Origin of the sequence: Cupriavidus sp. U2 (assembly GCF_009663685.2) — a bacterium.
Taxonomy (GTDB): Bacteria; Pseudomonadota; Gammaproteobacteria; order Burkholderiales; family Burkholderiaceae; genus Cupriavidus; species Cupriavidus necator_C.
Genome location: NZ_RCOG02000002.1, coordinates 226,346 through 341,688, shown reverse-complemented (window position 1 = coordinate 341,688; position 115,343 = coordinate 226,346). Strand labels below are relative to the sequence as shown.

The window sequence follows — 115,343 nt, the reverse complement described above, 5'->3', positions numbered from 1 at the left end:
GCCGGACGTGGCCGGCGTGCGGCGCTTGGCGGCCAGCGAGCCGGCCATGGCCAGCACCGGGACGATGATCCAGAAGCGGCCGAACCACATCGCCGCGGCCAGCAGCACGTTGTAGAACGGCGTGTTGGCGGACAGCCCGGCAAAGGCACTGCCGTTGTTGTTGGCCGCCGACGACAGCGCGTACAGGATCTCCGAGAAGCCGTGCGTGCCGGGGTTGAATACCCCTGCGCGGCCCGGCTCCGCCATCACCGCGATGGCCGTGCCGACCAGCACCAGCAGCGGCGTCACCAGGATGGCCACGGCGGTCATCTTCATCTCGTAGGCCTCGATTTTCTTGCCCAGGTATTCGGGCGTGCGGCCGATCATCAGGCCCGCGATAAAGACCGCCAGCACCGCGTACACCAGCATGCCGTACAGGCCCGAGCCCACGCCGCCGAAGACCACCTCGCCCAGCTGCATCAGCAGCATCGGCACCAGCCCGCCGATGGCCGTGAACGAGTCGTGCATGGCGTTCACCGCGCCGCACGACGCGGCCGTGGTGATCGTCGCGAACAGCGCGCTGGCCGAAATGCCGAAGCGCACTTCCTTGCCTTCCATGTTGCCGCCGGCCTGCAGCGCCGATGCCACATGGTCAACCGGCAACGCCGACAGCGCGGCGTTGACCTGCTGCTCGGACGCCATCGCGGCCAGCGCCATCACCACGAAGATCGCCGTCATCGACGCGATCACGGCCACGCCCTGGCGGCGGTCCCTGACCATCTCGCCAAACGTGAAGCACAGCGCGGCCGGAATCAGGAAGATCGCCAGCATCTCGATCAGGTTGGACAGCGGCGTCGGGTTCTCGAACGGATGGGCCGAGTTGGCGTTGAAGAAGCCGCCACCGTTGGTGCCCAGCATCTTGATCGCTTCCTGCGACGCCACCGGACCCATCGCCAGCGTCTGCGTGGCGGTCTTCCTGTCCTCGGTCACGGGCTTGCCATCGCGGTCCAGCACCGGCTGCCCGGCCGCATCGACCACCGGTTGCGTGTATTCCACGGCCGACACCAGCGACACATCCTTGTAGCGGTCGAAGTTCTGGATCACGCCCTGTCCCACCAGTGCCACGGCCATGACGATCGACAGCGGCAGCAGCACATACAGCGTGCTGCGCACCAGATCGACCCAGAAGTTGCCGATGGTCTGGGCGCTATGGCGTGCAAAGCCGCGAATCAGCGCGAACACCACCGCGATGCCGGTGGCCGCCGAAACGAAGTTCTGCACCGTCAGCGCCAGCATCTGCGTCAGGTAGCTCATGGTGGACTCGCCGGCATAGCCCTGCCAGTTGGTGTTGGCCACGAAGCTGATGGCGGTGTTGAACGACGAATCGGGCGACACCGCGCCAAACCCCTGCGGGTTCAGCGGCAGCATGCCTTGCAGGCGCTGGATGGCGTACACGGCCATCACGCCGATCACGTTGAACACGATCACGGCGACGGCGTACTGCTTCCAGCCCATTTCGGCATCGGCGCGCACGCCGGCCAGGCGGTACAGCACGCGTTCGAGCGGACGGCCCCATGCCGTCAGCCCATAGTTGCCCTCTTCGACGGCGCGGCGCATGTAGCGGCCCAGGAACGGGCCCACCACGAACAGCACGGCAAGGAACAGGGCGAGCAGCCCCAGAAACTGGGAGAAGGTTGACGTGGGCATCAGAATTTCTCCGGCCGGAACAGTGCAACGAGCAGGTAAATGAAGATCGCGACGGCCAGGCCGCCGCTGAGCAGGTCGGTCCAGTCCATCAGAGCCTCCGGTCGGTTGCCGAATGCCTGGTCTGGGCGGGATGCGCGCCGGTGTCGTCGGAGCCAGCACGGCCAGCGGGCAGGTTGGCGCCCAGCGCGGCGCACAGGGCCAGCAGCGCGCCCGTCAACGCGCCGAAGGCCAGCAATACGAGGAAATAGATCCCGTCCATGATGTGTGTGCAGGCGGGTCGCCTGCAGAGTGATTCACGGATAGGAGGTTAGGGATCGGGGGGTAAAAACGGGGTAGAGAGCGGGAGAGGGGGTGTAAACGAAATATAAAAACGCGAAATATAAAAATGGGCGGCGCCGTGCCGCCCGGACGCGATGTTGCCCCTGCTGCCGGGCGGGAGCCGGGAGAAAACAGCCGCGTCAGATCCAGCCGGCCCGGTGCAGCTTGCGCCAGAGCAGTCCGCAGGCCGTGACGGTGAAGCCGAGCACCACCGGATAAGCGTAGTGCCACTTCAGCTCGGGCATGTCGCTGAAGTTCATGCCGTACAGCGAGAACACCACCGTCGGCACGGCCAGGATGGCGCCCCAGCCGGCCAGCCGCTTGACCACCTCGTTCTGCGTCACCGTCACGAGCGCCAGGTTGACCTGAACGGCCGTGGTCAGCATCTCGCGCACCACGTCCAGCGAGCGGACGATGCGGCTGCAGTGGTCCTCGATATCGCGGAAATACGCGCGCAGTTCCTTGGGCACCAGGTCTTCATGCAGCCGGATCAACTGGCCGCAGATGTCCTCCACCGGGTACACGGCATTGCGCAGCCGCAGCACCTGGTGCTTGACGTGGTACAGCCGCTCGATGGCCGCGCGGTCGAATTCGTCGCGGAAGATGCCCTGCTCCAGCTGTTCGAAGGTGTCTTCCAGCCGCGTGACGATGGGCAGGTAGTGGTCGACCACGAAGTCCATCAGCGCGTACAGCACGTAGCCCGGGCCATTGGCCAGCCCCTGCGGGTCTTCCTCGCAGCGTTGCCGCACGGGCGCGTAGGTGGAACTGGCCCCGTGGCGCACCGACACCACGTAATTGGGGCCGACAAACAGGTGGGTCTCGCCCACCACCACGTCCTCGCCGGCCAGCTGCGCGGTGTTGAGCACCACGAACACCGAATCGCCGTAGGTTTCGAGCTTGGGCCGCTGATGGGCGTCCAGCGCGTCTTCCACGGCCAGGTCATGCAGCCCGAAGGCCTGCTGCACCCGGCGCAGCAGCGTCAGGTCGGGCTCGTGCAGGCCCAGCCAGACGAACGTGCCCGGTTCCGCCAGCACCTGGCCGATATCGGCGAAGTCCACCTTGCCAAGCTTCTTGCCATTGCGATACGCCGCACAGTTGACGATGGCGCCCATGGCTCCTCCGCGATCAAGATGCGCAATCGTAACAAGGGCGGCAGAACCGTGCGATAGGCGTTGCGCTGACATCAGGGTGTACCCGAAGCCGGGCCATCCCGGTACCCATACCGCCCCGCCCGCCACATGCGGGCGCCCTTGCGGGGGGCATATGGTCCGCATGGTTCACCCCCTGCGGGCCGACCAAGATTTGTTACAGTTCCCGAGAAATCCGACGTTAGAATGTCCCATTTCCACGGTCACCCGGCTATGTCCCAGAAGAAATCGCCACGCTTCGAGCTGCGCAGTGGCAATGTCGACGCCCTCCTTCTCGCCCTGCAGACCGCGGACATCGACGCGCTGCGGGATGACCTTCTCTCCCGCTTCGAATCGACCCCCGATTTCTTCTCCGACGACGTGGTGGCGCTGGACCTGCGCCGCCTGGACGGCGACAGCGCACTGGCGCTGGACCGCGTGATCGACACCCTTTCCACCCTGAAGGCGCGCGCCATCGGCGTGGTGGCGCGCCCCGACCAGCGCGGCTGGGCGGGCGGCTTCGGGCTGCCGCTGCTGGACAGCCAGAGCCGGCGCGGCGGCCGGGACGACGCGGCCCGGGACAGGCCGGACGCCGAAAAGGGGACCGAAAAGGGGGCCGAAACGGCTTCCGGACAGGGTGCCGCCGATGACGCGTCCGCCAGCGCCAACCCGGCCGGTAACGGTGTGCAGGGCGCCGAAGCGGGCGCGGCCAACGGCAGCGCATCGGAAATCGCCGAAATCATGGCCGCCGCCAACGCCGCGGCCGCCACGCCGCGCGCCATCCCCACGCTGCTGATCGACAAGCCGCTGCGCTCGGGCCAGCAGGTGTACGCGCAGGGCGACGTGGTGATCCTGGACCTGGTCAGCTACGGCGCCGAGGTCATCGCCGAAGGCAACATCCATATCTACGCCCCGCTGCGCGGCCGTGCGCTGGCGGGCGTCAAGGGCAACCCGGACGCGCGCATCTTCTGCACGTGCCTGGAGCCCGAACTGATTTCCATCGCCGGCATCTACCGGACCGCCGAGCAGACGCTCCCGGCCGACGTGCTCGGCAAGTCGGCCCAGGTGCGCCTGGCCGACGAGAAGCTGATTCTTGAACCGCTGCGGATGAAATGACGCCGCCGCGCCCATCACGACGAACCACTTTCATACCGGACCAAGAGCCATGGCAAAAATCATCGTAGTGACCTCCGGCAAGGGAGGCGTCGGCAAGACCACCACCAGCGCGAGCTTCGCCGCCGGCCTGGCCCTGCGTGGCCACAAGACTGCCGTGATCGATTTCGACGTCGGCCTGCGCAACCTCGACCTGATCATGGGGTGCGAGCGCCGCGTGGTGTATGACCTGATCAACGTGGTGCAGGGCGAAGCCAACCTGCACCAGGCGCTGATCAAGGACAAGAAGTGCGAGAACCTGTTCATCCTGCCGGCGTCGCAGACGCGCGACAAGGAGGCGCTGACGCGCGAGGGCGTGGAAAAGGTCATCAACGACCTGAAGGCCATGGATTTCGAATTCATCGTCTGCGATTCGCCGGCCGGCATCGAGACCGGCGCGCTGATGGCCATGTACTTTGCCGACGAGGCGCTGATCGTGACCAACCCCGAAGTCTCGTCGGTACGTGACTCGGACCGCATTCTCGGCATCCTGGCCTCGAAGACCAAGCGCGCCAGCGAAGGCGAGACCATCAAGGAACACCTGCTGATCACGCGCTACAACCCCAAGCGCGTGCATGGCGGCGAGATGCTGTCGCTGACCGATATCCAGGAAATCCTGCGCATCAAGTTGATCGGCGTGGTACCGGAATCGGAAGCCGTGCTGCATGCTTCGAACCAGGGTACGCCGGCCATCCATCTGGAAGGCACCGATGTGGCCGACGCCTATGGCGACGTGGTGGACCGCTTCCTGGGCAAGGACAAGCCGCTGCGTTTCACTGACTACCAGAAGCCGGGGCTGCTCTCGCGCATCTTCGGCAACAAGTAAAAGGAGGGCTCATCCATATGTCGATCCTGTCCTTCCTGCTCGGGGAGAAGAAGAAGTCCGCGTCGGTCGCCAAAGAGCGGCTGCAGATCATTCTCGCCCACGAACGGACCGGCCATTCGGCGCCGGCCGACTACCTGCCGGCCCTGCAGCGCGAGCTGGTGGCCGTCATCTCGAAGTACGTGAAGATCAGCGACCAGGATCTGCGCGTCAGCCTTGAGCGCCAGGACAACCTGGAAGTGCTCGAGGTCAAGATCGAGATTCCGCAGGCCTGACCCGCCGCGGCGCCAGCAACGTCGGCGCCGCGGCCATGGCCATCCGCACCGAGGGATAACCCTTCCCCACATTCGTTGGGGATATTGCAGCGCAACAACCGCCCGGCGCGGCGGTTGTACGGCGCGCTGCCGCCCGCCTCCTTTCCCGCTCCCCCCCTGACCTGCACCGCCATGGCGCATGGTGCCATGCACCAATTCGCGGGCCTTCCGACATTGTGTAGCGGCAAACCAACGGATTTGCACCAAATGTCTTCCCGGAACACGCCTGCGCTTCGGATTTATGTCCGAAACAGCCGCCTTTTGTTAAATTTTCGCGGCGTTTAGTGCAAACGTTATCCACAAAGACGGACGCGCCGTGATCCGGGGCGATCCGACCACAAGACAGAAAAGGAGCACCATGAAGAAATCGCTACTGGCCCTCGCCGTTGGTTCGCTGTGCGCAGGCAGCGCCTTCGCGCAATCGTCGGTCACGCTGTACGGCATCATCGACAACAGCGTTCACTACACCACCAATGCCGATGCCCAGAACCACGGCCAACTGGCCCTGGACAATGGCGCGATCACGCAAAGCCGTTGGGGCATCAAGGGCTCGGAAGCCCTGGGCAACAACCTGAAGGCGATCTTCCAGCTGGAAAACGGCTTCAACGGCGACAACGGCACGATGAGCTCGTCGGGCCAGATCTTCAACCGTCAAGCCTATGTTGGCCTGGCCGGCGACTTCGGCTCGGTCAAGCTGGGCCGCCAGTACACCGAAGGGTTTAACTTCTTCGGCGACTACGATCCGCTGACCATCGGTAACTACGGTGGCAACTCGTGGATGTACTACAGCCTGACGCAGCTGCGCCGTAACAACGTGATCAGCTACAGCGGCTCGTTCAGCGGCCTGGACGTCGGCCTGAGCTACGGCTTCGGCGAAACCCCGGGCAGCTTCACGAAGGCCAGCGGTTCGGGCGCAGGCACGAACTCGCCGTACTTCGGCGCACGTGTGGCCTACAACTGGGGTCCCCTGGGCGTGGGCGGTGTGTACCAGGAAATCCGTGACGCCAACGGCAACAAGCAGCAAATGTGGGGCGCTGCCGGTAAGTACACGTACGGTCCGGCCAAGTTCTTCCTGGGCTACATCGGCGGCAAGGACAAGACCGGCGTGATCGACAACACGCTGAACAACGCCCTGGTCGTGTCGACCACCCGCTGGAACAACCCGACCGGCGCCCAGCTGGCTGGCCTGGCTCCGGCCAACCCGCGCAAGGACACGTTGGGCTACGTCGGTGTGACGTACAACGTCACGCCGGCCCTGGCCCTGACCGGCGCCTTCTACGGCGACTACGTCGAGAACAAGAACGGCGTCAACGACAACAACGGTCGTCGCTACACCGCCGCGTTCATCGCCGAGTACTCGCTGTCGAAGCGCACCCAGGTCTACGGCGCCGCCGACTGGAACAAGGTCTCGGGCGCAACCGAAACCGAACTGCCGGGTCGTGGCAACCAGACCAGCTTCGGCGCTGGCATCCGCCACATTTTCTGATCGTTCACTCGATCGGCTGTTCTGGGAAAGGCACCTTCGGGTGCCTTTTTTTTCGTCCGGCCCCGGCCAGTGCCGCCTGAGCGGCCGTGTCGCGGGCGGCCCCGTCGTCCAGCAGTTCCAGCCGGTAGCCGTAGGTGTAGACCGGCACCACGCGCACCCCGTTTTCGTCCCACAGCCCGAGCTTGTTGCGCACGCGCGAGATATGCGTGTCGATGGTGCGCGACATCGGCGAGAACTCGCGTCCCCACACCGCCGTCACCATGTGGTCGCGCGGCACCACGCGATTGGCATGGCGGAACATCAGCAGCGCCAGTTCGAATTCCTTCGGCGTGAGCGGCACCACCGCGCCGTCACGCGTGGCCCGGTGCGTCACGATGTCGAAGGCGTAGCGGCCCCAGCTCAGGCCGTCGTCGTCGCGCTGGCGCGTATCGGGATAGACCCGTCGCAGCAGCGCCTGGATGCGCGCGGACAGTTCCACCGGCCGGATCGGCTTGACCATGTAGTCGTCGGCGCCGGCGTCCAGCGCCACCGCGATATCGGCCTCGGCCTGGCGCCGGGCCACGAACATCACCGGCAGGCGCGGGTCCAGGTGCGTGCGCACCCAGTGCAGCACCTCCAGGCCGGATACCTGCGGCACGTCCCAGTCCAGCAGCAGCAGGTCGAATGTGACCTTGCGCAGGGTCAGCAACATGCGGCGGCCGTCGGTAAAGGTCACGCATTCATGGCCGGCGCCGTTCACGATGGCGCGGATCATCGCCGCCTGGGCGCTGTCGTTCTCCAGGGAAGCCACCCTCAGTCCTGTCTTCGTCATGCGTCGTCGCGCGCCCCGCTTCGGGGCCCCGTGAATAAGTCCGACGACCATTAGATGCGGAGTTGCGCACAAACCCTATAAGACGATGCTCATTTTTGTGTCCGCCACAAATGTTTACTTCGTCCTCGGCGGGCCGCGACCTACCATGGGCCGCATTGAATGACTGGCAAGGACCTGCAAGGAACCCAACGTGAAGATCGCCGCGCTTGAAGATAATCCGGCTCGCATCATGGTGCTGGAGCGCGCCCTGCAACGGGGCGGGCACCATCTGGCACGCTTTCGCTGCGGGCCGCCCCTGGTGGACGCCATCCACGCCGAGCCCTTCGACATGCTGCTGCTGGACCGCGACGTGGCCGACGCCGATGCCGAGGAATTGCTCGACTGGGTCCGGCGCACGCTCGGACATGCCCTGCCCGTGATGATGTTCGGTGCCAGCGACGCCGAATCGGATGTGGCGCGTTGCCTGATGGCCGGCGCCGATGCCTATGTGCCGCAGCCGGTGCGCGACGGCGAACTGCTCGCGCGCATCGAGGCCCTGGGCCGGCGCGCCGCCACGCAGCCCGTGCGGCCGGCCACCGCGCCGGCCGGGGTGCTGGACGACGGCCCCGACCAGCTGGTCTGCGGGGAATTCCGCTTCGCGGTGGCCGAGCGCCAGGTCTGGGTGAAAGGCATGCCGGTGACGCTGTCGCCCACGGAATATGCGCTGGCGCTGCTGCTGTTCCGCAATCTCGGCACGCTGGTGACGCGCCGGACGATGATCGACAAGGTCTGGCGCGGTGCCGACATGGAAGAACAGTCGCGCACCATCGACAGCCATCTGTCGCGCATCCGGAACAAGCTGGCGCTATGGCCGTTCAACGGCGTGATGCTGCGCACGGTCTACCGGCTGGGCAGCCGGCTCGACGTGGCTTGAAGAAAGTACGATGAGGGCGCCATGGGGGCGATCCGGGCGAAAGCCCTGCCCCCGGTCCCTCGTTTCGCTCAGTCCGCCTTGATGCCCGCTTCCTTGACGATGCGGGCGTTTTCCTGCGATTCGGCGTGAATGGCCTTGGCAAACTGCGCCGCCGAGCCGCCGGTAGGCACTTCGCCGCCGCGCAGCAGGCGGTCTCGCACCTCGGGCTCGGCCAGCGCCTTGTTCAGTTCGGCGTTGAGCTTGTCGATGATGGCCGCCGGCGTCTTGCCCGGCGCGAAGATGCCGAACGTCGAGGTCAGGTTGGCCTTCGGATAGCCGAGTTCGTCGAAGGTCGGCACGTTGGGCAGGCTGTCGAGCCGCCTGGGCGCGCCCACGGCGATGGCCCGCAGGCGGCCAGCCTGCATATGCTGCGTCAGCATCGGGCTGGCGTTGGTGCTCATCACCTCGAACTGGCCGCCCAGCGCATCGTTCATCTGCTGGCCCGCGCCCTTGTAGGGGATCAGCGTGATGTCGGCCCGGGACTTCGCGCGCACCTGTTCCAGCATCACGTGGCCCACAGTGCCCAGGCCCGACGTGGCCCAGCGCACCGAGCCCGGCCTGGCCTTGGACTGGGCGATCAGGTCCGGGAACGCCTTGCCGGTGAAGCTGGGCGTGGCGATCACCAGCACGGGCGAGTACATCACGCTCATGACCGGCGCCACATCGCGCTGGGGGTCATAGTTGACGTGTCCCACGTGCGGATTGAGCGTCAGCGGGCTGGTCGAGGCGAAACCGAGCGTGTAACCATCGGGCGCGGCCTTGGCCACGGCGTCGATGCCGATGCTGCCGCCGGCGCCGGCCTTGTTTTCCACCACCACCGACGTGCCCATCTGGACCGACAGCTTTTCGCCCAGCGCGCGCGCCACGGCGTCGCTGATGCCGCCGGTGGGATAGGCCACGATCATGCGTATCGGCCGGCTCGGGTAGTTGTCGGCGGCAAGGGCGGGGGCAGCGGCGGCGGCCATCAGCGTGACGGCGAGGCAGGCGGCGCGCAGCGGCAGGAGACGGAAAACGGCCATGGTCGGGCTTGGAAGCGGGAAATACGTGGGGATGGGCGCGTATGCGGCGCGCGGAGACATCGTCTGGGTACCGGGTGGCGCGCGTCGGCGGCGTCCGGCCAGCCGCTATCTTAGCTGATCGGCTTTGCCACTCCGGCCGTGCGGGCGGCTATCGCACCAGCGGGTGTCGGGACGGCTATCGCACCAGCGGGTGCTCGGGCACCCACGAGACGAAAAGTTCGTTGGCGCGGTCGTAGAGCCGCCAGCCCGTCCCGCACTCGCGGCAGGTGAACGACATCATGCTAAAGGGCACGCCAGCCGCACTCTGGCTGACCAGCGGCGCCGTGTTGCGCAGCGCCAGGCACGGATGCGGCTCGCGGCGGCGCGGATCGTCGGCAAGGGCAAGGCAGTGGGCGCAGGCGGGACGGGCAGACATGGCGGGTAATGCGGAGGGCTGGGGCACGGCGGACTTCATGACCCAGATGATGCCGCAAAACCGATGCCAGGGTACTGGACCCGTGCGCGTTGCGCGCGCAACATGTGGGCTTCACACCACCAGGAAGAAAGAGGAGTCGCTTCGTGTCAGTCCCCCGCCCCGTGTTTCGTCATCGTCCTGTCACCCTGCCGTCGGTCGCCCTGGCCGCGGCGCTGTTTGCCGGCACCGCCGCAGCCGCGCCGGTCGAACCTGTCTACCGGCTTGCCCAGCAGGAAAAGCCCGCGCTCATTGGCACCATGAAGGACCTGGTGTCGATCGAATCCGGCAGCAAGGACATCGAAGGCCTGGACCGCATTGCCAACCTGATCCGCGACCGGCTGGCCGCCATGGGGGGCGACGCCCGGCTGGTGGCGCCGACCGAGGTCTACCGCATGGAGGACACGCCAGAGACAGTGGGCAAGATGGTGCATGCCACATTCCAGGGCACGGGCAAGCGCAAGATCATGCTGATCGCGCACATGGACACCGTGTACCTGCGCGGCATGCTGGCACAGCAGCCGTTCCGCGTGGAAGGCGACAAGGCCTACGGGCTAGGCATCGCCGATGACAAGAATGGCGTGGCCGTGATCCTGCACACCGTGGCGATCCTGCAGAAGATGAACTTCAAGGACTACGGCACCCTGACCGTGCTGATCAACGGCGACGAGGAAATCAGCTCGCCGGGCGCCCGCGCGATGCTGACGAAGCTCGGTTCGGAGCAGGACGCCGTGTTCTCGTGCGAGGCGACGCGCGTGACCGGCGACCGCCTGTCGCTGGCCACGAGCGGCATCGGCGCTATTGCGCTCAAGGTGGACGGCAAGTCGTCGCACGCGGGCAGTTCGCCGGAACTGGGCCGCAATGCGCTGTACGAGATGTCGCACCAGATCCTGCAGATGCGCGACTTGTCGAATCCCGATACCGGGCTCAAGGTCAACTGGACACTGTCGCAGGCCGGCACCAATCGCAACGTGATTCCCGCCGTGGCCACGGCCCAGGCCGATGTGCGCGTGCTGCGCACCGCCGACTATGACGGCCTGGAGAAGACGTTGCAGGAGCGGACCAGGAAGACGCTGATTCCCGACACCAAGGTCGAGGTCAAGTTCGAGCGCCGCCGTCCGCCGCTGGAAGTCACGCCGGCCGCGCGCGCCCTGGCCGCCCATGCCCAGGGCATCTATGCGGAAATCGGTGAAAAGCTGGCCGTCTACGACACGGCCGAAGGCGGCGGCACCGATGCCGCATTCGCCGCGGCAGCCACCAAGGCCCCGGTCATCGAGCGTTTCGGCCTGCGCGGGTTCGGCGCCCATTCGAACGATGCCGAGTATGTGGACCTGAACTCGGTCACGCCGCGCCTGTACCTGCTGACGCGCATGATCATGGATGTGTCGCAGGACAAGGCTGGGAAGTAAATAACTCCCCTTGGTTTTGCTCCGCTCTCCCGCTCGCGGGAGAGCGGAGAAAACCGGCGGGTGATTCAAATCAGGCCGTCTTCGCGCGTCCCCGCAGGTCTGGCAGGAACACCGCCAGCAGCCCCAGCAGCGGCAGGTAGGCGCAGAACTGGTAGACCGATTCGATGCCATGGGCGTCGGCCAGCTTGCCCAGCACAGCGGCGCCGATGCCGCCCATGCCGAATGCGAAGCCGAAGAACAGGCCCGACACCATGCCGACCTTGCCCGGAATCAGTTCCTGGGCAAACACCAGGATGGCCGAGAACGCCGACGCCAGGATGAAGCCGATGATCACCGTCAGCACGGCCGTCCAGAACAGGTTGGCGTGCGGCAGCATCAGCGTGAACGGCGCCACGCCCAGGATCGACGCCCAGATCACGCGCTTGCGACCGATGCGGTCGCCGATCGGGCCGCCCAGGATCGTGCCCGCCGCCACCGCGAACAGGAACAGGAACAGGTAGACCTGCGACGTCTGGCGCGTCAGCCCGAACTTCTCCATCAGATAGAACGTGTAATACGTGTTCAGGCTGGCCATATAGAAATACTTCGAGAAGATCAGCAGCAGCAGCACCGTCATGGCGCGCACCACGGTCGACGTCGGCAGCTTGGCCACCGCGCCGGCGGCGGCCTTCTTCTTTGCGGCGCGCTCGGCCAGATGGCGGCCGTACCAGCCGCCGATCTGCCACAGCACCGCAATGGCCAGCAGGGCCGCCAGCGAGAACCACGCCACGCTCCCCTGCGTATGCACGATCCACGCCGCCAGCAGCGGACCCATGGCGCTGCCGCCATTGCCGCCCACCTGGAAGATCGATTGCGCCAGGCCATGCTGGCCGCCCGACGCCAGCCGCGCCACGCGCGACGACTCAGGATGGAAGATCGACGATCCGGTACCGACCAGCGCCGCCGCCACCAGCAGCACGCCGTAGCTGGGCGCCACCGACAGCAGCAGCAGGCCCCCCAGCGTGAAGCCCATGCCGATGGCCAGCGAATGGGGCTTCGGGTGCTTGTCCGTGTACAGGCCGACGATCGGCTGCAGTAGCGATGCGGTGATCTGGTACGTCAGCGTCAGCAGGCCAATCTGCGCGAAGCTCAGGTTGAAGCCGCCCTTTAGCATCGGATAGATGGCCAGGATCAGCGACTGGATCATGTCGTTGAGGAAGTGCGCGAAACTGATCGCGTACAGCACGCGGAAGCGCGTGCCCTCCTCGCGAGGCGCCGCGGCGGCGGCGGAATGGACGGTTGTGCTCATGGTCGGGGGCGCATTGGCCAGTTTTCTTCTCAGGAATCTTCCCGGGGCCCGTTCGGCGGAATTAAAGGAAGTGTGACGATGCTAATTGGCAAACCTGCGCCTGTCCTGCGAGAATGAGGCCGTAACCTTGGAGAAAAGGACATGCCGGGTACCCCGCGACCGCCACAGCGCCGCAAGCCGACCGCATTACCAAAATCCACCGCCCACCCTGCCCCACGCATCGCCTGGGTCGATCACGACACCCCAGGCAGCAGACCCCTGCCCCCCGATGCGCCGCGCGATCCCGCCATGGACGCCCGCGCCGACACCTATGCCGAGCGCCCCGCCTATGTCCAGTACGACCGTAGCCCGATGCCCGTCACGGCCATGGCGGCCGACTATGTGCCGGGCCACGTCACCAAGCCCCACCAGCATCCGCATGCCCAGCTGATCCATGCCATGCATGGTGTGATGGTGGTCTCGACGCCCGAAGGCCAATGGACCGTGCCGCCCACGCGCGGCATGTGGATGCCGGGCGGCACCACGCACTGGATCCGCATGGTGGGCCGGGTGCAGATGCGCACCGCCTATATCCGCCCCGACGCCGCGCCCGATCTGCCCACGGCATGTACCGTTCTGGGCATATCGCCGCTGCTGCGCGAACTGATCCTGGCCGCCATCGACGTGCCTGCTCTATATGACATGGATTCCCGCGATGGCCGCCTGATGCGGCTGCTGCTCGACGAAGTGAAGCTGGTACCGACGCTGCCGCTGCACCTGCCCCGCCCCACCGACCCGGACCTGCGCACGATCTGCGACCAGATCGTCGGCGAGCCCGATACCGGCCTGACCCTGGCCGACTGGGGCACGCGCCTGGGCGTGGACCCGAAGACGATCCAGCGGCGCTTTGCGCGCGAAACCGGGATGACCTTTGGCCAGTGGCGCCAGCAGGCGCGGCTGCTGGCCGCGCTGGAGCGCCTGGCAGCCGGCGACAAGGTGGTGGATGTGGCGCTCGACATGGGCTACGACAGCCCGAGCGCCTTTGCGACGATGTTCCGGCGGCAGTTTGGCGTGCCGCCGAGCGCCTTCTTCAAGTGACCTGCCCTGCCCTCGGGGCCTGTCGATCTGCAAACCTGCGGCGGCTCGATCGTTATTCCGCCAGATATCGTTCCACCAGACGCGTCCAGTACGCCGCGCCCACGGTCAGGTTGTCGTCGTTGAAGTCGTAGCCGGCGTTGTGCAGCAGCGGCTGGTTGGCGCCATTGCCCATCCGCACGAAGCAGCCCGGGCGCTGCTGCAGGAAGTACGCGAAGTCCTCGCTGCCCGCGATGCGATGGAAATTGCCGATCGCCCGCTCCGGACCCACCAGTTCCTCGGCCACCTGCCGCGCGAATTCGGTCTCCGCCTCGCTGTTGACCAGTACCGGATAGCCGCGCACGTAGTCGATATCGGCGGCGGCGCCATAGCCTTCGGCATGCGCCGTGACCAGCTGGCGGATACGCGCTTCCATCGACGCCCGCACCTCGGCGCTGAACGACCGCACGCTGATTTCCATGCGCGCGCTGTCCGGGATCACGTTTGGCGCGTGGCCGGCGTGCAGCGTGCCGATGGTGACCACGGCGGTCTCGTTCGGATCGACATTGCGCGCCACGATCGATTGCAGCGCCATCACCAGGCTGCCGGCCACCAGGATCGGGTCGATCGACTGGTGCGGGCGGGCCGCGTGGCCGCCCTTGCCGCGAATGGTGATCGTCACCGTGTCGCACGCGGCCATGAACGGCCCCGCGCGGAACATGAACGTACCGGCTTCCACGCCAGGGTGGTTATGCAGGCCGAAGATGGCGTCGCACGGAAACCGTTCGAACAGGCCATCGGCCAGCATGCGCTCGGCCCCGCCGCCGGCGCCGATTTCCTCGGCAGGCTGGAAGATCAGGTGGACCGTGCCGTTGAAATGGCGCGTGCGCGCCAGTTGGCGGGCAGCGCCCAGCAGCACGGCGGTGTGCCCGTCGTGGCCGCAGGCGTGCATCCTGCCTTCGTTGACGCTGGCGTATCGCAGATTGGTGCGCTCGTGGATCGGCAGCGCGTCCATGTCGGCACGAATCCCGACGCTGCGCTGGCTGCTGCCCGCCCGCAGCGTGGCCACCACCCCGGTGCCGCCCACACCGCGCGTCACGGTGTAGCCCCACCCTTCGAGCTTGCTGGCGACAAGCTCGGCGGTACGGACTTCATTGAAGGCGAGTTCGGGATGCTGGTGGATGCTGCGGCGGATGTCCTGCAGTTCGTCACGCGAGTCGAGCGTGTCATGCAGGGTGCAGAAGGTGCGGGTGGGACCGTTCCGGGCGAGGCTGACCGGGACGGTCTTCAATATCGACTCGATTTCGGGGGCGTGTTCAGACATGGCATTGCTCTTGTTTGGCAGACATCATGTAAGAACAGTATTTCACGCACCCCCGGGAGGTAAAACCCCGAATGGGAATTTCGTGCGAAAGCGCCCCATATGGTCCCAAAACTGTTGCCCTTAACGGACGCTTTGTTTGAAAACGCGACGCTTTGCAAGACGATGTTTCAGCGGGGAACCTCGCGAGGCCACGCGTTCGCCCCGCATTTTTCACATCGCAGAATCTAGCGTTCGCCGTACGCCACAACCTTCTGGCTCTGTTCGCCCAGACCCTCGATGCCCAGGCGCATCACATCGCCGGCCTTCAGGTAGCGCGGCGGCTTGAAGCCCATGCCCACGCCGGGCGGCGTACCGGTGGCGATCAGGTCGCCGGGTTCCAGCGTCATGAAGCGGCTGACGTAGCTGACCACCGTAGCCACGTCGAAGACCATCGTCGCGGTGCTGCCCTTTTGCATGCGCTCGCCGTTGACGTCGAGCCACATGCCCAGCTTCTGGGCGTCGGGCACCTCGTCGCGGGTCACCAGCCACGGGCCGACCGGACAGAACGTGTCGCAGCCCTTGCCCTTGTCCCACGTGCCGCCGCGTTCGAGCTGGAATTCGCGCTCGGACACATCGTTCACCACGCAGTAGCCCGCCACGTGCTCCAGCGCCTGGGCCTTGGACACATTGCGCGCCGTGGTGCCGATGACCACGCCCAGTTCCACCTCCCAGTCCGACTTCTGCGACTCGAACGGCAGCATCACGGTGTCGTTCGGGCCGTTCAGCGAGGTATTCGCCTTCAGGAACACGATCGGCTCGGCCGGCAGCGGCATGCCTGCCTCGGCGGCGTGGTCGGCGTAGTTCAGGCCGATGGCGATGATCTTGCCGATGCCGGTCCAGGGCACGCCATGGCGCTGGCCCTCCACCACGGGCAACGTGGCCGGGTCGATCGCGGCCAGCCGGGCCAGCGCCGCCGGCGCCAGCTCGCCCGGGCCGATATTGCCGATGACACCGGACAGATCGCGCACGCGCCCATCACGGTCAACCAGGCCCGGACGCTCGGCGCCGGGGTTTCCTACACGGACTAGCTTCATCTTGTCTCCTATGGGGGTCAGGTCAGCCTCGCGAGCATATCGCAAGCCAGCGGCCCGCGCGCGGCCACGGCACGCCCATCCCCGAGCGCCCTGCGTCGGCATTCTTCTGACACATCATGCAGGCCATGCATCTTTGCATACCCGCTGTGCATCGCCACGCATTGTGGGGGCCCGGGCCGCTGCCTAGACTGCCATCACCGCACGTCTCACCCCGCGCCGTGCCATCTCCCAAGGAATCCCATGAAGCTCTACTACTCGCCCGCCGCCTGCTCGATGGCCGTTCATATCGCCCTGCGCGAGGCCGGCCTGCCCGTCACGCTGGCCCGCGTCGACCTGATCCATCACACGCTGGCCGAGCCCGAAAACGGCACCAACGACTACTACGCCATCCACCCGCGCGGCTATGTGCCACTGCTGCAGCTCGATGACGGGTCGCGCCACAGCGAGGCATCCGCCCTGCTCCAGTTCATCGCCGACCAGGTGCCGGCACGCAACCTGCTGCCGGCGCCCGGCAGCCAGGCGAGGCTGGAGGCCGTGGGCTGGCTGACGCTGATCTCGACCGAACTGCACAAGGTGTTCAGCCCGTGGCTGTGGCACAAGGAAACCGACGCCAGCACCGTCGAGGCCTGCAAGGCCAAGCTGCACAAGCGTTTTGGCGAACTGGACCAACACCTGGCGTCGCGCGATTACCTGCTGGGCAGCCAGTTCAGCGTGGCCGATGCGTACTGCTTCACGATCGTCAGTTGGGCCCGGCTGCTGCACCTGAAGCTCGATGCGTACCCGAGGCTGCAGGAATACCTGTCGCGCGTGGCCGCGCGCCCGGCCGTGCAGGCGGCAATGCGGGCCGAAGGCCTGGTGCGCGACTGACGGCGCGCCCGCAGGTTCAGCGCAGGACCTGCGTGGGCACCTGATAGTGACTGGCGTCGATCAGATCCAGCCCGCACTGGAGCTGCTCGACCCAGTCGATGAACCGCGCCACCATCTGGCGCCCCCGGATCGACGGCCCGTGCTGCGGCACGATGCACTGGATATCGAGCGTGCGCGCCATGGCCGCCCACAGCCGGCAGGCCTTGTTGCCGCTCATGTAGCGGCGGTGGAACCCCAGCATGCGGGCCGCGTGGGCATCGAAATCGGTCACGTCGCCGCGCGCGTCTTCCGTCGAGGTCATCGACGCCCCGAGATCACCCGAGAACAGGATCCTGCTGATGGGATCGAAAAACTGGAAATTGCCCTCGGAGTGCAGGAAATGGGCCGGCACGGCCATGATCGACGACTTGCCCAGCGGCACCACCATGCCCGCATCGGGAATCGGGACAATGCGCCCGGCGGTCTTGCCGGTCTGGCAGAAATGCGGCAGGAAGCGCGCCCAGACCTCGGAGATCAGCACGCGGCTGTCGGACGCCGTCAGCCAGCGCCCCACCGACGCCACGATGTCGGGATCGGCGTGCGACGCCAGTACGTAATCGAGCTGCTTGGGCGGGAAAAAGCGGCTGATCGTCATGTACAGCTCGCTATAGGTCATCTGCCCGCCCGGGTCGATCAGGGCCGCGTGCCCGTGATTGACCACCAGGAACTGGTTGCTCTGCACCGCATCGCCATGCGTATCGTCGACCAGGTCCGTAAACGCCAGGCAGACATGCCCGTTGCATTCGTAAAGCACCTTGCTCATGACTCCCTCAACCGCTTGTGGTTATTTTTAAGCGGCGAAAGTACTCAGTTGCGCGGTGTTTTCAATTGATGTGAATCAAAAATCCTGGAAAGCGGGACGAAAAAGCCGGACGGGCGCCGGCGGCGGGGCCATTCAGCGCGTGGACAGCAACTCTTCGATCTTGGCCACGAACTGCTTGTCGTCGGGCTTGACCATGCTGTTGTAGCTGCCCACGACCTGGCCCTTGCGGTCGATCAGGTATTTGTAGAAATTCCACTTCGGCGCGGTGCCGGTTTCCTTCGTCAGCAACACGTACATCGGGTTGGCTTCGCCGCCGCGCACGTGGGACTTGCCGAGCATCGGGAACTTGACGCCGTAGGTGTTGTAGCAAAAGTCCGAAATTTCCTTCGCCGAACCGGGCTCCTGCGAGAAGTCGTTCGACGGGAAGCCCAGTACCACCAGGCCGCGCTCGCGGTACTTGGCGTAAAGCGCCTCGAGGCCTTCGTATTGCGGCGTGAAGCCGCAATAGCTGGCCGTATTGACCACCAGCACGACCTTGCCGGCGTACTGGCACAGGTTCTGGGGCGATTCATCCTGCAGACGCGGAAAACGGAAATTCAGGGAAGCTGGGCAGTTGCCGGCCGGCTGTGCCGACACCGTGGCAGACTTGTCTGCCGCGCGGGCAGGGTGCGGCAGCATGGCGGCTGCGGCGGCCAGGCCCAACGCGCCGAGCAGGGCGGTGCGCTGGAGGCGTTGCCGCATCCGGTCCATGTGGACTGCAGTTGCCAGGGTGCGTTCGCGAGACATGGGTACGGGCTCCGGTTTCCTTTAGTGCAGCAAAGTCTACGCTCTCGGGCGATTCGCGTCATGACGCGGGGCGGCAGCGACAGGCGCCGCCGGCCCCGGACGACCTTCAATCCATATGCATCTTGGCGGCATGTTCGGTCACGCTGCTGCGCAATTCCAGGTCCGGCATGCGTCGCACGATGACCAGCGCGATGATGGCCGCGACCGCGCCCGCCGCGAAGATCATGTGAAAGCCCGATTCCACGCCGCCCGCCAGCACGCGGTGCACGGCCGGCGACAGATGGGCCATCGCCTCGCTGCCATGGCGCAGCGAGCCCAGGTCCAGCGCCTGGTTCACGCCCGAGCGCGCCAGCGCGTCGCGGAATTCCATCGCCAGCAGCGTGCCGGCCAGTGCGCCGCCAAGGGCGCTGCCCAGCGAGCGGATCACCAGCAGCGCGCCGGTGCCGGCGCCCATGTCGCGGCGTTCCAGCGCGTTCTGCACCGAAATCAGCGTGCCCACCATCGACATGCCCAGGCCGATGCCGGCAATCGTCATTGCCACCAGTACCAGCGTCGTGGGCACGGCGGCCGTGACCGTGGCCAGCGACACCAGCCCCACGGCGGCGGCCACGTAGCCGCCGGTCAGGATCTCGCGCATGCGGCCCAGGCGAGGCGCCAGCCACGCCACCACGAAGTTGCCGGCCACCGTGGACAGCAGGAACGGCACCACCAGCAGGCCCGACGTCGAGGCATCGGCATCACGCACCAGCTGGAAGTGCAGCGGCAGCGCGAAGATGCACAGGAAGATGTTGAGCGCAGCCAGCGACGAGGCGCCCACGCCCATCACATAGGCGCGGTTGGCGAACAGGCGCGGCGGCAGCATCGGATCGGCGGCGCGCCGTTCCTGCCAGGCCAGCAGCGCCACGGCCACCAGCGTCAGCAAAAGCATGCCGCCCATTTCCAGCGAGATCCAGTCGAAGGCTTCGCCCGCCCAGCTCATCGCCAGCAGAAAGGCGACGATGGCGACCGCCAGCAGGCTGGCGCCAAGCCAGTCCACCTGCGGCCGGCCGCCGCGGGCACGCAGGTGCGCCAGCCCGCGATAGCACATGGCCATCGCCAGCAGGCCCAGCGGCACGTTGATCCAGAACAGCCAGCGCCACGACATGTGGTCGGACACCCAGCCGCCCACCAGCGGTCCCGCAATCGACGAGACCGCCCAGACCGTCGCAAGGTAGCCCTGGTAGCGGCCGCGCTGGCGCGGCGCCACCACATCGGCGATGGCCGCCTGGGCCAGCGACATCAGCCCGCCGCCGCCCACGCCCTGCAGCGCGCGGAACAGGATCAGCTGCGTCAGCGACTGCGCCAGCGCGCAGGCCACCGATGCGGCGATAAATAGCGAGATCGCCAGCATCAGCAGGCGCCGGCGGCCGAAACTGTCAGACAGCTTGCCGTAGAGCGGCGTGGTGACCGTCGACACGATCAGGTAGGCCGTGACGATCCACGACAGATGGCCGAAACCGTTCAGGTCGTTGGCGATGGCCGGCACGGCCGGAATGACCACGGTCTGGTCGAGCGCAGCCAGCAGGATACAGAGCACGATCCCGCCGATCACGCGCATGATCGCGGCGTGGTCGTGGGCATCGGGAGCAGCGTCCAGCGTGACGGACTGGGAAGGCGAGGGCGATGACATGCAATGGATGCGGATGGTGTGGGGACGCCGATGGTGCAGCGCAGGTCACAAAGACCACCGGCCGCACAACATCGACGCGGCCTTATTCAGTGACCGCATAATTATATGCATGCTTAGTATTTTTTCGCTCGAGCCGTTTGGCCGCAAAAAGCGGCGAGGGGATAAAAACCACAGGCCGAACGACGCCCCGGGGCACGTTCGCCACATGCCCGGGGTTGAGACGGTTGGATTGGACCGCGCTGAGGGCGGCTAGCGTGAGCCGCCTGTGATGTAGTGTTCCAGCTGTTCGATCGTGAAGCGCTGCTCGCTGATGATGTCGTTGACGAGGTCGCCAATCGACAACATCCCCAACAGCGTGTCGCCTTCCATCACCGGCAGGTGACGCAGGCGATGCCTGGTCATCAGCGCCATGCAGTCGTCTGTGCTCTGATCGGCACGTACATAAATCACGGCCGTGGTCATGATTTCCTTGACCAGCGTCTCGCGCGACGTGCGTTGCATCAGGATCACCTTGCGCGCGTAATCCCGTTCGCTCAGGATGCCGACGATCTTGTCGTGTTCCATTACCAGCAGCGCGCCGATGCCCTTGTCGGCCATCAGCTGCAGCGCCGCGTACACCGTCGCCGTGGGTGGAATACTGTAGATGGCGTGATTTGCCTTGTTTTCCAGAACCTGCCGTGCGGTCTTCATGTCACCGACTCCTTGTTGCCGTTTTGGAAACAGTCGCTGCCCAGACGCGATCGATCTGCGGTGCTGCGCAATAGCCCGCACCCCCCGGGGATCTGGCCGCGTCTATCCAGATTAGCAAACGAAAGCGCCGCCTTACAGGGTGACTTTCACGAATCTTCGTCGGGCAGTACTGGCATGGCGCGCGGCGTCAGACAGACGGCTGCTCGCCCATCCCCAGCCGGACGGCGCGCGGCTTGCGCTGCCATTGCCGTGCCAGACGGACGATTTCCGGCGGCGGATCGGCGTCGGGAGACGCATGGAACAGCAGCGTCTGCCGCGACTTCGGGCAACGGCTGGCCACGAAGGCGATGTCATCGGCAAACCCCATGTCGAGCATGGTGTCGGCGGCTTCGAAGATGACCGTGTTCACCGCACGAAGATCCAGGCTCGCCGCATCGATATGGTCGAGCATGCGGCCCGGGGTGCCCACAACGATATGCGCGCCGTGAATCAGGCTATCGATTTGCGCCCGGATCGGCATGCCGGTGCAGAGCAGCGCCACCTTGACCTGGCCGGCCACGCGCGCCAGCTGCCGGATGCGCCGCGCCACCATGTCGGCACGATCGCGCGTGGGACACAGCACCAGCGCCTGCACGTCGAAGCGTTGTGGATCGAGCCGGTGGAGCAGGGCGATCGCCAGCGTGGTGGCCCTGCCGCCCTGGCGCGCCTGCACGATCAGGTCGTGCCCGGCAAGCGCCAGGGGCAGGGCGGCGGCCTGCAGCGGCGTCATCGAAACGTGGCCCGATTGCGCCAGCGCGTCGAGCCACATCGGTTCCAGCGGCAGCACCGAAAAGGGTTCGCGCCGAAGCGCAATCACCGGGGATGGGGGCCGGCTGGCACGCATGGCCTTACGCGGCGGCGCGGGTGGCTTTCTTTGCAGCGGTTTTCTTCGCGGGCGTCTTCCTTGCCGGAGGTTTCTCCACCGAAGCCTTGTTTGCGGGGGCCTTTGTTGCACGGGCCTTTGTTGCCGGGGCCTCCGCGGACCCCTCGACGGCAGCCGGCTTCGACACCGCAACCTTCACCGGGACCTCTTCGGTCGGTGTCCAGCCCAGCCGTTCGAGCAGGGCGCCGGCCGCAGACGGCGCCCGCTCCTTCGCACCGTTGATGAAGAACAGGTAGACCGTCTTCGGCTTGAGCTTCGCGCCCGGCTTGTCTTCCACCACCGGCAGGTCGTCGGGCGCCTTCCCTTCGGCCCAGCTTGCGACACGTCCGGCCCACTGGTCCAGGTCTTTCGGCGCGTAGCCGGTCGCCAGCTTTTCCTGTGCATTCATCAGGCGCGCGTAGACAAAGTCGGCGGTCAGATCGGCAAATGACGGAAATTTTGGAGAATCGGTGAATACCGTGGCCGCCTTGAACTTGCGTGCCAGCTTCAGGTATTCGTCGCACATGAAACTGGCATGGCGCACCTCCAGCACGTGGCGCAGCGACACGCCTTCCACGGCATCGGGCAACAGGTTCAGGAAGGCCTCGAAGTCATCGGGCACGAACTGCTTGGTCGGTGCGAACTGCCAGACGACGGGGCCAAGCTTGTGGCGCAGCTCGGCGATGCCGCTGTCGATAAAGCGATGAATCGAATCGGCGCCCTCGGCCAGAATGCGCCGGTTGGTGGCGAAGCGCGACGCCTTGACGGCGAACACGAAGTCGTCGGGCGTGGCATCGCGCCAGTTGGCAAACGACGTGCGCTTCTGCGTGCCGTGATAGGTGCTGTTGATCTCGATCGCGGTCAGGTGGCGGCTCGCATATTCGAGCTCTCTGGCCTGCGGCAGGCCCGCCGGATAGAAATTGTCGCGCCACGGCGCGAAATTCCAGCCGCCGATACCAATGTGGACATTGCCAAATGACTTGCCTTGCTTGCGCACTGCCATGGCGCCATCTCCGCGAAAGACGATGGACCAAGTCTAGCCGCATTTCCCGCACGCGGCTGTCAGGATGCGGACACGTGATTCGCGCGCGGCATGCTGATTCGCGCCCCGGCCTACTTTCCCTCGTCCGGCGCCGGATACTTGCGCGCGTTCATCTCCATTTTGGCGCGCACCGCCGCATCGAGGTCGACGCCCAACGCCGTCACCAGCTGCGTCAGGTAGATCGTGATATCGGCCAGTTCCTGCTCGACGTGTGCACGCTCGGTCGTCGACATGATGCCGCGCGACTCTTCCTCGGTTTGCCACTGGAAGATTTCCACCAGCTCGGCCACTTCCACACTGAGCGCCATCGCCAGATTCTTCGGGCTGTGATACTTGCCCCAGCCCCGCGCCTCGCCGAAGGCGAGCGCCGCTTGCTGGAGGTTGCTGAGGTCGATAAGAGCCATGGTCTGCCTGGTGCGAATACGGGATCAGGCGGCATTGTCCCATTGATCGTGGACGATTTACGGCGCGACAGCGCGATGCCGGCAGGCATACCCTCATGGTCGGTTCGCTAGGATGAGTACTGGTGTTCCGATCCCTGATCGGTGTGATGCTGACTGCGCTGATGCTATGGCCACTGATCTCGCGAATCCGGGCCGAGGAGGCCCTGCTGCGCGAGACGTTTGGGGACAAATATGCGCGCTATCGCGCGCGGACATGGCGGATGGTGCCGGGGGTGTGGTGAAAGCGCCAAAAAAAACCCCGGCCTTGAGCCGGGATTTCTGTGCGTCTGCAACCTGTAGACAGGTGCATATCCCGAGAAACTGCCCCTTGTGGACGAGGGTCTCCAGCCGCGGCGGACTCATAAACCTGAGAAAAACGGACGCATAACTTGGGAAATTCCAACCGAGGCCTCTCGAATTCGCCTAGTCGAAGCCTCAGGAACGAAGGTCTCCCGTCATCATCCATGGTCCATACCGACCGAGACACGCACGAAAAACTGCCTTTAAAACAAGGGAATTCTAGCGGATTTCACGAAGGGCTGGTGTCGTCGTACGTGGCGGACCGGCGGAGAAAATTGGCCGGCGAACGGCTATCTCTCGCCGTATCGCGGCGGAGCACTTGAGCACTGCCTGGCGCAGGCGGGCCTCGTCCCATCAAGTTTGCGCCAGAGTTAGCGCCGCCAATCGGTCAATTTCCCCCATTTGGTCAGCCCACCGCTCAAGGCGTGCCTGTTTGATGTTACCCGGCATCTTGTGGCATGCAGGCTCCGCACTCTTGGTGGCCTCCCGCCAGCGGCAGAACGTGGGGGTCTCGACGAACCTCGCAGAGCGCCCGGCCGCGGCGCGCACAAGCGCCACTTCGAAGCCCTCGGCGATGACCGGATTTGCGCGCGCGTAGGAAAAGCACGCCGATGGATGGTTGACTACTGCAACTGGCACGCTGCCGGAAAGTGCGCGAACTCGCGCACCATTGCGCGAACTGAAGCAGAGCACCAACTCTGGTTGCAGCACCTGCAACACCTCGACGAAAGCTGGCTTTCCTCGCGCCCATGCTCCTGCAGGCGGCTTGTCGCGAGATTTCGCCATGAACTGCTGGATGAAGTTGTAGTAGGCCACCGTCTCCCAGAAGCATGCTCGTTGTTCACGGTTGAAAACACCGGCCGTCGAGCGGTTGTTCGTCGCGGCGAATATCTTGGCGTAGTGCGGATGCCGGCCGAACCTGCCCTGTGTGTGCTTGTGTCTTAGTCCAAGCGCCAACGCCTTAATGATTTCCGGGGTGACGTCCGGGCGCTCATACCTGCTGTCGCCGTAATGAGACTCAGATACCACAAGCACCCGTAGGCCGCGAAATCCAACAGTCGCGTACTGCGCCCCGACCCAGGGGGCGAACCGAACTGAGCTCATTGCACACGTCGCTTCTTGGACTCGGTCACAGGCTTCAGACCTGTCGTCACATCCCCCAAAGTCCCACCGTCTTCGCCGTGTTCAATGCCGCCCAGCCAGAACTTGGTGTTTTCAAGATTCCCGCCATCGCTGCCGACGAAGGAGCGGAAGTAGCCGCACCGCTTATCTTTCGTGAATGACTTCATCTATTTGTTGTTTGCAGCCCTGTACTCCGCGCATCTAGCGTTCAGCTGCGCTTCGGTTCTTCGCTTTGTATGACAGGTACGATTCGAGAAGCCCCTGAATGTTAGCGGCACCGACCGGATTTGCACTGTGAACCGAGAAATCAAACTGGTCAGGGATGAATCGTCCCGAGCAGTCAAGGTCGGTGTCAACCAACCATCTCACAACGACTATCGCGGTATCGTCTCCTCCCAGGTCGTGGTCGAACGAAACTCTTGATGGACAGCCCCACTCCTTCATGAGCGCAATCGCCTCGGCTGAGGAGCGCGCGACCATCCATTCCACACTCGGCGCGTCTCGTATGTCATCGATGAATAGCCAGAAAACCGCGTCGCCCATCAGTACCTCCGACGAAAAGAACTCAGACGCGATGCCTACAAGTCCGCGATACGGTGATACGGCACACGCGTTAACTCTTGAATTCCTCAAAAAATCGAGCGTCGACGGCAAAGGTTCGCATAGGCTTCAATCCCAATTCCAAGTGTTCCATCATTTCGACAAGCTTTTCGCCATCGATAAGTTCGATTGGCGGGACGCCGTCGCGACCGGCTTCGCGGCGCGCTTCCGCCGTGAATGTTCCCGTCGTGATGATGATGCCTTTATCAGTTCGACCAGACATTGCCCCTCGAAAATCGCGAACTTGAGATGGCGAAACTGACCCCACGTAGCGTTTGCATTGAAACAGAACTTTAAACGACACAAGCGGGTTCATTTGAAGCGTGCCATACCCATCTATGCCTCCATCACCGCTCCTGCCAGTTACCACCACTTGTACAAAGCCGGCCTCGCGAAGAAGACGCTGAGACAAACGCTCGAACCCCGACGCTGGTAGCGTTTGGAGTACCTGAATGAGCTCGTGGCGATAGTCACTGGGAGCCGTGTCTGGGAGCCCTGAGCCCTCAGCTGAAATAGGCTCTGAGTTATCAGTTCTCGCTCGCCGCTCTTCTTCGAAAATTCGGTTCCATTTTGTAGCTATGTTGCGCGACTGTTCAATCGAAAGGCTCGTGTTTCGACCAGATTCGGTGAGCGACCAGACTCCGCGTTGAGACGAGTCGACCAACCCCTCTCGCACAAGGTAGAGTCTTGACCAGCGCACTCGGTTGCGGAAACGTCCTTCACCTGAGGGCAAGGTTTCATTCTGTACCTCATCTGAGATATCAAGGTCTTGCGCAATACGTTCCACGACTTCGTCTGGCGTGCCGGAACCGCCAAGTGCTCTGAGCGCATCTAAAGCAGGTCCCATGTAGTGAAAATTCTTAACAGATTCTTTCTTTTGTTTTGGCATCTTCGCGTGTGTATCTCAAAAGCCGATACCTCAATTCATCGAACGGCCCGAGGTCAGCTTACAGTGACTGTTCCGGAATACTACCGCCCCTAGCAGGCTGCCCCCGAAATAGCGCCGGTGTGGTCTTCTAACCGGGGCGGTAAACATTGAACGAAGTGACCCGACGACACTGAGACCGAAGCGATGCGCGGAGCGGTCACCCCGGAGAAGCTGATTCGCACGTTGCTGTCGCAGGTGCTGTACAACATGCTTTTTCGCAGGTTTGTCGGCCTGGCGATGGACGATACGGCAGTAGCTCAAGCGGCATACCTCCAACCCTCTCTCTTGGAGACGCGCGTGGCCCCCCGGCGTGTCCGAGCTACGTGACTATTCTGACGCTGCAGCCTCCAGAAGCAGCGTGTTGAGCAGATTGAGCTCATTTGATGCCATGAAGTAGCGGTCATCAAATACCAAATCGAGCTTGAGTGGGTTGACCTGCCCAACGGATGCGGCCCACGGGAATGACTCGAAATGAGGAATCGGCGGCATCACCGCTGAAGTCGCTCCGAGCGACTTCGCAAGTGCATCTCGCCACAGCTCCGGCTCATCGGCAACGAAGCGCCGTCCCTCTACCGAGTTGGCGCTGTAAAGGAACTGGGCATACCCAGTCGGCATCGCTACCCACGTATTGGGCGACTTGAGGTCTTTCAGCGTATTAAATTCGTTCGCTGCTTCGTCCTTTTCCCGGCTTATCAGGCGGAACAGATTCAAGGCCGGTTGCCTGAGCGAGGATGGGAAGCGATGGTCTTGGTCAATCCGATAGAGTTGCCCGAGCAGTTCCTTGCTGCACTGAGCAATTTGCGTCTCGTGACCTTCGAAGGTGAAGACCTCCTGCTTTGCAAAACCTTCCCAGTCCTCCAGTACTACGGGCCCGGAAAAATAGACGTGCTCAGGAATGCTTGTGCCGTCATGCTCGACTAGTAGCGGTGCGACGCCGGCTATCGTGATGTCGCGCAGGCCTTGCATCTCCGTCAATTTGACCATGGTTCGTCCATCCCGGTCTCGCTGACTGTTCGCCTGAAGCCGCGTACGCGAGAAGAGATTGTTCACGTTCGCTTGCGCATTCTTGACCAAGCCAATGAGCGTGCGGTCGGACGCGCGCCGCTGAAATACTTCAGCTTCGTGCATGAACTTCGAAACATTTTGGGACATTAGACTGACAAGCTCTTCGACACCAACGGCGCCCACAGGTACAAGTGCGAGTTTCTGTCGCAATCCCGCAGCACCTGTAATCCGAGTGAAGATGGTAGCCCGCAGCATTACCAGCAGCGTCATGAGGTCAAGGGATTGCCGGAGCCACTGGCGCTGGTCAATCTCCTCGTCGCAAATCATGAAGTCCTCGGTCAGCATCACGAGGTGTCGCTTGGCGAAGTCGCCTGACACTGACTCGCCATTGTCATTGACATACATGCCGCGCCCTCTATAGATGAGCTGGGCGATTTCCATGAGCGCAGCTTCAACGTTGAAGCGCGGCATATTCGCAACTATCCAATCAGTCTTTGGAAAAGATACTCCGCGCGCACCAGACGACGTCATCAGGAACACCCGAATAGCGTCTCGCCGCTCAGGTTTCACCAGTTCGGCACGCTTCCAACCAGGTACTGAGGAATCAAGAACTTCAACCGTATCGTTCGAGAGTCCGTGACCTTTTTCCTCCGAGAGTCGCCTTCGAAGGTCGCTCAAGAAGTTCTTGTCCTGCGCAAAATAGATGACCTGCACAGCACCTTTTTCAAGCGCTGTACAGACTTCGTTCACGGCTGTCTGCATCAATGCATCTTCCGCGACTCGGCGAATTGCCTGTCTCGGCGTCTCTGGTACGCCAGTTCGGCTTTCCTCTATGCTGACTGCGGTCAATTTTGCCTGGTAGCGGATGTGAAGCTCACTAGCAGGAAAGCTATTCGTCATCACGTGATACGTCCGACGAGTGCCGCCGCCTATCCGCACTGGTGTGACCGCGACCGCGAATGGCTGTTCACCACGCGAGGGCGAAATGAGTACCTTATCTGGAGTACGCTTGCCCGCGTTTAGATAACGGTCGAGCACGACTTCGTTTCCGAGGGACGCGTCCGATACCACGAGCGTGACAGTGAAAGGGCTTACTTCATTTTCAAAGCAATCCACAAATTCATTGTTCAGCCATCGCGCGACCGCATCCACAAACGGAGCACCCGCTCCGTCGCCGGCAAGCTCGTCAACCATCACGACAACGTTCGGAATACACTGGCTGAAGCGGCGACGTTCGGCGACGCCGGCCGTCGACTCAGCCTTGTTTTCGAAAAGATTGGACAATGCATCCATCGTTGTCTTGCCGCCACTGCGCTCACGGAAGCCCTGTAACGCAGCCGTAATCACCACTCGATTGACATGCCCGTTGAGCTTCAGCAGCTCGCGAGTCATCTGTGATACGCCGGCGAGAACGCCCATCCGTCGCGCATCAAGCACCTGGTCTTCCGACTCTGACAAGGTCGCTTTGCGATAGCTCTCGCCAGCGAAGTGCGTGTCAATCGCTGTTTCTTCCTCCGGGCTCAACACAAGGATGGTGCTTGCTTCCGGAGAAACAAGGTTGCGGACGCCATCAGCGACCACGGCACCTTCGACTAGCCTCAGCTCCGCGAGACCTTCAGCAACCTTCTCGGCGTGGAAGCGTTTTGCCGCTGCATTGAGCTGTGCATTGGACGTAATGGTCAAGATGCCCGTGGGTTCACCGTCTTTTCTCGCAAGGCTCTCGGTTACGTCTCGGTTAATCACCACACGCGGACTGACATATAAGAAGAGGTATCCCTCCGGCTTGGCGGATAGATACCGACGGACTGCTGTAGTCTTGCCGATTCCAGGATTACCTTCGAGTGCGACTACATTCAGTTCACCCGCCTTCGCCTGCTCCATACCGGCGACGATTGCTGACGCGTGCATGTCGCGCAGTGAAATGCGGCCCGTAGCTCCGGCTGCATCTCGCATCTTGGTACCGATTGCCGCCCTGGCTGGCCCAACGAAGTAGTCGTTTATTGCAGGAGTCTCTTCCACCATGGAAAGTGCGTCGTCCAATGCATACGTCTGCATTGGATTGGCGAAGGACGGAACCTCTTCCTCGAACTCAAAGAGGTAGTCTTCCCCAGGAGTGGGAATTCTTCGTAAGCCTTTCATCCCTTCCTGCAGTTCACGAGGAAGCTTTCGCAGAAGGCTGTTGAAGACCGACGCGACCTTCTGAGTCAATCCTTCGTTGTCCCCGTCGGCGAGCTTTGGCGCACGTCGGTAGGCTTCGCCCATCTGCTCCATCAACCTACGCCGAGGTTCTTTTGGTCCTTCATCGTCAAATCGCGCTGCGAGACTCTCCAGCCCATTCGGAGTGATGGCAAGCGCTCGAACAATAGCGGGCTTTTTCAGTAGGCCCGCACGGGTCAGGAAGCCTGCAGTGGATTCGCCATAACCGCAGGCCTGGCAAAGCTTGAAGAAAGGCTTGTTCTCGCTCGTCAAGGCGGTCAGGTGCTGGCGGATGTCGTCCGAAATATCGAACGCTTCGCCATCAATCTCTGCTGCCACCCGGGCGAACACGCTGCGCGAGTCGACCAACCGCCGATACCGTAGTAGTTCGTCAAGGTGGGCCTGCTGGTGCCGAAAGTCCCCTATATCGCCGGGCATGTCAAACGAGTACTCCTGCACTAGCAGATAGTCTTCCCGATGAGTGCCCGATAGCCAAAGCATGAAGTCGGCATTTGCCGGCTGCCCCTTTGCTGATAAAGCTGGGTCGACCGGCCCGAGTAGCCCTAGTTCCGCATGGAGTTGTTCCCGCGCCTCCTGGCGCATTTCAGGCGCCGCCGTCGACTCTCCTGGCAACGTCAACGGACACCATAGCGCGCGCACCTTGAGTTTCCCGTTTGTTACCGGCTTCCCGACGTGCTTGAGATACTCGCGCATGGCCGTATAGCCGACCCCGTAAGCTGTCAATGCGATATGGTCGACGGCCGCTTTGATGAGTTCACGTGCGTTCTCGTCGATAACGTCGAGGTGCTTTGCGAGAGTCGCAGAAACCTTGGTCAGACGTATCTCACGCCAAGGCTGAAGTGCCGGATGCCCATCGCTTAGCAACTTGCGCTCAAGCAGGCATGCGAGCACCCCACGCTTGACCAGAATTTCATACGCCTGCCCCCACAGTTCAGCCTGCTTCTGAAAAGGCAATGTCGAAGTGAACTCACTCATTCCGCATCCTTGTGCAGAACTTTGGTGACGTGCGCCAGTACCGCTGGCACAGACAGCAAAACGGAGCGAGACCCTCGGCGGGTCATGATTTCAACTTCGCCCGCTGCTGAGGTGCGTGTGGGACTCGCCCAGTCAAACGGGTCCAGCACAGGCAGCAGTTGGGTCTTGAAAGCAGGCTTCTCGCTTTCCATGAAATGAATGGCGCGAAGCACGCTAATAAGAGAGGCTCGTGTGTTCTGGGCTTCCCCTTTCCCGATGCCCAAAATATTCTGACGAACTGTCTCTTTCAGCTCGATGTTGCTAAGTCGCTGTTCCGCGTCAAAAAAGTATGTGCAGAAACCAGACTGCGGTCTTGATTCTTCACCGACGACCACAAGCGTCGCGAAGGTGTAAATCGGCATAAGAGTGCGAAGGTCGCTACCCTCGAACTGGTCGTACATGGCTTGATGGTCTGCAAAATTGACGACCTCAAAGCCACTTTCCATTGTTCCACGCTTTCGCAGCCTTGTTGCCTTAAAGACATCTCGTCGCAATGGATAGACATGAACCCCGGGAAAGCGCTTCCCTGCCTCATCTAGGAACTGCAGCGTGCCATGCGGGGCGTGTCGTTCCGCTGCGCGGCCGATATGCCGGTTACCGAAATGATGAGACAGCAGCATTATGTGCTCGAAGCCGTCTTTCTCAAGCCTCGCGATTTCCTCGAGGATAAGCTGCGGTGCCTGAAAATCCTTCCGGCTCTCGACGAGGCGTGACTGCATCGAATGCACTCTAAGAGTAGCTACTCCGTTCTCGCGCACGGCACGATAGGTGCGACTTTGGAAGAGGAATCCATCTGCATCAGGAAACGAGGGGTGCGTATCACATGGGCGCGTTACATAGGTCACCAATGCAACCTTATCGAGTAACCCCTCCATCCGAAAGTTAAGCGGTTGTCCGCCGAGCAGAGCATTGAGCGCACCCCGTCGCTTCCAGCGCAGGCTTTCGTTCTGGTCCTTGGTTTGAGTCGTAAGTCCTTGAAGCTTGACCGGCATTTCCCGCGTCAACGCCTTTTCTATTGCCTGGCTAATCGCAAACACCACCGTGTTGGCATCGTGCGCGTCGGCCTCACGGCTGTTTTGTTTGCCGGTATGCTGGAGCCGCACCATCGTCATCGACAGGGCTGCGCCTGTCGCAGTTCGAACGCGACGCGACAGCTCCCAGAGCGTGATGTACACAAACAGCGCGAATGCAGTTACTGTCGCCGCACGTAGCTGCTCGGAAGCTGCCTTTTCATCGTCTTTCGTTCGAGAAAGTTGCAGATACTTGAGAGAGTATTCGATGTCGACTCCCACACCGGCATCCATCACACGCGTATCGACACTATGTGGCACCCATTCGCCGGCGTTGTTTCGCGTGTACGGCAGATACCTAATTGGAAGGACCGGATGCTGAAGCTCACGCCGCAATTGAACTTCCACAGCACGACCCGCCGCAGTCAGCGAGCGCTCCTGCAGCGCAATCTCAACGCAGTACGATGCAATGCTGCCTGGCACCATGGCACTGTCTGCCACGGTCAAATGGTTGAACCACTCAACGGAGTCGGAGCCGCGCTCTCGGCTAACCAGAATGTCGGTCGACGAAGACGACATCGATTCCACAGCTTCCCAGTTCACGATGCTTCGCGACACAGCAACAGTAAATTTGTCGGCACTACGGCCGGCAAACTGGATGAGGTTGGTCGACTTAGTCTTCAAGACCTCCACCATTTCGGTGGCAACATCATCCATTGCCTTGCATCGTTCCATCAGGTCCGCGTGCAATTTGCGCAAGGTACCCAACGGATTTCGTTTCAATCCAGCAGCAACATCCGCCGCTGCTTGAACCACATCCAAAGAAGAAGGATTCGTGAGCGAGTCGGGAACAACAAGCCAGAGGAACACCAATTCCGCCACTTTCCATTTAACGTTGATGTCGGCATTCGGCTCGTCCAGTACGCGCGCGTAAATGTTATCGAGTCGCGAATCGAACGCAGCCTTCCCGGTTTGTGGATTGGTGCCGTTAACGCGGAAGCAATACGAAACTTCGCGTTTAGTCTTGAAGCCTTGTGAAGCGTCAGCGCGCCCTTCGAAAAGTTGTACCGACCACTCCGGCCATGCGGGAAGGCAACTGTAGAAGCCAACCGTGCGCAGGTGTTCATGAAACTGAGGGCAGTTGTGCTGGCCGTACAGTGCACTAATGTCAAGGGTGAGCGCACTGCCGTCGATGCCGGCAAATGCATTGAAGCATGTGACAGTACGGCTTACATAAGCCTTCAAGCCCTCTTTGGTTGATTGCGCGGCAACCGCCTCCATCAGTCGCATAGTTACCTGAAGTCGCACCCTCGACAGCGCTTCATCGTCGAGGAAATCCAGGAACCGCGCTATTTGACTCCCAGGCTGGCTGCGTTGCGTTCGGATGGCAACCAGGATGTCGTCGATTTCTTCTGGCTCGACGTCGTTGTTGCGCAATCGCGTCGCAATGCCATTCAGAAGCGCATCAAGCCAGTCTTTGCCATCCACAGTTTCAATTGCTGACAGCACGCGCGCTAAATCTTGGCCGCGTTCGTCCGCGTTCCGCCCAGGCTGACCGAAGGCAACCGGCACCATGCTGGCTGATGCCGGAAGGTCCGGCATACGCTCGCTGATTGAGGCAGCCAATGTCCCAAGCAGCTGCTCCATGGATGAGACCGTCAATTCACTCAGGTTCGCGGCGGCCAACGCTGCGTCTAACTCACTAGAAATTGCCTCGTGCAGAGAGGTAATTGCCTTTGAGGTAGCGGCGGCCGAACCATCAAGCAGTCGGCCACCGACGCGCGCCGTCGAGCCGAATGGAGGCATTTCCATGTCCCGCACGAATCCTGTCTCAAGACCGGGCGTAAAAGCATTTTTGAAGTCGCTATTCAAGAACGGCTGGAGCACCGCACGGGTATTAACCCGAATGCGCGGGCCATCGAGATGAACAATAGAAGAGGTAGACGCTGCCTTGCTATCACGAATACTTCGGGCAAGCAGGTCTGCAACTTTTGCCAGTTGAAGGGAGGGGGACCGGTCACGAGCGGAAACGCTCGAGCCGCCTTGCGGGCGCGAGGATGTCATTGGTCGGCTCCTTTATTGGCTAGCTACGCCACTTCACCCGACCAGACGACCTATCTGGGGGGTGGTTTCAGGGTTAAGTGCTCCCAATATAACAACAGGCTTTTGTTTCGAGGCAACAACTCACAAACTATCCACAATTTTGGTGCCAGATTTGGCCTAAAATGGTCAATCATGACGCCAGAACAAGAATTTGCGTTACTTCAGACCCTGGATGAAACAGGCCTCTGTGGATATCTCGCCATGAGAGTAAGACGCGAGAGAAAGAAGGCGGGACTCTCTCAGGCAGAATTTGCGGTCGCCGCGGGTATCGCGCTGAGAACCTACAAGCGATTTGAGACGCACGGGCAGGGAACCTTGGAGACGTTTCTGCGGGCGCTCAAAGCCCTTGGTCACACCCGCAACCTGTTCTTACTGTTTCCGCTGCCACTACCGACTCGGAAACTGTCGCTAGAGGAGCGTATTGAAGCAATTGCGCGGCGTCCAAAACCGCCGTCACTTTAGGCAAGACTGTTGTCGGGCAGCAAGATGGGAATGCACCGCTCAGAGGCGCTGCGGCTACATTTGATTGTCGGCTCGACTCTAGCGCAACGCCGGCCAGCCACGGACAGCAATCCGGACTAGTTCGGCGTCATGTTTTCGCTGCGCATGAACTCCCGGTGAAAGCGAACCTTTCAGAAGCCGAACTCGCACTCCAACTTCGTTTTCAGGTCCTCAAAAACCGTGACGTCGGCAATGCCAAGCACGGGGTCAGCCCGCACAACGTTCTGCGAAGCCCATGTAGGCCACTCGCCAGGCCAGTCATCGACGGCAATCCACTTCTCAGGCTGTCTCCTTTTGACGTCCAAAACGACCTGCTCGGGACGCGACATACCTTCGAACCAAGTCTTGCGATTGACGCGGCGGTTATAAGTCCCACCTATGCACCGCGCCTGCAGACCTGCGGAAAGCCTCGATTTTGCGCCCTCGTAGCCGCCTTCGATGAGCTGCCACGAGGTAGACAGAACTATCCTCACTTCGGGATATGGCTTCAATGCATCATCGAGCAAAGGCACGTGCTCGAACAAGCTGCGCCCTGGATAATGAAGCAGCTCAATACCGTTCCTCGTTCGAAAAACAGAGTCAGGGTGGAGGACGCCGTCGAAATCGAGGTAGAGCACCTGCAGAGACCTGTCGAAAGCATCTTTGTCCATGACTATCGCTCGTTTTGGACCACATGCGCTACATATCGAAAAGAATCCGCTCAGTTACTCACCTTCGTCCGCGTCTCCCGGCCTTGGCTGAGCCAATTATCCCTGCCGAGCCGGGCTCCGGCAATATGCAAAACATTCAGAGCTCGCAGGGTCTTAGCTGACAAACTAATGTCACGGCCTAAACCATGGGAGACATCTGTGACTGAACCGAAAAAAGCGGTTGACCGTGAGACGCTGTACGAAGAAGTCTGGACGGAGCCGGTGACCGTTGTGGCTCCGCGCTACGGTCTGTCGGATGTCGGACTTGCCAAAATTTGCCGGACGTTGGCAATACCCCTACCGAGCCGAGGGTACTGGGCAAAAGTGAAGGCCGGGAAAATCATGCACCGCGCTCCGCTTCCTCAACTGAATCAGGAAGCGTTGTCGAACACAGGCCTGATTAAGTTACCTCCGGAGCAAGCCGAAATCCGAGAGGCCACGAGAAAGGCGTCCGCACAACTCCGCAAGGAACTCAATGTAGCGCCTTTTCCAGTACAAACACCTGCTTCGCTGCACCCGCTTGTTCGCGCAGCCTCAGAGCGCTTGCGCCGACGAGACGGCTGGCCAGAGGATACTTTGCTACGGTCTGCGCCGAAGGAAGTCCTTAACCTTTCCGTGACAAAGGCTTCCCTCGATAGGGCTCTCGGCATCGTCGATGCTCTGATTAGGTCACTAGTTACGCAGGGCTTCGAGTTCGAAGTCAATCCAAGCGGTGGCGAGACGCTCATCCGATGGCTGGAAACCGGCGCGACAATGGTCTTCTCACTCACGGAGCATGTGAAGAGACTCCCCCATGTAAATACACCGGCAGAGGAACGTGCACAAAAGCGCTATTGGGGGAGGTCTCGGTGGGATAGCTCCGTGGAGTACCCAACCATCCCCAGATATGACTTCACCCCAACAGAGGTCTTGGCAATCGAAGTTGGACGCTGGCCTTCGCGGTCGTCGTGGAAGGACACCCCCAAAACCCGGCTTGAACAGCGGCTGAATGCCGTTGTCGCTGGCATCGTGGACCTGGCACGGCAGACTCATGCGCATCAACTAGAGGAGACTCGCCGCAAAGACGCTCACCAACGCGCCGTCGTCCACTATGAATTTCTGACGAAACGGCACACTGATGAGGCCGAGCGCTTCAAGCAACTGGAGACGCAGGCAACCGACTGGGAACGCGCTGCCCGGCTTCGCCTATATGCGAATGCGGTTGAAGAGCACGCGGCCGCTACGGGAGGCCCGTCTGCTGAACAAGTCGACTGGCTTTCCTGGGCACGGGCGAAAGCTGATTGGCTCGACCCACTCATTCACGTGTCCGACCCGATTCTGGATGCTCCGGAACCGAAACGCCCGGGCTTCGGATGGTGATAAGGGGGTCTTCGACATGCCCGTGTCGCCGCTATCGAGCTTGGACCGACCTAGCTTCGTCCGCTCAATTCTTCATCTGCGCCGATGTGGCTTGCTCCGCTGCGAACGGCATTTTTCGAGCTCTCGCGACAGCGCATCGATTTCGGACTGCATGTTGGCAGCCCGTTTGAGCAGTTGACTAACCCGATACCAATACTCGTAGCCCAAATCGCCATCGGCTAAGGCAAGTTCGTGCAACTTGCGCAGTGCGATGTCTAGGTCAATTTGATTTTCTGACGACATCATCGTGCTCCTTTTGCCCGCGCGCCAGGCTCCTTCCTGCGATTGCCGTGAGTGGCGACACTCGCTTCATAGTTGTCTAGACCTCTCCCCATCCCGCTCGGCTCATCGACCGTCCGAATCAACCACCCCACATGCGCGATATCTGGCTGGCGCGCCCTAGCTCAGTCACTGACAATGGACGCTGTAATGTCGACTGCGCTTGAACACTTTGCAGAAGCAGTTTCATGCTCACCGACCGTACATATACTCACATGCAGGGACGTACATGCCATCCGCCGCGCGCAACGCCGCCGGGTGGTGAGGGCCGCCCCGTCACGGATGACGGGCTTCGGTGATGTCGTAATTGCCGCTTGCGCAGACGGGGTTTCAACCGCCAGGGCGCGAGGGAAATCGAGCACTGGGGGGATGCCTTGAGAAGCTCGACGCGCTGGCGAAGATAGAGGCGCGAGGCGAAAGTCTGTCGGGCGAGGCCGGCTCCATACCGTAGTGGTTTGGGTGGCGGCTGAGTGAAGGCGCATCCCGGGCAAACTTGCCAGGGAGGGCTAGGCTCAGCCTCACCACCCGTAGGTAAGCGACGAAGGTGTTCACCTGCTTTTTGGCTGAGCCAAATAGGTAAGCGAGAGAAATACGGAACATCGTCCAGTTTGGCCTACGCCTGAGGAAAGCCACGATTACGACAATCATCGAACATCGATATGCCGGTAAGCGCCCTGCCTCCCCCATGTGCTGGGCGGCCGACTCCTTGCCGATTGACGTCTCCCGGATTACGCATCATTGGCGGACTTTTCTCAGCTTATGATGTCCGCAGTCATCGCCCATCATCACGCGAACGATTGACGGGTTCGCCTGCGAGAGCTGCTGCAATTCCGCGTGGTAACCATATAGCCGATGCAGCGCTAAGGCAATTGCACATGAGCGCGAGTATCCACCCTCACAGTGAACGACCACCGATGCGATTTCATCAGGCAGGGCTTCAATGAACGAACGGATAGCCTGAGCGTGAGCCTCGGTGAACGCATGGACAAGTTTCGCCTGTGCCCGGCTCGATAGATTCGGACTCAGGAAATCTACATCAGCGAAACTCAGACGCAGCACATGGGCGAAGCTCCCGAGGCTCGCTGGCGGGCGCTCAGGGGCCACAACTGAGATGACCGCAATCGATGGCAGTGGCGGCAGCCTCTCCGCGTCTGAGCGAGACAGCGCAATCACCTGGCGCGCCCCATCCGACGAAGGCTTGTACAACTTTCCAATGACGTCCTGGAGTCGCTGTGGCATCTCGTCTCTCGCAATGGTCGCTCTCGACAGGGGCGCAGACTGCTTATGGTCATCGCCACAGTTCGCACCAAGCCTTCCCCCAAACCAAGCCGCGCTCCCCGCTCGTTCCAGCGCGAGAGTAAACGCACGCCCATCAGAACAGGCGTTCGTCATCCTTCGCCTCCGTCGCTGCTCGCTGGACTTGACAGCAGCTCACGCGTCCGCTTCATCGTCCACGCTACTTCGGCAGGAGAGAATTCCCAACTTCTCGTACTAACTTTCTTATTCACACTCGTTTCAACTCGGCGAAGTACGTCGTCCAACAGCCAGCCGTGCTCGGTCATCTTGCGCGCGGCGTAGCCCGCGAGCTGCTGAGCCAGGTCCTCGCATATGTCGTAACGCCCCCACAGCTCGTCCTCAGTGAGACCTGCGTCGTACTGTCCGTCAATCAAACGTACCAGGAGTTTTGGCTGTGCGCCTGTGACCGCACCAAGGGGCTGCTCTCTGGGGAAATCATCGGGAATTACGCGCTGAGTCATCATCCTCTCCGAATTGTTTGCATGACCGTCGCACATTGACCTTTGGATGTGCCTGGCGGCCGGCTCGTGTAACGAGCACGTCAATGCGCGTCAGGTTTGCGGTAACTGCAAGCCTGCCGCGCTCCTGGTGCGTGAGCTGCACGAAGGTTTGCCAAGTCTTCTACATACTCGCCCCTAAGCAGCTACGTCTCACGCGCCCGTCCATTGCACCGGCGATGCGGATACGAACAGGTCATGTCCGGCCCTTGCACCCAGAACTGCGAGCCGGCCCAATTCTGCGATGCGAATCAGCCCGCCACGAGCGCCTCCACTTGGTAACTGCTGCGCACCAACCAGCTCAATCCCCGAGAGCAATCGCGACAAAGCAGACGACTTGGTGCCCATGCCGCGCGCCAAATCTGCAAGGGGGACATAGGTTTGACGGAACGCCAACAACTGATGAGGAAGCACGACTCGGCACGGCTGGCCTCGCAGCACAATGGAGTGCGAATCCAGCAGCCCCGCGGCAATCCAGTGTGAGATGCTTTCCCATTTCCAACCAGTGACCTTCGACAGTTGTTGAATCGACATGCCGGCTTCGAGCAACGGCGTGCCGAAGTACGATGCAACATCGGCCCGTAGGAATGCCATGTCCCCGAGCTTGCGACCGCGCACGACAGCCTTCACCTTGCCTTCAGCGATTGCCTGCATCAGGGACTGGATGGCCTGCCGGTCACCCATGCGTCGACTGGTCAGCCCCGCCCACACGACTCTCTCGTCTTCCGGGGGCCCGACAGGGTCTGCCGCCTCCCGGATTCGCTCGACGAGTTCCAGAATGGACCGGCGCTCAACCACGCCTCCCTTGAGGATGTCGTGGCGCCATTTCACGTCGGACCGAATCACACCAGCTGCCATCATGTGCTCAAGCACTGACGGCGACACACCTGCCAACTCGCAGGCGTCTGGGCCCGTCATCCATTCACTGCGCTGCTCCTGGATGCGCGCGACCTCCGCCCGTGGGAGTTCGTATAGGAGCCCAAGAGTACCTGCGCGACGCGTGCGGTAGCTGCACTTTCCAGCCTGGACGGCGTCGTGCATATTGGAAACACTGACACCGATGGCTTTTGCGGCCTCAGCCAGTCGCATGTACTCGGTCACGTCCTCGGCCAAGGCTTTGGCCGAATCCAAACCGAGTGCTCCGTCAAATTGGACTGCCGCGACTTCGATGACGATTTTGAGGAATGGCTCAAGTGCCGTGCCTTGGCAAAGCTTCCGCAGTCCGATATACCAAGAGCCGAGCAATGTGTTTAGGGTTCGTGCATCGGGCTTGCCTGCGGCAATGCGCTTCTCGACATGCGACTGGAATCCCGCAGGCCAGTCACCGAGCAGACTGTCGAGAGGTGCGAGCAAATCGATAGCTTCAGCGATGGACGTCGGCAACGCAGCTCCTCGACGGGGAGCTGGCATTGTCGGGTCGGCATGCAGACAAAGTGTCCGGACAACCTGGCACAGAGCGTTGATATCCACGCTGCGCAGCATGGGCTCGACGCCGCCCGACTGCTTACCAGCACTCGCAATAAGTGTAGAAAGCCAGTGCTGAGCGCGAGTTGAGGCAATGCGAGGAAGCATGCGGAGGTCTTGACCACAGTCGCATTGGCCAATGTGATAGCGATTAGGCGATAGAAATGCTCCACAGTCACTGCATCTGTCGATGAGCAAGATTCGATGGTCGGCACACGTGGTCACATAGGCGTGCCCCCAGTAGTGGCGCATGTATTCAGCAGCAGCCAGACAGGCAGGGCAGACGGCGTCAGTTTGTACGCGATGTAGCCGACCCCAGCTCCTGCAGACTGCTTCCTGCTGCCCTGCAAAGTGCGCCCACTCACTTTCGAGACCAAGCTGTCCAGCCACAAACTCCGAGTGTGCGAACAGCGCACCGCGATTGCGCTGCACGCCGGCGAGTCCGGCCAATTCCCGCCAGCCGGATAGTACGTTTGCTGCGGCAAGCGCTCGGTAGTAGCCGAATCCCGATTCGTCGTCCCGAGGCGCACAAGTTACGACGAGACTCATTGGGCGCCTCCCTCATGCAGAACAGGAACCGCAATGTCATTGTCATTCATCACCTGAACAAAGGCTTGATGAAGGGCTGCGGGGGCGACGTCGGCTTGCAAAGCTTCGGCAGACCCAAACGCTCGGAAGTGACGAGAACCTCCGGCCTCGATTGCATTCGCCGCTGCCTGACAGTCCGCGAAGGTCACGGTACGCGGTGCCTCATACGCTAGCTGACTGGCCAGCTCCTGCATGAACCGACTCAACACGCCAATCAGCCCCCCAGTCAGGAGGTAGCACTGGAACGTGAGCGCTGGCGCCGGTAGGTCAATCGGATAGCCGGATTCGCGAAAAAGATTCGCATAGGTCGCCACGCAGGTATGAAATGCTTTCATGTTCTCTGGAATACGGGAGTCGTAAGGCAAGAAATAGCGGGCGGCCGACGACCGTAGGCGCAATTGCTCATTGCTGTCGAACAAACGCTGGAGACGCGGCACGCCGAATAGAAACAGCGTCAGGTTGTGCGAATCTGCCAGGGTCTTGAACCAGTCGCCGGCCGAGCGCTGTGGCACGCGCGCGCCCAGTTCAACCAGGTGACTGGCTTCCTCAAAAAGCACGGCACGCGTACCAGTAAGCTCCAGTTGCTTCAGCATGCGTGGTCCGATGGTGCGGGATGTGGTACTGCCTTGCACAGGTAAGCCAAGTGCGTCGAGCACGCTCGAGGGCAGCAGCAGTGGTGACACCGGCGACGGCACCGGCACCACTAGGACTGGCACATGGCGACGCCCATTAATCTTAGTTTCCGGGAATGTGCGCTTGAGCGCATTGATTAGCATCGACTTACCGGCGCGCGATGGCCCCATCACGCGCTCAATGCGGCTTGCGGCTCCGTCCAATGCATCCGCAATGCGCTGCTTGAGCGGGTTGAACTGCTGAAGGAACAGCGGATGAGGAAGCTCGCAGCTTTCAATCGCTACACGTAGTTGCTTCGCGGCTGTCATATCTCAACACCATTGGCTCGGTCCAGGACCGGGAGCAGGCCCGCATCATCAAATATCGAGCTATTAGATTGCGCGACGATAGGCGCTTCTTCCGAAGCTTTGTTGGGCCTGCACGTCTGCGAGGGCGCCCGTGGACTCGGGTTCCTTGATGCGCGCACTACGGCTTGCTGCTCCTTCTCCCGACGTGCGGTTTCACGGTTTCGCTCATGCTTGCTCTGCTTTCTGCGCTTCGGGGCAAGCGAGTCCGCGACGACCTGCTCATGCAAGTCGCGGTCGAATTTTTCTGCTTGAGGCGCTGGTTTTGCGCTGGCCTTCTGGCTCTTGAGCCGCTCCTTCGCTTCGGCGAACGACCACGCTGGCGTCTCGGGTCTCAGGTGCTCGTGCGGCAGCGTGACGAGTGGGAAGTCATCGCCCTCGTAGACATGAACATGCCGAAAATCGTCCGGGTTGAACAACACACGAAGCTGCCTCTGTTCACCATACTTATTTATCAGAGCCTCAATGTCATCGCTCTTGTAGTGCAGGCCGTCTATGGTGATGCCTGTCTTTCGGCTCACGCTGCGCTCCTTGTGCTCGTAAAGCGCTGCTAGCCACTCGGCACGTGATGGTGGAAGGGAGATTGCGAAGCACGACTCCTCGAAATGCTTCCAGCGCTCGGCTGGGGTGTTCCCCTTAAGCGAATCCGTGAGGACCACGTCCCATTGCAAACGCTCAAGCGGGGTGTGAATCCACTTTTCGTAGTACCAACGGACAATCCAGCGCTGCAGCTCCTCCAGTGTCGGAAGTTGGTCGCCTAGCGCAATGGGGTCGCGCTGCCCATCTTTGCCGTCTACACGTGTGCAACCCGCGAGCCCTTCCAGAGCCTCCTTGAGCGAGCGGTTGAAACGCTCGACAAATGGCTTCTCCTGGCCGGCACGGGCTCTACAGTGCTTAACGTCAACGCCGAGTCGCTCTAGATTCTGGATGCGGCCGCCTTTGGCTTCGGCGCCGTTATCAAAAACGAGCTGTCCCGGCGTGCCACACACGTTCATGTCGTGGTCGATGCCTAGCTCCTCGAAGCGCTTCTTTTTGAGGGGAGCCATATACATCTCCGCGCATGCGAGAGAGTCGGTATCGGTGGGAGCTCCCACAACCAATTGCCAGCCGAGGGGATAGCTTGTACAGCAGTCGATGGCGTGGACGAGCCAGACCTGACTGCTGATGCCGCTCGGTGTATCGACCTCAAATGGCAAATGCAGCGCATCCTGTTCGACGCGCTCGAATGGCGCTTCAGCGCGAATGCGCTTCTTCGCAAGGGACTTCGCGGCTACTGCGTCTGTGGGAAGCATCCGCTCAAGTTCGGGGTCGGCGCTGACAACGTTCAGGATAGTGTTGTTCACGTACCTGGCGCTTACCGGACGGGATGTTGCGGGGAGAAGCGTTCCCAACACCGAGCGATTTACCTCTGCGGTGACCCTCTTGAGTGACCAGCGGGAGTGTGGAACCAGGAAATGCTGCTCGGCGACCGAGCGAATGATGTTGACGACTTCCCGCGGATAGCGTGGGAGGCGATTGCCCTTGTTCCTATCCCCACGCAAAACCGGAAGGCCAGCCATGTCGCACTTCCGGTACCGATACATGGTCGATTGTGGTGGAAATGGCCGCGCGTCAGGCAAGGCCTCCTGCCTATACTCTTCCGCCGCGAGACGGTACGCCTGGCGAAAACTCACACGTTGCCGTTTCTGCATGTCCCGGACGCGCAAGATAGCCTCTCGAACGAATGTGCTCCGCTCGTGAAGCGCCTTGTCGTCTGGTTGCGCTGCATGGCTGAAAAGAGGTTTGCCCTTGCGAAGCACGGCAAGTTTTCCTGCGTGAAGGTCCGCAAGAATGCTTGCCATCTCCATGTACCTGTCCTCGCGCTTACTGGCATCAAATACCTTGATGCATCCACTGCGCGGGTGGGGGTCGAGTACCTCCAGGTAGGCGTCGTGGTTCCCAGGAGGGGCGAGTCGGTCGCGAGCGAGGAGGGAGCGAATCATTGCTCAACCCCTTCAAGCAGACAGAGGTGGCCGAGGTCACCATACGCCAAGGACAATTCCAGCGTGCCGCAGATGGAACGATGGGTAAGGTCGCCGCCAAGGACGCCGCTGACGAGCAAGACCGGTATCAACCCAGGCAAAATTTGCAGGTCCTCGCATAGTGCGCGCACCGAGACAGGGCCATCGCCACAGCGGCGTGTGACACGGTCGACGAGCTCGTCTGTCCGATAGGCGCGGACTTGGTGTGACGCCTGCTTGAGCGCCCGAGAATTCATCCGAATGGGATGGCTGGTGCTAGCAGGCAGGACCAGAGTGCGCAGAGGATAGCCGTTGGCGGCCAGAATCGGACGAGCATCCGCGACCTTTTCCCAGTAGACCTCATCTCCCTCGAAGCCTTCAGCTTTGACCTCGACTGCGTGATGCAGTCCGTCTTGCCAGTCCACCCTGAAGTCCACCGTATAGAACTTCGGGCCCGCGACATTGCGGTGCTTGTGCCAGGCTTCCCCCATCGCTTGACGCGTGAACAGCAGACGCTGGTCAATCAGGTCGACACAGAATGGTTGCGGTTGAAAAGCCCTGACACGTGGGTCAATCTCCAGCAGATGGGACACGAATCGTTCGGCATCGGACTCGACGTTGAGGTGACCGCTCGCCTTCTCGCTGTACGTGCCAAATTTCGCCTTGCCGTACGTTGATGCTGTACGGCGGATGCCGGTATTGGCTGCGTTCTGACGGCCACGACGGCCATAGGAAGGGGGCGCTTTGCTCATGACGCGTCTCCATTGCCTGCTCGGCAAAACAGAGCGCTCTGGCCGCGTGTCACGTTGCGCGTGAGCATGCCCGTGAGGGTCTGCCGGTACGGAAAATCTGGGATGCTGTTCCTGTTCATCATGCGGTCAATAGGGCTATCAGCCGCATAGCTTACGGAAGTGTTTTCGCGAAAAATAGAGGGGTGTTGACCGGCGTTACACGCAAAGGCGTAGACAACGCTTGATTCGACGCAGTTTCCTCTACCGAGATTTTTTTTCGCGTTACGCGCGTGTAACGCCATCGTTACGCCGTGTAGTGATGACGTGACGTGACGCCAAAAATCGTGGCTTCCGATGGCCAGAATACGCTGGGGGGAACGGCGGGTGACGTTGCTGACTGGAAAGTCTGGGCGCTGGCAACAACGACCTGAATCCTGGGGATGAGGGAGAAAGAAATATCCAGCGCCCCGGGCCGACCGCCTCAGTCGCTCACAAGCGACACCTGGCTGTCTAGGGCTTGCAGCATGGAGAACCCAGCCACCGAAGGCATAAATGCGCGCCCTCACCTTCGCCCAAACTACACCTGACTGCGAACTGCAGATGACCTGTTTCATCGCTCGCTCCCGCGTCGTACCCTCTCATAAAAAGGGGGCTCGACCGCGTTAGCGGGTCATATCGGCGAGTTCAGGTCCATTCTCTGTGCTGCACGACGGCATTGCACCGACGCCGGTTTACCGTAGTCAACGTTGGGAAGATTTTCAAGCCGGATGGAACGCGTTTCGGATTCGTCCTCCGCCTGCTCAGCTCCACGCCTTAGCTGTGGCCAGAATTCGAACACGTCGCCCATGTGCTTTTTGCTCAAAGCACGATATACGGCTATCTGCTAAATCCATAGCTAATCAACTCACTGCTGGAATACCGTCGTAGGAGATGGGGACGCATTCCATAATGGAATCCAAATCACGCACAACAAGCCTGCCGAGCAAGGCCCTCCCTCCCAGCAGGCAGCTCGCCCTCCCGCGCAACAACCACTAAGTTCGTCCCGGCCGTTGTCAACGAAAAGCCATCCAAAATATACTCCCCGTACATTGTTATAGCTGCTTTAGAAGCCACTCGTCGGCCGTGCACCTATCTTGTAGCCTCCAGTGCTTGCATAGAATTTCGATGAGTCGGTCCTGCCGTGCATTGAGGACGTTCACAGTCCAATCTGTCTGGCTCAGTACTTCTGTAGTAAGAGCGAAGGGCGAAACCCCTTTATGAAAAAAATAAGCTTTCTTTTTTTTATCGAAGTCCCAATTGCGCGCTGAACTATTCTTCCGACGCGTCAGTAGTGCCAAGTTTCCGAGCTTGTGAACAAGCGCGGCCCGCTGCGCCGGCTCCGAAAACCAGCTAAGCCACTGGCTACCGGCCGGTGGGCTCTGAGGCAAAACATGCTCAATGGACACAACGCTGTAGTCATAGCTCGCCCCTCCGCCCGAAATCAGACTATCGAGACGAAGCAGCACGGGAAGTCGGGCCTTCGGCAGGTCGTCGTACAGATTTCCGTTCAATGCTGTGAAGAATCCCATCTGCTCGACAGGCGTCAACTGCAATGACGAACGCTCCAAACTTAGATTGCTGTCATCGTCAATTTCCCGAGTTACCTTTGCAAACCGGTCGATGCGCTCGTTAATTCCTGCTCTAGTCACCAGCAGGAAATATGCGAGCCTTTCCATATCTCGAACGAAGTTAAGAAGTGCCTCGGGCTCCTGCCTATATCGGACAAAGAATGCAAGGGTTGGCGGCACCCAATCGTTATACTCTAGCCGATTGAGACACCGCAAATGCTCATTTATCATCTCCGAATGCGTTGGCGCAGAATATGAAGCCGCTACGACATCCGAAAATGCCTGCGACATTGGCAAGAGCACTTCATCGATGAATTTTTTCGAGTCAGAAAGCCCAGGTACGTACTGTTGAAACTCCTTTACCAAACTCTCTTTCGCCTTGGCTTTTCTGTAAACAGTTCTAATATGTCCAAATAGTGTATTAAAATCATCGCGCCCCAAATCCTCCTCTGCATCCTCCCACTTTACATTGTAGGAATTGCGCTCCAACCCATCTATAGCCCCGACAATGCTTGCTTTCAATATGTCCGTAGGCGCAAGGTCCAACCCGCGGCTATTCAGTACGGAAAAAATTCTAACAGCCGATTCTTGGTCAGGAGTTGACACGACGACCAAGAAACATTTTTGCAACACGAATTTCACCAACTCGACTTGCCGCGTTACCGAGATTCCAGAAAGCACCTTCCTGAAGAGTTGAGCATTGGCTCGAAGATTCAACTCGCTATCGCTAAGTTCAGTTTTGAGTTTTATTAACTCCGAAAATCCTTCTTCTCTCTGCACGTAGTGTCGAAAAAATTCCTCGTCTCTCGCCCTAAGAGTCAAACGATACCTCGCCTTCGTGCCAGCAAGCTCGTCACCCGCCTCATATAGACGAGAAGTAATCTTTCGTTTGAAATCTTCCCCTACATTCTCTCGTATTGCGGCCAGCAATAGTGTCAACGTAGTAAGTCGTTGCTGACCATCCACTACATCGGCAACTGGACCCTCGCCCTTGATAAGAACCACGCTTCCGAGAAAATACGCGGGAGCATCTTCCAAAGACTCATGCTCAGAGGGCATTGCTCCGAGCAGGTCATCGATAAGCTCCTGTGCCTGCTCCGTACCCCATGCATATGGTCGCTGGAAATCGGGGATTTTGAATACGTACGCATTGCTGAACACGCTCAAGATGGACTGCTCATGCGCCTCAAGGCTTTTTTTCATTCTATTTTTCGCTTTGTAATTTTTGAAACCAGCTCAACCCATTAGTCAGTCCGTTTCCTTCAGTGGTCTTACTGCCTGACCTGCAAGCCTACGGCTGACGATTTGCATCGAACTCTTATGCCTTTACTTTCTTGCCAACCGCACTGAAAGTCGAAGCATAGCGTGAATATAGCTCGCGTACCGCCGGCGTTTTTTGCGCATCCAACGTAGTCGCAAATACATCATAGTAGGCTGAAAATCGCCTTTTATCGCTCGCCCATTTCCACGTCCAACCCACCCCCTTCTCAGAAACAGGTGTCAACTGTGCTGTTGCAGCTCGCTCCAATATAAAGCCACATACTTCGTTATTTACCGCCTTTACCAATGTAAAGAGAACATCAGTTATATCCTCGAGATGAGCTCGCCGAATAGTGATTGACCTCCCTAAAGCTCCGCTGTGCCTCCCCAATCCCAGCGCCACTGCATTCTTCGCACCTAATCTTCCAAATCTATGGACGCAGCAGTGGCGTAGTTGGCATATTTGTTCGTACTGGTCCAAGTGGGGAACTAGCGATTTTGGTATGCTTTGAAAACCAATGAATTTAGTTAGACCGCTGCTGAGTTCCTTCTTACTCGAAAATGCTGTCTCCTCGAGTAGTGCCTCAGGAAGTTGGTCTTTAGAGTGATGGATAGCGGCCGCAAACGATACTTGAAAACTTTCACACGTCTGCTGCATGAAGGGGTCAATGCGGATAAGTCGCCTTATGAGACTACGCATATATCCCTCGACGGCCGAAACGTAACCCAGCAGGAGAAGATTCGCAAACTCCGGCAATATATCGCCAAGAGGGCTACCTGGGGTGGCCTTAAGCCATAGAGCGTTCAAACGCAAGCAGTTACTCAAGAACTGGTCGAGTGGTGAATGAGTTTCCGCCACCTCGCTTTGGTCAAAGAATAACGTCGTGTCAAGCGTAGCTGTACGTTCTGGAATAGTGCAGACCGCACCATAGTCGCGAGAAACTGTGGCCATAGTCAAGACAAATAGTCATCCATGAAGCTTTCGAGAACGTCTACAACCTTTGCCGTACGCTTATCTCCAAATCCAAAAATCTTCAAGAGGTCAGCAGCCGGGTCCTGCTTCGCAGCGTAATCGCCCAGTGTCTTCATAGCCGGCAGTTCTTTAGAAATTCGCTCCTTCTGCCATGCAGTGAGGCCTGGTACACTTATAATTGGAGTCTTCAGACACTCATTGAATGCCGAGGCATCAACCAATTGATGGCCACAGTGATGACAAAATTTCTGGTTGTCGGCAAGTCTACGCTCGTGACAATTTGCACATCGCGGTAATGCAAATTGCAGTGCTGCAAGCTCGTCTTTCGGCGCAAACTTGCTTAGCGATTTTCGAAGCGGATGTTTTGTTCGTTTGCGGGCCAAACCCGCCAGAGATTGCTTGATGGAACCACCTTTTCCATCGGACGAAAATGCCCTTACACCTAGCAAGACCGCCAAGTGCGGAATGTAGCGTTGATAAATTCGCTCCGGAGTACCATGTTTTACTCTCCCTTCATCAAAGACTAATCCGGCCTCTACTAGGAGCTTGAACATGCGCTCCACCATCGGGGTTAGCTCCGAAGACTCTACGCCGACAACCCATTGCTTCTCGTCTCGGCCAGCGATAAGCTGATTCTGCAGCTTGAGTTCGCGGCACATTCCATCTAGGACCTTCTCTCCCGTTTCTATTAGCCGCTCAAGCTTCGGTACTTTTTTTGCAATTGAGCGAAACTCCGCTCGCCTTGCCTCGAGATGTTCGCTCACAACACTATTTGCTCGTTGCTGAGTAGTCCTATGCGCTCCCCGAAGATACTCCTCCAACATCGTTAGGTAGGCTCGCGGGATGCCAAATGCAGCAAATCTTAGCAACTCCTGAACATCTGCTGGAACCTCACTAAGTTGTGACACTCTAGTCTGTGCAATCGCCCGCATTGCATCGTGATACTGGTCGCTCTCCACAGAAATCCAGACCGACGTCGATACGGTGTCTTGCCCCTCATGAAAGCGCGGGCTTACCTCGGTTGTTCCAGGATACACCGAGGCCTTTGGTGCGACCGTGATGCTCTTCAACGAACGCACAATGTCCAGGAATTCGACCAAATATTCTGGAGTTAGCGACAGAGCCGCATCATCCATCAGGAGAACAGTAAACTTTCGACCTGACTGAACGCGTAAGGCGTCCAATATTGAAAGTGTCTTATCAATGGATAGTGCGGTGGAAAGGACCTCCATCTCCTCGCCCAACGGAGTTTGCCGCTCGATTCGACTAACAAGCTCTGCCAGCTGGTCCACATGTAAGCCAGCCTCTAGAAAGACATTTTTCCAATCTGGCTGGAATTCTTTCCATGCCTTAGCGCTTTCAACGGCGGCCAATAAGACTCTGGCTAAAACCCATGAATGAAAGTATTGCAGCGCACCTGCTCGACTTGAAAGCAATGGCTCCAGCCTGAAATAGCGCAGGAATGACGCATATACGGCGAAAGGTTTTGTCGGGGTGTCGCGGCAACTAAGCCAAGCAAAGCGCATCAGATGCGTTTTTCCGCATCCACGTGGCCCGACAATGGTTCTGAGCCCACGGTTAGTGAGTTCCTTCTGCACTAAACCAAAGAGGTCCCCCACTTGCGCAGTCTCCGCAGCGAGGTCCTCAATTGGAATAAAGTCCGCCCTCTGCTGAAGAGTTGACTCCAGTTCCTCGCTGGAAGCCTTCTTATCTATCAAAGCATTCATAGACTCAGATTCAGTAGTGCCTTCTTAGTTATAAATTTTGCGCTAACCCCGTGCGACAGCGCGCTGAGTTGATTACGGCCGGCATCACTGCAAAGAAATTCAATTAGTTCTGTATACTTCCCTGACTTTGGCTTCAAACGAAACACACAGTCAGATAGCACTATCTTTCCCGACGCGACCACGGCAACTTTTTGCTCCAGATTTCTACCAACTCGGGCGATAAGGATGTCGCCCTTGGATGCAACAATTGCACCCTCATTGCTTGTAGCAAGCGCCCTTGGTAGTCGAAATTCTCTAGGAACCGCGCTACCAATCCCCGGAAAGTCGGTGGTATGGAATACTGGGTACTGCTTTGCCTTCCGTTCGGAAGATGAAATGTTCCCTCGCTTTATTTCGGCGAGCAAATCTCCAAGCTTTCCACTGAGGCTCCTTCCGCCGCCTTGTAGATAGTGCGAATAGTCGAGCCTACTCTCGGCGTGGTCCTTAGGAACTCGTAGTGAAGTCGGAGTACGCTTACCGCCAGCATCGAGGCCTTCAATGACTACGAACTCCTGTCCTGGGCGATTCTTCTCCAGGACAAGTACATGAGCTTTTGCATCAGTACGCTGGAAAATTCCTCTTGGCAGTTCGATAACTCTCTCGATTCGATGCTGGGCCATAAGCGCCCTCCTTGCTGCGGCATGTCGCTCACCGGCGACAAACCCATCTGGGAGTATGAAGCCTAGTCTTGCGCCGTCTCGGGCAAACCGAAGGCTCTGCGCCAAAAAGAGCAAGTCAGCACCTACGTCCTGTATCTGCGGCATCACGCCACTTAATCCAACATCTTCAAGCAGCTCGCCAAAGCGCTTTCTCCATCTGGAACGGATATAGGGTGGATTGCAAACGGTACCATCTACGGTACCGAGCGCTACCCCAAGCCGTTGGTCCAAGTCCAACGACAAGGCATCTGCGAAACAATGCTGAAACCTTGGCCCCTCCTTCGTTGGAAGGCTCGCGCAAGTGGCACTCTCGTCGATGTCGACAGTGATGAAGTTGCAGTCACTCCATACTTTCGCTGCGGCGAGCGTCAGAGCGCCATCCCCCGCGCCCAAGTCGAGGATGGTGTTGGGTTGAGCAATGCCCATCGCTTCCACCAAGATTGCTCCGACAGCTTCACGAGTGAAATAGCGGCCCAGGGGGTCAGAGTATCGTTTGGTGGTGCCTTTATGCATTCCAAATATTGCTCTTTGAATTTGTCCAAGCTCTTGGGACTCGTTGGCACGAGCAAGGGCCCCGTTCCTCATAATCGTGCACTGTAAGTCCGCATTTGAGATACAGGCAGCGAGTAATCTAGGATGTGCCCAAATTATCCCTTCCTATATATGGGAACGCAACGCAATGCTCTGCAAGGCGAAAATCGTTGAAATCGACACCTACCTCGCCGTGCACGCAGTTGCTTCTGCAAATTAGCCTAGTATCGCGATGCGGCGCCTGCGGAAGGGGAACTCTGGTCTCAAATGAGCCCTTGGCGGAAGGGTTCGGGGTGGACGTCGGACGCGGCGGAAGACGGTCGCGGGAGCAACGCGCAGTAGCGAGGCTCGTCGTGGGCGTCGAGATGTGTTGGCAGTGCGGGGGGTAGCGGCGCACTCACTCCACTTGCGCCAACTTCGCGAGATTCCACGTCTTGTCTACATCGAACTAGAAGACATCGATGGTCAGAGGCACCGGTGTTCATCGACGAATCGCCCACAGACCCGGACTATCAATAAAAAAGACCCATAAATTTCTCAACTTATGGGTCCCAATTTCTCAGCTTACGTGTCTATCTACACAACCCATCAAACGTCGATATTCCGCGCCACCAGCGCGTTGCTCTCGATGAAGTTGCGGCGGGGTTCCACTTCGTCGCCCATCAGCGTCGTAAAGATCTGGTCCGCCGCGATGGCGTCTTCGATCTGTACCTTCAGCAGGCGGCGTTGCGTCACGTCGAGCGTGGTTTCGAACAGCTGCTCGGGGTTCATTTCACCCAGGCCCTTGTAGCGCTGACGCGAAACACCGCGCTCGGCTTCGCTCAGCAGCCACTGCATGGCCTGGTGGAAATCCGCCACGGTCTGCTCGCGCTGCTTTTCGCCTTCGCCGCGCTTGACCTTGGTGCCGTCCGGAATCAGGCCCTGGAACGTGGTGGCCGCGCGCGACAGGGCCGCGTAGTCGGCGCCATGCACGAAGTCCGCATCCAGGTGCGACAGGCGCACATTGCCATGGTGGCGGCGGGCGATCATCAGGCGATGCTTGTCGGTCTTCTCGTCGAATTGCGCGTAGACGTCGGCCGTGCCGTCATCGTTCACGGCGGCACCGATCAGCGTCTTGGCGTGCATCTCGGCAAGCTTGGCCTTCAGCGCCACGGCTGAGGCCTCGGCGGCTGCGGCGCTGTCGAGGTCCAGCGACACGCCATCGGCGATCGCCCGCAGTGCGTCGACATCGACGATGCGCGACAGCCGGCCGATCACGCCTTCGGCCAGCTGGTACTGGCGGGCCAGTTCGGTCAGCGCATCGCCATTGATCTCGCTGCCGTCCGGACGCACCAGGCCCGCCTTTTCCATTGCAAGCTTCAGCATGTACGCGTTCAGCTCGGTGTCGTCCTTGATGTAGCGTTCTTCCTTGCCGTGCTTGATCTTGTACAGCGGCGGCTGCGCGATATAGACGTAGCCACGCTCGATGATGTCCGGCATCTGGCGATAGAAGAACGTCAGCAGCAGCGTGCGGATGTGCGAGCCGTCCACGTCCGCATCGGTCATGATGATGATGCGGTGGTAGCGCAGCTTTTCGAGGTTGTAGTCGTCCTTGCCGATGCCCGTGCCCAGCGCCGTGATCAGCGTCAGCACTTCCTGGCTCGACAGCATCTTGTCGAAGCGCGCACGCTCCACGTTCAGGATCTTGCCCTTGAGCGGCAGGATCGCCTGGAACTTGCGGTCGCGGCCCTGCTTGGCCGAGCCGCCTGCGGAGTCACCCTCCACCAAGAACAGTTCGGACTGGGCCGGATCCTTCTCCTGGCAGTCGGCCAGCTTGCCGGGCAGGCCCATGCCGTCCATCACACCCTTGCGGCGCGTCATTTCGCGGGCCTTGCGGGCGGCTTCGCGCGCGCGGGCGGCATCCACGATCTTGCCGCAGATGATCTTGGCGTCGTTCGGCGTTTCCAGCAGGAAGTCCGTCAGCGCCTTGCCGACCAGATCTTCCACGGGCAGGCGCACCTCGGACGAGACGAGCTTGTCCTTGGTCTGCGAGCTGAACTTCGGCTCGGGCACCTTCACAGACAGCACGCATGCCAGGCCTTCGCGCATGTCGTCGCCGCTGGTTTCGATCTTGGCCTTCTTGGCGATCTCGTTTTCTTCGATGTACTTGTTGATGACACGCGTCATCGCCGCCCGCAGGCCGGTCAGGTGAGTACCGCCGTCGCGCTGCGGAATGTTGTTCGTGAAGCAGAGCACCTGCTCGTTGTAACCGTCGTTCCACTGCATGGCCACTTCCACGGCAATGCCATCCTTCTCGGCGTTCGCGTAGAAGATGTTCGGATGCAGCGTGGTCTTGGCGCGATTGATGTACTCCACGAAGCCCTTCACGCCACCCGAGAAGGCAAAATCCTCTTCCTTGCCCGTGCGCTGGTCCTGCAGCTTGATATGCACGCCGTTGTTCAGGAACGAGAGTTCGCGGATGCGCTTGGACAGCACTTCGTAGTGGAACTCGACGTTCGTGAAGATTTCCTCGTCGGCCAGGAAGTGCACTTCGGTGCCGCGCTTGTCGGTGGCGCCCACGATCTTCATCGGCGAGACCTCCACGGGCTGCCCATCCGGGCCGGCCACGGTCTCGATGATGCGGTTCTGCACCTCGCCCTTGGCGAATTCGATCAGGTTGACCTGGCCATCGCGGCGCACCGTCAGGCGCAGCCACTTCGACAGCGCGTTCACGCACGACACGCCCACGCCGTGCAGGCCGCCAGAGACCTTGTAGCTGTTCTGGTTGAACTTGCCGCCGGCATGCAGCTCGGTCATGGCGATCTCGGCGGCGCTGCGCTTCGGCTCGTGCTTGTCGTCGAACTTGACGGCGGGCGGAATGCCACGGCCGTTGTCGACGATCGAGATCGAGTTGTCGCTATGGATCGTGACCTGGATCTCGGTACAGTAGCCGGCCAGGGCCTCGTCGATCGAGTTGTCGAGCACCTCGAACACCAGGTGGTGCAGGCCGGTGCCGTCCGATGTATCGCCGATATACATGCCGGGACGCTTGCGCACCGCTTCCAGGCCTTCCAGGATCTGGATCGAAGAGGCGCCGTAAGTGTTTTCCTGCTGCGGTTTCTGCTGATCGGTCATGTTTTCCTACTCACGATACTCACGGCAAATGCGGAGAAATCCGAACCTGCGCCGGACGGCGACGGGTGCAGAACATCCGCATTCGCGGGTTACTTAAAAACGGCAAAAGGGGCGGATCCCGTGGACCCGGCCCCTGCTGCGGTGTGTGCCCGATTGTGTATGGATGGCGACTCGGTGCTGGCCATCAAATGCGCATCGGCATCACGACGTACTTGAAGTTGTCGTCTTCCGGCACGGTAATCAGCGCACTCGAATTGGAGTCGCCGAGGCTGACCTGCACCTGCTCGCTCTTGAGATTGCCGAGTACGTCGAGCAGGTAGGTCACGTTAAAGCCGATATCGAGCGCGTCGCCCGAATAATCGAGTTCCAGTTCTTCCTGCGCCTCTTCCTGGTCGGCGTTGGTCGAGCTGATCTTCAGCACGTGCGTGTCGAGAATGCAGCGCACGCCCTTGAACTTGTCGGTCGTCAGGATCGCGGTACGCTGCAGCGCCTGCTGCAGCTGCACGCGGTCGATCGCGAACGCATTCTTGTAGCCCTTCGGGATCACGCGCTGGAAGTCCGGGAACTTGCCCTCCACCAGCTTGCTGATCAGTTCCACGTTGGCAAACGAGAACTTGACCTGGTTGGCAGCCAGCTGCACCTGAACCGGATCGTCGTTGTCTTCCAGCAGGCGCTGCAGTTCCAGGATGGTCTTGCGCGGGATGATGACTTCCTGGCGCGAACCCACGCCAGTCGCCTCGTTTTCCAGTTCCACGCCACAATACGCCAGGCGGTGGCCATCGGTGGCCACGGCCATGACCTTCTTGCCGTCCACCACCAGCAGCATGCCGTTCAGGTAGTAGCGGATATCCTGCTGGGCCATCGCGAAGTGCACCATCGCCAGCAGATGCTTGAACGTCTTCTGCGGCAGGCTCACGCTCGCATTGAATTCGGCGGCCTCTGCAACGGTCGGGAATTCTTCCGCGGCCAGCGTCTGCAGTGCAAAGCGGCTCTTGCCCGATTGCACGGTCATGCGCTTGTCGTTCAGCGACAGCGCCACGTCGCCGTCAGGCATCGCGCGCAGGATGTCCAGCAGCTTGCGCGCGGCCACGGTGGTGGCCACGTCGTCGCTGCCCACGCCGCACTCGGCGTGCGTGGTGATCTGGATCTCGATGTCGGTCGAGAGGAAGGACACGTTCGAGCCGGACTTGCGAATCAGCAGGTTGGCCAGGATCGGGAGGGTGTGGCGGCGCTCCACGATGCCGCTCACGATTTGCAGCGGACGCAGCAGGTTGTCTCGCGAGGTTTTGACCAATTGCATTGAATTTATCCTTCGTCGTTTGTCGTCGGCGACCGCGGAATCAGGTAAAACTCCGATATCCAATTTCCACTTTGGAATCAAAGAGTTAATGCCGGATTGTACCAAGGATAAGCCGCTGCGGTGAAGCGGGGCGAATCCGGCAGGGCGCCGGGCTGTGCACAAAAAGCCACGCTCCGGGCGCCTACGTCCGCCAATTCGTCCCGACTCACCGCAAAGCCTTATCTGAGGCCGGTTTCCCGCGATGCAACAGTTGCTCTGGCGCCCGCTTGCCGCCGGACGCGCACCCAGTAGTATGCCAGCCCGGCAAGGCCGCCCTGCAATTCCCGCGAATCAGCCCTTGAGCGTCTGTTCCAGCACGTGCAGTTCGTGATTCAGCTGCGCGTCCTTGCCACGCTCGTCGGCGATCTTGCGCACGGCGTGCAGCACCGTGGTGTGGTCGCGTCCGCCGAACAGCTCGCCGATTTCCGGCAGGCTCTTCTGCGTCAGTTCCTTGGCCAGGTACATCGCGATCTGGCGCGGCCGCGCAATATTGGCCGGCCGCTTCTTCGAGTACATGTCCGCGACCTTGATGTTGTAGAAGTCGGCGCAGGTCTTCTGGATGTTCTCCACCGAGATCTGGCGGTTCTGCACGGTCAGCAGGTCCTTGAGCGCCTCGCGCGTAACCTCGATCGTGATGTCCTTGCCGTGGAAGTTCGAGAACGCCAGGATCTTGCGCAGCGCGCCTTCCAGTTCGCGCACGTTGGAGCGCAGGTGCTTGGCGACGAAAAATGCCACTTCTTCCGGCACGCTCACGTTCTCGGCGGCGGCCTTCTTCATCAGGATGGCCACGCGCATTTCCAGCTCGGGCGGCTCGATCGCCACGGTCAGGCCGGAGTCGAAGCGCGAGATCAGCCGGTCATCGATGCCGGTGATTTCCTTCGGATACGTATCGCTGGTGATGATCACCTGCGCGCGGTTGGCGATCAGCGCCTCGAACGCGTAGAAGAATTCTTCCTGCGTGCGGTTCTTGCCCGAGAAAAACTGAATATCGTCGATCAGCAGCAGGTCGAGCGAGTGGTAATACCGCTTGAACTCGTCGAACGCCTTACGCTGATAGGCCTTCACCACGTCCGACACGTATTGCTCGGCATGGATATAGCGGATGCGCGCGCGCGGGTTCTCCATCAGCATGAAGTTGCCGATGGCATGGATCAGGTGGGTCTTGCCCAGGCCGACGCCGCCATACAGGTAGAGCGGGTTGTACGACTTGCCCGGGTTGTTGGCCACCTGGATGGCTGCGGCGCGGGCCAGCTGGTTGGCCTTGCCGGTCACGAAGTTGTCGAACGTCAGGATCGGGTTCAGGCGCGAACGCTCGTGCACCGTGTCGGTCGGCTGCGTGCCGGCCGCGGCCGGCTGCTGGGCCGGCACGCGATAGGAACGCGCGCTGGCTTCGGACGCATCCATCTGGGCCACGTCGATGTCGCCCATGTCCTGCATCGGCATATTGGAGGCCGCCTGCAGCGGATGCCCGGTCGGCGCCGCGCCGCGATGCGGCATGCCGCCAGGGCCGGCCGGGTAGGGCACCTGGCCGGCCGGCGCACCATAGCCGGGCTGGCCGCCGTTCGGCTGGCCGGCGTGCTCGTGATAGCCGCCCGCCTGGAGCGACTGCGGATGCGGCGCCGGCGCGTGACCATAGGCCTGGCCCGGCATGCCGGCCGAGGCCCCGGGATAGGCGCCGCCGCCCGTACCCATTGCAGCGGACGTCATGCCATCGTGGCCGCCCTGCTGCATGGCTTGTTGCGTATAAGTGGCCGCACGGCCCGAGGCCGCGGGATCCAGAACGAAGTGAACGCTGACCTGCGTTTCCCAGTATTCGCACGCAAGCGCGGTGATCCGTCCCGAAAACTGGCTCTTGACCCAGTCGAGCTTGAAGCGGTTGGGCGCGGCAATCCGCAGCGCATGCGCTTCCTCGTCGAAGGCGACGGGCGCCAACGGCTTGATCCAGGTTTTGAATTGTTGGGGCGTCAGTTCGCGCTCGAGTTGCGCGGCTGCAGCCTGCCAGAAATCTTGCATGTGTTCTTCTGAGTGACCGTGCCATCGTGCCGATGCCACGTCACGGGTGGACGCGGCGCTTGCGTTCCGGGCCCCTGCACGTGCCTTGCGCGTCATGTCTCGACGGCGAAAGGCAATAAGCCGTCCACGAATGCAGTGCATCGAAACGGCAGCTCGATCGGGTATACGTCACGGTATACCGAGGCAGGCAGACCCGGGTTGCGCGTGCGCCACGCGGCCCGTGTAGTGTTTGGACCCGGATTGTACCCCCCGCCCCAAGTTATCCACAAAGGATAACCCTGTGGACAAGTTGTGAAAATTCAGTGGATTTGTGTGCACAACCGACGCGCAAGCCGCGCCACACAAAGGCCTTACGCACCCGATAATCCATCGGAAACAAGGACTTGACCCGCTGCGCTACCACCAATAGGTGACCGGGAATACCCACAGAGTTACCCACCGACCGTTGTGGACAATGGAGCACTGCGGTGGACAGGGGCTTGCACCGCACATGTCGCGCGCATGCCGGAAGTGGCCGTCCAGCGCCTTGACACTCGCGTCGAAAATCGGTTAAATGGCGGGTTCTGCGATGCGGCAGGGGATCACGTATGCGCATCGCCGGGTCTGGCCCGTACCGCCACATGTCAAACATGTGCGGCATCAGGCAAGCGGCCTGATCCCCGCCAGCGCCTCCGGCCCATACGGCCAAGGGCCAGCGGCGGCCGGCAGCAAGACAGAACCAGAATCGTCGGCATCGCCGCAGCAACCTCAACGGATACCGAGCGTCTGCATTGCGGCAGCCCCATGCGAACCATACGCGGCGGCCAAGGCGTCCCGGCAACGGCCGACGCCCGGAAAGCCCGGATCAACCAGAGAGTGCAACATGAAACGTACCTACCAACCTTCCGTTACCCGCCGCAAGCGTACCCATGGTTTCCGCGTGCGCATGAAGACCCGCGGCGGCCGTGCCGTGATCAACGCCCGCCGCGCCAAGGGCCGCAAGCGCCTGGCAATCTGAGGGCCGGGCGACCGGCCCGGATGGCAGGCAGCGTGACGGTTCGTCGTCCGCGTTGCATCCGTCGTCCGGTCCAGCGCCTCGCACTCAGGATGGCCAGGACCGCCGCCGCCGAAGCCCGGCTTGTCCGCTAGCTTTGACCAGCGTGTCGACCCATGCCTTTCCCAAAGCCGCGAGGCTGACAAAGACGGATGAATTTTCATCCGTTTTTGCTTTGCGGCCCCGGCGTCGCAGTACGCATTTCGTGCTGTATGTGCGGGCCAATGGCCAGCCGCAGGCCCGGCTGGGCATCGTCGTAGGCAAGAAGTTCGCGCCGCGGGCCGCGGAGCGCAACCTGGTGAAGCGCATGGTGCGGGAACTGTTTCGCAGCCGGCAGGACCAATTCGCGGGCCGCGATATCCTGTTGCGGCTGCAGGCAAAGTTTCCGCGTGCGGACTTTGCCAGCCGGTCGGCCATACGGCGAGCCTGCCAGGCCGAACTCGGCAGCTTGCTGGATGTGGCCGCCCGGCCGCTGCCACCTGCGCCAAGTGTCCCGGCATCCGGCGAGCCGCCTGCGTCGGCCGCACCTGCCGCGCCACCCGCGCCTGCCTGATCATCATCATGAAGCGAATCCTGCTTGCCCTGCTGCGCGTCTACAAGATCGCCCTGAGTCCTTACCTGGGCTCGCAGTGCCGCTTCCTGCCAACGTGTTCCGACTATGCCCGCGACGCCATCATCAGCCATGGCCCCGCGCGTGGCACGTGGATGACCGCGTGCAGACTCTGCCGTTGCCATCCTTTCGCAAAGGGCGGGTATGATCCCGTGCCCGAGCCTGTAGTACACGGAAAGGCCTCCGCGGTGCCTCCCGCAGCCACCGCATCCGCCCGCCCGTCCATCACGGTCCGGCTTCCCAGACCCTGATTCCCCCAGACCATAGCGAGACATGGATATCAAACGCACCATCCTGTGGGTCATCTTCTCGATGTCCCTCGTGCTGCTCTACGACAACTGGCAGCGCGCCAACGGCCACGCGTCGATGTTCTTCCCGAGCGCCAACACGCAACAGCAGGCCGCCCCGGCCGCTGGCGCAAGCGGCGCCACGGCGCAGGGTGACGTGCCCAAGGCCAAGGCCACCAGCGCGTCGGCCCCGGGCGCCGTGCCGGGCGCGCCGCAGGCGGCTGTCCAGCCCACTGGCGAGAAGGTCATCGTCACCACTGACGAAGTGCGTGCCGAGATCGACACCGCAGGCGGCATCCTGTCGCGGCTGGAACTGCTCAACGAGCACGAGAAGGACGGCAAGCCCGTTGTATTGTTCGAACGTGATGCACAGCGCACCTATCTGGCGCGTTCCGGCCTGATCGGCGGCGACCTGCCGAACCACACCACGGTGTTCACCGCCGCCCCGGGTGCCCGCTCGCTGGCACCGGGCCAGGACAAGCTCGACCTCGTGCTGACCGCCGAGAAGAGCGGCGTCAAGTTCGTGAAGACCTACACGTTCCGCAAGGGCAGCTACGTGGTCGACGCCCGCTTCGACGTGACGAACACCGGTACCGCCCCGGTTTCGCCGACGCTGTATCTGGAACTGGCGCGTGACGGCACCAAGGTGGAACAGTCGCAGTTCTACAGCACGTTCACGGGCCCGGCCATCTACACGAACGCCGACAAGTACCACAAGATCACGTTCGACGACATCGCCAAGGGCAAGGCCTCCGTGCCGGCCGCCACCGACAACGGCTGGGTGGCGATGGTGCAGCACTACTTCGCGTCGGCCTGGATTCCGCAGAACGGCAAGCAGCACAGCTTCTACGCCGAGCAGATCGACCCGAACCTGTACCGCGTGGGTATCCAGCAGCCGCTGGGCCAGCTGGCGCCGGGCGCAACGGTGAGCACCGATGCCCGCCTGTTCGCCGGCCCGCAGGAAGAGCGCATGCTCGAGCAGATCACGCCGGGCCTGGAACTGGTGAAGGACTACGGCTGGCTGACCATCCTGGCCAAGCCGCTGTTCTGGCTGCTGGAAAAGCTCCACGGCTTCCTGAACAACTGGGGCTGGTCGATCATCGCGCTGACCGTGCTGATCAAGCTGGTGTTCTTCCCGCTGTCGGCTGCCAGCTACAAGTCGATGGGCAAGATGAAGGACCTGCAGCCGCGCATGACGGCCATCCGCGAACGCTACAAGGGCGATCCGCAGAAGATGAACCAGGAAATGATGGCGCTGTACCGCACCGAGAAGGTCAATCCGCTCGGCGGCTGCTTGCCCATCGTGATCCAGATCCCGGTGTTCATCGCGCTGTACTGGGTGCTGCTGTCGTCGGTGGAAATGCGCGGTGCGCCGTGGCTGGGCTGGATCCATGACCTGTCGGTGCCGGATCCGTTCTACATCCTGCCGATCGTGATGGCCGTGTCGATGTTCGTGCAGACCAAGCTGAACCCGACGCCGCCGGACCCCGTCCAGGCCAAGGTCATGATGATCATGCCGCTGGTGTTCTCGTTCATGTTCTTCTTCTTCCCGGCCGGCCTGGTGCTGTACTGGGTTGTGAACAACATCCTGTCGATCGCCCAGCAGTGGCAGATCAACCGCATGCTCGGCAAGGGCAAGACCGCGGCAGTGGCCAAGAGCTGATCCGGCGGTTGCAAACCCTATCCACGAAAAACCCGGCTGCCAGCCGGGTTTTTCTTTTTCGGCGTATGCTTCCAGTCTTATGTCTTATATAAGACTTGAGCCCATTAACCGGACAAGGGGATACGCCATGACGTGGTCGGCCAGCCAGTACGTGCAATTCGAGGATGAACGGACCCGCCCGGTGCGGGATCTGGTCGGGGCCATCCCCACCGCCAACGCCGCGCGCGTGGTCGACGTCGGCTGCGGGCCCGGCAACTCGACCGAGGTCCTGGCGGCCCGCTACGGCAGCGCCGAGGTCACCGGCCTGGACAGCGACGCCGACATGATCGCCGCCGCGCGCAAGCGGCTGCCAAACCTGCGCTTCGAGATCGCCGACGTCACGCAATGGGCTGATGGCGGCCCCTGGGACGTGATCCTGGCCAATGCGGTGTTCCAGTGGGTGCCCGATCACGCCACGCTGTTTCCGTCGCTGGTCCGCAAGCTTGCGCCGGGCGGCAGCCTGGCCGTGCAGATGCCGGACAACCTCAACGAGCCGCCGCACCTGCTGATGCGCGAAACGGCGCTGAACGGCCCCTGGGCGCCCAAGCTGGCCGCCGCCGCCGATGCCCGCACCGCACTGGCATCGGAACGCTGGTATTACGAACAGCTCAAGCCGCACTGCTCGCGCGTGGATATCTGGCGCACGATCTACCAGCATCCGCTCAAGGGCGGCGCGGCCGCGGTTGTCGAATGGTTCAAGGGCAGCGGCCTGCGGCCCTTCCTGGCGCCGCTGGACGAAGCCGAGCGCGCCGAATATCTGCGGCAGTACGAAGCCGCGCTGGCCAAGGTATTTCCCGCCATGCCCGACGGCACCGTGCTGCTGCCGTTTCCGCGCGTGTTCATCGTGGCGACGCGTTAGGAATCAGACGGCGGCGGACGGCGGCGGCGTGCGCCATCGCCTACACTAGACGGACGTTGCGCAGTAACTCTCTTTCCACTTCAGAGACATCGCAATGAGCCGTCAGCCTGTGCTGCACCGGAAAATGCGTCCCGCCGCCGCGTTCGTTGCGTTGGGCGAAGCGGGCCTGAGGGCCGTTCACGATCGTCTGGACGCACTGCAGCATCGCGACGAGGTCGAGGATGTCCACGCGCTGCGCGTCGCCGTTCGTCATCTTCGTGCCGTGGCATGGGCGTTCGGGCCCGTGCTGCAGGGCCAGGTAAAGGCCCGCTGGAAACAGGTGCTGCACGATGTCGCCGACGCCGCCGGCAATGTACGCGACTGGGACGTCTTTATCGCCGAGACCCTGGCCCCGGCCCTGGTGAAGCAGCCGGAAGACGCCATGCTGGTGGCACTGATCGACACCGCCCAGGCCAGACGCACGATCGCCCACGCCGAGATGATGACAAAACTGTCACGTTACCGGCAATCCCCGCTACCGACGTTGAAACGCGACCTGCTGCATCTGTCGGAACAGGATGCCAAGGGCAGGCTGGAGAATTTCGCGTCCAAGCGGATCCGCAAGGCGCGCGACAAGGTTCGCGAGCGGGCTCGCATCGCCCGGGACGGGAAGACCGAACACGTCCACAAGCTGCGCATCGGCAACAAGCGGCTGCGCTATGCGATCGAGGCGCTGTCGGACGTCTTGCCCGGCCGCTACCGCAAACGCCTGCGCAAGAAGCTCGTGGCGCGGCAGTCGGAACTTGGCGCCGTGATCGACGGTGCCGTGGCGCGGCGGCTGCTGTGCGAGTGCCTGTCCGTCGACCCCCCGGGCGACTCGCCGGCATGAGCCGCGGCCCATCCTGCCGGCTGGGCGATCTGCGACAATACCGCACATGACAGCAACCCAGCTTCCCATCGCCGCCATCGCCACCGCACCGGGCCGCGGCGGCATCGGCGTCGTGCGCGTATCCGGCCCCGATGTTGGCAGCGTCATGCGCGCCGTCTGCGGCCGCGCGCTGCAGCCGCGCCATGCCACCTACCTGCCGTTCCTGGACGGCCACGGCAAGGTCATCGACCACGGCCTGGCGCTGTACTTCCCGGCACCCAATTCCTACACCGGCGAGGAAGTGCTGGAACTGCAGGGCCACGGCGGACCCGTGGTGATGCAGATGCTGCTGGCGCGCTGCCTGGAAGCCGGCAAGGACATCGGACTGCGCGTGGCCGAGCCTGGCGAATTCACGCGCCGCGCGTTCCTGAACGACAAACTCGACCTGGCGCAGGCCGAGGCCGTGGCCGACCTGATCGAAGCCAGCACCGCGGCCGCCGCCCGTTCGGCAGCGCGCTCGATGGAGGGCGAGTTCTCGCGGGCCATCCACGCGCTGGTCGAACAGGTCATCCACCTGCGCATGCTGGTGGAAGCCACGCTCGACTTTCCCGAGGAAGAAATCGACTTCCTGGAAGCGTCCGACGCACGCGGCCAGCTCACGCGCATTCGCGAAAGCCTCGCTGGCGTGCTCAAGCAGGCGCGGCAGGGGTCGCTGCTGCGTGAAGGGCTGTCGGTGGTGCTGGCCGGGCAGCCGAACGTCGGCAAGTCGTCGCTGCTCAATGCGCTGGCGGGTGCGGAGCTGGCCATCGTCACGCCGATCGCCGGCACCACGCGAGACCGGGTGCGCGAAACCATCCAGATCGACGGCATCCCACTGCATATCATCGACACCGCCGGCCTGCGCGACGATGCCGCCGACGAGGTGGAACGCATCGGCATCGAACGCACCTGGGACGCGATCCGCCGCGCCGACATCGTGCTGCACCTGGTGGACGCGGCCGACTACCTGGAACACGGCATTTCGGAAATCGACGATCACATCGACGACCGCCTGAGCGGCCAGCTGCCGCCGGGATCGCCGATCGTGCGCGTGGTCAACAAGATCGACGTGGCGCCGGCGGCCGGCCAGATGGGCTTCGGCGGCAACCGCCCGCACGTGGTGGCCGCCAACGGCCCCAATCCCACCGAGATCTGGATCTCGGCGCGCACCGGCGCCGGCATCGACCTGATGCGCCGCGAACTGCTGCGCCTGATCGGCTGGCAGTCGGGCAACGAAGGCACCTTCCTGGCCCGCGAACGCCACCTGACCGCGCTGCGCAATGCCCAGTCGCACCTGGACTGCGCCGTCGAACGCGCCGAGCAAAACGCCCAGGCCCTGGACCTCTTCGCCGAAGAACTCCGGCTCGCGCAGGACCACCTGAACAGCATCACCGGCGAGTTCACCAGCGACGATTTGCTGGGGACGATCTTTACACGGTTCTGTATTGGGAAGTGAGTGCAGGTCAGTGGTCCAAGCCGTGGGCAGAACCTGCGCGATCACTGAGCAGGGTCAAGCGGGTATCCCGCGCAACGCCCGCTGCGCCATCGCCGATTTCGGTAGAATCGGCATCGGTCGAACTCAAGTCACAACGGCGCATTTTAATGGGGAGGATTTATGAAGCTGACAGGCATCGGCCTGTATACCTTTCCAGAAGCCGCCCGGCTGACGAGGATTCCCATCCGCGATCTTCGCCGTTGGCTCGACGGCTACGCGTACAAGGACAAGCGAAGCCAGACAACCGCCGCTGTCCCGCCGCTCTGGGATACAGAGCTTTCGCACGCGGAACTCGATGGCATCAGTTTCCATGATCTCCTGGAGGTCCGTTTCGTAAAGGCATTCCGACAGCATGGCGTAAGCCTGCAGACAATCCGCGTGGCTAGTGTGCGTGCACGTGAATTGTTCGCAAGCGACTATCCATTCACGTCCCGGCAATTCAGGACGGATGGACGCACGATCTTTGCGTCCGCCATGCGCGAAACAGGCGAGACGGAACTGCTGGACCTGGTAAGGCAACAGTACGCATTCCGCAAGGTCATCGAGCCATCGTTGTATCGGGGTATCGAGTTCGGTCCCGACGAATGTGCCGCACGCTGGTATCCGTCCCCGCGTAGCAAGGCAGTCGTTCTGGATCCCCAGATTGCCTTCGGCAAGCCGGTCGTGACCGACGGCGCCGTCAAAACCTCAATCCTTCATGAGGCCTACCTCGCGGAAGGCGACAAGGGTCTCGTTGCAAAGCTCTACGACGTACCTGTTGCCGCAGTCGATGCAGCCATCGCCTTTGAGGAAGGGTTGGCATAGTGAAGTTCTTCGTCGACAACAATCTCCCTCCAGCCTTGGCAAAAGCACTTCACGCACTGTCCGAGCCACATGGACACTCGGCTGCTCATCTGAAGGACATGTTTCCACCCAACACTACCGACGAGGCGTGGATCGAAACTCTGTCCAAGCAAGGCGGCTGGTCGATCGTTACACACGACAAGCTCAACAAGGGCCTGGAGCGGGAAGCACTGCGCAGAGCGGGCTTGATCGTGTTTTTGCTGGACAGAGGATGGTCAAATCACACGTTCTGGGATAAGGCGCATAACCTTGTGCGGTGGTGGCCGCGGATCATCGATCAATCTGGCGGCATGCGGGGCGGGGCTGCCTTCAAGGTTCCTTACAATTTTTCCGGAAAAGGGCAGTTCGAACAGGTTGTGCTTTAACACACGCTGGCCGCATACGTGTCAGTCATGCCTCCGCGACCCACCAACATGTCTCGCCCCCTCACCCCCGGCGAACAATCCCTCGCCCGCTCTGTCTTCGGCGATGCCATCGACTACGCTGCTGTCCGCGTTCACCATCGCAACTTTGTCTTCTGGCAGGGCGCGCACTACATCATCACGCCCGATGGTCACATCTATCTGGGCCGCAACCTGCGCGGGCTGACCGACTTCAGTGCGGCGGGCCTGGCGATGCAGGGGCTGTTCATCCACGAGATGGCGCACGTGTGGCAGCACCAGCGGGGCATCAACGTGCTGGTGCGCGGCGGGCTGGAGCAGATGCGGCATTTCTGCGGTTTCAATCAGTACCGGTACCGGCTGGAATCGGGCAAGGCGCTGGACCAGTACAAGCTGGAACAGCAGGGCGAGATCCTGCGGCATGTCTTTTTGGCCCGACAGGGCCAGCCCACGCCGTACACCGCCGGGTAGTACCTGGCCGCGCTGGGTAGTGGGGGGCCGACCATCGTGTGATGCGTCGATGGCATCGTGAGTGAAGGCAGCCTCCATGCCGTCGCGTTGACTTGCATGGCGATGTGGCGGACCATCGTCCCCATTGCCATCTGGAGTAGATCATGCCCCGCGTATCGAAAGCGGAAGCGGAGAAGAACCGCGCCATCATTGAGCAGGTGTCGTCGCGGCTGTTTCGCGAGCAGGGCTTCCACGGCATCAGCGTGGCAGACCTGATGGGCGCCGCCGGGCTCACGCATGGTGGCTTCTACGGCCATTTCGAATCGAAGGACGCGCTCGCGGCCATCGCCTGTACCCGGGCGTTCGAGGAATCCGAAGCGCGCTGGCGCAAGCGCGTCAATGAGGCGCCGGACCACGCCACGGCGCTGTCGTCGCTGATCGAGGCCTACCTTTCCACGCGCAACCGGAACAACGCGGGCACCGGCTGCGCGGTGGCGGCGCTGGCCAACGACGTGGCCCGCGAGGCCGACGACAAGCCCGTGCGAGCCGCCTTCCACGAAGGGCTGGAGACGTTGATCCACATCCTGGCCGAGGTGCAGCCCGATGCCGATGCCGACTCACGCCGCAGTGCGGCCCTGGCGCAGATGGCCACGCTGGCCGGCGCGTTGATCCTGTCGCGGGCCACGCAAGGCACGCCGCTTTCCAACGAGATTCTCGCCGCCACCCGCGCATGGCTGCTGGCGGAAGGCTGACGCGGCGCCGGGGCGCGCTACACTGGCGGACTTCGCCGTGCCGCATTCCGGTCCGGCGCCCCTGAAGCCCCCTGAAGTCCCCCCTGAAGCCCGCCCGATGTTGAGCCGCACCAGACAAATCCTGATCGCCGTTGTTGCTGTCGTCGTCCTTTTCCTGCTGTGGTTCGTGGGCAATGAGAAGCACGACACCGCGCCGCTTGCCTCCGTCTCCGCTCCCGACGCGCCCGCCAGCGTGCCGCGCGGCATTCCGCGCAACGGCACGCTCGATCCGATCAGCATCGATCCCAACCGCCCCGCCGATTTGCTGCCCCAGTACCAGGCAGACGGTCTGGCCGACGACTATCGCAGCGACGCCGCCGCGGCGGACGACCGCTATCGCGGCCGCTATTTCATCGTCGAAGGCGTAGCCAGTGGCGTGCGCCGCGACGGCGACAACCTGGTGCTGGAAATCCGTACCGACAACCCCGGCCAGGTGGTCCGCGCGGCGCTGCTGCGCCAGCAGATCTGCGGCCCGGGCACGCGCGCCTGCGAAGTCGAAGCCCGTGCCACGATGGTCCGGCGCGGCCAGAAGGTGGCCGTCGAATGCACGGGGGCGGGCCAGGGCGAAGGCGGCACCCCGTTGCTGTCCGAGTGCCTGCTCCGGGGCGGCGCGAACTGACCCAACGGCCCGGCCCTCCGCATCAGGCCGTGCCCCACGCATGGTTTGCGACGCACTTTTGCGATTTGCGGCATCTGTCGCCCGCTGTTCCCCGCATTGATTGCCCGCCTGCACGCCTACATTACGCAGGCATGCTGCCGGCAATGCGTCCCTGAACCGCCTCGCTCGAAGTCTGAAGCGGACCCGGACGGCCGGCACCCTCGCCGACGCGCATCCAGGATCCAAGATGAAGAGAGCAACGATAGCCGCCACGCTGGCCCTGCTGGCCACGGGCTGTTCCACCTACCAGAGCGTGACGCCGGTCGACCGCGCAGACCAGGTCGACCCGATCGCCGGCTACCAGAACGGCGCCTATGGCGGTCCGGCGCAGTTTCGCGTGGACGGCAATCGCGTGGTGGGCGCCGATGGCGCGCTGTTCTGCGTGATCACCCACCAGGTCAATGGCAACGCGTATGTGGAAGAGTTTGCCAACTCGCTGCGGGCGCGCAACTTCGAGGTGAAGATGCTGCCGCCGTATTCGTCGGTGGCGTCGTGCCCGATGACGGCCGTCTACACGGCCCAGCGCCAGACCTACATCACGCCGTTCCTGGTATCGGCCGACATCACCGTGTTCCGCAACGGCGAGCGCGTGGGCAAGGCCGTCTTCAATGCCAACCGCAGCGCGGGCGGCATCAACCTGAGCCATCTGATCCAGCCCGATGCCAAGATCGAGGAACTGGTCGACCGGCTGTTCCCGGGCCTGAAACCCCAGCCGGCGCCGGCCCAGGCGTCGCCCGCACCGGCACCGGCAGCGGCCCCCGCGGCCTGACGCCGAGGGGGTGCCGGGAAGCTCTGGCTGGTCAGGCCAGCCGGAATACCTCCACCGCCTGGCGCAGTTCCTGCGCCTGGTGATGCAGGCTTTCGGCCGCAGCGGCCGCCTCTTCGACCAGGGCCGCGTTCTGCTGCGTGACCCCGTCCATCTCGGCCACGGCACCGCTGACCTGAGCCAGCCCCTGTGACTGCTCGCGCGATGCCACGCTGATATCGCCCATCAGCGCCGCAATGCCTTCCACGCGGCGCACCACGTCGTCGATGGCCGTTCCGGCCTGCTGCACGGCCTCGTTACCGCTCTTCAGGTCGGCCACGGTCCGTTCGATCAGCTGCTTGATCTCGCCCGCCGCACTGGCACTGCGTTGCGCCAGGCCGCGCACCTCGCCAGCCACCACGGCAAAGCCGCGCCCGTGCTCGCCCGCACGCGCGGCTTCCACGGCGGCGTTGAGCGCCAGGATATTGGTCTGGAACGCGATGCCGTCGATCATGCCGATGATGTCCACCACCTGCTGCGCATTGCGATGAATGTCGGCCATGGTGCCCACCACGCGGCCCACCGTGCTGCCGCCCGCGCGTGCTGCATCGGCGGCACTGGCCACGGCCGCGTTGGCGTCGTGCGCGTTGTCGGCGTTCTGCTTCACCGTGGCGGACAGCTGCTCGATGCTGGCCACCGTGCGTTCCAGGCTGCCGGCCTGCGACGCCGTCCGCGCGGACAGATCGGCATTGCCGCTGGCAATCTGGCTGGTGCTGCCGGCGATGGCGCCAATGCTGCTGCGTACCTTGTCGACGATGCCGGTCAGGCCCTGGCCCACGCCGTCGATGGCACGCATCAGCTGGCCGATCTCGTCGTTGCGGCGCGTATCCAGTCGCGCGGTCAGGTCGCCCGACGCCAGCCGGCCCGCCGCATCGGCGGCCTCGCCGAGCGGATGGCTGACCATCCGGCGCAGCAACCACCAGAACGCGGCCGACACGGCCAGCGCCACCAGCAAGCCAAACGCCAGAAAGCGGTTGCGGCTGGCCACGAGTCCATCGCGCAGCGAAGCCATCGGCACCGTGCCCGCGATCAGCCATTGCCATTCGGGGTAGGTCACGAAGGCGGTCAGCCGTTCGGCGGGCGCGCTGTTGCCGATGGCCACCGTGCCGACCACGGCACCGTCCCTGGCGGCGATCATGTCGCGAATCCACGGTTTGCCGTCGGCGTCCCTGGCGTCGATCTGCACCGTACCTTCCGAGCCCGAGCGGTCCACCAGGATCTTGCCCTGGTCGGCGCCGGCCTTGGCATCGATGACGATGAACTGGCCGTCGGCGCCAATCGTCTTGCGGCGGATGCGGTTCTTCAGCGCGGCCAGTTCGGCCTCGACGTTCACGCCCACGAACAGCGCGCCAACGATCTTGCCTCCGGCGTCGCGCACGGGCTCGTACTTGCTCATATAGGGCTTGCCGAACAGCCACGCCAGCGATCGGTACGACTTGCCCGACGCCACCGCGGCGTAGGCCGGGCTGGTGCGGTCCAGCAGCGTGCCCACCGCGCGCTGTCCGTCCTGCTTCTTGAGCGACGTGGTCACGCGAACGTAGTCGTCGCCGGTGCGGGCGAACACGGTGGCCACGACGCCACCGGTATTGGCGAAAAAGCGATCCGGCACCTCGAAGCTGTTGTTCAGCAGCAGGTCGCCGCTTCGGAAGGCCGGCGTGGCCTTGCCCGACACTTCGATGGTCTGGGACGGGTCCACCGCGTACGGGCCGGGCAGCACCGACGCAAAATTCAGCATGAAGCGGTCCGCCTCCTGCAGCATGGTGTCATCGAGCTGGGCCACCAGTTCGCGCAGGGTCTGGCTTTCGGCGCCGATGGCGTCGCGGGACTGCGATTCGAGCTGGTTCATGCTGCTCAGCGACAGCGCCAGCGAGAACGCGCAGAAGGCAATGATCTGAACAGCCAGCACAACCAGCGCAATGCGCGTGCCGATGCTCCAACTGCCGGCAACCGCGCGCACGCGGTCCGCCGCAGCCTGCCGGGGCAGGGTAAGGGATGAGGTAGAAGACAAGGGGCGCTCCGTGAATAACGCCATGCGCCGTTGTGACGCACGGGCGACGTCCGCTCTGACGGCAGATCGTCACATCGCTGTTATCGGATGACGAGACAACACCCTTGAATTAAAGAAATGCTTAATCTAGCCGTCGCCACACATATCACGGCATGACAGGAAAAACGGGCACCGGGCGCGGCCTCTTGTGGGGGCCGCTTGCCGGTGCTGACCGCTGAAACACCGCTATGCAACCCGTTTCAGTGCTTCTATCGTGGGCTTGGTTTTTCGATTTTTTCCTGTCGCGCGCCGTGGTTCAGCTTTCAAGCTGCCCCAGGCGTACGACCGTGACGCCGGGACGCAGCTGGCGCAGCGACGGCATGACCAGCACGCAGTTGGCGTACGGCGTGGTCACCGGCTGGCCATCGCGCCAGCCGATCACGGTACCGGCGTCGGCAAAGGTTTCGAGCCCGGTGTAGGGGCCCGCAAACCGGAAGTCCATGCTGCTGGCGACCACGGGCTCGGTCACTCGCACCACACGTTGCGCGGCTGGCAGCGGCCGCAGCCAGCCGGCCGGCAGGTCGGCTTCGTCGATGATGCCGGCATGGAGCAGGAAGCGCGCGGTGCTGTCGCGCGCCACGTCCACGGCAGCGGTCTCCCAGTGCTGGCCGCATTCGATCAGCAGCGCATTGCGCGGGCTGGCGGCATCGCCAAAATCGGCGTAGTCGCGCATGCGGCGGCCTTCGGGGTGGCCTTCGTCGACGATGATGTCGGCCGGCGCGCCCACGGCACGCGCCAGCGCGATGCCCTTGTCCAGCGGGCCCGATACGATCAGCGGGCGGCTTTTCTCGTGCATCGAATGCAGGTCGAGCAGCAGATCCACCGTGTCGACCACCGGACGCATGGCGCGCGCCCGGCGCAGTTCGGACGAATCGCGCGACAGGTCGTCCAGCACGGCAGCCGTCCACACGCGGTTGAAATCCTGGTCGACAAAGCGCGAGGCGTCGGGCCGGGCCGCGTCGAAGGTGGCATACGCGTCGACATTGGCAAAGGCCAGCGTCAGCCGGCCGCGCCGAGGACGCAGGCCGTGGTCCAGCAGGCCGGCCACGGTAATTGCGCCGCACACCTCGTTGCCGTGCGTTAGAGCATTGATCATCACATGCGGACCAGGCCGGCCGCTGTTGAACGTATGCACGTAGGCGATGCCGGTGTTGCCTTGGGCATAAGGGCGGATATCGGGAAACTCGACTTCGACCGGATAAGCGTCGAAGGCGGGGGCACTCTGTGTCATCTGGACTTCCTTGGCTGCCCTCGCGCAGGGCAACTATTGTTATCACCTATCATACTTGGCTATTACGCCAAGTCGTTATTCTTCGCGTTTATTCCCGGATGTCGGCGGCCTGCACGATCGTCTTGTACTTGGCCGTCTCGCGCTTCACGAAGCTGCCGAACTGGGCCGGATTGGCCGGTTGCACTTCCACACCGGCCTCGGCCAGCTTCTTGCGCACGTCCGGCAGCGCCAGCACGGCCTGCATTTCAGTATTCAGCCGATCGATAACAGGCTTAGGCGTGGCGCTGGGTGCCATCAATCCGAACCATACTCCCATATCCACGCCCTTGAGCGCCGAGGTCTCTGCCAGGGCCGGCACGTTGGGCGCCACGCTGGCGCGCTTGGACTCGGTCACGCCATAAGCACGCACGCGCCCGGCCTGGATATGGGGCAGGGCCGACGACAGCACCATTACGGCCAGGTCGATCTGGCCGCCGAGCAGGTCGGTGGCCATGGCCGAGGCGCCCTTGTACGGCACATGGGTAATGTTGACCTTGCCCTGTTGCTTGATCAGTTCGCCGGCCAGGTTCAGCGGCGTGCCCACGCCCGACGACGCGTACGACAGCGCGCCCGGCTTGGCCTTGGCCAGTGCAATCAGTTCATTGGCGTCCTTGGCCGGCAGCTGCAGCTTGCCGACCAGCACCATCGGCTGGGTGCCGACGAAGGTGATCGGCGCCAGGTCTTTCTCGCCGTCGTAGCGCACCGCCGGATTGGTCAGGCGGGCAATCGACACCTCGCTGCCCGAACCCATCAGCAGCGTGTAGCCATCGGCTTCGGCCTTGACCACCTTCTGCGCGCCGATGGTGCCGCCGGCGCCGCCCAGATTCTCGATCACCACGCTCTGGCCCAGGCGCTTGCCCAGTTCGGGCGCGACGGTACGCGCCACGAGGTCGACGCTGCCGCCAGCGGTGTAGCCCACCACCAGCGTGATCGGCTTGGTCGGATAGCCGCCGGCCGCCCCGGCGCTGGCCGGGACGAGGGCACTACTGGCAAGGGAAACGGCGGCAAGCGCGCGCAGCATCGGGTTCATGATTTCTCCGGCAGGTCTATGGTCTATGAATGTTTTCCGGCGATGGTAGAGAGCGCGCACTGCTGCGGCATGCGGCTTTGGCAATCCGGATTGCCATTTCGGCAAGGACGAAAATGGTGCGCGCCGGCGCACACGCACTACTTCGAGGCGGCCCGCCAGAACGCTTCGGCCAGCGGACGCATCGCCGCGCGCGGCCGGTACAGGCGGATGTCCAGCGCCAGGTCGGCGCTGTCGCCACCGTGCAGGTCGGCCCGCACCAGGCGGCCGGCATGCAGGTCGTCGGCAATCAGCCGCGCCGGCAGCCAGGCCAGGCCCATCCGCTGGCGCACCATCTCGTGAACCGACTCCGCGAAATCGCTCACGGCAATCACATCGAGCCAGCTTGCCAGCTTGCGCCGTGCGATCTCCTGGTTGACCATGCGGCCCATGGTCAACGTCTCGGCATAGGCAATCATCTGCACCGGCACCGGACGCGCCCCGGCCTTGGGCTTCTGCAGCCGGAACGCGGGCGCGCCGCGTGCAGTGGCGGCCGACACGCAGACCAGCCGCTCCACACCCACGGCGTGGAAACGGTAGCGCGCGTCATCGAGCATGATCGGCAGGTCGTGCGGGCTGTAGCAGAGCAGGAAGTCGGCGTCGCCTTCGGTGAACATTTCCAGCGCGTCGTGCGTGGCGTGCGTGGATAGCCGCGTGCGAAAGCCCGCGCCGACAGGATCATCGCGCAATGCGTCGCGCAGGCCAGCCAGCCACGCCGGCACCATCGACCGCGCCAGCGTCTTGCCCGTAGCGATGGTGATGGTGCTGGCGTCGGCCCGGTGCGCAGCCCGCAGCGCCACACGCGTGTCGTCAAGGGTGCGCAGCGCGGACTGGGCAGCCTCAAGAAACTGCCGCCCCTCGTGCGTGAGGCGCACCGGAAATACGCTACGGTCGATCAGCGGCGCGCCGGCCCACACCTCCAGTGCCTGCATGCGGCGCCCGAACGCCGGCGGCGTAACGTTGCGCAGCTCCGCCGCACGCGCAAGGCTGCCAGCCTGGGCCAGACAGACGAAATCTTCGAGCCAACGGATATGCATGGGGACCGGGAATGTTGTGGGCGCATTGTAACGTCGCTGTCACGATGTGCCGCCGGTCATGCCGCCACCCGCTCGGTTAGAATTTTCGCCATGCCTCCACCCAAACGCGGCGCCAGCCCATCCTCCTCCGCTGCAGGCCCGTCCGATGCGACGCCATCGGACCGCGCCGCCTTTCCCGAATACACGATCGACGAACTGGCACGCGCGGCCGGCACCACGGTGCGCAACATCCGTTCGTACCAGGACCGTGGTCTGATCGACCCGCCCGAACGGCGCGGCCGGGTGGGCATCTACACCCAGACCCACCTGGGCCGGCTGCGGCTGATCCATCATCTGCTGGCACGCGGCTACACGCTGGCCAACATCATGGAGCTGCTCAAGGCCATCGTCGAAGGCCACGACCTGCGCTCGATCCTGGGCCTGGAAACGGCCATCAGCAGCCCATGGAACAGCGAGGCGCCGCGCCACTATTCGTATCTGGCACTGGCCCGGCTGTTTGGTCGCGCGATCTCGCGCCCGGCGCTGGCCAAGGCCATTTCGCTGGGATTGCTGGAGCCCGACGGCATCGGCTACCTGGCGCGCAGCCCGCGCGCGCTGGCGGCCGGCGCGGAAATGGCCCGCGCCGGCTTTCCGCTCGAAGACGTGCTGGACATCATCGACCACGCACGCGGCCACTTCCAGGCCGTGTCGGACCGTATCGTCGGCATGGTGGTGCGCGAACTCGACAAGTTCGGGGAAGGGCAGTTGCCGCCGCCATCGGAAGTGCCGCGCATCGTCGATGTGCTCTGGCGCATTCGCCCGCTGGCGCTGGTGGCGCTGGAGACCGAGATGATGCGATCGCTGGAGATTTCGGCGAACAAGTATCTCGGGGACCGGGTGGCGGCGATTCTGGAACATCTGCACGACAAGGATCGCGTGGCAGGCGATTGATGCGCCGGCCCTCTCCCCCGACCCCTCTCCCGCCTTGCGGGAGAGGGGAGCAGACCCGCTGCATTTTCAACCACCTGTGGTTGTCTCCCCTCTCCCGCCAGCGGGAGAAGGCTAGCAAACCCGCCGCATTTCAACCACCTGTGGTTGTCTCCCCTCTCCCGCCAGCGGGAGAGGGGCTGGGGGAGGGGGCATGCGCCTGAGGCACTACCGCCTCACACCGCGCTCCGGATCGACGGCGCGCGCGTACTGGCCCCTGCGCGAATCGCCGTATCTTCAATTTCTGCGATCAACGGCACGATCCGATGCAGTTCGGCGCGGTTGTCCTGGTCCCACGGATGAAAGCCCGGGCGGAAGTAGTCGAACCACTCCGGAATCATCTTGCGCAGCACGCCGGGCGAACCCCACAGGAAGTTCACCACGCGGCCGAAGCCCAGCAGCTTGTTGCGGCACGTCTTGTCGGCCATCACCAGCCGCACGTGGAACACGAACACCAGCGCCCAGAACGTGACGGTGGTCGTCAGCATCGTGAACGTGCGCAGCAGGTAGCGATACGGCCCCGGCTTCATCACCGTATTCCAGACGTCGTAGGCCACGGCCTTGTGCTCGGTTTCCTCCAGCGCATGCCACGTCCACACCTGCCGGTAGCCGGGTTCCGATTCGCCCATGTGGCGGGGGTCGGACAGCATGCCGCCGGCCAGCATCGCCGTGTAGTGCTCCAGCGCGATGGTGTGCGCCAGCTGCCACGACTTTGGCAGCACCCTGCGCAGCAGGTTCAGCAGCTTCGCCACCGCGCGGTCGAGCTTTGACGCGGGCAGGCCGGCATCGTCGAGCAGCCTGTTGTAGAGGATGTGCTCGCGCGTGTGCATCGCTTCCTGCCCGATGAAGCCGGCCACGGCCTGCTTGAGTTCGGGGTCGGTCACGCGGTCGCGGTAGTTGCGCACGCTGTCCATGAAGAAGCGTTCGCCGGCCGGGAAGAAGATCGACAGCGCGTTGATGAAGTGGGTCACGTGCTGCCCGCGCTCGTGCCAGTCGCAGATGCGTTCCGGCGGGAGGTGGGGATGCACGTCGCGGCGGACTGGCATCATGGTGTGGGCTCCGGTTGCTGGGTGGCTGGCGCCGCGCGGGCGCCGTGCAGGAAGCGCAGCAGGTCGGCCGCCACGCGCTGCGGGTCTTCTTCCATCGGCACATGGCCAAGACCCGCATAGCGGTGCAGCGTCACGTCGGGGATACGTGCCGCGAACTCCGCGGCATGCGCGGGCGGGATCCAGCGGTCGCGGTCGCCCCACAGCACCAGCGTGGGTTGACGCACGCCGCGCAGCCGCTCGGTGTCGAGCTGATCGAAATCGAGCTTCGGCACCATGCGGCCCACGGCTTCGCGGCTGCCTGCTGCGTAAAAGAAATCGACGTAGCGGCGGAACGTGGCCTCGGGCACGCGCGCGGCATCGCCATACACATCGCGCGTGGCCGCGCGGATGATCCATTCGGGCAGCAGCCACGGCGCCGACCAGCGCACCGCGGCGTGACGGAACAGGTCGATGTAGATCGGCAGCTTCATCGGAAAGCCTGCGGCGTCGATCAGCACCAGCCGGTTCACCATGGCCGGCCGGCGCGCCGCCAGATCCCAGGCGATCAGGCCGCCCAGCGAGTTGCCGATGAAGGTGGCGCGCGACAGGTTCAGCGCGGCCAGGAAGCCATCGATGAAGCGGCGGTAGACGTCGATATCCATCGTGGCGATACGGCCATATGCGTCGCGCAGCGGCCCGGTCAGGCCGAACGGCGCCAGGTCCAGGCGAATTACCCGGTATTGCTGGCGCAGCGCGGGCATCAGCCCTTCCCACGTGTGCAACGACGCGCCGAAACCGTGGATCAGCACCAGCGGCTCACCCTCCGGCACGCCTTCCTCGGTGTAGTGCACGAGCGCGCCCATCACCTGGATCCAGCGCGAAGCGGGCAGTGCGTAGCGGCGCGCCAGCGTATCGCGCGACAGGCTGACCAGGCCCAGGCGGCCCTGGCCGAACCAGCGCGTGAACGTGCCCGGTGGCGACTGCAGCGCGGCCTCGCGGGACAGCGTGGCGCGTGTCATGCGCGCTCTCCGCCGCGCGCGGGTGCCGTGGCGGCATCCGGCACGAGCTGCTTGCGCTTGCGCCGCGTCTCGCGCACCACCAGCGACTGGTATGCGGCCGGCAGCAGGCGCGCCATCGCGTCGGCGGCCACCGCGTCGGGGCCGATCAGCACGCGACGCCTGTTGGCACGCACGCCGTCCAGGATCACGCGCGCGGCCTTGTCGGCCGTGGTGATGAAGAACTTCTCGAATTCCTCGCGGCCCTGTTGCGCGTCGCGCACCAGCAGGCCGTTGACGCTCGGCGATACCCGGCTGGCCCGCGCGATATTGGTCTTGATGCCGCCAGGATGAACGGTGGTGGCCGACACGCCGCAGTCCATTAGGTCCAGTTCCTGGCGCAGCGCCTCGGTGAAGCCACGCACCGCGTACTTGCTGGCGTTGTAGGCGCCCATGCCGGGCTGTGCGAACAGGCCGAATACGCTGGACGTATTGACCACGTGGCCTTCGCCGCTGGCCTTCAGGTACGGCAGGAACGCCTTGGTGCCGTACACCACGCCCCAGAAATTGATGCCGATGATCCATTCGAGGTCGTCGTAGCTCATGCCCTCGACCGTGCTCGACAGCGCCACGCCGGCGTTGTTGAAGATCAGGTTCACGCGGCCGTGGTCGCGCGCCACCGCGTCGGCCCAGGCGTAGACGGCCGCACGATCGGCCACGTCTACCGGCGCGATCGTGGCGCGTACACCGGGCGCGGCACGCTGCACGTCGGCCAGCGTCTGCGCCAGCCCGGCTTCGTTGCAGTCGGACAGCGCCACGTGGCAGCCTGCCTGCGCGAGCTGCACCGCCAGGCAGCGGCCCATGCCGGAGCCGGCGCCGGTGATCGCGGCCACCCTGTTGCGGAAATCCTTCATGCCTTGCCTCCTGAGTTCTTGTGTCGGGTTCGGATGCGTAGTGTCCTGCGGGTGCGCGGGGCGCCCCTGTCAGGCGCGGATCGGCGCAGCCTGTCCGGTCGGATCGGTCTCCGCCAGCGGTTCGACGCTGGCGTGGCGCACGGGCCAGCGTTCGTAGTCGCTCATGCGGAACGATTGCGTGGCACGGCGGAACTGGAACGTGAAGCCCGGCCACAGGGTGGTGTTCTTCTTGCTGCGGGGGTCGATGTACCAGCTTGCGCAGCCGCCGGCGGCCCAGATCGCGTGACCGAGCTTCTGCTGGATGCCACGGTTGAACGCGGCCTGCACGGCCGGGCGCACGTCTACGGCCTGCACGCGCTCCTGGCGCATCTGGCGCAGCGCATCGAGCACGTAGTTCACCTGCGACTCGATCATGAAGACCATCGAGCTATGACCCAGGCCGGTGTTGGGGCCGACGATCATGAACAGGTTCGGAAAGCCGGCCACCGTGGTGCCCAGGTACGCCTCGGCGCCATCGCGCCAGGCATCCAGCAGGTCGCGCCGGTCCCGGCCGACGATCACGCCGCGCGGCAGCGGATCGGTGGCATGGAAGCCGGTGCCAAGGATGATCGCGTCGGCGGGCCGGCGCGTGCCGTCGCGCAGCACCACGGCGTCGGGCGCGACGTGGTCGATGCCCGTCGTCACCACATCGACATTGCTGCGCGTCAGCGCCGGGTAATAGTCGTTGGAGATCAGCACGCGCTTGCAGCCGATGGTGTAGTTCGGGGTCAGCGTCCGCCGCAGCGCAGGGTCTCGCACCTGCTTCTTCAGATGGCGGCGCGCCACGCGTTCCACGGCCTTCATCAACTTGGGGTGCACCACGAAGCCAAGCACGCGCGATTCCAGCATCCAGTACAGGCTGGTGCGCACCAGCGCCTGCGTGAAGGGCAGATGGCGAAACAGCCATCGCTCGGCGGCCGTCACCTGACGGTCGGGCTTGGGCATGATCCACGGCGGCGTGCGCTGGTACAGGTCGAGCTTCGCCACCTGCGGCGCGATCTGCGGCACGAACTGGATGGCGCTGGCGCCGGTGCCGATCACGGCTACGCGCTTGCCGGCCAGCGGATAGTCATGGCGCCACTGCTGCGAATGGAACACGGTGCCGGCGAAGCGATCCAGCCCGGGGATATCCGGAATCGATGGCCGGCTCAGACCACCCATGCCGGCGATCAGCACGCGGGCACGCACCCTGCGGCCATCGCGCATCCGCAGGCGCCAGAGCGCGGCGGGCGCGTCCCATTCGGCGTGCGCCAGTTCGTGGCCCAGCCGCAGATGCGGGCGCAGCGCGAAGCGGTCGGTGCAATGTTCCAGGTAGCGGCGAATCTCGGGCTGCGTCGAGAACATGCGCGACCAGTCGGGATTCGGTGCAAACGAGAACGAATAGAGATGCGATTGCACGTCGCAGGCGCACCTAGGGTAGTGGTTGTCGCGCCACGTGCCGCCCACTGCATCGGCCTTCTCGAAGATCAGGAAGTCATCCACGCCCGACTGCTTGAGACGGATACCCATGCCGAGCCCGGCAAACCCGCTGCCGATGATGGCGATGTCGCAGGCCTGCTCCGCTTCGGTCGGAAGATGAGCCTGCAGGTCCAGAGGTGCATTCATGGGGCGGCTTTCCGGTGCGGCGCGACGGGTCATGGCCGGTTGGCGGGACGTCGTCGACACCGTTGATCGTGACATTGAACGATGTCATCGTAGGCACCGAATATGGGCCGGTCAATGCGGTGGTTTGAAGAATCGTTCTATTTTTGGCGGTTTTCCAGCGTCGTTGGCATCACATTAAACGACGTTCGTGCCGCAAGACCCGCCTCGGGCGCCCGGCTCAGTCGTGCGTTTGAAACCCGTGCACCAGGGCGAAATATTTTCCGGCGCTTCGGCAGAATCGCAACGCCGCCACCACAAGAAACCCATCACGGAGACACGATGCCCACACCTGCCCGCGCGACCGCACCGTCCGCTTCGCCCGATTTGCCCGATTCGCACGAACCGCATGACGCATCCCGCCGCCTGTTCCTGAAGGTGGGGGCAGGCTTTTCGGCGGCCATCGCGTGCTCGACGCTATTGCCCGCGCTGACTGGCTGCTCGGCGGCCAACACGCCGCCGCCGCCCGACATGGCCTTTCTGCGGCCCGCCGATATCGCGCTGTTTCGCGCGCTGCTGCCGGCCGTGGCGATCGACCTGCAGACGCTCGACGCCGCCGCGCGCGGCCGGCGCGTCGATGCAGCCATGAAGAACATCGACGGCACGATCGCCGCCATGGGCCAGAACGGCCAGCGCGAACTGCGCAAGCTGCTGGATCTGCTGGCGAGCACGCCGCTGCGATGGGCGCTGGCAGGCGTGCGGGCGCCCTGGGACCAGGCCACGCCCGAACAGATGACAGCCTTTCTGGCGCGCTGGCGCGGCAGCCGCTTCGCCACGCTGAATGCCGGCGGCGTGGTGCTGGTGAAGCTGGCCAGCGTCGCCTATTTCGTGCTGCCCGATACCTGGACGGCCAGCGGCTACCCCGGCCCCAATCCCGCGATCTATCGCGCCCTTCACAGCTGAGTTTCCAGCGGATTTCCACATGCCGATCAACGATATCTACAGCGCCGGCATCGCGTCCGGCTGGAAGGTGCTCGACGCCGCCACGTTCACCGCGCCCCGTACGTTTGACGCCGACGTCGCCATCGTCGGCACCGGCGCGGGCGGCGGCATCGCCGCCGAGGTGCTCAGCGACGCCGGGCTGACCGTGCTGCTGCTCGAGGAGGGTGGCCTGCATACTTCGGACAGCTTCCGGGACATGGACGAAGCGCGCGCCTATCGCGACCTGTACCAGGAGGCCGCCGCCCGCGCCACGTCAGATGGCGCGATCTCGATCCTGCAGGGCCGTGCCGTGGGCGGCAGCACCACGGTGAACTGGTCGTCCAGCTTCCGCACGCCGCCGCAGACGCTGGCGCACTGGGCCGCCGAGCACGCGGTGGCAGGCCACGGCCAGGCCGACATGGCGCCCTGGTTCGCGCAGATCGAGGAACGCCTGGGCATGGCGCCGTGGGCGATGGATCCGAACCCGAACAACGCAGTGCTGCGGCGTGGCTGCGAAAAGCTGGGCTGGGAATGGCACGTGATTCCGCGCAACGTGAAGGGCTGCTGGAATTCCGGCTATTGCGGGCTCGGCTGCCCGGTCAACGCCAAGCAATCGATGCTGGTGTCGACCCTGCCGAGCGCGCTGGCGCGCGGCGCCACACTGGTGCACCGGCTGCGCGTACGGACCATCGACCACGACGGCAAGGTCGCAAGCGGGCTGACTGGCGACGCCCTGGGGCAGGACGGCTACACCCCGACCGGCGTCAGTGTCAGCGTACGGGCCCGGTACGTGATCGCCGCCGGCGGGGCCATCAACACGCCGGCGCTGCTGCTGCGCTCGCGCGTTCCCGATCCACACGACCGGGTCGGGCAGCGCACTTTTATTCATCCAGTGAATTTAAGCATTGCCGAAATGCCGGAGAAAATCGATCCATATTATGGCGCACCGCAATCGGTGGCTTCCGACCATTTCCAGTGGCGTGACGGCGCAACGGGGCCGATGGGGTACAAGCTGGAAGTACCGCCGATGTTTCCGGGCATCAGCGCGGGTGTGTTCAATGGCATGGGGCGGGCGCTGCAGCGCGAAATGGCCGCGTTGCCGCATACCAACGCCATGCTGGCCCTGCTGCGCGACGGGTTCGTACCCGACAGCTCGGGCGGCCGCGTCAGAATTGCCGACGACGGCAGCCCCATCCTGGATTACGAAGTGAGCGACTACCTATGGGATGGTGTCCGGCGCGCGTACCTCAGCATGGCCGAGTCCCAGTTCGCGGCCGGCGCCGTTCGCGTACGGCCGGCCCACCTCGATGGCAGCGACTACACGACGTGGGCGCAGGCCCGCGACGCCATCGGCCAGTTGCCGCTGAAGAAATTCCGCGTGCTGCTGTTCAGCGCCCACCTGATGGGCGGCTGCGCGATGAGCGAAGACCCTGCCCGCGGTGTGGTGAACAGTGCCGGCCGCCACCATCATCTGCAGAATCTGTACGTGTTCGACGGCTCGGTGTTTCCGACAAGCATCGGGGCCAACCCCCAGTTGTCAGTCTTCGCATTGACGGCGCAGAATGCCTCTGTGTTGCGCAAGACCATCATGGCGTGACCGGAGGACTGCCAGGCAAACGCGGTGCGTGGCAGGGACTTGCAATTTAGAGCATGTCTTCGAAAAATGGTCTTGTGAAACGCTCGGGGCGCTGGATAGGCTCCCTACAACCGTTTGAAGCATCCGTATGCCAACAGAGCAAGGAGCGGACGGTTGTGGATTTGTAGTTTTTTTTTGCAGGGGTCCACAGCGGTTTTTCAGCGAGAGACGCCCCCATGAAGACCGGGAAAACCACGGCAGGAGATACCAAGGCTCGCATCCTCGATGCGACCGAGAAGTTGTTCATTGAGGTTGGCTATGAAGCGACTTCGCTCAGGCAGGTAACGTCCCGAGCGATCGTCAATCTGGCCGCCGTCAACTATCACTTCCGCAGCAAGGAAATCATGATGCAGTCGGTGTTGAGCCGCCGACTGGATCCGCTCAACACGCGGCGGCTTGCATTGCTGGATGCCTGCGAGGCACGCTGGCCCGGCAACGCCATCCGCTGCGAACATGTGATGGGCGCCCTGTTCGTGCCCGCGCTGCAGATGGCGCGCGAGCCCGACATTGGCGGCCCCTCATTCCTGCGCCTGCTTGGGCGCGTGTATTCCGATACCTCACCGTTCATCCAGTCCTGGCTGATGGGGCACTACGCACCCGTGTTCGGACGCTTCTTCGAAGCGTTTGCGCGCGCGCTGCCCGACGTGCCACGGCAGGAGCTTGGCTGGCGGCTGCACTTCGCCCTCAAGGCGCTGGCCGGTGTGCTGGCCGGCGACGAGCTCGGCAACCTGATGCCTGCGTTCACGCAAGGCAAGCGGATGAGCGATGCGCAGGTGCTGGCGCAACTGACATCGATGGTGGTGGCCGCCCTCAAGGCGCCATCGCCGGCGGTGCAGGAGCTTGGCGCCCTGCAGGAAGTATTCGAGATCGGCGAGGCCCAGCAGGCCGACGAGCAGGCCAGCATTGCGGCGATGGCCGCCACGGCCGAAAACGAGGCCCAGGAGCTTGCTGCCGCGACGGCTGCCGCCATGGGCCGCGCACGACGCAGCGCACGGGCCGCGCGCAGCGAATCCGCAACGCGCCCGCCCACCGCCAGCATGACGGTGCGCCGCGAGCATTGCGCCACCTTCCCCAGCAATCCGCTCGACGACTGGATGCGTACCCGCCCCAGGACATAGCGGCACGCCGCCGCGGTCTCCACCGGGACCGCGGCGCGCGCTGCGGCGAGCCGCGACGGTAACCGTCGCCTTCACCACCGACCTGTCGATCCGCCACGCCCACCGCGAGGCGTGACCCGCTGCGCGCCGCGGTTCCGGTGCGCATCCAGCCTGCCGTGTTCCGCGCGGCCGGAGGGGCCCCGTCTTGCCTGAAGAAAGCAAAACACACTGGAGACTCGCAATGAAGCAGATGTTCGTGATCGCCGCGTTCGGCGGCATCCTCGGATTCGTGGCCACGCCGCCCGGCAGCCTGTTCGAAGCCCACGCGCAGGGCGCGCCGGCCGCGCAATCGGCCCGTACGCCCACGCCGTACGACGGCCTGCCCACATCGCAACAGACCGCGCTGCTCGGCAAGCAGATTGCCAGCGGTGAACTGGCGGCGATGACCGATGCGCAGGTGCTGGCCGTGTTCGACGCCCTGCAGCCCGAGGCGCTGCTGACGTGGGCGCGGCAGGAAATCAACCGCTATCCCGAGTACGAATACTGGATGACGCGCCAGGAGCGGCTCAACGGCCAGTGGCAGGACAAGCCCGCGCGCATGATGATCCGCTACCGCCATATGCCGCGCCAGCTCTATGCGAAGTGGCTGCCCAACGGCGTGCAGGCCGGACAGGAAATCATCTACGACGAGACCCGGCGCAAGGAAGAGATGTACGGCCACCTGGGCGGCATCATGGGCTTCACGTCGATCTGGACGGCCATCGACGGCACGCTGGCGAAATCGCAATCGAACCATACCGTGCGCGACCTGGGCTTCCAGTTCGTGCTGTCGATGCTGGAGCGCGACGCCAAGACGCTGCGCGCCGCGGGCCTGTCCGAGAAGTACACCCGCACCGAGATCGTGCAGGAGCAGGGCACGCGCATGGTGGCGCTGACCTGGGACCTGCCCGAAGGCGCGCCCAGGTATTACGCCAAGAAGGTGCAGCTGATGTTCGACCTCAAGCATCCGTGGCCGCGCATGGAAACGGCCTGGGACACCGACGGCAACATGGTCGAGAAGATCGTCTTCGAAAAGGCTGTGAAGAAGACCTTCGATGCCTCGGCATTCGACCCCGCCAACAGCGAATACAAGTTCTGACACCGCCGGCACCAGGCGCCACCCCCCGTTTGAATATGCGCACGTCGGGCCGTGCACACGGTTTGAACAACGGCGCGAGGCGCTTGGCGGACAACGGCAGACGGCACAGCGGCAATGTTTGGAACATGCGCTCTATTGCGCGCAGGCGCTTGAAACGCGAGATTCCGACCACCGTGCGACACCTCGGCCAGTGCCGGTGCGCCCGTCATAAGAACAAGGAGACCACCATGAAACTGTCGAACTTTCGACGCACCGCCTTTTGCCTGGCTGGGGTAAGCCTGACGATCGCGCTGTCCGCCTGCGGCGGCGGCGACGGAGACCCCGGCAGCAGCACGCCACAAGCCACCGCGCAGCAATGCGCCACCAATGGAACGTGCAGCCAGTCGGGCCCCACGGTCAACCAGCCCGTGGCCGCCATCTGCCCGAGCGTGCTGGACTACCGCACCACGTACACCGGCGGATCGGGCGCAGGCGAGTTCGTGAAGATCCAGCTCGACAGCACCAAGGGCACGTATCGCATCCAGTTTCTGGAATCGCCGGTGCCGAAGACCACTGCCGACATCTACCCGACGCGCGCCGGCGTCACCATCACCGGGACGATGTCCCATCCCACCCGGCCATTGCCCACTGAAGCCCAGAACCACTGCGCATTCGAACTGAAGACCGCGACGGCATCAGACGGCACGTCGCAGGCGCTCATCGATCCGGCCCATCCTCCCATCCTGTTCGTCGGCAATGGCGTGGCCGGCGGCGGCATTCCGGGTGCCACGATCAAGTACAACGGCCTCGGCGGCACCGACGCCGTCCCCGGCTTTGGCGCCATCCCCGCCACGACCTTCGCGATGTATCCGGTGCTGGCCTTTGCCGAAACCGAGACCGATTTCAGCAAGGTGGCCGGCAGCTACAACGTGCTGGGCTACCACCTGATTCCGTCAGGGGGCAATCCGCTCTCGACGAACCACTTCGTGCCCACGGTCGCCAACAAGGTGGAGACCCTCAACCCGGACGGCACCTGCATGGTGGCTTCGGGCAACTGCGTGACCACCGGCAAGGCCTGGAAGCTGCGTGCAGACACCGACGGCGCCTTCGAGAGCTTCGACTCCAGCGGCCTGAAACCGTATCCGTTCTTCTTCACCCAGACGTTCGCGGCCGGCAACCAGACGCTGGCCAAAGGCGTGCTGATCGTGGGCAAGCTCGAAGGCAAGCTGGTGCCGCTGCTGGTACGCGTGGGCTACGCGCGCGTCGACTTCTCCGACATTTCCAACATCATCCTCAGCGTCGACGACGAATCGGGCATCGCGCTGCTGTCGCCGACCACGGCGACCAGCGCCGCAGCCCTCAAGGGCGGCTACATCGGAGCGGGCAGCGACTTCAAGTACGTGGCGTCGTCGCTGCACGACAACGTCGGTGCCTGGCTCGATCCGCAAGACCCGTCACTCACGCCGATCGGCGGCTTCCAGATGGATCTCACGCAGGCCACGCGGCCCGGCGTGGTGAGCACGGTCGACAACAGCGGCAAGGCCGGTGCGCTGATCACCACCGGCCCCGTGTACGCCCACCTGTTCGGCGACGCCTCCGATCCGACCTTCCGCGTCAGCGCGGTGGCCAACCGCTAGCGCGCGCCGCGTATCCAGAACCCTGCCTCACACATAAGAAAGCACCAAGGAGACATCATCATGCAGCTGCCGCAATCGCATTCGCCGCGCACCGCCGGCGCCCCCTCGCAGCGGACCTGGATGCCGCGCCTGGCGCTGGCGCTCGTCACCACCGCCTTGCTGGCCGCCTGCGGCGGCGGGGGCGGCGATGGCGGCGGCGGCAGCACGCCCGCCGCGGTGACGCCGCGCCTGTGCCCTGCATCGGTCGATTACTCGACGCCGTATATCGGCGGCACCGGCTCCGGCGAGCTGGTCAAGGTGCAGATCGACACTACCCAGAAGACCTGGGCCGTGACGTTCCTGGATTCGTCGGTGCCGCGCACCACGGGCACCGTGTCGCCGACGCGCTCGGACCCCACCGGCGGCAAGAACGTGATGACCGGCACGCTGGCGCAGGAAACCGGACTGCCGACGCAGAAGCTGAACCAGTGCGCCTTCGTGCTGCAGGGTGCGAGCCTGGACCCGGCCCGCCCGGCCAAGCTGTTCCTGGGCGAGGGCGTGATGGGCGGCACCATCCCGGGCGCCCGCATCCAGTTCAACGGCCTGCTCGGTGCGGGCGCGGTACCCGACACCACGTTCCCGTACTTCCAGTTCATCGGCTTCGCGCAGACCGAGACCGACCTGGGCAAGATCGCCGGGCTCTACAACGGATCGGGCTTCCACGAGATCCCGTCGAAGAACTTCGCCCAGGTGGCGCAGGACTACAGGATGTCGCTGGCTGCCGATGGCTCGTTCACGGTCTGCGACAACAAGGCGGGCGGCACCTGCAAGCAGAAGGGCAACAAGTTCGTGGCGCAATCGGATGGCGCACTGGTGTCGACCAACTATGAAGGCGAACAGCCGCCGACGCTGGGCAATGTGATGGGCCGCGCGTACCTGATTGTCGGCAAGCTGCGCGGACAACTGGTGCCGGTGATGATCCGCGTGGGCTATGCCAGCGCCGACAAGCTGCCGCTGGGCGCCGACGACGAGATCGGCATCGGCATGATGGCGCCTGCCGTGGCCGCCACGCAGGGCACCGTCAATGGCGAGTACGTCGGCGTGGACAGCAACTTCGACTACAAGACCACGGCACTGGTGGGCGCGGATGCCGCCATGCTCGACCCGTTCCACCCCTCGGACGCCACGCGCGCCGTTGCGCTGAAGCTCGACTTCTCGCAGACCACTGCAGGCGTGATCACCACCACGCGCAAGGAGGGCACACCCGGCATCACCGGCAAGCTGATGTTCACTGGCGGCGTGTTCGGATTCCTGGAAAACCGCAACGGCAGCCCGTACTTCACGATCGGCGCGTTCGTCGAATAACAGGAACCAGGGAGACATGACCATGCAGAACAAGCGACTTGCCGTGAAGCACCTTCTTGCCCTGGGCGCCACCGTTGCCGCGTGCCTTGCCGCGCCCGCCCACGCCCAGAAGGCAGGCGACAACGTGGTGTCGGCCGGCTGGTTCCATATCCAGACCTTTGGCACCAGCGGGCCGCTGACCACCAACGTGGTGGATGTGCCAATCAACTATCCGCTGGGACTGCCGTCGACGTTCTCGGCCCCGGGCAGCGGCCTGTCGTCGTCGAACGCCGACACGCTGGGTCTCACGTTTAGTCACTTCGTGACCGACCACATCGCCATTACCGCCGTGGGCGGCATTCCGCCGACCTTCAAGATCTACGGCCATGGCGAGCTGATTCCGCCGGGACCGGCCGGCGCACTGGGCCACCAGAGCCTGGGAGACCCGTCGCTGAATCCGATCATCACGCAGGCGCGGCAATGGAGCCCCGCCGCCATGGTGCAGTATCACTTCCGTTCGCCCGGGGTGACGTTCCGGCCGTTCGTCGGCGTCGGCGTGTCGTATAACTTCTTCACCGATATCAAGGTGAATCCGGCCTTCGCCCAGTCGGTCAACAACAACCTGGGCGCCATCCTGGCGGCGGGGGCCGGCATCCCGGGGCAGACTTCGGTCAGCGCCGATGCCTCGTCGTCATGGGCGCCGGTTTTCAACGTCGGCGGCACGTACAACGTCAACGAGCACTGGGGCGTGACCGGCGCGGTGACTTACATTCCGCTGAAATCGGAATCCACGATGACGATCAAGGCATCGGACGGCACCGTGCTGTCAACATCGAAGACCACGCTGCGGCCCAATCCGCTGGTCTTCTTCCTGGCGGCGACATACAAGTTCTGAGCGGCTGTCACGCGCGCAAGAAAAAGGGCGAGGCCATCGCGGCCTCGCCCTGTTTGCGTCTGCTTCCGGATCGATCCGTTACTGCGTGGTCTGCGTCGCCGGCTGCGGCGCCGCCTGGGCCACCGCGCCGGTTTCCTTCAGCCCGCCGCCCAGTGCGCGATACAGGTCGATGGCATTGGTCAGGCGCAGCTGCCGTGCCTGCACCAGTGCCTGCTCGGCCGAGAACAGCTGGCGCTGTGCATCGAGTTCGTCCAGGTAGCTGGCCACGCCGCTGCGGAAACGCAGACGCGACAGCTCGTAGCGCGCGGCTTCCGCATTGCGTTGCGCCTCCTGGCCCGCCACCTGCTCTTCGAGCGTGCCGCGCGCCACCAGTGCATCGGCCACTTCGGCAAACGCGGTCTGGATCGTCTTCTCGTAGTTGGCAACCTGGATGTTCTTGCGCACGTTGGCCAGATCCAGGTTCGACAGGTTACGGCCGTAGTCGAAGATCGGCAGCACCAGTTGCGGCGAGAACGACCACACGCCGGCACCGTTGTCGAACAGGCTGGTGAACGACGTGCTGATGTTCCCGGCGCTGGCCGTCATCGTGATCCGCGGGAAGAACGCCGCGCGTGCCGCCCCGATGTTCGCGTTGGCGGACAGCAGCGCCTGTTCGGCCTGGCGGATATCGGGACGCTGCGTCAGCAGTTCCGAGGGCAGGCCCTCGGGAATGTCGCTGATGATGCGCTCGTCGGACAGGCGCATTGGCGCCGGCAGGTTCGGGATCTCGGCGATCGGCTTGCCCACCAGCACTTCGAGCGCGTTCTGCGCCTGCGCACGCTGGCGCGCCAGCTGCGCGGCAGAAACGCGCGCCTGGGCCACCAGCGATTCGTTGTCGCGCAGGTCCAGCGCCGAAGTGGCACCGGCATCGAAACGCTTCTTCGACAGTTCGTACGTGCTCTGGCGCGCCTCCAGCGTCTCGCGCGCCAGGTCGTACTGCTCGGCGGCGGCGCGTTCGGCCAGATAGGACTTGGCCACTTCCGACACCAGCGAGATATAGGCGGCCCGATGTGCTTCCTCGGTGGAGAAGTACTGTGCCAGCGCGGCATTCGACAGGCTGCGCACGCGGCCGAAGAAGTCCAGCTCCCACTGCGTCACCGACAGGCCCACCTGGTAGATGTTGCCCGTGAACGACTGGGATACGCCCGAGGTCGTGCCCGAGAACCGCCCGCGCTGGAAGCTCGCGTTGCCGTTGATGGTCGGCAGCAGGTCGGCGCGCTGGATCTGGTACTGCGCGCGCGCTTCCTCGATGCGCAGCGCGGCCGTGCGCAGGTCGCGGTTGTTTTCCAGCGCCGTGGCAATCAGCGTCTGCAGGCGCGGATCGGTGAAGAACTCGCGCCAGCCGATATCGGTGGCCTGGCGTGTTTCGCCGCTCTTCACCTCGGCCGTGGCATAACCCTCCGGCGCAGCCGGATAGCTGCCAGCCACGGGGGCGGCGGGGCGGTCATAGTGCGGCGCCAGCGTACAGCCGCTCATCACCCCGGCCACCAGCAGCAATGTGGTCAAAGTCTTGGTCATTGTCAGATTTCCCTCTGGCTGCTTTCCAGGCGCGCCTGCTCACGTTCGTGCTGGGCGCGGCTGCCCTTGAACCGGCTGCGCACCACGACGAAGAATACCGGCACCAGGAAGATGGCCAGCAACGTGGCCGTGATCATGCCGCCCATCACGCCGGTACCGATGGCGCGCTGGCTGCCCGAGCCCGCCCCCGTGGAGATGGCCAGCGGCAGCACGCCCAGGATGAACGCCATCGACGTCATCAGGATCGGGCGGAACCGCAGGTGCACCGCTTCCAGCGTGGCATCGACCAGGCTGCGGCCCTGCGCCTGCAGGTCCTTGGCGAATTCCACGATCAGGATGGCGTTCTTGGCCGACAGACCGATCGTGGCGATCAGGCCCACCTTGAAGTACACGTCGTTGGGCATGCCGCGCAGCGTCACGCCCAGCAGCGCACCGATCACACCCAGCGGCACCACCAGCAGCACCGATACCGGGATCGACCAGCTCTCGTAAAGGGCCGCCAGGCACAGGAACACGATGATCAGCGACAGCGTGTACAGGATCGGTTCCTGCGATCCGGCCAGGCGTTCCTCATAAGACTGGCCCGACCACTCGAAACCGAAGCCAGGCGGCAGCTTGGCGAAGTTCTCTTCCATCACGCGCATCGCCTCGCCCGTGGACTTGCCGGGTGCGGCCTGACCTGCCAGCTTCACGGCCGGCATGCCGTTGTAGCGTTCCAGGCGCGGCGAGCCCATCACCCACTGCGACGTGGAGAACGCCGAGAACGCCACCATGTCGCCGTTGGCATTGCGCACGCGCAGCTTGCCCAGGTCGTCGGGCAGCAGGCGGTCAGACCCCTGGGCCTGCACGATCACGCGGCGCACACGGCCTTCGTAGATAAAGTCGTTCACGTACGACGAGCCGAACGAGATCGACAGCGTCTGGTTGATGTCCGCCACCGCCACGCCCAGCGCACGCGCCTTTTCGCGGTCGATGTCGATGCGCAGCTGCGGCGCGTCTTCCTGGCCTTCCGGACGCACGCCCACCAGGGCCGGCGATTGCGCGGCCATGCCGAGCATCATGTTGCGCGCTTCCATCAGCTTCGCGTGGCCCTGGCCAGTCCGGTCCTGCAGGCGGAAGTCAAAGCCCGACGAGTTGCCCAGCTCGGAAATGGCCGGCGGGTTCAGCGGGAAGATGATCGCGTCCTTGATGAACGACAGCGCGCCGAATGCACGGCCCACCAGGGCCTGCGCGGTCTGGTCCGCACCCGGACGCTCCTTCCAGTCCTTCAGCCGCACGAACGCAATGCCGCCGTTCTGGCCACGGCCGAAGAACGAGAAGCCCGCCACGGTGATCATCTGGTCCACCACCTTCGATTCCTTCTGCAGGTAGTAGTCCTCGATCTGCTTGAGCACGCCGATCGTGCGCTCTTGCGTGGCGCCCGTGGGCAGCTGCACCACCGTGATCATGTAGCCCTGGTCTTCGTCAGGCAGGAACGACGACGGCAGGCGCTGGAACAGCAGGACCACGCCGGCGATGATCACCGCGTACACGATCAGGTAGCGGCCCGAGCGCCTGAGGATGCGCGCCACGATGCCCTGGTAGCCGGTCGACGCCGTGGCGAACGTCCGGTTGAACCAGCCGAAGAAACCCTTCTTCTCGTGATGATGGCCTGCCTCGACCGGCTTGAGCAGCGTTGCGCACAGGGCCGGGGTCAGCGTCAGGGCCAGGATGGCCGAGAACACCATCGACGAGATCAGCGACAGCGAGAACTGGCGGTAGATGTTGCCGACCGAGCCCGAGAAGAAGGCCATCGGGATGAACACGGCGGTCAGCACCAGCGTGATGCCGACGATGGCGCCCGTGATCTGGCTCATGGCCTTGCGGGTTGCCTCGCGTGGCGAGAGACCTTCCTCGCTCATGATCCGCTCGACGTTCTCGACCACCACGATGGCATCGTCCACCAGAATACCGATGGCCAACACCATGCCGAACATGGTCAGCACGTTGATCGAGAAGCCGAACGCCAGCATGGCGCCGAACGTCCCCAGCAGCGCCACCGGCACCACCAGCGTCGGAATCAGCGTGGCCCGGAAGTTCTGCAGGAACAGGTACATCACCAGGAACACCAGCACCACGGCTTCGAGCAGCGTCTTGACCACTTCCTCGATCGAGATCTTCACGAACGCGGACGTGTCGTAGGGAACGCTGAATTCGTAGTCGGGCGGGAAGAATCGCTGCAGCTCGTCCATCTTCGCGCGCACGGCGGTGGCCGTGGCCAGCGCGTTGCCCGTGGGCGACAGCTTGATGGCGATGGCCGAAGCCGGCTTGCCGTTGATGCGGGCCAGCGTCGAATAGTCGGCGCCGCCCAGTTCCACGCGGCCCACGTCCTTGATGCGTACCGACGAGCCGTCCGGATTCACGCGCAGCAGGATGTTGGCGAACTGTTCGGGCGTGGTCAGCCGGCTTTCGGTGTTGACCGTGGCGTTCAGCTCGGTGCCGCGCGGCGACGGCGTGCCGCCAAGTTCGCCCACGGCCACCTGGATGTTCTGCTCCGACACGGCAGCGGTCACGTCCAGCGGCGTCAGGTTGTAGCCCGTCAGCTTGGCCGGGTCCAGCCAGATCCGCATCGCGTACTCGGTGCCGAACAGGTCGGCGGCACCCACGCCGGGCACGCGGCGGATCGAATCCACCACCTGCGCCGACACGAAGTTGCCGAGCTCGATCGCGTCGGATTTACCCGACTTCGACGAGACCGTGATGAACATCATGTAGTTGTTGCCGGCCTTGTCGACCCGCACGCCCTGCTGGCGCACCTCCGCCGGCAGACGCGCTTCCACGCGCTTCAGGCGGTTCTGCACTTCCACGGAGTTCAGGTCGGCGTTCGAGCCCGGCGCGAACGAGATGTTGATCGTGGCCAGCCCCGACGATTCGCTTTGCGATTCGTAATAGAGCAGGTTGGGTGCGCCGTTGAGCTCCTGCTCGATCGGCGTGATCACCGAGTCCTCGATCGTCTTGGCCGACGCACCGGGGTAGGTGGTGGTCACCGTGATGATCGGCGGGGCGATATTGGGGTACTGCGCAATCGGCAACTGCACGATCGACAACAGACCGCCCAGCGCGATGATCAGCGCGAGCACCCACGCGAACACCGGCCGGTCGATAAAAAACTTCGCCATGAAACTGGCTCCCTTTTATGGCTTTGGTCGAGGGCCCGATCAGCCCTGCTTGGCGGCCGACTTGTCGTCGGCCTTGGCGTCCTTGCCGTCCGCGGCGGGCTTGTCGCCCTGCGCGGTGGCGGCCGGCGCCGATGCCGGGGCATCGGCCGTCTTCGGGGCCTGGAACGGCACGGCCTTGGCCGGCGCGCCCGGGCGCACCTTCTGCAGGCCTTCCACGATCACCTTTTCGCCGCCCTTCAGGCCTTCGGTCACGACCCAGCGGTCGCCGATGGCCTGCGGCGCCTTGACCGGCAGTGCGGCCACGTTGCCGTCGGCGCCCACCACCAGCACGCTGGCGCCCTGGGCGCTGCGGATCAGCGCGCGCTGCGGCACGGTCAGCGCGTTCTCGTCGACACCCTGCTCGATCTTCACGCGCACGAACGTGCCCGACAGCAGTTCACGCTTCGGATTCGGGAATTCGGCCCGCAGCGTGATGGCGCCGGTCGTCGGGTCGACGGTCATGTCCGAGAACAGCAGCTTGCCCGTCGCGGCGTATTCCTTGTCGCCAGCTTCCGGGTACAGATGCACCTTGGCCCCGCCGTTCACCCCCTTGACCTTGCCCGATTCGATGGCGGCACGCAGGCGCGCCACTTCCGAAGCCGGCTGCGTAAAAGTCACCCAGATCGGGTCAACCTGCTCGACGGTGGTCAGCTTGGTGGCTTCTCCCTTGCCGACCAGCGCCCCTTCGGTCACCAGTGCCCGGCCTACGCGGCCCGAGATCGGCGACGTCACGGTCGTGTAGCCAAGGTTGATCTGGGCCGTGGTCACGGCGGCCTTGGCGGCGGCGATGTCGGCATTGGCCTGGCCTGCGGCGGCCACGGCCTCGTCATATTCCTGCTTGCTGACCGCGTTCACGGCCACCAGCGGCTTGTAGCGTTCGGCCTTCTGGCGCGCCGAGACCGCATTGGCTTCGGCGCGCTCCAGTTGCGCCTTGGCCGAGGCCAGCTGCGCCTGGTACGGGGCCGGATCGATGCGGAACAGCACCTGGCCGGCCTTGACCTCGCCGCCCTCGGTGTAATTGCGGGACAGGACGATGCCTTCGACGCGCGCACGCACTTCGGCAGTGCGCACACCTTCGAGCCGGCCCGGCAGTTCATTGACGACGGCAACCGCGGACGGCGTGACGGTGACCACACCCACTTCCGGCGGCGGCATCGCGCCGCCCTGAGCCGCCTTCTGGCCACAGGCAGACAGCGCCAGGGCAGCGGCAGTGACGGCGGCAGCAACGGCTGCGCTACGGATACGTTGGGACTTCCTCATCGATAACCCCATGATGAAAATTTGAGATCTGCCGCGCCGCCCCCAACGCCGGGCTGGAAGCAGGCGCGCCCCGGGGGCGGGGCGCGGCGGCTAAAAAAGTGATGCTTGAGTCGATCGGACACAAGGTTTGCGGTTGGCTGATCACCGCAACCGGCCAAAAAAACGGCTTGGCCGAAATCCGGACAGGCGAGTAGTATAGATACATTCGCGCATGTATGTAAGTCCCGGTTACGAAATTAGCGCAGTTAGCAACACATGGCACCTGTTGTGTGCATTGGAATGTTCCGCCCCTGTAAGCACGATTGTTCCATTCAAGGTACGATGCGGCCGCCGGTGCGGTAGAGCAATTTGGAAAGAGAAGGCCTTCGGCGCATTTGCGCGTTGGCATCAGGAGACCCGGACGGCCATCCCCTGGCCCCGGGAAAAGAGGAAATGGTCAGACGTACCAAGGAAGAAGCACTCGAGACGCGCAACCGGATTCTGGATGCGGCGGAGGCCGTGTTCCACGCCCGTGGCGTGGCGCGCCCGTCGCTGGCGGACATCGCCGAGGCGGCCGGTGTCACGCGCGGCGCGATCTACTGGCACTTCAAGAACAAGAGCGACGTGTTCGCCGCCATGGCGGACCGCGTGAACCTGCCCGTGGAAGCGTTGTGCGCGCCCGAGCGGCTGGCGCTGCAGGAAGATCCGCTCGGCGGCATCCGCGACATCTGCGCCTTCGTGTTCCGTCAGACCGTCACCAATCCCCAGTGGCGCCGCGTCTTCGAGATCATTTTCCACAAGTGCGAGATGGTGGAGGACAACGGCGCCATCTTCGAACGCCAGCGCGCGTCGCACCAGGACGGCACGGTCAAGATGCGCGAGCATCTGCGCCTGGCGATGGAACGCGGCCAGTTGCCGGCGGACCTGGATCTGGACCTGGCCGTGATGGCATTCCACGCCGCGATCGGCGGCGTACTGGCCCACTGGCTGTTCTCTCCGACCGATTTCGACCTGAACCGCGAGGCCGAGCGCCTGGCGGACACCTTCATCGATACGCTGCGCCTGTCCCCGGCCTTGCGCGTGGGCTACGTGCCGCGCCCGATGGCGCCACTGGACCAGGAAATGGCGGCGCTGTGCGAGCGCCAGCCGCAGGTCGCCGCCGAATAGCATCCGGTGCCGGCAGCTTCAGCCCTGCCGCCCCCACCACCGACCCCGCCCGACTCAACCCTTGAGGGCCTCGCGCCAACGCGCGAGGAAGGCCTTCTTGCGCAGGGCATCCTGCGCAGCGAGCAGGCCGGGCCCCACGCTGATCGGCTTGAGCGCGTAGCCCAGCCGCTCTGCCAGGGCATTGGCCGTATGCGCACTGTCGGTATCGGTGCGGATGGTATAGAGCTGCGACGTGGACTGCCCCAGCAACGCCTGGCCTGCGCGCGACAGCAGGTAATCGAGCCATAGCCGGGCGGCATTGGGCCGCGGCGCCCGGCGCGCGATAAATGCCACGCGCGACATCACCAGCGTGTAGTCGCGCGGCGCAATCACGCCGATACCGGCGCCGCGCTCCATCAGCGACAGCGCGTACGACCCCAGCAGGTTGTAGCCGAGCACCAGTTCTCCGCTGGCGATGCGCTCGACCATATCGGCCGTCGATGCCGACATCTGCACCTGGGCACGCCCCAGCGCCTGCGCCAGGTACCAGAATTCGTTGCCCATGCGGGCGTCCTGCTGCGCCAGCAGGTAGCCCACCCCCGAACGCTCCACGTCGTACGTCACCACCTTGCCGCGCCACTGGGGCGCATGCTCCTGCAGCAGGCGCGCCAGGCCACTGCGGCTGCCCGGCACATGCGCCGACGCGAAATGCTTGCGGTTATAGACGATGACGGCCGGCTCGAACGTCGTGCCCCAGGCTTCGTCGCGCCACACCGCCCAGCTGGGCAGACCGGGGCGCTCGGGCGACTCGTAGCGTTGTGCATGGCCATCGTTGACGAGCTTGATCTGCAGGTCCATGGCCGTGCTCCACAGCACGTCGGCGTAGGCGGCGTCGCGGCTGGGTGGCGCCGGGCCCATGCCCGCGCTCTCGGCCAGGAACCGCTCATGCAGTTCCAGCGTGTTGAGGTCCTGGTAGCGCACGCGCACGCCGGGATAACGCGCCTCGAACCCCTGGATTAGCGGCTGCACCACTTCCAGGTCGGTGGATGCGTACACCGTGACGCCCCCCTCGCGCTGGGCGCGGGCGATGACGTCGGCGTAGTCGCCCGGATATCCATCCGGCACACGCGGCCCTGGCTGGGCCAGCGCCGGGAGCCCCATGGCCATGGCGCCACCTGCCAGCAGCAACTGGCGACGTGTGAAGCAGGACGGTTCCGGGGGCGGGGGCGGCACGGGCGGCGGAGAAGACAGGACGATGGTGTGCGGACGTGGGCGAGGCAGCCAGCAGACACCTGCGGGCAGGGCGGGGGTATTATAGGCGCCCGCGGCACGCAGGGGCGGCCCGCGAGACACGACAAGAGCGGGCAGAGGAGGTCCGGCATGCGCATCCTGCTGGTGGAAGACGAAGTGGAACTGGCCCGCTGGGTGGCACGTGCGCTGGAGCAGGGCGGCTTCGTGATCGAGCACGTCGCCGATGGCCTGCAGGCCGAAGCGCGCCTGATGGCAGAGGAGTACGACGCCGTGGTGCTGGACCTGCGCCTGCCCGGCAAGGACGGCCTGGCAGTGCTCAAGTCCATGCGCGGCCGCGACGACCGCACCCCGGTGCTGATCCTGACCGCCCAGGACACACTCGATGAACGCGTGCGCGGCCTGAACCTGGGCGCCGACGACTACCTTCCCAAGCCGTTCGCCATCGCCGAACTCGAAGCCCGCATCCTCGCCCTGATCCGCCGCAGCCGCGGCCGCGCGCATCCGCGCCTGCAATGCGGCACGCTGGTGTTCGACGGCGAGACCCGCAGCTTTACGCTGGGCGGCGCACCGCTGTCGCTGACCCCGCGCGAATCGACGCTGCTCGGCGCCCTGCTGGCGCGCAGCGGCCAGCCGCTGACCAAGGCGCAACTGCTGGACAAGGTATTCTCGCTCGATGCCGACGTGAGCCCCGACGCCATCGAAGTGCTGGTCTACCGCCTGCGCAAGAAGCTGACCGGCCACGGGGTCACCATCGTCACGCTGCGCGGGTTCGGCTACCTGCTGGAACCCGAAGCCACGGAACCGCCCAGGGCCGGAGCCTGACATGTGGCGCCGCCACCTGCGCCAGCGCGCCCGCCTGCCGGTGCGGCTGTGGCTGCGCGGCAGCCTGCGTCGCCAGCTGCTGATCCTGCTGGTACCGGCGCTGGCGCTGATGATGGCTGTCGACACCTGGTTCACCTACGGCACCCTGCGCGATGCCGCCAACACGGCCTACGACCGCTCGCTGTACGGCTCCATCCGCACCATCGACAACGCCATCGGCATGGCTGGTGAAAGCGTGCAGCTCACGCTGCCCGACGCGGCGATGGAGATGTTCGAGACAGCCGCGCAGACCCATGTGTTCTATCGCGTATCGATGGAACGCGGCGGCGGCATCGAGACCGTGACCGGCTACGACGACCTGCCGCTGCCCAAGGGCCCGCTGGTCAACAACGTGCCGCGCTTCAACGACGCCATCTACCACGGCGATCCCGTGCGCGTCGCCACGATGGCGCGGCCCATCTACCGGCCCGACGCCAACATGCGCGTCATCATCCAGGTGGCCGAAACCGCAGAGCCGCGCGCCGCCCTGATCGGCAACGTCTGGCGCAGCGCACTGCTGCGCGATATCGCGCTGATCGTGCTGTCGGCCGTGATCCTGGTCGGCGGCATCACCTACGTGCTCAAGCCGCTGCAACGGGTACGCGACGACGTCCGCGCCCGTTCGCCCGACGATCTCGCGCCACTGGCCTTCGACGTGGTGCCCGTGGAGGTGCGGCCGCTGGTCGATGCGGTCAACCTGCACGTATCGCGCTCGGAGACCATGGCGCAATCGCAGGCGCAGTTCATTGCCGACGCCGCGCACCAGTTGCGCACGCCGCTGGCCATTCTCAAGACCCAGGCCGAATTCGCGCAGCGGCAGTTGCAGATGCGGCACGACGAGCCGGCCCGCGAAGCCGCCGCCGAAGCCGTCGGCGGCATCGTCACGCAGCTGGAACAGGCGGCGCGCCTGACCAACCAGCTGCTGGCCCTGGCGCGCGTGCGGCAACCCGGTCGCGAAGGCGCCACGCAGGACGACGAAGCGGGCATCATCGACGCCGTCACGGTGGCCGAACACGTCGCGCTGGACTACCTGCCGCTGGCACGTGGCAAGCAGCAGGATTTTGGATGGGAGCGGCCTGCCGGCCTGGCGCTGCCGGTCCGTGCCGACGCCGCCCTGCTGCGCGAGGCGCTGGCCAACCTCGTACACAACGCGATCCAGTACTCGGGGCGCGGCAGCCGCATCACGCTATCGGCGGCACAACGCGAAGGCCGCGCGCTGCTGGTGGTCGAGGACGATGGCCCCGGCATTCCGGAGAGCGAACGCGAGAAGGTGTTTGCGCGCTTTTACCGGCGCGTGGAAAACACCGAGCCGGGGTCGGGTCTCGGGCTGGCGATCACGCGCGAGATGGCGGCCAGGTTTGGCGGCAAGGTGACGCTGCGCGATGCCACGCAGGGCCGGGGATTGCGCGCGGAGCTGAGTTTCGCGCTGGCGGATACTTAGCTACTGCTGTCCGGCTCCCCTCTCCCGCGAGCGGGAGAGGGGCTGGGGGAGAGGGCGTGGCGCATCCAATCCCGTATTCGACAAGCAGAACCTCAATGCCCTCTCCCCCGACCCCTCTCCCATTTCATGGGAGAGGGGAGCAATGCAAGCAGGCAGGCGGCTCACTCTTTCATCGGCTTCCCCATCACCGCCCCCTTGCACGGGTCGTCGCGCTCCTTCGCCGGTACGCGCACCACGACGTCGAAGCCCTTGTCGGGCGAATCCGATTCGATATACCCGACGCTGAGCACACGCGAACCGTCCTCGGGCAGCCAGCGCGGCACGCCGATGTCGCGCCGCACGTGGCCGTTGCCGGCGATCAGCACGGCGCCCCGGCTGGCGTAAGGCCGCAGCGTCTGCGCCATCACGGCGTCGCGCGCAGCCTGCGCGTTCAGCATGCCCGGCAACATGGCCTGCGGAAAATGGCCGCAGTGGCCGGCGTCGAGCACGGCGGTCTGTGCCGTCACGATGTCGGCAGGCAACGCGCCATCGAGCCCCAGCGCCGCCTGCTGGTCCGTGGGGAAGACATCGCCATAGCCACCGCGCACGATCCTTGCCGCGTCGGCGCGCGACAGGTTGGCCGCACGCAGCGGCAAGTCGTACTGCAGCGCCAGCGCCACCACGGGCTTGTACAGCGCCCAGTCCCATCCGCTCTGGCTGCCGGCCGCCTGTTCGATCAGGTAGTCGGCATCGTGCGGCCGTTCGCGCCGGGCCCGCTCGATATCGGGCTGACGCTCGCGGTCGAACTGCTCCATCGCGATGGCCGGACGCCAGCCCGCTTCCACCGCACGCGTCAGCGCCTGCAGGCGCTGCTGCTGGGCTGGCGCGCTGTCGTGGACTTCGCCCAGCAGCACGTATGACTTGTCGGGGAACATCAGGCCGATCGCGGCCGGCGTGGCGGGCGGCGGCGGCACGGCGGTCGATGCGCAGCCGGTGGCAAGCGCCACGGCCGCCACCATCGCCAGCAGGGCAATGGGTGTGCGCATCATGGCCTGGCGGGCTCCGGCTGCGTTTGTGCCTGGGTGCCGCCGTTCGCTGCCGCCGGCGTCTCGGGTACGTAGACCATCGATCCATCCTTCATGCGATAGGCCACGCCGGCCTTGATGCCGTCGCCGGACCCCACCTGGCCGCTGGCCTGGTAGCGCACGATCTTCTCGCCCTGGCGCGACACGATCTCCATGTTCGGCTTGCCCGGGTTGGAGATGATGGTCACGTCCTGGTGCGTGAACGGATTGAGCGGGTTCTGGGCGATGGTCACCAGCAGGGCGGCAATCACCACCAGAAACACGTCGATCAGGTTGACGACCGACAGGATCGGATCGTCTGCCTCGCTCTCCTCCAGGAACTTCATGCCTCGGACTCCCATTGCGGGTGCGACTGGCCCAGCCAGACCAGTTCCTCGGCCAGCCAGCGCCGGCGCACATTGACCACCCAGAACGTGATGCTGGCCGCGATCAGCGCCAGGATCACGGCCGAGAACGCGATGGTCAGGTTCTCGCCCACATTGGCCAGATTCCCGCCGGACAGGCTCTTGAGCGCCGGCCCCATCGGGATCATCGTGGCCACCAGGCCCAGCATCGGTGCCACGCGCGTGGCAATGCGCGGGCGTTCCAGCAGCTTGTGCGCCGTGACGTCCAGCGCGTCGGGGTGGCTCACCTTGTGCCGGCGCGCCCAGGCGACCAGCGGATAGCCGCGGCCCGAGCTGACGGGATGGCGGCCGCGCAGCCAGGCCTGCATCGCAAAATCGCCAAGCGCCCAGAACGCGTAGAGGAACAGCAACCCGATCAGCGCCAGCGTCGGATACAGGAACAGCTGGCCAACGTCGTACATCAAGGTTTCAAGCAGGGTAGGGGTCATGGTGTAGCGCGATGACGGATATCTATGCAATGAATAATCGAACGCATATATGTCGAAATCTAATTCTTCGTGTAGATCGATATGCGAATCTGCGCCGCCCGGCCCGACGCCAGGTGTTGCAGTTGCCAAGGCATGGCCCCGGGCCAGCCAAGATAGCATCGGCACGATGGCTGTGACAGGTGAATTGCGCACCTGTTCTCGGGAATCAGTCGGAGAGAAGGCGGGGATGGCGGACCGGAGTGGCGCCCCGTCCCGCGCGGGACGGGGGCACACGCGTGGTGTCAGTCAGTGTGCAACCGGCTCGGGCTGCTTCTCTTCCAGCAGATTGCCTTCCGAGTCGATCTGCAACGGGCCGGTGCCCGAGTAGCGGTCCAGCGCCAGGTAGATCACCGGCGTGATGAACAGCGTGATGACCTGCGAGAACAGCAGGCCGCCCACCACGGCCAGGCCCAGCGGCTGGCGCAGTTCGGCGCCAGCGCCCAGGCCCAGGGCCAGCGGCAGGGCACCCATCACGGCGGCGAACGTGGTCATCATGATCGGGCGGAAGCGCAGCAGGCAGGCCTGGCGGATGGCCTTGCGCGGCGCCATCCCTTGTTCGCGCTGGGCCGCCAGCGCGAAGTCGATCATCATGATTGCGTTTTTCTTGACGATGCCGATCAGCATCAGCACGCCGATTGTTGCAATCAGCGACAGTTCGACGTTGAAGAGGAACAGCGTCAGCAACGCGCCGATGGCCGCCGACGGCAGCCCGGCCAGGATGGTCAGCGGATGGATGTAGCTCTCGTAGAGCACGCCCAGCAGCGTGTAGATGACCGCGATGGCCGCCACCAGCAGCACCACCTGCGTGGCCTGCGACGACTGGAACACGGCGGCGTCGCCACCCCAGCTGGTGAAGATCGACGACGGCATCTCGATTTCGCGGCTGAAGCGGTCGATCAGCTTCGAGGCATCGCCCAGCGCCGCGCCCGGCGCCAGGTTGAACGACACGGTCACCGACGGCAGCTGGCCCTGGTGGTTCACCGCGATCGGGCCCACCCGGCGCTCGGTCGTGGCGAACGCCGACACCGGCACCATCTGCCCGGTCTTGCTGCGCACGTAAAGCTTGGAGAAAGCGGTCTCGTCCACGCGATCGACATCGGCGGCAGTGAGGATCACGTAGTAGTTGTCGATTGGCGTATAGATCGTCGACACCTGGCGTTCGCCAAAGGCCGTGTACAGCGCCGCGCGGACGTCCTGCATCTGCACGCCCATCGCGTTGGCCTTGTCGCGGTCGATGGTCAGCTGGGCTTCCAGGCCCGACTGCTGCGAATCGCTGGTCACGTCGCGGAATACCGGCTCGGCGCGCATCTTCGCCATCAGCTTGTCGCTGTACTCCTGCAACTGGCCCGACTTCACGCTCTGCAGCGTGTACTGGTAGCGGCTCTTGCTCTGCCGGCCGCCCAGGCGCAGGTTCTGCACCGGCGAGAAATACACCTGCAGCCCCGGCACGCCCGACACATCCTTGCGCAGCGATTCCACCACCTGCGGCATCTTCGGGCGCTCGCCCAGCGGCTTCAGCTCCACGAACATGCGGCCCGTGTTGATGGCCGGCGACGGTCCGCCGCCAATCGACGCCACCACGCTCTTCACCGCGGGGTTGGCGCGGATGCGCTCGGCCGCATCGCGCAGGCGGTCTGACATGGCGTCGAACGAAATATCCTGCGGGCCTTCGGCGTTGACCTGGATCTGGCCAATGTCTTCCTCGGGGAAGAAACCCTTGGGGATCTTCACGAAGAGCACGGCGGTCAGCACGAACGTCAAACCCGCTGCCGCCAGCACCACGCGGCGGTGCGCCAGGCACCAGTCCAGGCCACGCGCATACTTGTGCAGCGTCCACTCGAACAGGTCTTCGAACCATTGCGTGGCGCGCAGGCCGATGGTCTGCTTCTGCTGCACCTGATGCAGGGGCGCGCCGGGCGCGTGATCCCCATAGGCATGTTGCGATTCGTCCACCGGCACGTTCTCGGCCGACAGGAAGCGCGCGCACAGCATCGGAATCAGCGTCAGCGACACCAGCGCCGACACCAGGATCGACAGCGACACCACCGCGGCGAATTCGTGGAACAGCAGGCCGATCACGCCCGGCATGAAGAAGATCGGGATGAACACCGCCACCAGCGAGATCGAGATCGACAGGATGGTGAAGCCCATCTCGCGTGACCCCACCAGCGCCGCCTTCAGCGGCGGCACGCCTTCCTCGATGTGGCGCACGATGTTCTCGAGCATCACGATGGCGTCGTCCACCACCAGGCCCACGGCCAGCGTGATGGCCAGCAGCGACACGTTGTCCAGGCTGTAGCCGAACGCCTTCATCAGCGCCACGGTGCCGATCAGCGAAATCGGCAGCGACACCGTGGGAATCAGCGTGGCCGCCGCCCGGCGCAGGAACAGGAAGATCACCATCACCACCAGCGCCACGGTCAGCGCCAGCGTGAACTGCACGTCGTGGATCGACTCGCGGATCGAGTTCGAGCGGTCGTTCACCACGCTCACGTTGACCGACCCCGGCATCTGCTGCACCAGGCGCGGCAGCGCGCCCTTGATGGCATCGACCACGGCCACCGTGTTGGCGTCGGGCTGGCGCAGCACGGCCAGCACGATCGACCGCTCGTTGTTGAGCCAGCTGCCGGTCTTGATCGTCTCGACGCTGTCTTCCACGTCGGCCACGTCAGACAGCCGCACCACGGCGCCACTGGGCTGGCTGGCCACGATGATGTTGCGGAATGCGTCGGCGCTGGTCATCTGGCGGTTGGCCTGGATGGTCAGCGTCTGGCGCGCGCCGTCCAGCGTACCCACCGGCGTGTTCGCGTTGGCGCGATTGAGGGCGGTGGCCAGCTCGTCGAGCGTCATGCCACGGGCCGCCAGCGCGTCGGGGTGGGCGCGCACGCGCACCGAAAAACGCTTCTGGCCGAAGATCTGCACCTGCGCCACGCCGGGCAGCGTGGCCAGCGTGGGCGAGATCAGGTTGTCGCCAAACGCGTTCAGTTCGCCCAGGCTCATCGACGGCGAGTTGATCGCCAGCAGGATCACCGGCGCATCGGCCGGGTTCACCTTGCGGTACGACGGCGGCACCGTCATCTCGATCGGCAGCGACCGCTGCGCGCGGAACAGCGCGGCCTGCACATCCACGGCTGCGTCGTCGATATTGCGGTCGCTGTTGAATTCGATCGTGATGCTCGAATTGCCAAGCGTGTTGGACGAGCTGATCACCGTCACGCCCGGAATCGTGGCGAACTGCTTCTCCAGCTGCGTGGCCACCGAAGCGGCCATGGTCTCGGGGCTGGCGCCGGGCAGCGTGGCCGTGACCTGGATCACGGGCGAGTTGAAGCTCGGCAGGGCCGCGATCGGAATCGTCGGGTACAGCACGATGCCCGTGACAATGACGGCCAGGCACAGCAGCACCGTCATCACGGGCCGGCGGATACAGAGCTCGGACAGCGACATGGTCTTAATGTCCGCGATTGGCCGATGCCGGCGCTGCGGCGGCCGGCGCCGAAGCGCCACGCGCTGCGGCCTCGCGCACCAGCGTGCCCGGACGCAGGTTCTGCGCGCCTTCGGTCACCACGCGGGCACCCGGCTGCACGCCTTCCACCACCGCGGCGGCGGCGGTGGTCACCACCACCTTGACCGGCACGCGGGCCACCTTGCTGTCGGGCTGCACGATATAGACAAAGCGGCCTTCCGGCCCCGTCACCACGGCCTGGGGCGGCACGCTCAGCGCGTTCTTCAGCACCTGCACCGTGGCGTTCACGTTGGCGTAGGTGCCGGGCCAGAGCCGGTGCTCGTCGTTGGGAAACATCGCCTTGACGCGGATGCTGCCGTACTGCGGGTCCACCGTGTTGTCGACGAACGTGATCTTGCCGCTCACCGGGGCCGGATTGCCGTCGTTGGGTTGCGCGGATACCGTCACCGGGCCCGCCTGCAGCGCCTCGCGCAGCGAGGCCAGCTGGCGCTCTGGCAGCGTGAACATGACCGTGATCGGCGCGATCTGGGCAATCGTCACCATCGCGGGCGTGGTGGTGGTGTTGGCCGGCGTCACCAGCGAGCCCGGGAACACGTTGATCACCCCGGTCCGGCCGCCGATGGTGGCGCGGATCTGCCCGTAGCTGACGGCGACCTGCCCGGCCTCGATGGCAGCCTGGTCGGCCCGGATCGTGGCCTCGAAGCCGTCCACCTTGGCCTGGGCGGTATCCACCGCGCTGCGCGAGATGAAATTGCGCTGCAGCAGCTCCTGGCTGCGAATCAGCGTGCGGCGTGCATCGGCCAGGTCGGCCTGGTCACGCATCAGCTGGGCGCGTGCGCGGGCCAGGTTGGCCTCGTCCATGCGCGTGTCCAGCGTGAACAGCAGGTCGCCCGGCTTCACGGACTGGCCTTCCTTGATATGGACGGTACGCACGGTGCTGGAAACCTGCGGACGCACGTCCACGGTCTGCATCGCGGTTACGGTGCCGTTGGCGGTGACCTCCACGGGCACGTCTGACTGACGGACCACGGCGGTGCTCACCGTGGTGACGGCCGGCCCCTTGGCCGCCGGCTTCGGTGCCAGCCACGCCTTCCAGCCAAACCAGCCTGCCAGTGCCAGAACCACCAGCCCTGCGATGGCCACCCAGGGCAAAGCGCGGCCGCGTCCCGTCGAAGTGGACGCGCTCCAGTTGCCATCGACGAAGCCTTTCGGCTGGTCGATCCCGTCTGTTTTCATGTGAGGACCCTCAAATGCCGCATGGCGCGCTCCCCAAATGGCCGCGGATTCTTGGATCCGGTCATGCCCGCGCAAATCGCTACTAGTACCGCATTGGCCTTTCTAGGCAAAGTACGACGTATTACAAGCCGTTACAGCATCTTGGGGGAGGATGTCCGGACCAGCGGGAAAGAGTCGGTCGAATTGCTTGTATCTGAAGCAAAACATTATCAGAAAAGCGTGACGACTCAACTTGGGACTAACGCGGTCTTGCCGGCCGGTCTTGCCGGCGCTGCGCCCGCCCGGTGGTGCATCACGCGCCGGGGCGCGGGTTCAGGCAGGCCAGCGGGATCTGGCGGGGGCCTGGCAACAGCAGCAGGTTGTCGCCGGCGCGGATCACGCCCGGCCGGGCCACGCTCAGGTAGACGCCGGAAAAGCCGCTGTGCGTCATGTCACGCACGGCCTGCGCATAGCCCATCGCTGCGTTGAGCTTGTAACAGGGGCGGCGTGGCGATTCCACCACAAACTCGACCTCGCCGACGCGCACACGGTCGCCCACCCACAGCGCGGTCTCCAGCAGGCCCTGGGTCGTCAGGTTTTCGCCCAGCGCGCCAAAGGCCAGCGGCCGCTCGGCTTCTTCCACGCCGGCCTCGCGGCGGCGCGTGTTCCACCATGTGTAGTGTTCGATCGGATAGGCATACACGGCCCGGCCCGGTCCGCCATGGATGGTGCGGTCCACCTGCTCGTCGCCCGCCAGCCCCAGGCGGTGCACACCCACGGCGATCGGATGATGCAGGGTACTGAGCGGATGCTTGCGGATGGCAGACATGACGACGGCCTCGGTGCCGGCCCCGGCCACCACCAGGGGCAGGGCCACGCCGACATTGATCGCCAGCAGACGGCCTACGGCCTTGCCACCGGCGCCTGCGGGATTGGGACGCGGATCGGATTCGGCCACGGGACGCCCTCCTTGCGTGTGCGGGGCCTGCGCGCATGCACCGGAACGCAGGTGCCACGCGCTGACGTTTTGAACCGAGTGTACCGGCTCGTCCGCTCGCTGGAAGGGGTGGAATGTGGGCAAACAGACGCACGCGGCGGGCACGCGGGCGCACGCGGCGGCGTCTCTGCGGGGCGGCCGGCGCCGGAGAAACGGCGCCCGGCCGGTCCGTCGGGTTCAGCGGTTCAGCGGTTCAGCGCGGGCGTGAGGGCCTTGGGATTGACGATGCTGTCGTGCTTGCCTTCCAGCACGTCGAGAATGTTCTGGAACGCAGTGCGGAAGTACAGCTCGTAGCTGTCGCGCTCCACATATCCCAGGTGCGGCGTGCAGATGCAGTTTTCCATGCGCAGCAGCGCGTGGCCCTGCAGGATAGGCTCCGACTCGAAGACATCGATGGCCGCCATGCCCGGGCGCCCCCGGTTCAGCGCCGCCACCAGCGCGTTTTCCTCGATCAGCTCGGCGCGGCTCGTGTTGACGAACAGAGCCGTGGGCTTCATGCGCTGCAGGTCGGCCAGCTTGACGATGCCGCGCGTCTCGTCGGCCAGGCGCAGGTGCAGCGACAGCACATCGCTGTCGGTAAAGAGCTGTTCGACCGATTCGGCCACATTCAGGCCGTCCTCGCGGGCGCCCTGTTGCGACGCCTCGCGCCCCCAGACCAGCACGTTCATGCCGAAGGCGCGCCCATAGCCGGCCAGCAGGCGGCCGATCTTGCCGTATCCCCAGATGCCCAGCGTCTGGCCGCGCAGGACCTGGCCCAGGCCAAAGTTGGGCGGCATGGTGGTCGACTTCAGGCCCGACTGCTGCCACGCCCCGTGCTTGAGGCTGGCCACGTACTGCGGAATGCGTCGCTGCGCGGCCATGATCAGGGCCCAGGTCAGTTCCGCCGGCGCCACCGGCGACCCGACGCCCTGCAGCACCACCACGCCACGGTCGGTACAGGCCTCCAGATCCACATGGCTGCCGGCACGTCCGGTCTGGCTGATGATCTTGAGCTTGGGCAACTTTTCCAGCAATTGGCGCGTCACCCGCGTGCGTTCGCGGATCAGGACCAGCGCCTCCACGTCCGACAGCCGCGCGGCCAGCTGGCCCACGCCCTTGACGGTGTTGTTGAAGACCTTGACGTCGTGCCCTTCCAGCAGGGAAAAGCACGGCAGCTTGCGTACAGCGTCCTGGTAATCGTCGAGAACGGCAATCTTCATGGGTGACTCTTTGACCTCGGGGGCTTGGTGCGCGCGGCCACAGAATCAGCGCGCGACCGACAGTATTGTTGACTACCCTGACGCAACATTGACAGATGACAGTCCCGGCGGGCAATCCCCGCGAGGCCAGGTTGCGCGGGTCGTTCCAGGCATTCTGGCAGGGGAGACAATGCTGCGCAGCAAAAAACAGGGCGTCCGTACAGTGGTATTCTTGCCCGCCTCCGCGGCGCAACAGTGCGGTCGAGCCCAGCTCCCGCCCCCTGTTCGCCGCCGGACAATGCCCGACCGGACCCTGCCGCCCGCCAAAAGCGGGCGAAGCGCAACTGTAGCGCAGCCGCAGGGGCCCCCGCGACCATTTGCGCGGAATCGGTCGTCGCCGAGTTGTAACGGGATGTGACGGTCACAGAACGAGTGCGCCATGCCCAACGTGGCACGCCGCGCCGGCGTCCGCCTTTCCCCGCCAGACCCGGCATCGACCCTGATCGGGCATGACAAAGGTTTCCCTTTTGCTTTGGAGCAGTCAGATGAACCACCCCACCATGCAAGGCACCCCGGCACTGAACGTGCCGACCTGGGTAAAGAACCAGAAACTGGTCGCCTGGGTTGCAGAAATCGCCTCTCTCACCAAACCCGACCAGATCTATTGGTGCGACGGCTCGCAGGAAGAATACGACCGCCTGTGCGAGCAGATGGTGGCCGCGGGCACCATGCGCCGCCTGAACCCGGCCAAGCGCAAGAATTCGTTCCTGGCCCTGTCCGATCCGTCGGACGTCGCCCGTGTGGAAGACCGCACCTTCATCTGCTCCGAGAAGAAGGAAGACGCGGGCCCGACCAACAACTGGACCGCCCCGGCCGAAATGCGCACCACGCTGGCCGGCCTGTTCGACGGCTGCATGCGCGGCCGCACCATGTACGTGGTGCCGTTCTCGATGGGCCCGCTGGGTTCGCCGATCGCCCACATCGGCGTGGAACTGTCCGATTCGCCGTACGTGGCCGTGAACATGCGCATCATGACCCGCATGGGCCGCGCCGTGTACGACGTGCTGGGCACCGATGGCGAGTTCGTGCCGTGCGTCCACACCGTGGGCAAGCCGCTGGCGGCCGGCGAGAAGGACGTGGCCTGGCCGTGCAATCCGACGAAGTACATCGTCCATTTCCCGGAATCGCGCGAGATCTGGTCGTTCGGCTCGGGCTACGGCGGCAATGCGCTGCTGGGCAAGAAGTGCTTCGCACTGCGCATCGCTTCGACGATGGGCCGTGACGAAGGCTGGCTGGCCGAGCACATGCTGATCCTGGGCGTGACCTCGCCCGAAGGCAAGAAGTACCACGTGGCCGCCGCGTTCCCGTCGGCCTGCGGCAAGACCAACTTCGCCATGCTGATCCCGCCCAAGGGCTTCGACGGCTGGAAGATCACCACGATCGGCGACGACATCGCCTGGATCAAGCCGGGCAAGGATGGCCGCCTGTACGCCATCAACCCCGAAGCCGGCTACTTCGGCGTAGCCCCGGGCACCAGCGAGAAGACCAACTTCAACGCGATGGCGACCCTTAAGGAAAACGTCATCTTCACCAACGTGGCGCTGACCGACGACGGCGACGTGTGGTGGGAAGGCATGACCAAGGAGGCCCCGGCACACCTGATCGACTGGCAAGGCAAGGACTGGACGCCCGCCATCGCCAAGGAAACCGGCGCCAAGGCTGCCCACCCGAACGCGCGCTTCACGGCACCGGCCTCGCAATGCCCGTCGATCGACGAAAACTGGGACAACCCGGCTGGCGTGGCCATCGATGCATTCATCTTCGGCGGCCGCCGCAGCACCACGGTGCCGCTGGTGACCGAAGCCCGCAACTGGACCGAAGGCGTGTACATGGCTGCCACGATGGGTTCGGAAACCACCGCCGCCGCCGCCGGCCAGCAAGGCGTGGTGCGCCGCGACCCGTTCGCGATGCTGCCGTTCTGCGGCTACAACATGAGCGACTACTTCGGCCACTGGCTCGCGCTGGGCAAGAAGCTCGAAGCGGCCGGCGCCAGGCTGCCGAAGTTCTACTGCGTGAACTGGTTCCGCAAGGACGCCGACGGCAACTTCGTGTGGCCGGGCTTTGGTGAAAACATGCGCGTGCTGTCGTGGATGATCGACCGCGTGGAAGGCCGCGGCCAGGGTGTGGACCACGTGTTCGGCACGTCGCCGCGCTACGCCGACCTGAACTGGGACGGCCTGCCATTCACGGCCGAGCAGTTCGACCTGGTCACTTCCATCGATCAGGACGCCTGGCAGAAGGAACTGGCCCTGCACGACGAACTGTTCACCCAGCTCCAGCACAACCTGCCGCAAGCCCTGGTGGAAACCAAGGCCGCACTGGCCAAGCGCCTGGGCTGATCTCCGGCCGCACTATCGAAAGCCGACCGGCCTTGCCGGTCGGCTTTTTTGTTTGCCGGGGCGCCGCGCGTTCAGCCCTTGATGGCCTTGCGCTGGCGCTTGAACGCCGCCAGCGCCGCCACGGCAAACAGCTGGCTACGCCCAACCTCGGCATGGGGCGTCAGCTTCCCATCGCGGACAAGGCGCCGAAAATCTGCAAGGCTATGCTCTGAGATGTCGACTGTGAATGAGAGGGTTCTTAAAACGCAAAACTTGCAGGCGGGCAAGGCTGCCGACAGCGAAAGACCACCGTCCTCGATTACGCCGGATCGTTCTCGATCCCCAGTTGCTGGACGGCGTACTTCACCAGCTCGGCGCGGCCTTCGATGCCGAGCTTGCGTTTCAGGTTGAGGCGGTGGGTTTCCACGGTGCGCACCGATACGCCCAGGCGTGCCGCGATGTCCTTGTTGGACTGGCCGCGGCCAATGCCGTGGAGGATGTCGCGTTCGCGCGGCGTCAGGGCGTCGAGCGGGCTGATCGCATGTTCGGCCATGCCGCGGGCGATGCGCGCACTGTAGAACACGCGCCCGGCCAGCACGGCCTGGATGGCGGCCATCAGTTCGTCGGCCGGCGCGTCCTTGAGCACGTAGCCGCGCGCGCCCGCCCGGATGGCCTGGCGCACGTATTCCAGGTTATCGTGCATCGATACGATCAGCACGGCCACTTCGGGATAGGCATCGTGCAGCGCCCCGGCCAGCGCGATGCCGCCCATGCCGCGCATGCCGATGTCGGTGATCACCAGCTCGGGCAGGTTTGCCGGTCCGGCGCCGGCCAGCCACGCCAGCGCGGCCTCGCCGTCGTCGGCTTCGCCTACCACCTCCAGGCCGGGCTGCAGCGTCAGGTGCATGCGCATGCCGTCGCGCACCAGCGCGTGGTCGTCGATCAGCAGGACCCTGGCCTGTGCGGTCGGTGGCGGAATGACGGGCTCGTCGTCGTGTGCAACGGTCATAGGGGTCAGGACAGCGGAATTTCGGAAGGGAGAGTGACCAGCGGCAGCATCGCCACGAGCCGCGTGCCCGACGGCATCGACACGATGTCGAACTGGCCGCCCAGCGCCGCCATGCGTTCGCGCAGATTGCGCAGGCCGATGCCGCGCTGCGGGTCGTGCTGCATGCGGGCCACGTCGAAGCCGGTGCCGTTGTCGCGCACGGTCAGGCGGGTGGCCGATGGAGAAAATTCGAGTTCAACGTCCACGCGCGAGGCATGCGCGTGCCGTTCGACATTGGTCAGCGCCTCCTGCGCAATGCGGAACAGCGCCGTCGCCTGCTCATCGGCCAGTTCGCGGGGCTGTCCGGTCTGCGTGACCTCCACCCGCAGCGTGCTGCCGGCCTGCATCTCGCGCGCCAGGTGCTGCAGGGCCGCGTACAGGCCCAGGTCGTCGAGCAGGGCCGGCCGCAGGTTGCGCGATACACGTCGTACTTCATTGAAAGCGGAATCGAGCCGGTTCAGTGCCATGCCCAGGATGGGGGCGACCGAGGCGCCTTCGGACGGCGCCAGCCGAATCCGGTTGGCGGCGGCTTCCAGCACCAGTTTGACCGACACCAGCAACTGCCCGATGCCGTCGTGCAGTTCGCGCGACAACCGCGCGCGTTCTTCCTCCTGCGACTGCACCACGCGCTGGGCCAGCTGGCGCAGCTTGGCATCGGCCTCGCGGTGTTCGCTGATATTGAGCGCAAGCCCGCTGGCGGCCACCAGCAGGATGCTGATGGCGGCAATCACGCCGATCCAGGCCATGGTCTCGCGGATATCGGTCTCGGCGCGTGCGTCGAGCTGGCGCAGCGTCTGCTCCACATCGTCCAGGTAGATCCCGGTGCCCAGCATCCAGCTCCAGCCGGGCACGGCCACCACGTAGCCCAGCTTGGGCACGGTCTGTTTCGACGACGGCTTCTGCCACATGTAGCGCACCGAGCCGCCGCCCGCCTTGGCCGCCGTCACCAGTTTCTGGATCGTCAGCGCGCCTTGCGGATCACGCATCAGCCACAGGTCCTGGCCCACCAGTTCCGGCTGGCGCGGATGCATCAGATTCCGACCCTGCAGGTCATAGACGAAGAAGTAGCCGTCGGGGCCGTAGTCGAGCCTGGCCAGGGCTGCCATGGCGGCCTGGCGCGTGGCGTCGTCGGTACGGCCCGACTGCACCATCGGCGCGATGGCGCTCTGGGCCAGGTCCACATAGTGGCGCAGCTCGGTTTCCTTGCTCTGCAGGTAGGCGGCTTCGACCAGCGCGCGCTCGTGGCGGGCCAGCGCGGTGGCCTGGAAGCGCACGGCCAGCGCAATGCCCAGCATCGCGACAGCCAGGGGCGCCACGGCGAGCAAAAGTATCTTTTGGCGGAGTTTCATCTGAACCGGGGGTAAACACCGATGCCGGGAAGGCCGCTTGATTTCGTCGGTCTAAGTACTACTACGCAGGGGTGTTGCGTAGTTTCGCGCTTGTGTCGACATGGGCGGGTGTCAATACTACACGCCGGACACGCGCCCGGGCCCGCCCGCGGCGCAAATCCGACGCAGTAGGTGCTTCCTGGCCCAGGCGATCCCGCCCCTGGGGGGCACTGCCTGCCTGCACGACAAGATCCGGGTCCAGACGAGAAACAGACCGGACGCCGCAGACATCCAGGAGACTCCCTTTCCGCGCGATCGTCGTTGGCGCCATCCGGCACCGCCCCCGCTGCCCGGGCTCCCTGTCGCCGCAGGTTCTTTCAGCCGGTCTGAGGAGACCCTTCAACATGAATCGCATCGGACAACACCTGTTGTGGCTGGCCGTCGCCGTACTCGGCGCGTTTGCCTTCGCCACTGTCGCGCTGTCGCGCGGTGAAGCCGTCAGCGCACTGTGGATCGTGGTTGCCGCGCTCTGCATTTACCTGATCGCCTACCGCTACTACAGCCGCTTCATCGCCGACAAGGTGATGCAGCTCGACCCCAAACGCATGACGCCCGCGTGGCGCCATAACGACGGCCTGGACTACGTGCCGACCAACAAGGCGGTGCTGTTCGGCCACCACTTTGCCGCCATCGCCGGCGCCGGGCCGCTGGTGGGCCCCGTGCTGGCCGCGCAGATGGGCTACATGCCCGGCATGCTGTGGATCCTGGCTGGCGTGGTGTTTGCCGGCGCGGTGCAGGATTTCATGATCCTGTTCATCTCCACGCGCCGCGACGGCCGTTCGCTGGGCGACCTGGTGAAGTCCGAAATGGGCACCGTGCCGGGCATGATCGCGCTGTTCGGCTGCTTCATGATCATGATCATCATCCTGGCGGTGCTGGCGCTGATCGTGGTCAAGGCGCTGGCCGGCTCGCCGTGGGGCACGTTCACCGTGGCGGTGACCATCCCCATCGCCATCTTCATGGGCATCTACACGCGCTACATCCGTCCGGGCCGCATCGGCGAGGTGTCGGTGATCGGCTTCGTGCTGCTGATGCTGGCCATCATCGGCGGACAGTACGTGCACGAAAGCGCCGCGCTCGCGCCGCTGTTCACGTACGACGGCAAGGCGCTGACGTGGATGCTGATCATCTACGGCTTCATCGCCGCCGTGCTGCCCGTGTGGCTGCTGCTGGCACCGCGCGACTACCTGTCGACCTTCCTGAAGATCGGCACCATCATCGCACTGGCCATCGGCATCCTGATCGTGGCGCCGGAACTGAAGATGCCGGCGTTCACGCAGTTCGCGCAGGGCGGCGGCCCGGTGTGGTCGGGGAACCTGTTCCCGTTCCTCTTCATCACCATCGCCTGCGGCGCGGTGTCGGGGTTCCACGCGCTGATCTCGTCGGGCACCACGCCCAAGCTGCTGGAAAATGAAACGCACGCGCGCTTCATCGGCTATGGCGCGATGCTGGCCGAGTCGTTCGTCGCCATCATGGCCCTGGTGGCCGCGTCGGTGATCGAACCGGGCGTGTACTTCGCGATGAACAGCCCGGCGGCCGTGATCGGCACCACGCCGGAGGCCGTGGCCCAGGCCGTGTCGACCTGGGGTTTCGTGATCACGCCGGACGTGCTGATCCAGACCGCCAAGGATGTTGGCGAAAATACGATCATCTCGCGTGCCGGTGGCGCGCCGACGCTGGCCGTGGGTATCGCGCACATCCTGCACCAGGTGGTGGGTGGCCAGGCCATGATGGCGTTCTGGTACCACTTCGCCATCCTGTTCGAGGCGCTGTTCATCCTGACAGCGGTTGACGCCGGTACCCGTGCCGGCCGCTTCATGCTTCAGGATCTGCTGGGCAGCTTCGTGCCGTCCCTGAAGCGCACCGAATCGCTGCCGGCCAACCTGATCGCCACCGCGCTGACCGTGGCGGCCTGGGGCTACTTCCTGTACCAGGGTGTGGTCGATCCGCTGGGCGGCATCAACACGCTGTGGCCGCTGTTCGGTATCTCGAACCAGATGCTGGCCGCCGTGGCGCTGGTGCTGGGCACCTGCGTGCTGGTCAAGATGAAGCGCGGCCAGTACGCCTGGGTGACGCTGCTGCCCACCTGCTGGCTGCTGGTCTGCACGCTGACCGCCGGCTGGCAGAAGCTGTTCGATGCCGACCCGAAGGTGAGCTTCCTGACGCACGCGTCGAAGTTCAGCGCCGCGATTGCCGAAGGCAAGGTGCTGGCGCCGGCCAAGTCGATGGAGCAGATGCACCGCATCGTCTTCAACGACTACCTGGACGCCGGCCTGTGCGCGCTGTTCATGTTCGTGGTGCTGTCGATCGTCTTCTACGGCTTCAAGACCGCCATGTCGGCCCGCAACCAGGGCAAGCGCACCGACCGCGAAACGCCGTTCGAGCCGCTGCCGGCCCAGGCATCGGCCGCCTCGCACTGACCCGAAGGAGCCACACATGCTGGATCAGATCGGAAACATGGGACGTTACCTGGGCCAGTCGCTGCGGCTGATGGTGGGCCTGCCCGACTACCAGACCTACGTGGCCCATATGGAAAGCACCCATCCGGACCGCGCGCCCATGACGTACGAGGAATTCTTCCGCGAACGCCAGGAGGCCCGGTACGGGGGCGGACAGGGCAAGTGCTGCTGACGGCGGCGCCGGCCCGGCCACCCGGGTAACAGGAGAAAGCGGCCCTGCGGGGCCGCTTTTTCATGCCCTCCGCGGCGCTGGCCTGTGACGTATCATGGCGCGCTGTTGCGCCGGAACATCGCTTTTTAACGGTTCGATACCGTTTCTGCAGCGGGTTACAGCACCTCACAACTGGTTACAGCAAGGGTAGGGCTGCTTCTCTACACTCCGTTTCCAGATACACACCACATAAGGAAAACACGATGTCTCGCCATCCTCTCCGCAATCTGACTCTGGCTCTTGCCCTCTCGGCGGCTACGCTGCCGGCGTTTGCAGGAGGTGATCTGAACAACGCACTCGGCGGTGGCCTGGGTGGCGTGGCAGGTGCCGCTGTCGGTGGTGCCCTGGGCGGCAGCACCGGCTCGATCATCGGCGGCGCAGTCGGCGGTGGCGCCGGCGGCGCACTGACCTCGAATCGCCGCGAGCGCACCGGCGCCATCATCGGCGGCGCACTGGGCGGCGGCGCAGGCACCGCAGCCGGCAA

97 protein-coding genes and 1 pseudogene (2 of these 98 running past the window's edge) are annotated in these 115,343 nt (G+C 63.7%); 39 read left to right on the top strand and 59 right to left on the bottom strand.

The genetic code is table 11. The features are described from left to right. From kdpA to D9X30_RS03080, 4 genes are all read right to left on the bottom strand, one after another. Window positions 1-1,686, bottom strand: partial view of a potassium-transporting ATPase subunit KdpA gene (kdpA, locus tag D9X30_RS03095; RefSeq protein WP_153946195.1) — the 5' portion only. 147 nt of this gene lie to the left of the window's left edge; only the first 1,686 of its 1,833 coding nucleotides appear in the window; the start codon lies at window positions 1,684-1,686; its stop codon lies beyond the left edge, outside the window. Further along, on the bottom strand, window positions 1,686-1,775 hold the full coding sequence (kdpF, locus tag D9X30_RS03090) for a K(+)-transporting ATPase subunit F (protein ID WP_092600435.1): 90 nt from the start codon (window positions 1,773-1,775) through the stop codon (window positions 1,686-1,688). Before kdpF ends, kdpA begins: the two co-directional genes overlap by 1 nt. Next, entirely contained in the window at window positions 1,775-1,945 is a 171-nt protein-coding gene (locus D9X30_RS03085; RefSeq protein WP_194946456.1) for a hypothetical protein, read from the bottom strand. Before D9X30_RS03085 ends, kdpF begins: the two co-directional genes overlap by 1 nt. A 199-nt stretch (window positions 1,946-2,144) precedes the next feature. After that, window positions 2,145-3,116: a magnesium and cobalt transport protein CorA gene (locus tag D9X30_RS03080; RefSeq protein WP_153946196.1), complete on the bottom strand. Its 972-nt coding sequence runs from the start codon at window positions 3,114-3,116 to the stop codon at window positions 2,145-2,147. A 249-nt stretch (window positions 3,117-3,365) separates the two neighbouring features. Between D9X30_RS03080 and minC the strand changes: the two genes are divergently transcribed. The 4 genes from minC (at window position 3,366) to D9X30_RS03060 (ending at window position 6,906) form a co-directional block, all read left to right on the top strand. Beyond that, entirely contained in the window at window positions 3,366-4,247 is an 882-nt protein-coding gene (gene minC / locus D9X30_RS03075) for a septum site-determining protein MinC (RefSeq protein ID WP_153946197.1), read from the top strand. Window positions 4,248-4,296: 49 nt separating this feature from the next. After that, window positions 4,297-5,109 (top strand): septum site-determining protein MinD, encoded by an 813-nt coding sequence (gene minD / locus D9X30_RS03070; protein ID WP_101679758.1) that lies wholly within the window; start codon window positions 4,297-4,299, stop codon window positions 5,107-5,109. A gap of 17 nt (window positions 5,110-5,126) precedes the next feature. Further along, on the top strand, window positions 5,127-5,381 hold the full coding sequence (gene minE, locus D9X30_RS03065; RefSeq protein ID WP_061959726.1) for a cell division topological specificity factor MinE: 255 nt from the start codon (window positions 5,127-5,129) through the stop codon (window positions 5,379-5,381). 397 nt (window positions 5,382-5,778) lie between these two features. After that, on the top strand, window positions 5,779-6,906 hold the full coding sequence (locus tag D9X30_RS03060) for a porin (RefSeq protein ID WP_153946198.1): 1,128 nt from the start codon (window positions 5,779-5,781) through the stop codon (window positions 6,904-6,906). 4 nt (window positions 6,907-6,910) lie between these two features. On the opposite strand, the gene D9X30_RS03055 is transcribed toward D9X30_RS03060, so the two are convergent. After that, entirely contained in the window at window positions 6,911-7,717 is an 807-nt protein-coding gene (locus D9X30_RS03055) for a response regulator transcription factor (RefSeq protein WP_153946199.1), read from the bottom strand. A 190-nt stretch (window positions 7,718-7,907) separates the two neighbouring features. Between D9X30_RS03055 and D9X30_RS03050 the strand changes: the two genes are divergently transcribed. Next, window positions 7,908-8,630, top strand: a complete 723-nt coding sequence (locus tag D9X30_RS03050; RefSeq protein ID WP_249640867.1) for a response regulator transcription factor — start codon at window positions 7,908-7,910, stop codon at window positions 8,628-8,630. A 68-nt stretch (window positions 8,631-8,698) separates the two neighbouring features. On the opposite strand, the gene D9X30_RS03045 is transcribed toward D9X30_RS03050, so the two are convergent. Both D9X30_RS03045 and D9X30_RS03040 read right to left on the bottom strand, forming a co-directional pair. Beyond that, a complete protein-coding gene (locus D9X30_RS03045) occupies window positions 8,699-9,688 on the bottom strand; it encodes a Bug family tripartite tricarboxylate transporter substrate binding protein (protein WP_153946200.1) in 990 nt (329 codons plus the stop codon). A gap of 175 nt (window positions 9,689-9,863) precedes the next feature. Beyond that, window positions 9,864-10,142, bottom strand: coding sequence for a hypothetical protein (locus D9X30_RS03040; protein WP_153946201.1), 279 nt, complete (start codon window positions 10,140-10,142; stop codon window positions 9,864-9,866). 104 nt (window positions 10,143-10,246) lie between these two features. Here D9X30_RS03040 and D9X30_RS03035 point away from each other — a divergent pair, with 104 nt between their 5' ends. Continuing rightward, on the top strand, window positions 10,247-11,548 hold the full coding sequence (locus D9X30_RS03035) for a M20/M25/M40 family metallo-hydrolase (RefSeq protein ID WP_502799598.1): 1,302 nt from the start codon (window positions 10,247-10,249) through the stop codon (window positions 11,546-11,548). A 70-nt stretch (window positions 11,549-11,618) separates the two neighbouring features. On the opposite strand, the gene D9X30_RS03030 is transcribed toward D9X30_RS03035, so the two are convergent. Beyond that, window positions 11,619-12,836, bottom strand: coding sequence for an MFS transporter (locus D9X30_RS03030; RefSeq protein WP_153946202.1), 1,218 nt, complete (start codon window positions 12,834-12,836; stop codon window positions 11,619-11,621). Between the two features lie 258 nt (window positions 12,837-13,094). Between D9X30_RS03030 and D9X30_RS03025 the strand changes: the two genes are divergently transcribed. Next, a complete protein-coding gene (locus D9X30_RS03025) occupies window positions 13,095-13,913 on the top strand; it encodes an AraC family transcriptional regulator (RefSeq protein WP_502799606.1) in 819 nt (272 codons plus the stop codon). Window positions 13,914-13,965: 52 nt separating this feature from the next. Here the strand turns inward: D9X30_RS03025 and D9X30_RS03020 are convergent, their stop codons facing one another. Together D9X30_RS03020 and D9X30_RS03015 are read right to left on the bottom strand one after the other, a co-directional pair. Further along, window positions 13,966-15,213 (bottom strand): M20 aminoacylase family protein, encoded by a 1,248-nt coding sequence (locus D9X30_RS03020; RefSeq protein ID WP_153946203.1) that lies wholly within the window; start codon window positions 15,211-15,213, stop codon window positions 13,966-13,968. A gap of 224 nt (window positions 15,214-15,437) precedes the next feature. Continuing rightward, entirely contained in the window at window positions 15,438-16,286 is an 849-nt protein-coding gene (locus tag D9X30_RS03015; RefSeq protein WP_153946204.1) for a fumarylacetoacetate hydrolase family protein, read from the bottom strand. Window positions 16,287-16,526: 240 nt separating this feature from the next. On the opposite strand from D9X30_RS03015, the gene gstA reads away from it, so the two are divergent. Then, entirely contained in the window at window positions 16,527-17,153 is a 627-nt protein-coding gene (gstA, locus tag D9X30_RS03010; protein WP_153946205.1) for a glutathione transferase GstA, read from the top strand. 16 nt (window positions 17,154-17,169) lie between these two features. Here the strand turns inward: gstA and D9X30_RS03005 are convergent, their stop codons facing one another. The 7 genes from D9X30_RS03005 to D9X30_RS02975 form a co-directional block, all read right to left on the bottom strand. Beyond that, window positions 17,170-17,955, bottom strand: a complete 786-nt coding sequence (locus tag D9X30_RS03005; protein WP_153946206.1) for an oxygen-binding di-iron domain-containing protein — start codon at window positions 17,953-17,955, stop codon at window positions 17,170-17,172. 132 nt (window positions 17,956-18,087) lie between these two features. Further along, the gene (locus D9X30_RS03000; RefSeq protein WP_153946207.1) at window positions 18,088-18,741 is read right to left on the bottom strand and encodes a glutathione peroxidase; all 654 of its coding nucleotides are present in this window, start codon (window positions 18,739-18,741) and stop codon (window positions 18,088-18,090) included. A 106-nt stretch (window positions 18,742-18,847) separates the two neighbouring features. After that, window positions 18,848-20,338: an MDR family MFS transporter gene (locus tag D9X30_RS02995; protein WP_153946459.1), complete on the bottom strand. Its 1,491-nt coding sequence runs from the start codon at window positions 20,336-20,338 to the stop codon at window positions 18,848-18,850. Window positions 20,339-20,659: 321 nt separating this feature from the next. Then, window positions 20,660-21,100, bottom strand: a complete 441-nt coding sequence (locus tag D9X30_RS02990; protein WP_153946208.1) for a CBS domain-containing protein — start codon at window positions 21,098-21,100, stop codon at window positions 20,660-20,662. A gap of 187 nt (window positions 21,101-21,287) precedes the next feature. Beyond that, entirely contained in the window at window positions 21,288-21,983 is a 696-nt protein-coding gene (locus tag D9X30_RS02985; protein WP_153946209.1) for a DEAD/DEAH box helicase, read from the bottom strand. 4 nt (window positions 21,984-21,987) lie between these two features. After that, on the bottom strand, window positions 21,988-23,004 hold the full coding sequence (locus tag D9X30_RS02980; RefSeq protein ID WP_153946210.1) for a DUF72 domain-containing protein: 1,017 nt from the start codon (window positions 23,002-23,004) through the stop codon (window positions 21,988-21,990). A 110-nt stretch (window positions 23,005-23,114) separates the two neighbouring features. Beyond that, entirely contained in the window at window positions 23,115-23,447 is a 333-nt protein-coding gene (locus D9X30_RS02975) for a nucleotide pyrophosphohydrolase (protein WP_153946211.1), read from the bottom strand. A gap of 116 nt (window positions 23,448-23,563) precedes the next feature. On the opposite strand from D9X30_RS02975, the pseudogene D9X30_RS02970 reads away from it, so the two are divergent. Continuing rightward, window positions 23,564-23,728 (top strand): annotated as a pseudogene (locus tag D9X30_RS02970) (methyltransferase family protein); the annotation flags it as partial. Window positions 23,729-24,140: 412 nt separating this feature from the next. On the opposite strand, the gene D9X30_RS02965 reads toward D9X30_RS02970, so the two are convergent. The 7 genes from D9X30_RS02965 to D9X30_RS02935 form a co-directional block, all read right to left on the bottom strand. Beyond that, complete coding sequence (locus D9X30_RS02965) at window positions 24,141-24,890, bottom strand: hypothetical protein (protein WP_153946212.1); 750 nt, start codon at window positions 24,888-24,890, stop codon at window positions 24,141-24,143. Further along, a complete protein-coding gene (locus D9X30_RS02960) occupies window positions 24,887-25,075 on the bottom strand; it encodes a hypothetical protein (RefSeq protein WP_153946213.1) in 189 nt (62 codons plus the stop codon). Before D9X30_RS02960 ends, D9X30_RS02965 begins: the two co-directional genes overlap by 4 nt. A 34-nt stretch (window positions 25,076-25,109) precedes the next feature. After that, window positions 25,110-25,451 carry a cyclic-phosphate processing receiver domain-containing protein gene (locus tag D9X30_RS29780; protein ID WP_349632217.1) on the bottom strand — a complete coding sequence of 114 codons (342 nt, stop codon included), beginning with the start codon at window positions 25,449-25,451 and terminating at the stop codon, window positions 25,110-25,112. Between the two features lie 70 nt (window positions 25,452-25,521). Next, window positions 25,522-26,397, bottom strand: a complete 876-nt coding sequence (locus tag D9X30_RS02955) for a restriction endonuclease (protein WP_153946214.1) — start codon at window positions 26,395-26,397, stop codon at window positions 25,522-25,524. A gap of 366 nt (window positions 26,398-26,763) precedes the next feature. Beyond that, window positions 26,764-30,633, bottom strand: coding sequence for a helicase (locus D9X30_RS02950; RefSeq protein WP_153946215.1), 3,870 nt, complete (start codon window positions 30,631-30,633; stop codon window positions 26,764-26,766). Further along, window positions 30,630-33,746, bottom strand: a complete 3,117-nt coding sequence (locus D9X30_RS02945) for a hypothetical protein (RefSeq protein ID WP_194946458.1) — start codon at window positions 33,744-33,746, stop codon at window positions 30,630-30,632. The genes D9X30_RS02950 and D9X30_RS02945 overlap by 4 nt, the downstream gene beginning before the upstream one ends. A gap of 671 nt (window positions 33,747-34,417) precedes the next feature. Then, window positions 34,418-34,936, bottom strand: coding sequence for an HAD domain-containing protein (locus D9X30_RS02935; RefSeq protein ID WP_153946218.1), 519 nt, complete (start codon window positions 34,934-34,936; stop codon window positions 34,418-34,420). A gap of 198 nt (window positions 34,937-35,134) precedes the next feature. Here D9X30_RS02935 and D9X30_RS02930 point away from each other — a divergent pair, with 198 nt between their 5' ends. Further along, a complete protein-coding gene (locus D9X30_RS02930) occupies window positions 35,135-36,334 on the top strand; it encodes a hypothetical protein (RefSeq protein ID WP_228770790.1) in 1,200 nt (399 codons plus the stop codon). A gap of 72 nt (window positions 36,335-36,406) precedes the next feature. Here the strand turns inward: D9X30_RS02930 and D9X30_RS02925 are convergent, their stop codons facing one another. The 14 genes from D9X30_RS02925 to dnaA all read right to left on the bottom strand — a co-directional run bounded on the left by D9X30_RS02925 (window position 36,407) and on the right by dnaA (window position 57,467). Continuing rightward, window positions 36,407-36,619 carry a hypothetical protein gene (locus D9X30_RS02925; protein ID WP_228770791.1) on the bottom strand — a complete coding sequence of 71 codons (213 nt, stop codon included), beginning with the start codon at window positions 36,617-36,619 and terminating at the stop codon, window positions 36,407-36,409. A 768-nt stretch (window positions 36,620-37,387) separates the two neighbouring features. Next, complete coding sequence (locus D9X30_RS02920; RefSeq protein ID WP_153946219.1) at window positions 37,388-37,891, bottom strand: hypothetical protein; 504 nt, start codon at window positions 37,889-37,891, stop codon at window positions 37,388-37,390. A gap of 149 nt (window positions 37,892-38,040) precedes the next feature. Beyond that, on the bottom strand, window positions 38,041-38,409 hold the full coding sequence (locus D9X30_RS02915) for a hypothetical protein (RefSeq protein ID WP_153946220.1): 369 nt from the start codon (window positions 38,407-38,409) through the stop codon (window positions 38,041-38,043). A 189-nt stretch (window positions 38,410-38,598) separates the two neighbouring features. Next, entirely contained in the window at window positions 38,599-39,828 is a 1,230-nt protein-coding gene (locus tag D9X30_RS02910; RefSeq protein WP_228770792.1) for a hypothetical protein, read from the bottom strand. Window positions 39,829-40,454: 626 nt separating this feature from the next. Then, window positions 40,455-41,438: a TniB family NTP-binding protein gene (locus tag D9X30_RS02905; RefSeq protein ID WP_153946222.1), complete on the bottom strand. Its 984-nt coding sequence runs from the start codon at window positions 41,436-41,438 to the stop codon at window positions 40,455-40,457. Next, window positions 41,435-43,321, bottom strand: a complete 1,887-nt coding sequence (locus D9X30_RS02900; RefSeq protein ID WP_228770793.1) for a TnsB C-terminal domain-containing protein — start codon at window positions 43,319-43,321, stop codon at window positions 41,435-41,437. The genes D9X30_RS02905 and D9X30_RS02900 overlap by 4 nt, the downstream gene beginning before the upstream one ends. 131 nt (window positions 43,322-43,452) lie before the next feature. Further along, window positions 43,453-44,226 carry a hypothetical protein gene (locus tag D9X30_RS02895; protein ID WP_153946224.1) on the bottom strand — a complete coding sequence of 258 codons (774 nt, stop codon included), beginning with the start codon at window positions 44,224-44,226 and terminating at the stop codon, window positions 43,453-43,455. Window positions 44,227-45,296: 1,070 nt separating this feature from the next. Beyond that, complete coding sequence (locus tag D9X30_RS02890; RefSeq protein WP_153946225.1) at window positions 45,297-47,015, bottom strand: DUF262 domain-containing protein; 1,719 nt, start codon at window positions 47,013-47,015, stop codon at window positions 45,297-45,299. A gap of 115 nt (window positions 47,016-47,130) precedes the next feature. Further along, on the bottom strand, window positions 47,131-48,030 hold the full coding sequence (locus D9X30_RS02885) for a hypothetical protein (RefSeq protein WP_153946226.1): 900 nt from the start codon (window positions 48,028-48,030) through the stop codon (window positions 47,131-47,133). Continuing rightward, window positions 48,027-49,772, bottom strand: coding sequence for a zinc ribbon domain-containing protein (locus D9X30_RS02880; protein ID WP_153946227.1), 1,746 nt, complete (start codon window positions 49,770-49,772; stop codon window positions 48,027-48,029). The genes D9X30_RS02885 and D9X30_RS02880 overlap by 4 nt, the downstream gene beginning before the upstream one ends. Then, window positions 49,769-50,983, bottom strand: coding sequence for an N-6 DNA methylase (locus D9X30_RS02875; RefSeq protein ID WP_194946460.1), 1,215 nt, complete (start codon window positions 50,981-50,983; stop codon window positions 49,769-49,771). The genes D9X30_RS02880 and D9X30_RS02875 overlap by 4 nt, the downstream gene beginning before the upstream one ends. A gap of 606 nt (window positions 50,984-51,589) precedes the next feature. Beyond that, on the bottom strand, window positions 51,590-54,115 hold the full coding sequence (gyrB, locus tag D9X30_RS02870; RefSeq protein ID WP_153946229.1) for a DNA topoisomerase (ATP-hydrolyzing) subunit B: 2,526 nt from the start codon (window positions 54,113-54,115) through the stop codon (window positions 51,590-51,592). A gap of 184 nt (window positions 54,116-54,299) precedes the next feature. After that, window positions 54,300-55,415 carry a DNA polymerase III subunit beta gene (dnaN, locus tag D9X30_RS02865; protein ID WP_092600480.1) on the bottom strand — a complete coding sequence of 372 codons (1,116 nt, stop codon included), beginning with the start codon at window positions 55,413-55,415 and terminating at the stop codon, window positions 54,300-54,302. A 330-nt stretch (window positions 55,416-55,745) separates the two neighbouring features. Then, the gene (gene dnaA / locus D9X30_RS02860; RefSeq protein ID WP_153946230.1) at window positions 55,746-57,467 is read right to left on the bottom strand and encodes a chromosomal replication initiator protein DnaA; all 1,722 of its coding nucleotides are present in this window, start codon (window positions 57,465-57,467) and stop codon (window positions 55,746-55,748) included. 862 nt (window positions 57,468-58,329) lie between these two features. Here dnaA and rpmH point away from each other — a divergent pair. From rpmH to D9X30_RS02795, 13 genes are all read left to right on the top strand, one after another. Next, window positions 58,330-58,464, top strand: coding sequence for a 50S ribosomal protein L34 (gene rpmH / locus D9X30_RS02855; RefSeq protein WP_008650850.1), 135 nt, complete (start codon window positions 58,330-58,332; stop codon window positions 58,462-58,464). A 142-nt stretch (window positions 58,465-58,606) separates the two neighbouring features. Continuing rightward, complete coding sequence (gene rnpA, locus D9X30_RS02850; protein WP_249640866.1) at window positions 58,607-59,053, top strand: ribonuclease P protein component; 447 nt, start codon at window positions 58,607-58,609, stop codon at window positions 59,051-59,053. Window positions 59,054-59,061: 8 nt separating this feature from the next. Further along, window positions 59,062-59,361: a membrane protein insertion efficiency factor YidD gene (yidD, locus tag D9X30_RS02845; RefSeq protein ID WP_153946232.1), complete on the top strand. Its 300-nt coding sequence runs from the start codon at window positions 59,062-59,064 to the stop codon at window positions 59,359-59,361. Between the two features lie 22 nt (window positions 59,362-59,383). Beyond that, a complete protein-coding gene (gene yidC, locus D9X30_RS02840; protein ID WP_153946233.1) occupies window positions 59,384-61,060 on the top strand; it encodes a membrane protein insertase YidC in 1,677 nt (558 codons plus the stop codon). Between the two features lie 127 nt (window positions 61,061-61,187). Then, window positions 61,188-61,958, top strand: coding sequence for a trans-aconitate 2-methyltransferase (gene tam / locus D9X30_RS02835; protein WP_153946234.1), 771 nt, complete (start codon window positions 61,188-61,190; stop codon window positions 61,956-61,958). A gap of 94 nt (window positions 61,959-62,052) precedes the next feature. Then, window positions 62,053-62,826, top strand: coding sequence for a CHAD domain-containing protein (locus D9X30_RS02830; RefSeq protein ID WP_153946235.1), 774 nt, complete (start codon window positions 62,053-62,055; stop codon window positions 62,824-62,826). 46 nt (window positions 62,827-62,872) lie between these two features. After that, on the top strand, window positions 62,873-64,300 hold the full coding sequence (gene mnmE, locus D9X30_RS02825) for a tRNA uridine-5-carboxymethylaminomethyl(34) synthesis GTPase MnmE (RefSeq protein WP_153946236.1): 1,428 nt from the start codon (window positions 62,873-62,875) through the stop codon (window positions 64,298-64,300). A 159-nt stretch (window positions 64,301-64,459) separates the two neighbouring features. Further along, window positions 64,460-65,143 carry a MerR family transcriptional regulator gene (locus D9X30_RS02820; RefSeq protein WP_153946237.1) on the top strand — a complete coding sequence of 228 codons (684 nt, stop codon included), beginning with the start codon at window positions 64,460-64,462 and terminating at the stop codon, window positions 65,141-65,143. Next, a complete protein-coding gene (locus tag D9X30_RS02815; RefSeq protein WP_249640865.1) occupies window positions 65,143-65,547 on the top strand; it encodes a PIN-like domain-containing protein in 405 nt (134 codons plus the stop codon). Before D9X30_RS02820 ends, D9X30_RS02815 begins: the two co-directional genes overlap by 1 nt. Before the next feature lie 48 nt (window positions 65,548-65,595). Continuing rightward, complete coding sequence (locus tag D9X30_RS02810; protein ID WP_153946238.1) at window positions 65,596-66,033, top strand: hypothetical protein; 438 nt, start codon at window positions 65,596-65,598, stop codon at window positions 66,031-66,033. Between the two features lie 143 nt (window positions 66,034-66,176). Beyond that, on the top strand, window positions 66,177-66,764 hold the full coding sequence (locus D9X30_RS02805; protein WP_153946239.1) for a TetR/AcrR family transcriptional regulator: 588 nt from the start codon (window positions 66,177-66,179) through the stop codon (window positions 66,762-66,764). Between the two features lie 97 nt (window positions 66,765-66,861). Further along, window positions 66,862-67,422 (top strand): OB-fold protein, encoded by a 561-nt coding sequence (locus tag D9X30_RS02800; protein WP_153946240.1) that lies wholly within the window; start codon window positions 66,862-66,864, stop codon window positions 67,420-67,422. A 226-nt stretch (window positions 67,423-67,648) separates the two neighbouring features. Next, window positions 67,649-68,230 (top strand): Sbal_3080 family lipoprotein, encoded by a 582-nt coding sequence (locus tag D9X30_RS02795; RefSeq protein WP_153946241.1) that lies wholly within the window; start codon window positions 67,649-67,651, stop codon window positions 68,228-68,230. 31 nt (window positions 68,231-68,261) lie between these two features. On the opposite strand, the gene D9X30_RS02790 is transcribed toward D9X30_RS02795, so the two are convergent. The 4 genes from D9X30_RS02790 to D9X30_RS02775 all read right to left on the bottom strand — a co-directional run bounded on the left by D9X30_RS02790 (window position 68,262) and on the right by D9X30_RS02775 (window position 73,686). Then, window positions 68,262-70,274 carry a methyl-accepting chemotaxis protein gene (locus D9X30_RS02790; protein WP_228770794.1) on the bottom strand — a complete coding sequence of 671 codons (2,013 nt, stop codon included), beginning with the start codon at window positions 70,272-70,274 and terminating at the stop codon, window positions 68,262-68,264. A 295-nt stretch (window positions 70,275-70,569) separates the two neighbouring features. Beyond that, complete coding sequence (locus D9X30_RS02785; protein ID WP_153946243.1) at window positions 70,570-71,544, bottom strand: M14 family metallopeptidase; 975 nt, start codon at window positions 71,542-71,544, stop codon at window positions 70,570-70,572. Between the two features lie 88 nt (window positions 71,545-71,632). Further along, window positions 71,633-72,613, bottom strand: a complete 981-nt coding sequence (locus D9X30_RS02780; protein ID WP_153946244.1) for a Bug family tripartite tricarboxylate transporter substrate binding protein — start codon at window positions 72,611-72,613, stop codon at window positions 71,633-71,635. A gap of 137 nt (window positions 72,614-72,750) precedes the next feature. Then, the gene (locus D9X30_RS02775) at window positions 72,751-73,686 is read right to left on the bottom strand and encodes a LysR family transcriptional regulator (protein WP_153946245.1); all 936 of its coding nucleotides are present in this window, start codon (window positions 73,684-73,686) and stop codon (window positions 72,751-72,753) included. A 90-nt stretch (window positions 73,687-73,776) separates the two neighbouring features. On the opposite strand from D9X30_RS02775, the gene D9X30_RS02770 reads away from it, so the two are divergent. After that, entirely contained in the window at window positions 73,777-74,616 is an 840-nt protein-coding gene (locus D9X30_RS02770; RefSeq protein WP_153946246.1) for a MerR family transcriptional regulator, read from the top strand. 212 nt (window positions 74,617-74,828) lie between these two features. Here the strand turns inward: D9X30_RS02770 and D9X30_RS02765 are convergent, their stop codons facing one another. The 4 genes from D9X30_RS02765 to D9X30_RS02750 form a co-directional block, all read right to left on the bottom strand. Next, window positions 74,829-75,701, bottom strand: coding sequence for a metal-dependent hydrolase (locus D9X30_RS02765; protein WP_153946247.1), 873 nt, complete (start codon window positions 75,699-75,701; stop codon window positions 74,829-74,831). Next, window positions 75,698-76,699, bottom strand: a complete 1,002-nt coding sequence (locus D9X30_RS02760) for an alpha/beta fold hydrolase (RefSeq protein WP_153946248.1) — start codon at window positions 76,697-76,699, stop codon at window positions 75,698-75,700. The genes D9X30_RS02765 and D9X30_RS02760 overlap by 4 nt, the downstream gene beginning before the upstream one ends. Then, window positions 76,696-77,589: an SDR family NAD(P)-dependent oxidoreductase gene (locus D9X30_RS02755; RefSeq protein WP_153946249.1), complete on the bottom strand. Its 894-nt coding sequence runs from the start codon at window positions 77,587-77,589 to the stop codon at window positions 76,696-76,698. Before D9X30_RS02755 ends, D9X30_RS02760 begins: the two co-directional genes overlap by 4 nt. A 69-nt stretch (window positions 77,590-77,658) precedes the next feature. Further along, window positions 77,659-79,233, bottom strand: a complete 1,575-nt coding sequence (locus D9X30_RS02750) for a flavin-containing monooxygenase (protein WP_153946250.1) — start codon at window positions 79,231-79,233, stop codon at window positions 77,659-77,661. 318 nt (window positions 79,234-79,551) lie between these two features. Here D9X30_RS02750 and D9X30_RS02745 point away from each other — a divergent pair, with 318 nt between their 5' ends. The 7 genes from D9X30_RS02745 (at window position 79,552) to D9X30_RS02715 (ending at window position 87,895) form a co-directional block, all read left to right on the top strand. Further along, complete coding sequence (locus D9X30_RS02745) at window positions 79,552-80,172, top strand: hypothetical protein (protein WP_228770795.1); 621 nt, start codon at window positions 79,552-79,554, stop codon at window positions 80,170-80,172. Between the two features lie 19 nt (window positions 80,173-80,191). Beyond that, window positions 80,192-81,787, top strand: a complete 1,596-nt coding sequence (locus D9X30_RS02740; RefSeq protein WP_153946251.1) for a GMC family oxidoreductase — start codon at window positions 80,192-80,194, stop codon at window positions 81,785-81,787. Between the two features lie 215 nt (window positions 81,788-82,002). Then, the gene (locus tag D9X30_RS02735; protein ID WP_153946252.1) at window positions 82,003-82,944 is read left to right on the top strand and encodes a TetR/AcrR family transcriptional regulator; all 942 of its coding nucleotides are present in this window, start codon (window positions 82,003-82,005) and stop codon (window positions 82,942-82,944) included. Window positions 82,945-83,164: 220 nt separating this feature from the next. After that, entirely contained in the window at window positions 83,165-84,061 is an 897-nt protein-coding gene (locus D9X30_RS02730) for a DUF1571 domain-containing protein (protein WP_153946253.1), read from the top strand. Window positions 84,062-84,288: 227 nt separating this feature from the next. Continuing rightward, complete coding sequence (locus tag D9X30_RS02725) at window positions 84,289-85,677, top strand: DUF2957 domain-containing protein (RefSeq protein ID WP_153946254.1); 1,389 nt, start codon at window positions 84,289-84,291, stop codon at window positions 85,675-85,677. 120 nt (window positions 85,678-85,797) lie between these two features. After that, a complete protein-coding gene (locus D9X30_RS02720) occupies window positions 85,798-87,021 on the top strand; it encodes a DUF2957 domain-containing protein (protein WP_228770810.1) in 1,224 nt (407 codons plus the stop codon). A gap of 22 nt (window positions 87,022-87,043) precedes the next feature. Further along, entirely contained in the window at window positions 87,044-87,895 is an 852-nt protein-coding gene (locus tag D9X30_RS02715; protein WP_153946256.1) for an OmpW/AlkL family protein, read from the top strand. A 78-nt stretch (window positions 87,896-87,973) separates the two neighbouring features. Here the strand turns inward: D9X30_RS02715 and D9X30_RS02710 are convergent, their stop codons facing one another. Genes D9X30_RS02710 through D9X30_RS02700 form a run of 3 tightly spaced genes read right to left on the bottom strand, consistent with a single transcriptional unit; the run spans window position 87,974 to window position 93,909 of the window. Continuing rightward, window positions 87,974-89,452 carry an efflux transporter outer membrane subunit gene (locus tag D9X30_RS02710; protein ID WP_153946257.1) on the bottom strand — a complete coding sequence of 493 codons (1,479 nt, stop codon included), beginning with the start codon at window positions 89,450-89,452 and terminating at the stop codon, window positions 87,974-87,976. Between the two features lie 2 nt (window positions 89,453-89,454). Next, window positions 89,455-92,610, bottom strand: coding sequence for an efflux RND transporter permease subunit (locus D9X30_RS02705; protein ID WP_153946258.1), 3,156 nt, complete (start codon window positions 92,608-92,610; stop codon window positions 89,455-89,457). Between the two features lie 39 nt (window positions 92,611-92,649). Beyond that, window positions 92,650-93,909 (bottom strand): efflux RND transporter periplasmic adaptor subunit, encoded by a 1,260-nt coding sequence (locus D9X30_RS02700; protein WP_153946259.1) that lies wholly within the window; start codon window positions 93,907-93,909, stop codon window positions 92,650-92,652. A gap of 432 nt (window positions 93,910-94,341) precedes the next feature. Between D9X30_RS02700 and D9X30_RS02695 the strand changes: the two genes are divergently transcribed. Continuing rightward, on the top strand, window positions 94,342-95,055 hold the full coding sequence (locus tag D9X30_RS02695; protein WP_153946260.1) for a TetR family transcriptional regulator: 714 nt from the start codon (window positions 94,342-94,344) through the stop codon (window positions 95,053-95,055). A 54-nt stretch (window positions 95,056-95,109) separates the two neighbouring features. Here the strand turns inward: D9X30_RS02695 and D9X30_RS02690 are convergent, their stop codons facing one another. Continuing rightward, window positions 95,110-96,201: an ABC transporter substrate-binding protein gene (locus tag D9X30_RS02690; RefSeq protein ID WP_194946461.1), complete on the bottom strand. Its 1,092-nt coding sequence runs from the start codon at window positions 96,199-96,201 to the stop codon at window positions 95,110-95,112. A gap of 213 nt (window positions 96,202-96,414) precedes the next feature. On the opposite strand from D9X30_RS02690, the gene D9X30_RS02685 reads away from it, so the two are divergent. Continuing rightward, entirely contained in the window at window positions 96,415-97,107 is a 693-nt protein-coding gene (locus D9X30_RS02685) for a response regulator (protein ID WP_092600542.1), read from the top strand. Window position 97,108: 1 nt separating this feature from the next. Continuing rightward, complete coding sequence (locus D9X30_RS02680; protein ID WP_153946261.1) at window positions 97,109-98,587, top strand: sensor histidine kinase; 1,479 nt, start codon at window positions 97,109-97,111, stop codon at window positions 98,585-98,587. Window positions 98,588-98,748: 161 nt separating this feature from the next. On the opposite strand, the gene D9X30_RS02675 is transcribed toward D9X30_RS02680, so the two are convergent. The 7 genes from D9X30_RS02675 to D9X30_RS02645 all read right to left on the bottom strand — a co-directional run bounded on the left by D9X30_RS02675 (window position 98,749) and on the right by D9X30_RS02645 (window position 107,396). Further along, window positions 98,749-99,615 carry a ChaN family lipoprotein gene (locus tag D9X30_RS02675; RefSeq protein ID WP_194946462.1) on the bottom strand — a complete coding sequence of 289 codons (867 nt, stop codon included), beginning with the start codon at window positions 99,613-99,615 and terminating at the stop codon, window positions 98,749-98,751. Then, the gene (locus tag D9X30_RS02670) at window positions 99,612-99,977 is read right to left on the bottom strand and encodes a DUF2149 domain-containing protein (protein WP_153946262.1); all 366 of its coding nucleotides are present in this window, start codon (window positions 99,975-99,977) and stop codon (window positions 99,612-99,614) included. The genes D9X30_RS02675 and D9X30_RS02670 overlap by 4 nt, the downstream gene beginning before the upstream one ends. Next, on the bottom strand, window positions 99,974-100,483 hold the full coding sequence (locus D9X30_RS02665) for a MotA/TolQ/ExbB proton channel family protein (protein WP_153946263.1): 510 nt from the start codon (window positions 100,481-100,483) through the stop codon (window positions 99,974-99,976). Before D9X30_RS02665 ends, D9X30_RS02670 begins: the two co-directional genes overlap by 4 nt. 285 nt (window positions 100,484-100,768) lie before the next feature. Then, the gene (locus D9X30_RS02660; protein WP_153946264.1) at window positions 100,769-103,966 is read right to left on the bottom strand and encodes an efflux RND transporter permease subunit; all 3,198 of its coding nucleotides are present in this window, start codon (window positions 103,964-103,966) and stop codon (window positions 100,769-100,771) included. 4 nt (window positions 103,967-103,970) lie between these two features. Beyond that, window positions 103,971-105,221: an efflux RND transporter periplasmic adaptor subunit gene (locus tag D9X30_RS02655; RefSeq protein ID WP_153946265.1), complete on the bottom strand. Its 1,251-nt coding sequence runs from the start codon at window positions 105,219-105,221 to the stop codon at window positions 103,971-103,973. Between the two features lie 292 nt (window positions 105,222-105,513). After that, window positions 105,514-106,158: an MOSC domain-containing protein gene (locus D9X30_RS02650; RefSeq protein WP_249640864.1), complete on the bottom strand. Its 645-nt coding sequence runs from the start codon at window positions 106,156-106,158 to the stop codon at window positions 105,514-105,516. A 224-nt stretch (window positions 106,159-106,382) separates the two neighbouring features. Beyond that, window positions 106,383-107,396 (bottom strand): D-2-hydroxyacid dehydrogenase family protein, encoded by a 1,014-nt coding sequence (locus D9X30_RS02645; RefSeq protein WP_153946266.1) that lies wholly within the window; start codon window positions 107,394-107,396, stop codon window positions 106,383-106,385. Between the two features lie 524 nt (window positions 107,397-107,920). On the opposite strand from D9X30_RS02645, the gene D9X30_RS02640 reads away from it, so the two are divergent. Both D9X30_RS02640 and D9X30_RS02635 read left to right on the top strand, forming a co-directional pair. Continuing rightward, window positions 107,921-109,774 (top strand): phosphoenolpyruvate carboxykinase (GTP), encoded by a 1,854-nt coding sequence (locus D9X30_RS02640; RefSeq protein ID WP_153946267.1) that lies wholly within the window; start codon window positions 107,921-107,923, stop codon window positions 109,772-109,774. Window positions 109,775-109,806: 32 nt separating this feature from the next. Next, entirely contained in the window at window positions 109,807-109,986 is a 180-nt protein-coding gene (locus tag D9X30_RS02635; protein WP_153946268.1) for a hypothetical protein, read from the top strand. A gap of 86 nt (window positions 109,987-110,072) precedes the next feature. Here the strand turns inward: D9X30_RS02635 and D9X30_RS02630 are convergent, their stop codons facing one another. Then, complete coding sequence (locus D9X30_RS02630; protein ID WP_153946269.1) at window positions 110,073-110,762, bottom strand: response regulator; 690 nt, start codon at window positions 110,760-110,762, stop codon at window positions 110,073-110,075. A 5-nt stretch (window positions 110,763-110,767) separates the two neighbouring features. Continuing rightward, complete coding sequence (locus D9X30_RS02625) at window positions 110,768-112,150, bottom strand: cache domain-containing protein (protein WP_153946270.1); 1,383 nt, start codon at window positions 112,148-112,150, stop codon at window positions 110,768-110,770. Between the two features lie 383 nt (window positions 112,151-112,533). Here D9X30_RS02625 and D9X30_RS02620 point away from each other — a divergent pair, with 383 nt between their 5' ends. From D9X30_RS02620 to D9X30_RS02610, 3 genes are all read left to right on the top strand, one after another. Continuing rightward, window positions 112,534-114,609, top strand: a complete 2,076-nt coding sequence (locus tag D9X30_RS02620) for a carbon starvation CstA family protein (protein ID WP_153946271.1) — start codon at window positions 112,534-112,536, stop codon at window positions 114,607-114,609. Window positions 114,610-114,625: 16 nt separating this feature from the next. After that, entirely contained in the window at window positions 114,626-114,820 is a 195-nt protein-coding gene (locus D9X30_RS02615; protein WP_066734504.1) for a YbdD/YjiX family protein, read from the top strand. A 242-nt stretch (window positions 114,821-115,062) separates the two neighbouring features. Continuing rightward, window positions 115,063-115,343, top strand: partial view of a hypothetical protein gene (locus D9X30_RS02610; RefSeq protein WP_153946272.1) — the 5' portion only. The gene runs 154 nt beyond the window's last position; 281 of the gene's 435 nt are visible here — the first part of the coding sequence; it begins with the start codon at window positions 115,063-115,065; the stop codon falls past the right edge of the window.

Coding starts and splice junctions, on each gene's coding strand:
- kdpF (WP_092600435.1), bottom strand. CDS start 1,775: ATGGACTGGACCGACCTGCTCAGCGGCGGCCTGGCCGTCGCGATCTTC.
- D9X30_RS03085 (WP_194946456.1), bottom strand. CDS start 1,945: ATGGACGGGATCTATTTCCTCGTATTGCTGGCCTTCGGCGCGTTGACG.
- D9X30_RS03080 (WP_153946196.1), bottom strand. CDS start 3,116: ATGGGCGCCATCGTCAACTGTGCGGCGTATCGCAATGGCAAGAAGCTT.
- minC (WP_153946197.1), top strand. CDS start 3,366: ATGTCCCAGAAGAAATCGCCACGCTTCGAGCTGCGCAGTGGCAATGTC.
- minD (WP_101679758.1), top strand. CDS start 4,297: ATGGCAAAAATCATCGTAGTGACCTCCGGCAAGGGAGGCGTCGGCAAG.
- minE (WP_061959726.1), top strand. CDS start 5,127: ATGTCGATCCTGTCCTTCCTGCTCGGGGAGAAGAAGAAGTCCGCGTCG.
- D9X30_RS03060 (WP_153946198.1), top strand. CDS start 5,779: ATGAAGAAATCGCTACTGGCCCTCGCCGTTGGTTCGCTGTGCGCAGGC.
- D9X30_RS03055 (WP_153946199.1), bottom strand. CDS start 7,717: ATGACGAAGACAGGACTGAGGGTGGCTTCCCTGGAGAACGACAGCGCC.
- D9X30_RS03045 (WP_153946200.1), bottom strand. CDS start 9,688: ATGGCCGTTTTCCGTCTCCTGCCGCTGCGCGCCGCCTGCCTCGCCGTC.
- D9X30_RS03040 (WP_153946201.1), bottom strand. CDS start 10,142: ATGAAGTCCGCCGTGCCCCAGCCCTCCGCATTACCCGCCATGTCTGCC.
- D9X30_RS03030 (WP_153946202.1), bottom strand. CDS start 12,836: ATGAGCACAACCGTCCATTCCGCCGCCGCCGCGGCGCCTCGCGAGGAG.
- D9X30_RS03020 (WP_153946203.1), bottom strand. CDS start 15,213: ATGTCTGAACACGCCCCCGAAATCGAGTCGATATTGAAGACCGTCCCG.
- D9X30_RS03015 (WP_153946204.1), bottom strand. CDS start 16,286: ATGAAGCTAGTCCGTGTAGGAAACCCCGGCGCCGAGCGTCCGGGCCTG.
- gstA (WP_153946205.1), top strand. CDS start 16,527: ATGAAGCTCTACTACTCGCCCGCCGCCTGCTCGATGGCCGTTCATATC.
- D9X30_RS03005 (WP_153946206.1), bottom strand. CDS start 17,955: ATGAGCAAGGTGCTTTACGAATGCAACGGGCATGTCTGCCTGGCGTTT.
- D9X30_RS03000 (WP_153946207.1), bottom strand. CDS start 18,741: ATGTCTCGCGAACGCACCCTGGCAACTGCAGTCCACATGGACCGGATG.
- D9X30_RS02995 (WP_153946459.1), bottom strand. CDS start 20,338: ATGCGCGTGATCGGCGGGATCGTGCTCTGTATCCTGCTGGCTGCGCTC.
- D9X30_RS02990 (WP_153946208.1), bottom strand. CDS start 21,100: ATGAAGACCGCACGGCAGGTTCTGGAAAACAAGGCAAATCACGCCATC.
- D9X30_RS02985 (WP_153946209.1), bottom strand. CDS start 21,983: ATGCGTGCCAGCCGGCCCCCATCCCCGGTGATTGCGCTTCGGCGCGAA.
- D9X30_RS02980 (WP_153946210.1), bottom strand. CDS start 23,004: ATGGCAGTGCGCAAGCAAGGCAAGTCATTTGGCAATGTCCACATTGGT.
- D9X30_RS02975 (WP_153946211.1), bottom strand. CDS start 23,447: ATGGCTCTTATCGACCTCAGCAACCTCCAGCAAGCGGCGCTCGCCTTC.
- D9X30_RS02965 (WP_153946212.1), bottom strand. CDS start 24,890: ATGAGCTCAGTTCGGTTCGCCCCCTGGGTCGGGGCGCAGTACGCGACT.
- D9X30_RS02960 (WP_153946213.1), bottom strand. CDS start 25,075: ATGAAGTCATTCACGAAAGATAAGCGGTGCGGCTACTTCCGCTCCTTC.
- D9X30_RS29780 (WP_349632217.1), bottom strand. CDS start 25,451: ATGGGCGACGCGGTTTTCTGGCTATTCATCGATGACATACGAGACGCG.
- D9X30_RS02955 (WP_153946214.1), bottom strand. CDS start 26,397: ATGCCAAAACAAAAGAAAGAATCTGTTAAGAATTTTCACTACATGGGA.
- D9X30_RS02950 (WP_153946215.1), bottom strand. CDS start 30,633: ATGAGTGAGTTCACTTCGACATTGCCTTTTCAGAAGCAGGCTGAACTG.
- D9X30_RS02945 (WP_194946458.1), bottom strand. CDS start 33,746: ATGACATCCTCGCGCCCGCAAGGCGGCTCGAGCGTTTCCGCTCGTGAC.
- D9X30_RS02935 (WP_153946218.1), bottom strand. CDS start 34,936: ATGGACAAAGATGCTTTCGACAGGTCTCTGCAGGTGCTCTACCTCGAT.
- D9X30_RS02925 (WP_228770791.1), bottom strand. CDS start 36,619: ATGATGTCGTCAGAAAATCAAATTGACCTAGACATCGCACTGCGCAAG.
- D9X30_RS02920 (WP_153946219.1), bottom strand. CDS start 37,891: ATGCCACAGCGACTCCAGGACGTCATTGGAAAGTTGTACAAGCCTTCG.
- D9X30_RS02915 (WP_153946220.1), bottom strand. CDS start 38,409: ATGACTCAGCGCGTAATTCCCGATGATTTCCCCAGAGAGCAGCCCCTT.
- D9X30_RS02905 (WP_153946222.1), bottom strand. CDS start 41,438: ATGACAGCCGCGAAGCAACTACGTGTAGCGATTGAAAGCTGCGAGCTT.
- D9X30_RS02900 (WP_228770793.1), bottom strand. CDS start 43,321: ATGGAGATGGCAAGCATTCTTGCGGACCTTCACGCAGGAAAACTTGCC.
- D9X30_RS02895 (WP_153946224.1), bottom strand. CDS start 44,226: ATGAGCAAAGCGCCCCCTTCCTATGGCCGTCGTGGCCGTCAGAACGCA.
- D9X30_RS02890 (WP_153946225.1), bottom strand. CDS start 47,015: ATGAAAAAAAGCCTTGAGGCGCATGAGCAGTCCATCTTGAGCGTGTTC.
- D9X30_RS02880 (WP_153946227.1), bottom strand. CDS start 49,772: ATGAATGCTTTGATAGATAAGAAGGCTTCCAGCGAGGAACTGGAGTCA.
- D9X30_RS02875 (WP_194946460.1), bottom strand. CDS start 50,983: ATGCATAAAGGCACCACCAAACGATACTCTGACCCCCTGGGCCGCTAT.
- gyrB (WP_153946229.1), bottom strand. CDS start 54,115: ATGACCGATCAGCAGAAACCGCAGCAGGAAAACACTTACGGCGCCTCT.
- dnaN (WP_092600480.1), bottom strand. CDS start 55,415: ATGCAATTGGTCAAAACCTCGCGAGACAACCTGCTGCGTCCGCTGCAA.
- dnaA (WP_153946230.1), bottom strand. CDS start 57,467: ATGCAAGATTTCTGGCAGGCTGCAGCCGCGCAACTCGAGCGCGAACTG.
- rpmH (WP_008650850.1), top strand. CDS start 58,330: ATGAAACGTACCTACCAACCTTCCGTTACCCGCCGCAAGCGTACCCAT.
- yidD (WP_153946232.1), top strand. CDS start 59,062: ATGAAGCGAATCCTGCTTGCCCTGCTGCGCGTCTACAAGATCGCCCTG.
- yidC (WP_153946233.1), top strand. CDS start 59,384: ATGGATATCAAACGCACCATCCTGTGGGTCATCTTCTCGATGTCCCTC.
- tam (WP_153946234.1), top strand. CDS start 61,188: ATGACGTGGTCGGCCAGCCAGTACGTGCAATTCGAGGATGAACGGACC.
- D9X30_RS02830 (WP_153946235.1), top strand. CDS start 62,053: ATGAGCCGTCAGCCTGTGCTGCACCGGAAAATGCGTCCCGCCGCCGCG.
- mnmE (WP_153946236.1), top strand. CDS start 62,873: ATGACAGCAACCCAGCTTCCCATCGCCGCCATCGCCACCGCACCGGGC.
- D9X30_RS02820 (WP_153946237.1), top strand. CDS start 64,460: ATGAAGCTGACAGGCATCGGCCTGTATACCTTTCCAGAAGCCGCCCGG.
- D9X30_RS02810 (WP_153946238.1), top strand. CDS start 65,596: ATGTCTCGCCCCCTCACCCCCGGCGAACAATCCCTCGCCCGCTCTGTC.
- D9X30_RS02805 (WP_153946239.1), top strand. CDS start 66,177: ATGCCCCGCGTATCGAAAGCGGAAGCGGAGAAGAACCGCGCCATCATT.
- D9X30_RS02800 (WP_153946240.1), top strand. CDS start 66,862: ATGTTGAGCCGCACCAGACAAATCCTGATCGCCGTTGTTGCTGTCGTC.
- D9X30_RS02795 (WP_153946241.1), top strand. CDS start 67,649: ATGAAGAGAGCAACGATAGCCGCCACGCTGGCCCTGCTGGCCACGGGC.
- D9X30_RS02785 (WP_153946243.1), bottom strand. CDS start 71,544: ATGACACAGAGTGCCCCCGCCTTCGACGCTTATCCGGTCGAAGTCGAG.
- D9X30_RS02780 (WP_153946244.1), bottom strand. CDS start 72,613: ATGAACCCGATGCTGCGCGCGCTTGCCGCCGTTTCCCTTGCCAGTAGT.
- D9X30_RS02775 (WP_153946245.1), bottom strand. CDS start 73,686: ATGCATATCCGTTGGCTCGAAGATTTCGTCTGTCTGGCCCAGGCTGGC.
- D9X30_RS02770 (WP_153946246.1), top strand. CDS start 73,777: ATGCCTCCACCCAAACGCGGCGCCAGCCCATCCTCCTCCGCTGCAGGC.
- D9X30_RS02765 (WP_153946247.1), bottom strand. CDS start 75,701: ATGATGCCAGTCCGCCGCGACGTGCATCCCCACCTCCCGCCGGAACGC.
- D9X30_RS02760 (WP_153946248.1), bottom strand. CDS start 76,699: ATGACACGCGCCACGCTGTCCCGCGAGGCCGCGCTGCAGTCGCCACCG.
- D9X30_RS02755 (WP_153946249.1), bottom strand. CDS start 77,589: ATGAAGGATTTCCGCAACAGGGTGGCCGCGATCACCGGCGCCGGCTCC.
- D9X30_RS02750 (WP_153946250.1), bottom strand. CDS start 79,233: ATGAATGCACCTCTGGACCTGCAGGCTCATCTTCCGACCGAAGCGGAG.
- D9X30_RS02745 (WP_228770795.1), top strand. CDS start 79,552: ATGCCCACACCTGCCCGCGCGACCGCACCGTCCGCTTCGCCCGATTTG.
- D9X30_RS02740 (WP_153946251.1), top strand. CDS start 80,192: ATGCCGATCAACGATATCTACAGCGCCGGCATCGCGTCCGGCTGGAAG.
- D9X30_RS02735 (WP_153946252.1), top strand. CDS start 82,003: ATGAAGACCGGGAAAACCACGGCAGGAGATACCAAGGCTCGCATCCTC.
- D9X30_RS02730 (WP_153946253.1), top strand. CDS start 83,165: ATGAAGCAGATGTTCGTGATCGCCGCGTTCGGCGGCATCCTCGGATTC.
- D9X30_RS02725 (WP_153946254.1), top strand. CDS start 84,289: ATGAAACTGTCGAACTTTCGACGCACCGCCTTTTGCCTGGCTGGGGTA.
- D9X30_RS02720 (WP_228770810.1), top strand. CDS start 85,798: ATGCCGCGCCTGGCGCTGGCGCTCGTCACCACCGCCTTGCTGGCCGCC.
- D9X30_RS02715 (WP_153946256.1), top strand. CDS start 87,044: ATGCAGAACAAGCGACTTGCCGTGAAGCACCTTCTTGCCCTGGGCGCC.
- D9X30_RS02710 (WP_153946257.1), bottom strand. CDS start 89,452: ATGACCAAGACTTTGACCACATTGCTGCTGGTGGCCGGGGTGATGAGC.
- D9X30_RS02705 (WP_153946258.1), bottom strand. CDS start 92,610: ATGGCGAAGTTTTTTATCGACCGGCCGGTGTTCGCGTGGGTGCTCGCG.
- D9X30_RS02700 (WP_153946259.1), bottom strand. CDS start 93,909: ATGAGGAAGTCCCAACGTATCCGTAGCGCAGCCGTTGCTGCCGCCGTC.
- D9X30_RS02695 (WP_153946260.1), top strand. CDS start 94,342: ATGGTCAGACGTACCAAGGAAGAAGCACTCGAGACGCGCAACCGGATT.
- D9X30_RS02690 (WP_194946461.1), bottom strand. CDS start 96,201: ATGGCCATGGGGCTCCCGGCGCTGGCCCAGCCAGGGCCGCGTGTGCCG.
- D9X30_RS02685 (WP_092600542.1), top strand. CDS start 96,415: ATGCGCATCCTGCTGGTGGAAGACGAAGTGGAACTGGCCCGCTGGGTG.
- D9X30_RS02680 (WP_153946261.1), top strand. CDS start 97,109: ATGTGGCGCCGCCACCTGCGCCAGCGCGCCCGCCTGCCGGTGCGGCTG.
- D9X30_RS02675 (WP_194946462.1), bottom strand. CDS start 99,615: ATGATGCGCACACCCATTGCCCTGCTGGCGATGGTGGCGGCCGTGGCG.
- D9X30_RS02670 (WP_153946262.1), bottom strand. CDS start 99,977: ATGAAGTTCCTGGAGGAGAGCGAGGCAGACGATCCGATCCTGTCGGTC.
- D9X30_RS02665 (WP_153946263.1), bottom strand. CDS start 100,483: ATGACCCCTACCCTGCTTGAAACCTTGATGTACGACGTTGGCCAGCTG.
- D9X30_RS02660 (WP_153946264.1), bottom strand. CDS start 103,966: ATGTCGCTGTCCGAGCTCTGTATCCGCCGGCCCGTGATGACGGTGCTG.
- D9X30_RS02655 (WP_153946265.1), bottom strand. CDS start 105,221: ATGAAAACAGACGGGATCGACCAGCCGAAAGGCTTCGTCGATGGCAAC.
- D9X30_RS02645 (WP_153946266.1), bottom strand. CDS start 107,396: ATGAAGATTGCCGTTCTCGACGATTACCAGGACGCTGTACGCAAGCTG.
- D9X30_RS02640 (WP_153946267.1), top strand. CDS start 107,921: ATGAACCACCCCACCATGCAAGGCACCCCGGCACTGAACGTGCCGACC.
- D9X30_RS02630 (WP_153946269.1), bottom strand. CDS start 110,762: ATGACCGTTGCACACGACGACGAGCCCGTCATTCCGCCACCGACCGCA.
- D9X30_RS02625 (WP_153946270.1), bottom strand. CDS start 112,150: ATGAAACTCCGCCAAAAGATACTTTTGCTCGCCGTGGCGCCCCTGGCT.
- D9X30_RS02620 (WP_153946271.1), top strand. CDS start 112,534: ATGAATCGCATCGGACAACACCTGTTGTGGCTGGCCGTCGCCGTACTC.
- D9X30_RS02615 (WP_066734504.1), top strand. CDS start 114,626: ATGCTGGATCAGATCGGAAACATGGGACGTTACCTGGGCCAGTCGCTG.